Below are 115343 nucleotides of genomic sequence, written 5' to 3'. Positions count from 1 at the left end.
CGTCCTTCCTCTGACTCGTTTGCAATTATAGCCACTACCTGTTCAACAAATTCTTTAGATATTTTTAATGGTTTTTTTTTTGGCATTTTGAAACTCCTTTTCATGATGCAAAATTTATCTTTACATTAATATTAATTTCATACAAGCAGAAAATTATTATGCTAAATTGATCGCATGCGTATAGTCATGTTAATTTTTCTACATCATGCGAGGTTATAATAATTATCTTCCCCCAAACATCATTCCTTCAACCGAAGACTTAGACTTATTTTTTAAAGGCAAAATTGGACTTATTTCAGGTTTAAAACTTGTGCATTCACGAAGTATTTGTCACAGCCGCATCTCGATGGGCATAATCATCGCAGCATCTTATATAAAATATTTTATACAAATGATGCCAATTGGAAGTATAGACTCTGTTTTAAATTCTGCCATAAAAATGTGTCGATTGAATTTTGATAATAAAAAATTACCTACGCGCCTCTCTTTTCTAAAATATGCGCTTCGAGTACTTGCAAAATTAAAGTAACACGTTAACATGATTCGATAAAAAATAATAACAAAGGGATGTTATGAAATTTGCATTTTTTTCAGCCGCATTATTAGCAAGTGGTATCGCTGCAGCAGCAACTCCAGTCAATGGATGGTATTCCGGCGCATTTGGCGGATATACTCATTTAAATGGAAATGTATCTAAAAACATTTTGGGATTTCAGTTTGATAACGTTGATTACGAAAGTGGTTTTAATGCTGGATTACGTTTAGGCTATCAAAGCAATCCTATGCGCTATGAATTGGAATACACTTACTTACGTGCCAACACCCAAAACTTTCAGGTTGATTTCATCGATCAAATCGGGGTATCAGGAAACACTAATGCCAATATAGGCATGTTCAATTTTTATTATGATTTTCCTGACGTTATCCTACCCACAATTTCTCCCTTCGTAGGAGTTGGTATTGGATATGCTTACATTCAAACTTCTTTAGAAGGTACAGGCCCCTTTGGCATAACTCTTTTTGACGACCATCAACATGCATTTGCTTATCAAGGAACTGCCGGGCTCACTTTTAATTTTTCAGAAAACTGGGCATTAAATGCTGCCTATCGTTATTTGGCAACAGCAAGTTCTGGTAGTTTTGGTCGGACATTACAGGCGCAAATGGGCAGTGCTGGCGTTGTTTATCGTTTTAATAACTGCGATTATAAGTAATAAATCTGACTTGGATTTATTCAAATATATACTAGGACGGTTGGATTGACGCGCGGTTTTTCTCGCACGAGGTACCAAATACAGCCGTTCCCCCTAGTTGGGGCTGGGTGCTTATTTTTTTTCTGGCGGTTGATGGATTCTTGAATAAGCCAGTATTTGCGGTTCTTGCCATAAAGTCATAAATAAAACCATAACTAAAGGCCCTACGAACAAACCAAGCAGACCTAAAGTTTCTACTCCCCCAAGAATTCCAAATAACACCGCTAAAAAAGGTAACTCGATTGCACCACCAATTAACGCAGGCTTGACAAAATGATCTGCCACAAACATCACTAAAGTCCCCCAAACCAGAACAACGATTGCGCCAATCATACTACCAAATGAAAACAGAATAATCGCTACCGTAATAAAAACTATAGGCACAACGAAGGGAATCATTGCTGCAAGTGCTGTAATAAATCCGACAAGAGTAGGTGCGGGAAAACCAACCAGGCCATAACAAATTCCCATTAGGACCCCCACACCTAACCCAACAACAATTGTTCCATTTACTGTGGCTCTCAATGCCCTAGGGAGTCTGTCTGCATAACGAAACCATCTTTTCCCTAAACACGATTCCCCAACTTGATAAATCTGCAATATTAATCGATCGCCATCGCGATAAAGGAAAAACAAACTCAAAAGGGTAAAACCTACTTGAACACTTCGATGCGCTAAATTGGAGCCTATTTGTTTTACATAATAGCTCGTTGGAGTTAACGATAAGTGAACATTAGACAGCAAGCTTTTAATCATCCCTGGCTTACCAATATAATTATCCCAATAGGTAATCAAATCATTTCCCATAAATGGAAAGTCTTTTAAAAATTTAGGGGCTGCACCACCTTGTTGATTTATATCTTGCAAGAAATTAATAAATATCTGTAACTCCTTAATCAACAAACCCAATAACCAGCTTAATGGAAGTAGAAACAATAAGCCGATTAAAGTTGTAAAGAGTAAGGCAGATAAATTATCTTTATTCCCAAAAAAATAACGCCATTTTTCATATAAAGGGAAGGTAGCAATAACAATTATGGAAGCCCAGATCAATGATGGAATAAAGCGATGAATAATGAATAAACTAAGAACTACAATTCCAACAGTCAAACCCATACTAATGAGCTCTTTATGGTTCTCATTCATTTACGCAAAACTCCATGCTAAAAGTTGCATTATTAACCAAGCAGGCACAGCAGCGAATACATCATCCAACATAATCCCAAACCCGCCGCGTACTTTTTGATCAATATAACCTATGGGTTGTGGTTTCCAAATATCAAAAATTCGAAACAAAATGAATCCCCAGAGCATCCAGATTGCTCCTTTGGGTGCCAAAAACATAGTTAATAAATACCCTACAACCTCATCCCAAACAATTCCTTTATAGTCATGCACCCCTAAATCCTGCGAAACTTTCTCACTAACCCAAACTCCCAATACAAATGCGATTAGCGTAATAAAAAGATAAACTACCCAATTAGTTCCCATAAGTAGCAAATAGAGAGGTATTGCTGCCGCTGTCCCCCAGGTGCCTGGAGCAGTAGACATTAAACCACTACCAAATCCAAAAGCGATGAAGTAAATAGGATCTTGGAAAACACTTTTTGTTAAATTTATTTGTTTCATTTTCTTTTTCTCTATACTTAGCTCATTTTAAAGGCTGTATCCAAATACGTTAATGTACCATAGACCACCCTAGTTCTTGCCTTTCTAAATATCCCCGAAAACCAGTCAAGCTCTATTTCTACGCCCCACGGCTTGTCCGCGGGGCGTAGGCAGAGAGATGATCAAGTGACAGTTCTTGCCTTCAGCCCACTAAAAATGTGAGTAACCTGCTGGTTTTAACACATGACAATGATTGTTCGCATCCTTCACTCTTAAACCGGGTGTCGCTTCAATTACTCCAACAGGATAACAATGTAAATGAACTTCCTTGCACTCATTCATCAACGAAGCCAACCGATGCTCTGGTACTGTAAAGCATAACTCATAATCATCACCACCAGTCAATGCCAAATCAACTGCTTTATCAGACCAATACTTATCCAGTAAGGGATGTACTGGAATTGCCTCTTCGTTGAGACACGCACCCACTTTACTTGCGACACAAATATGATTTAAGTCTGCACTAAGTCCATCTGAAATATCTATAGCTGCAGTTGCATAACGCCGTAAAAAATCAACTAAATCAATTCGAGGTTTGGGATGCAGTAGTTTATTCATTAATTCAGAGTTATCTTCTTTAGATATCTTCTGATTTTCAAGAAATTTAATTGCTAAGGCTGCTGCCCCCAACTCCCCTGAAACCACAATTATGTCTCCAGGTTTAGCTCCACTACGTGGTATCGCTTTGTCTTTTGGTGCAGTACCAAAAACAGTGAGCGTTATTGATAAAGGGCCTCGTGTTGTATCACCACCTATTAAAGTCATATTAAATTGGCGAAGTGAATCTTTTAATCCTTGCACAAATAAAGTAAGCCACTGTTGATTGAATTCAGGCAAGGTTAAAGAAAGAGTAATCCAACAAGGATCTGCTGCCATAGCAGCCATATCACTAACATTAGCCATAACTGACTTGCAAGCAATGTCATAAGCATTCCATTGTGGGAGAAAGTGTACCCCTGAAACCAAAGTATCTGTGCTCACCAGTAGATTCATACCTTGAGAGATGTGTACACAGGCCGCATCGTCACCAATACCTAATAATACATCATCTCGTCTGCAATCAAGTGGTTTAAAAAAGTGCTCAATAAGTGAGAATTCATCCATGATTGATTTCAATTGAACGCACCTGTCGTGCCAAACTATTTAATACGCCATTAACATAACGATATCCATCCTGGGAACCAAATTCTTTGGTCAATGATATTGACTCATCAAGAACAACTTTATAAGGAATTTCAGGACAATAAAGTAATTCAAAAGAACCAATACGCAGTACAGTTAGTTCTATTGGATTGAGTCCTGTGATCTCTCTATCAAGAAAAGGAGTAATACTTGCTTCCAAAGTTTCAACATGAGCAGGCACACCGTGCAAAATACGGCAAAAATAATCTACATCCACCTTATTCATATTATTAATAACACGAAATTGTGCTTCAATTTCATGCAATTCGCTTCCGGACATGAACCATTGATAAAGAGCCTGAAGTGCTAATTTTCGGGCTTTTCTTTTACCGCTTATTGACTGCTTTTCCACCTTAACCTCATGAACTCTTCTTAAACATCTATAAAACCCTTCTCTCATTACATTAAGAGAGGGGATAAAAAGTCACTACCAGGACTTATTTAAATTTCTACCCTCTTGGCCAACCTGTCCTATTTTTCTGCGATCCGATGCGCACATACTTCGTGTTTGCCCTGCTTCCGTGCCCGAAAATCAGGTCATTTGGCTCAAGCTAGCGAAATGTAACGAGAACCTATTCTTTATTCATCTGATCAATTGTCTGTCTAAAATCGCTGACGTCTTTAAAACGTTTATATACAGATGCAAACCGTACATAAGCAACATGATCCAAACCATATAATTCTTTCATGACCAGTTCACCAATGAGCTGAGAATCAATCTCTCTCTCACCTCTACGGCGAATTTCTTGCGTAATCGAAATAATTGATGCTTCCAGTGCATCGACACTTACCGGTCTTTTTTCCAAAGCGCGTAACATACCTGATCGTAAATTATCGATATTAAACGGCTCACGCCTACCATCACGTTTAACGATTAACGGCATGATTAATTCAGCGGTTTCAAAAGTAGTGAAGCGTTCATGACATACAAGACATTCTCGCCTTCTACGTACCTGAGCACCTTCAGCGACCAGGCGTGAATCCACTACTTTAGTTTCTTCTGCATGGCAAAAAGGACAAAACATAATTATCTATAAACCGGAAACTCACGACATAAAAGCAACACTTGCTCTTTAACCTTTGCTATAGTCGTTTCATTGTTAATATCATCAAGAATATCTGCTATCCAATTGGATAAAAGCGTTATTTCTTTTTCTTTAAATCCTCTTGTGGTTACTGCTGGGGTGCCCAAACGTAAGCCACTGGTTACAAAAGGAGAACGAGGATCATTAGGAACCGTATTTTTATTCACGGTAATATTGGCTTTATCTAAAGCCGAATCCGCATCTTTACCCGTGATGTTCTTATCAATTAAATCAACCAATAATAAATGATTGTCTGTACCGCCGGAGACAATCTTGTATCCACGTCCCATAAGTACTGAAGCCATGGTTCTGGCATTCAATAATACTTGTTGTTGATAGGTTTTAAATTCAGGCAATAAAGCCTCAGCAAAAGAAACAGCTTTGGCAGCAATTACGTGCATTAATGGGCCGCCCTGGCTACCAGGGAAAACAGAGGAGTTTAATTTCTTCTCTATTTCTTCATTGGCACGGCATAAAATCATCCCACCTCTTGGTCCTCGAAGTGTCTTATGCGTAGTAGTTGTCACTACATCTGCATAAGGAACTGGGGAAGGATAAAGACCTACCGCAATCAAACCAGCAACATGAGCAACATCTGCCATTAGATAGGCGCCTACTTTATCTGCTATTGCTCTGAATCTGGGCCAATCAAGGGTACGTGAATAAGCGGAAAATCCCGCGATAATCAATTTGGGCTTATGCTCCAGAGCCAAACCCTCTAAAACATCATAATCAATTAAACCAGTCTGGGCATCAACGCCATAAGGTATTGCCTCATAAAGCTTACCTGAAAAATTAACTTTGGAACCATGAGTTAAATGCCCCCCATGAGGTAATGCCATACCTAAAATAACATCACCAGGAGCTAATAGAGCCATCATTACTGCGGCATTGGCTTGTGAACCTGAATGTGGTTGAACATTAACGTAATCCGCATCAAAAAGTTTTTTTGCACGGGCGATGGCTAACTCTTCAGCAACATCAACATACTCACATCCACCATAATAACGCTTACTTGGATATCCTTCAGCGTATTTATTCGTTAATACGGAACCTTGGGCCTGCAAAACGCGCGGACTTACGTAATTTTCCGATGCAATAAGTTCTACATGCTCTTCTTGCCGGCGTTGTTCATCAACAATAGCTTGATATAATTCGTCATCAAAATTTTCTATGGTATAGCTTTGGTTAAACATGAGTAATCCTTGGGAAAATGTTAAGGTTTAACGATGATGTCATTACGTACTCTACTCACACCATCCACGCTCGCAGCTATAATCCCTGCTCTTTGTTTCAATCTTGGGGAAGCAACAAAACCACTGAGTTGCACTTCGTCTTTAAAGGTCTTAACTTGTATAGCTATACCTGTACGCCCTAATTGATTCACTAACGTTGCTTTCACCTTAGCAGTGGTAGTCGAACTATCCAAAAACTCTCCTGTGCTTTCACTACCTGGAGATGCAACACATGCTATGATAATTATAGATAAAAGTCCCAAAAACAGCATTTTAAGTGAGTTACGCATCCAAAAACTCCCTAAAGAAAAAACGTCATAAGACTACCACAAAATTTACTTGGTTACGAATTGTGAATACAAATCGAAAATAATGCTGTTATTTTGATTAAAAACTCGTCCCCAGCTGCAAAATGCATAACCGGGGAAGGTTAGATTCTGATTCTATCGAATAACTCTTTTGAAATTAATCATTAACTATGACTTTGGGTCCAGATTCTGAAGGATGCTTAACCACTTGGTTATTTTTCTTATCATGTCCATGAACATTGTTTGGCTTGGCATTATTTACAGTAACTTGTTTCTGTTCATTGGCATGATGACCATGGCCATGTGTCTTAACTTGAGTAGAAGCCTCTTTTGTTTTTGTATGACCTCGATGATGACGGGAAGGATGACGATAATCATGTGGACGTTCATCGAAACCATAAATTTCAGAGCGGGGAGGAACTGAGTGATAATAACCGGCCTCATAATATTCCGGTTGGGTCATTTCACACGCAGTCAAAAAAGGTAACAACAGAAGACAAGGGATAAAACGCTTCATGAACAACTCCTGAAACACAAATAAAAAAGGGAAGGTGCAACTGGATGCAACTTCCCTATCATCAAATAAGCTATTGCCTATTTTTTAAAAATTACTTATTTTTTTGCAGTAATTTCAACTTTATCGCCTTTAACACCTTTATTCATGTAATTAACGATACGTACAGTACTATTTACGTTAGTCCAACCTGAATAAATAGTGCCATAAGGGCCTTGGATTAAAAGATTCATACCAGAATGGCAGTAACCGTAATAATACAAGTCGATGTAATGAGGTGCATCATAATAGAATATTGTGAAAGGATTTAAGGGAGCCCCATCATCAAAAGTACCGTATACACGGACATTGTCGATACTGTTATTGATGATTTCAATTTCACAATAACCTGGATACATCGTTGATTTACCAGCGGACTTATGATTTTTGTCAGCTTCGGTAGCTTTTGGATGCAAATGTGCATTTGCTGCAAAAACTTGACCAATCAAACAAAAACAAAGAGCAAATAACAAGGACTTCAACTTCATGGTTTCTCCTTTGTGTGATGAAAGCAGCATAGTAGCAAAGTGTTGTATTTAGTCAATAGGATATTTTTATAACCATGAAATAAATAAAATTGAAACTTATAAGCACAATAAGGGTAATAAATTCATCTTTCATGTTATATTTGGCAAATTTTAAAAACGTATTGTTTTTTCTAGGTTTAAGTATTTCAGGGGAGCATTAATGAAAAAGCGAATGATCATCATGGGGATAGCCTTATTGATTGTTTTTGGTGGAATCATTGCTTTTAACCTGATCAAGGGAGTATTGATTAAGCGTTTCTTTGCAAACTATCAACCTCCCGCTGTCTCCGTTGCTTCAGCTGTCGCCCAGGCAGTAGACTGGCAACCGACGATTAATGCGGTGGGTAATTTCGTTGCATCTAATGGGGTTGATATCAGTTCTCAAGCTTCAGGAAACGTAGTAAAAATTGATTTTGAATCCGGGCAGTACGTTGATAAAGACGCTCCCTTAATTACGATTGATGACAGCATTGATCAAGCAATATTAAAATTTAATCAAGCAGAATTAACCCTGAAAACCTTAAGTTATAAACGCCAAAATGATTTATTCAAGCGAGGTGCCTCGCCAATTTCCAATGTTGATGAAGCCAAAGCAAATCTTGATCAAGCCCAGGCAAAATTGGATCAAACCCAAGCACAAATCAATCAAAAACATATCACTGCTCCCTTTGCTGGAAAATTAGGTATACGACAAGTCAACCTTGGGCAATTTATCAGCCCTGGGCAAACAACAATTGTTACCTTGCAAGCACTTGATCCTTTGTATCTGGAATTTTATCTCCCAGAACAACTCTACAAACGTATCCGACCGGATCAAACCATTACATTTTCCGTAGAAGCATTCCCTAATGCTCTTTTCGAGGCTAAGGTCACTGCAATTAATGCTAAAGTGGATGTCAATACACACAATATGTTAGTTCAGGGTACTCTTGCTAATTGCCCTACAGCAGCAATTAAAGATCCCAAAAAATCTCCATTAATAAAAACCCGAAAAGAGCCTATGGGAGATAAACAAATTGTCTCTTGCAGTACCGATTTAAACAGTAAAAATAAAATTCATAATTTTACCTTTGTACCGGGCATGTTTGCTTCGATTGAAATAAGCCAACCCCCTGAACCTAAAACGGTCATTGTTCCTTCAACGGCTGTATCTTACAGTTTATACGGTAATGCAGTTTACATTATAGAAAAAAATGCAGACGGAAAGAAAAACCCAGATGGTTCCGATCTGCTTACGGTCAAGCGCGTTTTTGTCACCACAGGTGAGCAACGTGGAAATTATACCGTAATCAAGAAAGGAGTTAAGGAAGGACAACTCGTTGTAAGCGCCGGAGAAATAAAATTACAAAACGGTACGCCTGTTGTAATCAATAATGATGTCAAATTAAATGAACTCAGTAATCCGGATATGTTGGAACAATAAAATCAGTTGAACGCGTAACGTAGCCTAAATGCGGCGAAACAGAAATGCCATGAAGTTAAGTTTACCTTGAGCTTATCCTACGTTCCGCGGCTTGTCCGCGGAATCCAGAAATAATGCGACATCACTGGATCCCGCGGACAAGCCGCGAGATGTAGACAAGAGACTTGGTTTCTTAACTTAATAACAGTGAGCCTGAGTATAGGCCTATTACAAAAATTTTTTTAATCAGGAACAGTTATGAAATTTACCGATCTTTTTATCAAGCGGCCTGTACTTGCCATGGTAATTAGTTTGCTCATTTTTCTTTTTGGTATTAACTCCATCTATAACATGCAAATTCGTCAATATCCTCGCATGGATAATACCGTAATTACCATTATGACAGCTTACCCGGGAGCAGATGCCGATCTTATTGCAGGATTCATTACCTCGCCTCTAGAAAAAGCGGTAGCAAGTGCAGAAGGGATTGATTACATGACCTCTTCAAGCACGCAAGGTTTAAGCACCATCACCTTGAATATTAAATTAAATTTTGATCCGCAAGTAGCCTTTACTGATGTAATGAGCAAAGTGCAACAAACCCTGAACCAACTTCCTAAAGAATCCCAACAACCGGTTATATTAAAAGCATCTGATAGTTCCACAGCATTAATGTACATCAGTTTGGACAGTACAGAAATGACCCCTCAGCAAATCACGGATTACGCCACTCGTGTCGTACAACCGCAATTGCAAACTGTAGATGGGGTAGCAAAAGCAGAAATTTTAGGTGGCGCAACTTACTCCATGCGAATTTTCCTTGATCCAATTAAAATGGCCGCGCTGGGAGTTTCCCCTTCAGATGTTTCTGCCGTACTTGCTAAAAATAATTTCCTCACAGCTGCCGGAAATACTAAAGGTGAATATGTAGCAATCAGTGTCACTGCGAAAACAGATCTGAATGATACGACGCAATTTAGTAATTTAATTGTTAAAAGCGATAAAGGATCTATTGTGCGTTTACGCGATGTCGGCAAAGTTGAATTAGGCTCACAAGATTATGATACCTCAGTCACATTCAATGGAAAAAAAGCAGTATTTATATCCATTACCCCAACACCCACAGCAAATCCTCTTACTGTAATCAGCGATGTAAGAAAAATACTTCCCTCAGTCATTAAAGAGTTTCCACCGTCTCTATCAGGAACAATAGTTTATGATGCAACAGAGTTTATTAGAGCATCTTTGGATGAAGTGACTCATACCATTATTGAAGCAGGCCTAATTGTTATCGTAGTCATTTTTCTATTCCTGGGATCGATTCGCTCAGTATTCATTCCTATCGTCACTATTCCCCTTTCATTAATTGGGGTATGTACTTTGATGCTTATGCTTGGATACAGCGTCAATTTACTTACCTTACTTGCTTTTGTTTTGGCTATTGGTTTGGTGGTTGATGACGCAATTGTGGTCGTAGAAAACGTTCATCGTCATATTGAGGAAGGAAAAACTCCTTTTGATGCTGCATTGATTGGGGCTCGGGAAATAGCCACCCCTGTTATTGCAATGACGATTACACTTGCTGCAGTGTATGCACCCATTGGGTTTATGGGTGGACTGACGGGAGCTTTATTTAAAGAATTTGCTTTTACATTGGCCAGTGCAGTAATCATTTCTGGAGTCATTGCTTTAACCCTCTCTCCCATGATGTGCTCAAGGGTGTTATCTAAAGAGATTGGTAGTGGTAAGTTTGTTCATTTTCTCGATAATTTTTTCAATAAACTTAAAGTAAAATATCAAAATGCATTACACAGTTTACTGAACACCCGAGTAATTATGCTGTTTTTTGCGGGGGTTGTTATTATTATGCTGCCTTATCTTTATACTCATACTTCAGCAGAAACTGCTCCTGATGAGGACCAAGGCTTCTTTTTTGTCATGGCGATGATCCCTCAATATGCGACACTTAATTATATTGAAGCCTTCACCAAACCATTTGATGCGATTTATAAAAGCTTCCCCGAAACAGAAAATTATTTTACCGTAAACAACAGCAGCCAAACCATCTCTGGAATGGTATTGAAACCATGGAACCAACGCAGTAAAAGCCAGTTTGCTTTAAAACAACCTTTGCAAGATAAGCTATCACAAGTTGCAGGCTTAAATGCTTTTGCAATTGTTCCTCCTCCTCTTCCAGGCGGCGGGGGCGGTACACCAGTACAATTCGTCATCAAAACAACGAATGACTTTCAAAGCTTACTCGATGTTTCCAATAAACTGACCGAAAAAGCCCAAAAAAGTGGTTTATTTATTTATGTCGATAATTCACTCAAATTCAATAAGCCACAAATTGTATTGGACATTAATCGCTCCAAAGCTTCAGAAATGGGGTTGGATATGCAAGCAGTTGGAAGCAGTCTAACCAGTGCTTTGTCAGGCGGTTATGTGAATTATTTTAACTTAGAAGGCCGCAGTTATCAGGTAATACCCCAATTAAGCCGATCATTTCGTATGACTCCCGAGCAATTAGGACAAATATATGTAAAAACCATGAACGGCACCATGGTTCCCCTTTCAACCGTAGTCACTGCAAAGGAAAAAACGGCACCTAACGCAGCATCACATTTCCAACAAATGAATTCAGCGACCATTCAAGCAGTCATGATGCCTGGAAAAACACTAGGAGAAGGTCTAGCGTTCTTACAAAATGCCGCCAATGATACTTTGCCTAAAGGTTTTTCCGCTGATTATGGTGGTGAGTCAAGACAGTTTATCCAAGAAGGAAGCGCCCTGCTCTTTGCGTTCGTTTTTGCAATCATCATTATCTTTTTGGTACTTTCAGCCCAATATGAAAGTTTTCGCGATCCTTTAATCGTTTTAATCAGCGTGCCTATGTCCATCTGTGGTGCCTTAATTCCTTTGAATTTGGGCTTGGCAAGTATCAATATCTACACCCAGGTCGGTTTGATTACCCTAATTGGATTAATTTCTAAACATGGAATTTTAATCGTTGATTTTGCCAACCATTTACAACGTGAAAAAAATCTGGATAAACGAGCAGCAGTAGAAGAGGCTGCTGGAATCAGATTAAGACCCATTCTCATGACAACTGCTGCGATGGTATTTGGTGTATTACCTCTTTTGATTGCCAGTGGAGCAGGCGCAGTAAGTCGTTTTGATATTGGACTGGTTATTGCAACTGGCTTGCTCATCGGAACGGGATTCACTTTGTTTGTAGTTCCAACTTTGTATACTTACATTGCTGAAGACCATCGTTCCAAAAAATCCGAACCTCAGTTTGATGAAGCAAAAATTCCAGATGTTCAAGTACCTACTCATAATCATTAACGATAATAGCCTGGGCGAGGCATAGCCAAACCCGGGATAATTTTAACAGCCACAAACTTAACTTTAAGTCTTCAATCTTTTGTAATCAATTCTAAATTTCTTATACTTCATATAAGGGAGAATCATTAAAAGGGTAAAATTGTGACGCCTTTTAAACGAGTTAACTTAAATTTAATATTGCATCTGGATGCCTTATTAACTGAAAAAAGTGTCAGTGGTGCTGCTGCTAAAGTATTCGTCAGTCAACCTGCAATGAGTACTTCTTTGAAGCAACTTAGAGAACTATTTAAGGATCCGCTGCTCATTCCCGCTAAAGGGGAATATCTTCTTTCTCCAAAAGCGAAAGAATTGCAACCACAATTAGAACAAGTAATGTTTGATTTAAAAAATATCTTGCACCCTAGTGAACGCTTCGATCCCCTTCATTCAAAGAGATCATTTAAGATTGCGCTACCGGATTATGTTGAATTAATCTTGTTGCCTTCCTTAATTTCAGCCCTGGAAAAACTACCCCATATTGTTATTGAAACCACTATTGAGTCCATGGCTGATAACCCTCTTCTATTTATTGATGAGAACGTCGATATCGCCATTGGGGCTATTAATGAAAACTCACTCCCCTCGTTGCTTAAAGCTGAAAAATTATATGAGGAAGAAATTATTTGTTTTGCGAGCCAGAATAATCCACTAATAAACCAGCCCATGTCTTTAAAAGATTATTTGACCAGTAAACATATTGCCTTTAGTTTTAATCCAGCCCGATACAGCCATTCAGCGGAATATTTACATAAAAGGAAAAAAGTACGTAATGACATGCTCTTTGTAAAAAATATTTTGCCCGCTATTTTTGCAGTAGCCAATTCCGACACCGTTATCTCCACGGCCCCTAGTTTTTTGATTAATATTTTTTCAGAACAATTTAATTTAAAAATGCAACCTCTACCGTTCAATCTGGAACCAACCCCTATTTACCTTGTAATGCACAGTAAGAGTCAATATGACGAAGGAGTACATTGGTTATCCAGATTAGTCAGTTCAAGCATTAAAGATTTGAACAAGTGGTAAAAGACTTGCATGTTTAAAGACATGCAAGTCTTTCAAATTCCCTCAGAAATTGCTGCGGATAACAACCTCCCTAAGTCTCCATAAGAAATTTGTATACCTCACATATAAATAATCAATTTTTAATAAATATTTTGAGCATTTATTATGCGCATATTGGTTAATCATAAATCATATTCATCACATAATTCACAAGGTCATAAAAATGAAATGTTCCACGCATGAAGAAAGAATGCAGCATCCACAAGCCAAATTAATCCCGCAAACTCTCTGGGATATACTTTTTTTAGAAGAACTCCCTGACTGTTTAATTCCCCTAATGCAAACGAAAGATGAGCATTTGTTAATTGATCGACTAAAAGCAATCCCCCTCCCAGTCTCTAAAAGCGAAATACTATGTCTATGGTTAGGGATTGCGTTCAGTCATCCTGAATTTAATTCAGAATCCCTTCAGCATATAGGAGATATGTTAGGGATGTCGGATAAAGTGATGCTTCACGCTGCGGTTTTATGGGGTAATGAGAGTTATTTTAAGGATTTAATGACAAAATATTCCAGTTCATCGCAAGATATGATTGCTGCGGATAACAATTACATTTTTATCGAATCTATCCGATACGGTCATTTATATGTCCTTCAATACATAGCTGAAAAAGCTCCGGAAAAATTGCAAGAGATGCTCGCTTCTGAGAATTATCTTGCTTTTAGCTGCGCTTTCCAAAAAAGTCATTTATCAGTTCTTCAATTTTTGGCTGAAAAAGTCCCGGAAAAATTGCAAGAAATAATTGGTGATAACATTTTTTCTGTTTTTCATCGCACCATAGAAAACGGTAGTTTATCCGTCCTTCAATTCCTGGCTGAAAAAGTTCCTGGAAAATTTCAAGAAATGATTACAGATTACAGCATTTATATTTTTCTTTGGGCTACTTCAATACAAGACCCACTACCTATCATCAATTTCTTACTGTCTCACGCCAATGCCTTTGCCTACGCCGAACAGCACCAGATTGAGTATCGTGAATATGTAACTCCTTTTATAACAAAAAAGCTTGCTGACCTTCAGGCCCTGAAAAATACCATCGAGCACGAAAATGCTTATGCAGTATTTGATATCACCTCCTCTGAGGAAGCAAAACTCTTATTTTATGTCTTAAGAAATCTCATCCGCCAAAATGACCCTGCACGAAGAGATGACATTCTACTCTTGATAGGCATCCCATCGGTGAAAGCATTAGCCCATACCGAAATCACACCTAATCACCCCAATGAATTATTACGTCTTGCCCTCAGTTTGGGCAATGAAACTGCGGCGGAACTCTTATTAGGAATTCCCGCCGTGCGCGAACTTGCCGCACAAAACAACTTTTACCGTGTGGAGCAACGCAATGGGCTTGATTTGCAGGCTTTAGCTCAAAATAGAGAATCCTCTATGACTGCGTTGACTCAAGGGGAGCAGAAACGACTTGAGAAGGCTATTACGCATTATCAGCCTATGCTCAAGCAAGCCAGTGTCCCTGCGGTGATGGAGGATTTATACACTACCCTCGCACAACAATATGAAAACAATCCAGCAACCCTCACCATCGAGCAACAAGGAAACCAAACCACAATCACGCTCCCCCTGGGCTGGGAAGCATTACAAGCCCTCCATCTCGATGCATCAACCTATCAAGATGCTCTGAAAGCCTATTATCAACATAAAGTGCATTCTGCATGGCGTTATTTATCCAAACCCAACCCCTGGATGCACGAACATGCCAGTTATGTTTATGTCAATCCGGATAATACTCAGGAAAAGTGGTCCACCTTTGAAGAATACCAATCGCTCATCGGCCTGCTTTATTTAGCAGTTATCGATAAAACCATGCCATGCCTTGACCATCATACCTTTGAATCAAGATTGGAACACTTCATCAATGAACTCGCTCTCATCGGACGCGCACATAATTGGGACAAAACACGTATCATCGCTGGTGCTGACGAAAACCAGGTCACGGAGGAATTTGATGATCTCGAAGGCGACAGACCCAGTTGCTTTTCAGGGGTGAAACGTCGTTTATTCCAATCCGTACTCGGCCATCCTTTTTTTATTCTCCTTACCGAGGACATCATCAAACAAGAAATTCGTGAATTTGTTCGCCAGCATTTTAAAGACAGCATTCATGATAGCAATCGCGACGCCATTAAAATCGCCTGGGAGAAAGGCATCATATTAGAAGAGAGAACTAATGAAGATTGGGAAGCCTTAAAAGCGATTGATATCCCTTATGAAAAATTGGATGTCTTCATCAATTCGTTAAAAAATAAATATGAGGAAGAGCAAATAGTCTCCTTTATACCTTATATCAAGAATAAATTTACCCTAAATAAGGATAAAGAGTATGAACGGGCGCATCTTCTTAAATTCGGCTACCTCCAGCTTGAAGAGCACCTTGAAGCGAATAACGAGCAAAAGGATGAACATCAAAGCAGCGCACAAGGACTCAGTCAATTTGGTCTGTTTGCTCCAGCAGAATCTTCATCGTCCTCAGAGCGAAACACTCAACAATGCCAATATGAATCATTCTAATGGAATTTGAAAATATAACTATGCAAGTCACTTTAATAAGTAAGCGTAATAACTGTCTTGAAATAAAATTCAAGACAGTTATTACGTATCCCATTAATAAATTTAAACAGCTTACATTGTTGCCTCTAATTAACTCAACTTACGATTGAATTTGTGATAATATTTCGTCTTTTATCAGTACAGGTTTAATCATGGATAAAATCTATTCCCCTGAAGCAATTGAAAAAGCATGCTATAAAAATTGGGAAAATCATCATTATTTCCAACCTCATGGTGACGGTAAAAAATATTGCATCATGCTTCCTCCTCCTAACGTCACAGGTAGCCTACACATGGGACATGGTTTTCAGCATACGATTATGGATGCGTTGACCCGTTATCATCGGATGTCAGGTGATAGAACTTTATGGCAACCTGGTACTGACCACGCAGGAATTTCAACGCAACTTGTTGTTGAGCGTCAGCTTGAGGCTTCAGGAATTTCCAGAAAAGATCTTAGCCGCGAACAATTTTTAGAACGCGTTTGGCAATGGAAAAACGAATCAGGTAATACCATCACGCAACAAATGAGACGTTTGGGTGCGTCAGTAGACTGGAGCCGTGAACGATTTACCATGGATGAAGGATTATCAGCTGCTGTACAAAAGGTATTTGTGCAACTCTTTGACGAAGGACTAATTTACCGCGGAACCCGTTTAGTGAATTGGGATCCTAAGTTAGGGACTGCAGTATCTGATCTTGAAGTACTTTCTGAAGAGGAAGATGGTTTTCTCTGGCATATTCGCTACCCAGTTGTTAACTCAAAAGAATCACTTATTGTAGCTACGACTCGTCCTGAAACCATGTTAGGCGACACAGCAGTTGCAGTACATCCTGAAGATCCGCGCTTCAAACATCTTATTGGGCAACAAGTTCTTCTACCACTTTGTGATCGGACCATCCCCATAATCGCTGACGAATATGTCGATAAAGAGTTTGGCAGCGGCTGCGTTAAAATTACACCCGCCCATGACTTTAACGATCATGAAGTAGGTAAACGCCATAACCTTCCTGTTATAAATATCTTAACCAAAAAAGCCTCTATTAATAAGAATGCTCCTTTAAAATATCAGGGTATGGACCGATTTGTAGCCCGAGAACAAATGATTAAAGATCTGGAAGCAGCTGGCTTATTAGTTAAAACAGAACCCCATAAGTTAAAAGTACCTCGTGGCGAAAAATCGCATGTCATTATAGAACCCCTGCTCACCGACCAATGGTATGTAAAAACTCAACCATTAGCTGAGCCAGCATTAGCTGCTGTGAAAAACGGTGAAATTCGATTTATCCCAGAAACCTGGACCAAAACATATTTTCAATGGATGGACAACATTGAAGACTGGTGTATTAGCCGTCAATTATGGTGGGGACATCGGATACCTGCATGGTATGACAGTAATGGTAATGTTTATGTTGGGTATAGTGAAAACGATGTACGTTTTAAATATAAAATAAAAGATTCAACGGTGCTAAAGCAAGATGAAGACGTCCTGGATACCTGGTTTTCTTCTGCGCTTTGGCCTTTTTCAACTCTGGGCTGGCCTGAACGTACCCCAGAATTAGAACAGTTCTACCCCACTTCGGTACTCGTTACCGGCTTTGATATTATCTTTTTCTGGGTTGCCCGTATGATTATGATGGGCTTAAAATTTACCGGAAAAATTCCTTTTAAAGAAGTTTTTATTACTGGATTAATTCGAGATAGTGAAGGACATAAAATGTCCAAATCTAAAGGTAATGTGCTTGATCCACTGGACATTGTTGATGGAATTGATCTCGAATCACTTATTGCAAAACGAACTTCTAATCTCATGTTGCAATCAGTTCGTGACAAGATAATCAAAAACACACGTAAAGAATTCCCTGAAGGCATTAGTGCCTATGGAACAGATGCCCTTCGCTTTACTTATTGCTCTCTTGCATCTACAGGTCGTAATGTACGCTTTGATATAGGTCGAGTAGAAGGTTATCGCAATTTCTGCAACAAACTGTGGAATGCTGCGCGGTACGTATTACTCAATACCGATGAGGAACAAATAGATTTCGATGATGGAGCGTTTCAGTATACTCCAGCAGATCAGTGGATTTTATCCCGTTTGCAACACACCATAAGCAAAGTACATCATTATTTTGAAACATATCGATTAGATTTGCTATCAAACACGATTTACGAATTTGTCTGGCACGAATATTGCGATTGGTATCTGGAGTTATCCAAGCCCGTATTACAAGATGAACATGCCTTGAGTGCTTTAAAACGAGGCACTCGCAGAACCTTGATTCACGTTCTTGATCAAATTCTTAAAATGCTGCACCCTTTAATGCCATTCATTACAGAAGCAATTTGGCAGCGTACTACAAAGTTAACCACTGATGATGGCACAAGCATTATGATTAGCGCTTACCCTCAAGTGAATCATGAATTCATCAATGATACCATTGAAGAAGAATTAGAATGGCTAAAATCAGCGATTCAAGCTGTACGCACCATCCGTAGTGAAATGTCGATTTCACCGGCTAAACTTATTCCGCTTTATATTCGTAATATTACACCAGCGCTTAAAGAGAGAATGGAAAAATATCAGCATACTTTAAAAGCGCTGAGTAAATTAAACCATATTCATTATCTGGGAGCAGATGAAAAGGTACCTGTATCTGCAACTGCGGTATTGGGTGAAATTGAATTACTCATTCCTATGGCTGATTTGATTGATAAAGACGCGGAATTGGCACGTTTAACAAAGGAATTAGCTAAATTAGAAAAAGACATCGGGCTTGCTGAAGGTAAGTTAAATAACCCTAAATTTACTGATAAAGCACCTGCAGAAATTATTGCTAAAGAACGTGAAAAATTGGCGCAGGCACAGCAAACTAAAGAAAAACTGTTACAACATAAAACCCGGGTAGAGTCCCTATAAAAATATTCTGTTTTAAAATAATTTTAAAACAACTTACTTACCGCGCTTTATGCGCGGTATCCAGGGAGAATCCAATGAAGAGAAAGATCTCTGAAAGCGGGGCAAGTCTGGATACCGCGCATACGTCGGCTAATTGGGTACAGATTAAAGATACAAGCCAGGTTGCTTGAAATCATGCTCGTATTCCTCATCAATCCTGGCTGTCAAGCAGTCAGCTTGTTAAATTAACCATTAGCTGAGACGTTCTCTTTATCTTTCCCAACAACCCTATGGCTGATCCAGCAAGCAAGCAACAAAGTAGATAACACTCCCAAATATACACCTATATTTTCCCAACCTGGACCGACCAATTGCAAAGCATCTGGGCTTTGAAAGATTGAAAAAGGAATAGCAAGCAACACGTCCATAATTGCAGAACCAGCTACCAAACCACAAGCAATTAGAGTCCCTCGTTGTTTGCGGATCATCGCTTCTTCTTTAACAGGAGTCGTGCGTTTCAAACGTTCCTGAACGAACAATGCAATCATACCGCCTATGAAAAGTGGAAATGAAGAGGAAAGTGGTAAATACATTCCTATGGCGATTCCTAAAATAGATAAATTTAAATAACGGCGTAATTTAAAAATATAATTGAGAAAAATACTAATCAGAATAATTACAGAACCAATCAACATCATGCTCCATGGTAATGAATTTCTGAACACAGCTTCCGTAATCGCAGCCATTAAAGCGGCGGTTGGGGCAGGTAACGATTGACTTATATCCATATTAGGATGAGGCATTACCCCCGCAATTCCATATACATTAAATAACAACTGCATTACCGGTGGAATAACTAAAGAAGAAATCACCACCCCCAACAATAACATCAATTGTTGTTTCCATGGTGTAGCCCCGACAAGCTGTCCCACTTTGAGATCTTGGGTATTATCATTCGCTATTGCCGCAATGCCGGTAACTACAGCGCCAATAATAATCGTAATTGCTTCAGCTGCCTGGATTTGTTGCGCACTTAAGGGTAATGGCAATAAACGATCAATAGCGACTAACAACAGCCATGCGGCAAAAAGCATTCCTGAGATGACCACTGAACTCCCAGGACTTGCCGTAACCCCTACCATACCTGAAAAATAGGCAGTAATAACCGAAAAAATAAAACCTATAAATAAGACATAAAGTACAGCAAAAAAAACTAGAGTTGGTGAATATTGATTATCCAATCCTACCTGTCCCAGAGGCAGAACAAACTGAAAAAAGAGAAACAAGATTGCGGCAAATGCACCAGTTCCTATCAATATATAAGGTAGTGGGATGTCCTTATCAATTCGCGGCAACTCAGTATCAACCTTTCCCCCTTTAGACATATATGCTTTCAGTGAAGTATGAATACTTCTAGAGAGTGGTTTAACTAATTTTAAAAAAGTCCACACTCCTGCAAACAACATAGCACCTATGCCCAGATAGCGCATTTCGCTGTTCCATAAAAAAGTTGCAGCTTGCTCAGCAGGATAATGATTTACAAATTCAGGATTAAAGTGGCTGACAACAGGCAATGCAACTAACCAAGAGATCACTGCACCCAAAAAGATACTAATCGCCATATCATGGCCAACAAGATAACCAGCACCTATCATCGTAGCGGAGAAACCCGCGCCAAGACCAAATAGCGATCGTTTTACCACAAACCAATAACCCCAACTGTTAGCAATTACTTTAAATCCTGTTTGGAATAATTCAACCAGAGCACCTACCGCTCCCCCAATTAATATGTCCTTAAGGCTCGTTTTTTCAACGGACGATTTTAATACTTCCGCAATGGCCCTTCCTTCGGGAAATTTTAAAGATTGATCATGGACTAAAATACGACGCAGCGGAATGGAAAATAATACCCCTAAAACCCCACCACAAACCGCAATGAAAAAATTAGTAAGGTAATCAAAATGATTCCAAAAACCAATAATAATTAAGGCTGGAATGGTATAAACAATCCCTCCTGCCACAGCTTCACCAGCGGATGCTGCGGTTTGCACTGCATTATTCTCAAGAATGGTTGAGTTTTTAAAAAAGCGCAAAATCCCCATGGAAATAATCGCAGCCGGAATGGATGCAGAAGTCAAAATCCCCAACTTCAAGGCAAGATACGCATTGGACATTGCCAATAAAACAGTCAGTATTATTGCAAGAAAAATAACTCGAAAAGTAAGTTCTGCTACATTTTTATCAGCAGCTATAAAAGGAGTATCAGCCATTAACGACCCCAAACACTATGCATTATTTCAGGATTGAGTAAAGAAGAAATTTGTGACAAAGGTATTTTTACCGTCTGCGGACCATAGACATAAGCCGCGACCTGGTACGTATCAAAAATAATATTTATTCCATCTGAAGAAAAAGACCAAATCTTATAATTTTTATCTATAGGCCTCGTACCTTCTTCAATCCATTTCTTATCGGAAATATTTTTCTCAGTAATTTTTTTGCTGCAGAGGCTGGCAATAGGTTTTAAATAATTTACTTCAGGACGAAATAACTCAGATAAATTAACCTGACGACCATTAATGAAATTTAATACCGCCACTGTATTTGAAGGATGTGCAGCTCCCCGGTGATAAATCGAAATATTAAAAGACACACTTAAGGCATTTTTCGTATTATAGGGCAAAGAATAAGTGACATTTAAACCTGTTTTTCCTGGTGCATCAGCAGGAATATCCGCATCATTCGTGATTTCTTTAAAAAAACTTTTTTGGGTTTTTTCAATGAAACTCAGTACTGCAGCATTGATACGGGGGTCTTTAAATTCTTGTGGGTATTTGATATCAAGAATATAAACAGGCGTCTCTTTTTTAATCGATACTGGATTTACAGCCCAAACAGCGAAAGAGCTTACGATAAAACATAAAGAGAAAATTGTTTTTAATGGTTTCAACATCATTTTATTTCCTAGTAATTATTCTCTGTAGAAACCCACTCCCCCGCAATCATCATACGATGTGATAAGGGATAGGCAAAATAATAACATAGAGCGGCACTGTCACTAACAGACCACAATACCAAATCAGCTTGCATACCTTTAGCAAGTGTACCAAGCGCTTTGTGCAAACCTAATGCTCTTGCCGCTTGACTTGTAACTGCCGCTAGTGCTTCCGGAACTGATAATGAAAAGAATTGACAGGCCATACTCATCATCAAACGTAATGAAGTAGTTGGCGATGAACCAGGATTACAATCGGTGGCAATTGCCATCCCTACTCCAGCTCGTCGTAGTAACTCCACTGGGGGTTTTTGTTTTTCACGCAGAAAATAATAGGCCCCTGGAAGTAAAACAGCAACTGTGTTTGCCTTTGCCATAGCATATGCTCCTTTCTCATCCAGAAATTCCAAATGATCACAGGACAAAGCGCCAAACTCTGCTGCAAGCTCACTTGCTCCAAGATTGGATAATTGCTCCGCATGACATTTTATAGGGAGATTTAATTTCCGTGCTGCCGTAAAAACTTGTTCTGTTTGTTTGAGTGAAAAAGCAATAGACTCGCAAAATACATCCACCGCATCTGCTAAATTTTCTTCAAACAATGCGGGCAGCATTTCGTGACAAAGAACATCGATATAAGCCTGGCTGTTTCCTTGAAATTCTGGGCCTATTGCATGTGCGCCAAGAAAGGTTTTCCTAACCCTTAATCCGGTTAGCTCACCTAAACGTCTTGCTACTCGCAGCATTTTCAATTCATTAGGCAAATCCAGGCCATAACCTGACTTAATCTCGACTGTTGTCACGCCATCAGCACGTAGGGCAAGAATTCTTGGTAAGGATTGTTGGAGCAATTCCTCCTCTGACGCTGCTCGTGTGTGATGTACTGTAGATAAGATTCCACCACCTGCTTTAGCAATTTCAGCATAACTCGTTCCCGCCAGTTTCATTTGAAACTCGGTTGATCGATTCCCCGCATAAACCAAATGAGTATGACAATCGATAAGCCCCGGAGTAACTAATTGTCCCTGACATTCTTCTTTATGTTGCAGTTCATAAAATTGCGAAGGCATTTGTGCTTGCGGCCCACACCATTCAATAAGACCATTTTTAATCGCAATAGCTTGCTCAGTTAACTGGTTTCCATGAGCATCAATGGTAGTTGCATTTAATAATAATTTTTCACATGCAGACATTAAAAATCCCAATAAAGAACTTGATGAGGCGGTTTGAGCCAGGCTTTATGATGTTCGGTATCATATATATCCCACTCTTTGGATATAAAAGTGTTCTTATCCACATCCAATAAAAGCCAAGTCAAGAATTCGGCAACTGTATCCGGTGAAATTAGGCGATTTGCATCGTGTAAGCGCTTATAAAAATTTATCTGCTCATAAGCAGGATTTTCGTTACTTCGAGCAATCTCTTGCATTTTTGTGTCAATTATTCCTGGCATAACACTGGCAAAAGCAATTGAATCAGACTCCAACTGCCAACATCTGGTTAACATCGATAAGGCGGCTTTAGATGTACAATACGCCCCCCATCCCTTAATTGCAAAATAAGCAGCGCCAGAACTGATATTTAAAACACGGCCATGCGTCAATTTATCATAGATCATTTGCGGGAGAAAAAGAGCAGGATTCAAATTGGTATTAAATGCATGACTCCAGTCTTTAGGCGCAACATCCTTAAGGAGAACCAAGGGATTTAAAGTTCCTGCATTGTTAACCAGGGCACTCACTTGATTCACATGATTCAGGCGATTTTTGATCGACTCTAAACCTTCAAGTGTTGAGACATCAGCGCAGATATATTGGATTTGTGAAGAAAAAGCCGCTGTTTCCTGCAATAAATCTTCTCTTCTACCTACGATTAAGATTGATTGATCTCGTTTTGCCAAAGAAAAAGCTAATGATCTTCCTATCCCACTTCCTCCACCGGTAATAACAATCACAATGTCCTCTTACTCTTTTGATTTGCCATGCGCAGATAATACCAGACATTGAATAAACTTGGCATAATTTTATGCGCATGCGTCGTGTAGGGGTTTAACAATATAAACCTAATTGTTCATTGACAAATGAAACTCGTGCAATGACTGTCATCTAGCTGCTAATTTATCTTTGTAAATTAATTTTGTTCTAGGTCATTATGCTCTAGCGCTGTGCACTCTGGAACTTTATAATGAGTACAAATATATCAATCTTCACTTTTCTAAAACAAATGCATAAAGACACTCAACAAGCAGTTAATTTTATTAAAGCCAACTTGGATTTTTTTTGTGCTCCATTCCTTGATCAAAAAGAATTTCAACATTGGACTTTGAGTTCAGGACAAGAACGGAACATTAGAAATCTGACGGATTCTCTTCTGCTACCTTTGACCAATCCTACTTCTTACATCGCAGAGTTTATTGATGCATTAATAGGCAAAGCGCTTGAGCCAAAAGATACCTATTGTATGCGATATGGAGATGAACAACGCCTTATTAATTTATTGGAAAAGAATTGGTCTCTGAGACGCTCTATCTTGATGACTGCCACAAATCCTTCAATCAAAAAGTGGAATGAGGATCATCCCCTAATACTCAGTAAGAGTAAAAAATTTTTCACTATATACGAAGCAGTAAAAACAATAGAAGAAAAAATCAGAAATCTTTCCCCCCAATTTAAGGAAGAGGCTGAATGCTCATTGGCTTCCATATCCCTTATAAAACAGGAGCTCTATCATTTAATTGATGCAGAAAAAAGTGAACGTGGAGAAATGCTTCATTTTCATAACCAATGCTCTCAATTAATTCGCCAAGCAAAGCAGGATTTAATCCAGAGATGGGGAGGACATCATGAGTTGAAACATGTTCTCTTTTTAATTGGTGAAGTGACTCATCACATTTTTTCCAATGGAAATCCCTATTCATTTTTCAATGAGCATTCAAAAATCATGGAATCATTTAGCCAATTAGAAACTACCCTCTCTAACTTATAAAATAGTACAGGTCCTGAATTGTTCCATCCTTTCTCCTTGCGCGGAAGTTTCTCTATTTTCAAATTCATGATCTAATTGCTGGATGGATTGAATGAAATGGATATCATCTTCATTCAAAATGACTTTGGAATTAAAGAAATAAGTTCCTTGCGATTGGGAAAACCCGAGTTTATAAAAGAAATAGAGGCTTCCTTGATTTTCCTTTGTTCTTTCTTGTTGCAGGTAGCCTTCAACAAGCTTTGTGTAACGTTGATTCCAATAAGGTGTTTTCATCCAAAAATTGATAATCTCAGCAGCAAGAAATAAGAAATGCTCACTATTTGAAGTAACATAATCTTGTTGCACAAGACAACGAATTAAATGAGATATTAGAATATTATCTTTATTCTGTCCCGCCTCAATAAATAATTGAATAAACAATTGATGCCAACGAGCTTTATCTTTAGAAATGACTCCCGTCCCTGTTCTTAAACTCAACATGAGATCGTTTAACGCCTCATAATAATCTAATCTAAAAGAAATAAGATAATACTGGATCGCTTTTTCTTGATCTCTAAGAGTTAAAGTGATCTTATCTTGATGACGCCCGGCATGGATTAGAGCTAAGTAATAAGCTGCATGCTTATTTTTGTTCGAAACAGATTGCCTTAAATACTCAAGACCACGTTGAAAAGTTATTTCATCTTCTTGTGAAATGGTATTTAAAACACCTAAACAGAAAAGAGTTAATGATGTTAAATCGGCTGAAGTTGTATCGGCAAGAGTCAATTGCAATCGGTTAACTGTCTCCATTTTTGCTTCCTGGTTCACGCATAATGAACAATCCAAAGCCGAATGAGTTTTCTTTTGCGTAGTAATGTACATGAGATGCATGGCGATTCTCCATACGGTTCTCATTTCTTCAATAGAATGATAAGGGTGAAGTGAGGCGGATCCCATGTTTAAGCCCTAAATGATCAAAAAAATAACCATTTTAGACTAAGCGTCAATATTATTCCATTTTGATTATTGTTGATCATATTTTTTTACCCGAAGTGATCAATATTATCACCAAGTGACCAATAAATATACTTTATCTGATATAATTATATTGAAGTTAATTATTTTTCAAGACTAGTAAATATGATCTCGAAAGACGATAGATTAAAAAAATCACTTGAAAACTTTGAGTCACAAGGTGCTAAAGATACATCTGGCGGACATACGGCGGGGATTCACAAAAAGAAAGCGAAAGAGACTCGCCCTAATAGTCAGCGTAATAAAAAATCTTGGTTTGTCAAAGAAGCCTATTCCCCTGATGAGCCTTTAGAACTTGAGGTTATCTCTGGGGAAGTTTATCGTTTTTGGATTGGAAATACCCAACCTAAAACACGATTAGTAACTGACAAATTAGATAAACGTTATGTAGCTTCCGAAGGAGTTCCTGGGTTTAAAACGTTTAAATCAATTATGGAACAAGGAGGAAAACCTACTGACTATAAAACTCTAGCTCGCATTCTCGTTAGTGCGCTAGTTCTTGCTGAAACTGATCTAAAGGCTGATAACATTGGTGTAAATTCTGGCGGAACAAGCGTTAAAATCGATCATGACTCTTCCTTATGGCCGATTGTCAGAAGAATTATGTCAATGCAAAATGATCTCAATCAAGTCAATTTTAGCTTTGAGGATCTTGATGATATCTTGGCGCCAAAAACCTTCAAACCCACAATATGGGCGGGAGGTCTCAAGAAAGAAATAAAAGATGAATTAAGAAAAAATGAAGAATTCAAAAAGGAAGTATATCTTCAAATTTTAAGAATATTAGTTTATCCCCCGGAAGTTCTCACGAAGATCCAAGAGGTAAATGCTCCATCTGATCTTCAGTTAAAAGAGGAAATCGACAACTTCCTTCAAGAGCGTATAAGCTTACTCAGAACGGAGGCTTTAAAAAGCAAAGGATTTCGAGAATTTATAACGAATCTAAATATCGATGACTGCGAGAGCGAATTTAAAAGTGAACTTAAAGAATTTTTTTCAGAAAACAGAGCTTATGCTGAAGGTATCGATATATCTCATTCTATGCTTAAGGCAATCCACAAAATAAAGGATCAAGCCCAATTAAGTGAAGCTCGTGCGGGAGAATTAGATAAAATTACCCTACTGAAAGAAAAGTTAAATTTAGATAGACACAATCATGAACACCTCGCATACTGGCAAGAAAAAACAAAAGCAGGTGGAGGAACACTTGTCGAGTATAATGGCACCTATTATAAAGTTCCTTCGAAAATAGCCCAAATGATGAAGATGGACGCAGACTCATTTTCCTCTTATATAGATTTTAAAGATGAAATAGATAAAATTAGAAAATCTGATGAATCTGCTAAAAATACCAATTCGCTCTATTCTTTTTTTGGTGAAGTTAAAAACAAAATAACACGAGATAAAGTGACCCAAGCTTTATATGAGATTGACGATATTGAAGAAGCTGATCTGAATGACTTGGACCCATCTTTCAAAATGAAATAATTTTATGGATTGGGCAGCTAGTAAATATTTGATTATCTCTCGAAAGGAATAATGGATAATCTATGTATCGATTAAGTACACTACTCAGTGACTCAGCAGAAAAATTTCCTGATAAAATTGCCTTGGTGATTAATCAACAATGTTATACCTACCAGAAACTCTATGAATTAACTCATCATCTTGCGGCCTCTTTTTTAGAAAAAGGGATCTCAGAAGGAGATTGTGTTGCTTTTCTTCTACCAAACAGCATTGAAATTATTTTATGTTACTATGCTTGCTTTATGATAGGAGCTATAGCAGTTCCTGTTAATATTCAATTTAATAATGAGCTGATTCATTACGTGTTGAAACACAGTGAAGCGAGTATTTTTATAACCACGTCAGATTATTATAAACAGCTGCTCAACGATGAAAAAATAATAAAAGAAATTAAGGAATGCTATCTTACTTCGGAAGCAAATCGTTATCCTGGCGTCCTTGACTTTCAAGAATTACTCTTACCTATGCATGCGCCCGTTTCAACAACTGAAATTGAATTGGAAAAACCAGCCCTGCTTTTTTTTACATCGGGCACTACAGGATTACCCAAAACGGTTGTACACAGTCAACAAAGCTTGAGCCACGGTACACAAAATCAAATAACGCAAATTCAGATTCATCATAGCGATCAAACATTAGTGATGTTTCCAGCATGCTATTTGATTGGTCTTGGCTCGCAAATTTTACCTTTTCACGCTGTTGGAGCTACTGTAGTGCTATTACCCAAGTTTGATCCTAAGGAAGCATTAGCAAAACTTCACTTGCATCGAATTACGAAAATCTATGGGTTTCCTAAACTTTATCTTGAGCTCATTAATCAAGCTAAACTTTTGGATTATGAAATCAACACACTCAACTTTTGCTTTTCAGGTGGTGATGCAACACCCGTTTTTCTCCAGGAACAATTTAACTTGCGATTCCACATTGAAATTACCGAAGGATGTGGTATGTCCGAACTTCAGATCTATTCCATGAATCCCCCTTATGGAAAAAAGAAAACCGGTTCGATTGGATTTCCTATAGCAGGTATGGAAATGCGCTTAATTGATGAAAAAGGGGTACCTATTTTAAAGCCACATAAACCAGGCGAAATTATTGTGCGTGGTGAGAGCATGTGTTCCGGTTACTGGCAAGATGCTCCTTTGACCGCGAAAACTATAAAGAATGGCTGGTTTCATACAGGAGATCTTGCATATCAAGATAACGAGGGTTATTACTGGTTTGTAAGTCGTAAAGTAGACATTATTCGCTGCGGAAAAGAATTGATTTCTCCCATGGAGATTGAAAATATTCTTTATCAACATGATGCGGTTAAAGAAGCTGCTGCAATTGCTTTACCTAATCCTAGTAGGAAGAATGATGATAAAATTATTGTTTATGTAGTGCTAAAAATTAAGAATAACCCATTGACTGCTCAAACATTAATGGATTGGACTAACGAATCGCTCCCGACAGGCAAACGTCCTTCTCAAATCATTATTATGGACCAACTGCCCTATGGTTTTACGGGAAAAATTGATCGAAGGACATTAAGAACTTTGGCAAAAAAACAATTGAGCTAGAAAAGAAAGGCAGAACTGGAATCGCGCCATCATGTTATAATGAATTTAATAAATAATACCTGGGGTCATTAATGAGAGTTCCTGTGTGTATCAACTTTCTTTGTGGATTAGGCATTTTATATCACTCAGCATATGCTGCTACGCTACAATGCCCACAGGTCATTCAAACAAATCAATCGTTACACCATGAAATAAAAGATTGGGATGTATTTACAGATGATTTAAATGGTGTTCATCAATTTGAGCGTATTACATTTTATTCGGGCCATCCTAAAGAAAATGCAAGCCTTGCACCTAATCACGAAAACTCTAAAGCTAAAAAACTGACTTGGACATTTGGGAAACAAGAAACTTGGGCTGCATGTGACTATGCACATACCAAAGTTCAACTGATTCGTAAGCTTCCTGCTGGAACAAAAAGCTGTACTGTGACTTATAATGCAAATTTTTCTAAAGTAATGGCCATTAAGTGCATTTGAAATACACAGTTAAAATTTGATTTTTATTTAAATAAGGCAAGAATAAATTTTATGACTCAAAACAATGAACCATTTATTTTTACTTCAGAAAGGCTAGGCTATCGATTACTCAGAGAAAGTGATTTTGATGATTATTTACTGCTTGATAGCGATGCTAAAGTAAGAGCCTTTTTCCCGAGTGGAACTCTAAATGCGGAACAAGTTAAAACAAATATAAAAAAGAATATGGATTTTTTTATGTTAAATGGATTTGGGGTATTTATTGCAATTGAATTACTTACTGGCGAATTTGTTGGTCGGTGTGGTTTTGGAGCAATTCCTAGTGGAGAAATTGAAGTGGGATATGTCTTCTTGCCTAAATTCTGGGGGAAAGGTTTGGCTACTGAAGCATTAATTACTTTGTTGAAGTGGGCAAAACAAAAAATACATTCAGTGGATGAAATTATTGCATTTACACCGATAAATCATCTTGCTTCACAACGTGTTATTCATAAAGCGGGAATGGAATTTTATAAAAAAGATTTAAAGGATGAAAAAGAATGTTTATTTTATAAAAAGCACCTAAGATAAAATTGTAGTTTTGTATCCTGAAGTTACGGCATTTTTTATCCTGAAGTAAGCACTTGTGAACAGATCCTAATATGAACATAGGGAGAATTTAATGTTTGAACATCTTACCAATTACCAACGCGCCAATCCTTCGCTTTGGCAAGGTAGAAAAGATACGAATAATGCAGAACGGTTCTTTCAAAAAATTATTTTTCCTGCGCAACAGACTGATCTCATTACAAAAGAGAAAAAAACTGTTTTCCTTGGCTTTGCCAGTGATGCGGGTGTTCGTCGCAATATGGGAAGACCTGGGGCAAAATTAGGACCCGATCAGATCAAAACGCAATTGGCAAAACTGCCCTGCTCCATAGATAAACCTCTTTTTGACTTAGGTACTATTTTTTGTGCAGAGGATGAACTAGAAACTGCACAAGCGCAATTTGCCAATTTAATCAGTTTTTGCCATCAACAAGGGCATCAAACGGTTGCCTTGGGGGGAGGACATGAAATTGCATGGGGGCATTATCAAGGATTAGCGCCTCATTATGCCAAATTGGGGATTATAAATTTTGATGCACATTTTGATTTAAGACCTCATCAAAAAAACCAACCAGGCACATCGGGAACTCCCTTTTCGCAAATTGCAGCCTACTGTAAAGAAAACAATCAACCATTTCATTATTGCTGTATTGGAATCCAAAAAATGGGAAATACGCCCTCCCTTTTTGAACGAGCTGATGAACTTAATGTTAATTATCTGACTGCGGAAGAGTTATATGCGAATAGCTTAGCCTGGCACTTGGCTTTTCTTGATGATTTCATGCTAAATCTAGATCATATTTATCTAACTTTATGCTTGGATGTTTTAGCCGAATCATTTGCCCCAGGCGTCAGTGCACCACAACCCTTGGGACTTACTCCTTGGCAAATTTTACCACTCTTGAAATACATTATCCAAAGTGGCAAAGTAGTTAGTTTTGATGTTGCTGAACTGTCACCGCCTTTGGATCACGAACAAAAAACTGCTAGACTGGCGGCCCTTATTATCGCAGAATTGCTACATACTATTTAGGAGTCGATTTCATGAAGAATACAATACTCTGGAGTACCCTTTTTGCCCTGCTTGGTACTCAAGTACATGCTGATACTACTACTCAGCCAGTAACGCCGCCACCTCAGCAAACACCTGGCGCCATGCCGCAAGCCCCTGTTACACCTACACCTCCCGGCCAAAATATACCATCGGTACAACCTGCACAAGCACCAGCAGCACCTATCAATTGTGAGTATAAAATTCCTCCAGAAACCAAAACGATAGATCAATCACTGGTTATTAAATGGGCGACAAAAGCCGTTACTCAGGCTTTTGATTTTAATTCAAATAATTTGGACTCCCAACTGCAAAAATTGCAGCCCTGTTTTACGGAACAAGGATGGACTGGCTTTAACACAGCGCTACAAAAATCAGGTAATTTGGAAGCCATTAAATCCCAAAAACTGACAGTAAGCAGTCAAGTAATGGGGCAAATTGTAGTAACAGAAGCCAAAGATAATCAATGGAAAATTAATTTGCCACTGCAAGTTGTTTACCAGAATGATAAAGAAAAAGTAACACAATTACTCAGTGTTGACGTAACTATAGGCCGTAAGATAACTGGAGATTTAGGAATTACCCAAATGATTGCTGCCCCAAGAGGGACAGTAACTCAACAACTACCGTCTGATTTTAATCCTAATCCAGCTACTGTTATGAATCCAAATATAGAAACGACCACCCCAACAACTGCACCAACAACGACCACCCCAACAAATCCAACGACTCAACCTGCACCTCCTACTACCTCAACACAGCCAACTTCTGCAAATCCTTCGGCAACCCAAACTCCAGCTACTCCTGGACAGCCTACTTTGCCAGAGAATCGATCCACACAACCCTCACTTCCAGCAAACACTCCTTAATTTGATATTGTCTTTTTAGTGAGAAAAGGCGTAGCCTGGCTGCTTGCAGCCAGGCTCAAATAAAAATAGTTCATTTTATGAAAGTCTTGGATGCAAGCAACCGGTTCTTGCTCACATTTGCTCACACCCCGAGGCTTATCCGTGGGGTTCAGTGTTTTAGTGCAGATCTTCTGGATCCCCCAGACAAGCCACGGGGCGTAGGCAGAGATGTGCTCATTGAAAGCAACCTCGGGTGAAGCATGTTGCACCCAAGGGCTAGAATAAGATTAGCTTAAGATAGCTTAACTTAACTCAGTTTATGCGGATTTAACAGCTGGTTTATTAGCACCAGGCTCACTCGGATATTCCAATACAATGACTTTTGTACCTATTTGGAAAAAGTTTTCACTTAACCATTTGGCAGCACTTGGGAAAATACGGACACAACCATGGCTTGAAGGATGTTCAGGAACTTCATATGCAGCATGAATGGTATATCCTTGATAGAAATAGGTACAATAAGGCATCTTTGCACCGCCTTTAGTATCTACAGGATATTCCCCGGACTTACAATCAACCCCTCTCCGATTATAAACTTTAAAAGTTCCGGTAACCGTCCTGCATGATTGATTTGAATTTTCTTCACATACATCAATACCTGCTGATCCGCCGCCGGTCAGTAAACGATTACCCTCTTCATCATAAGCAGCCCATGCAGAGACGTTCGGATCGAAAATAAAGCGCTTCTCACCTGTTGCCTGAATCTTCTGAGGATAATAATCACGACCTCGTTTATCTTTTGTATAATGAACCGTCCGATGCACATAACCTGCATCATCAGTAATTAAAGTAGATGGATCATTCTCGACACAGGATGTTAACCCCCCGACACACAGTAACAAACCTGCCCAAAACAACTTATTCATTTTATCTCCACTTAATTAAAACTTGAACATAACTACTTACCACACTACGTCCCGCGGCTTGTCCGCGGGATCCAGGAATCTCATAACATCATTGGATCCCGCGGACAAGCCGCGGGACGTCGGCAAGAGGGAGTAGTTACCTTGAACCTTACGACTCTAATTTTCTGTATTTAATTCGTGATGGTCTATCTGCTGCATCACCTAACCTACGTCTTCGATCCGCCTCATAATCACTGTAATTTCCTTCAATAAAGGTAATTTGGGAATCACCTTCAAAAGCCATCAGATGGGTACAAATTCTATCTAAAAACCATCGATCATGCGAAATCACAATAACACAACCAGGGAAATTGAGAATTGCATCTTCCAAAGCACGTAAAGTCTCGACATCCAAATCATTACTGGGTTCGTCAAGTAATAATACATTCCCGCCACTTTTCAGTAATTTTGCCAAATGCACACGATTCCGCTCCCCTCCAGAAAGTTGAGCCATTTTCTTTTGCTGATCCGAGCCTTTAAAATTGAAACGTCCCACATAGGCACGTGAAGGCATTTGAAAACTCCCTACTTGCATGATGTCGTGTCCATCAGAAATCTCTTCCCAAACTGTTTTATTGGGATTTAATTCATCACGCATCTGATCTACATAAGCCAGTTGGACCGTATCACCGATGCGAATTTCACCTTCATCAGGATTTTCCTGACCAGTAATCATTTTCAAGAATGTAGACTTACCTGCTCCGTTAGGACCAATAATCCCTAAGATACCCCCTTTAGGAAGTTTAAAATCTAGATTGTCAATTAAGATTCGATCACCAAATGATTTTGTAATTTTCTCCCCTTCAAGAACCAGATCACCCAAACGCTCACCTGGTGGAATATAAATTTCATTTGTTTCATTACGCTTTTGAAACTCTTTCGAATTCATTTCTTCAAATCGAGCGAGGCGTGCCTTATTTTTCGCATGACGTCCTTTAGGTGAAGTACGTACCCACTCCAATTCTGCTTTCATTGCACGCATATGAGCATCTTCTTGTTTTTGCTCCATCTCTAGCCGTGCTTCTTTTTGTTCAAGCCATGAAGAGTAATTGCCTTTGTAAGGTATTCCTTCTCCACGATCCAGTTCTAATATCCATTCTGCAGCATTATCCAAGAAATATCGATCGTGGGTAATCGCAACTACTGTACCCGGGAACCCCTCAAGGTAATGTTCTAACCAAGCTACGGATTCTGCATCCAAATGGTTAGTTGGTTCATCAAGTAACAACATATCAGGGTTGGAAAGCAATAAACGGCATAATGCGACTCGGCGACGTTCACCTCCTGATAACTTGCCTACAACAGCATCCCAATCAGGTAAGCGCAGTGCATCAGCAGCAACATCCAGTTTTCTATCTAAATCCCAACCGCCACCTGTTTCAATGGCATTTTGCAATTCACCTTGCTCAGCAAGTAAATTGTTCATTTCATCATCGCTCATTGGCTCTGCAAAACGCATGCTGATTTCGTCAAAGCGGGCGAGTTTTTCTTTCATATCCTTAACGCCTTCTTCAACAACTTCCCGTACCGTTTTATCCAGATCCAATTGGGGCTCTTGCTCAAGATAACCGATTTTAATTCCTGGTTGTGGTCGTGCCTCTCCCTCATAATGAGTGTCAACACCTGCCATAATACGTAATAAAGTTGACTTACCAGAACCATTCAATCCCAAAACACCAATTTTAGCGCCAGGAAAAAAACTTAATGAAATATCTTTTAAAATAAAACGTTGATTTTCAACAATTTTACTGACACGATTCATGGTAAAAATATATTGTGACATAACTACTCCGTCTTTTTTAAACTCTTTATTGCCTGGATATTACATACCGCAATTTATTCGTGGTATCCAGCATACAATACTCTGGCTCGTTTTCGGGATCCCGCGAACACGCCGCGGGATGTAGGCCTTTTCCATCTTCATGGCAATTGTGATGTTCCCCTTGCTCCAGGCTACAACTCTATTCTTAATTTAATCCTTAACTTTCAGTTATTGATTGCATCATTTTCTACCAATCAAGGACTACTTTGCCCGATTGGCCCGAGGCCATAATTTGAAATGCCTGTTGGTACTCATCAACTGGGAAACGATGCGTTATGACTGGCGAGATATCCAATCCACTTTGCAACATGGCAATCATTTTATACCAAGTTTCAAACATTTCACGTCCATAAATACCCTTAATCACGAGACCTTTAAAAATAACTTGATTCCAATCAATAGCTGTTTCCTGAGGAGGAATACCTAACATAGCTACATGCCCACCATGATTCATTGCTTTCATCATCTCATTTAAGGCCATAGGGTTCCCTGACATCTCCAAACCGACATCAAACCCCTCGAGCATTCCTAACTCAGAAGTTACATCAGACAGTTTTTCGTACTTAATATTTACTGCGCGAGTCACCCCCATTTTTCGGGCTAACTCCAAACGATAATCATTTACATCCGTAATAACCACATGGCGCGCGCCTATATGTTTTACAATAGCAGCTGCCATTATACCAATTGGCCCAGCACCAGTAATCAATACATCTTCACCAACGACATCAAAAGCCAAAGCACAGTGAGTAGCATTTCCAAAGGGGTCAAAAATTGAAGCCTGTTCCGCAGTAATATTATCAGGAAGAACAATCACATTACTCGCAGGTATGGATAAATATTCTGCAAAGCAGCCTGGTCTATTGACGCCCACGCCTAAAGTATTACGACAAAGATGACGTTTACCTGCGCGGCAATTTCGGCAGAAACCACAGGTTATATGCCCTTCACCAGAAACACGTTGTCCTTCATGAAGTCCTTGTACTTCTTGGCCTACTGCAACAATTTCGCCATAAAACTCATGCCCTACAGTCATAGGTACGGGGATAGTTGCTTGCGCCCATTCATCCCAGGAATAAATATGGATATCAGTGCCACAAATTGCTGTTTTTTTTACTTTAATTAATACATCGTTGACGCCATATTCCGGTATAGCGACCTCTTCCATCCAAATTCCAGGTTCCTTTTTCGCCTTGACTAATGATTTCATAAAAGTACCTCAAAAATACGATCTTCCCCGCGATTCAGAAAAGATGACTTGCTTTATATAACAGAAAATTCCTTACCTACAGTTTCAAATGCCTTAATCGCTTTGTCCAAATGATGTAACTCATGTGCGGCTGACATTTGGGTGCGAATCCGTGCTAACCCTTTAGGTACTACAGGATAAGAAAAACCAACCACATAGATACCTAACTCTAATAAACGATTCGCCATGCGCCCTGCCAAGCTTGCATCACCCAACATCACAGGAATAATTGGATGTTCCCCTGGGATTAATTTAAAACCTAATTGAGTCATACCTTCACGAAAATAATGACTGTTACGTTTTAATTTCTCAGCCAAATGGTTATTTTTCATCAAATTATCCAGAACAACACACGAAGTATGTGCAATCACTGGTGCTAAGGTATTTGAGAATAAGTAAGGTCTGGAACGTTGGCGCAACCATTCCACTATAGTCTGGTTTGCTGCAGTATAACCGCCTGATGCACCACCTAAAGCTTTGCCCAGAGTACCTGTAATAATATCAATGCGATCACTAACTCCAAAATGCTCAGGAGTCCCACGGCCAGTTTCACCCATAAAACCAACCGCATGCGAGTCGTCAACCATAACCATGGCATCATATTTATCTGCCAACTCACAGATTGCAGGTAGATTTGCCAAAATCCCATCCATAGAAAAAACACCGTCTGTAGCAATTAGGCGAAATCGTGCTTTTTTAGCGGCGATTAATTGCTCTTCCAAAGAGTTCATGTCGTTATTAGCATATCGATAGCGTGCAGCCTTACAGAGCCGAACACCGTCAATGATACTGGCATGATTTAATGCATCACTAATAATCGCGTCTTCTTCTCCTAATAAAGTTTCAAAAAGACCTGTGTTCGCATCAAAACACGAAGAATATAATATAGTATCTTCTTTACTTAAAAATTGACTGATTTTCTGTTCAAGCTGTTTGTGAGGCGTTTGAGTACCACAAATAAAACGCACAGAAGCCATACCATAGCCGTATTGAGCTAGTGCTTTTTGCCCTTCGGCAATAAGTTGAGGATCATTGGCCAAACCCAAATAATTATTAGCACAGAGATTGAGTACTTCTTCATGATTTACTGTGACAGCGGCTTGTTGCTGACTGGAAATAACCCGCTCTGATTTATATAAGCCTTCTTTTTTAAGTGTCGCTATTTCAGTTTGCAAATAATCAGTAAATTGCTCAAGCACTGCATTCTCCTCTCATTGAATTATCGTAAATTCCCCAGATCGCTCACTTCATAAGAAATCCACTGAGGTAATCAAAAATCTATTTAAGAAAACTATTAAAAATAGTGGATCATAGCAAACTTTAAACAGAGTCACCATGAAATTCGGGATTCAAGCATTATTTCTTAGCACATACGCTGTTTTTTTGCTAAGATTGTGCCAAAGTTTTTAAAGTGTGTTGACAATTCGCTTCCACAACCTTGTTTCGCAGCATATTTGCGGAATTCTGAAATCCCCAAATGTGAAATCAACGCGAACACATCGCAAAGCGGGGTTATGGCAAATTAATAGTCAATATTAACATAGAACAACCAACACGGTAGAACAAATGAGTTATCAAAGCGCGCGCATTAACATGGTCAAGCAACAACTTCGAACTGGCGATGTTTTAGACGAATCCATACTTAATTTGTATGATGTAGTACTTAGACATGAATTCGTTCCCGAACAATTTATGAATTTTGCTTATTCAGATATGCAGATACCTCTTAATCATGGTCAACGCATGCTCACCCCTTTAGAAGAAGGACAAATTTTGCAGGCTCTTGATTTACAAGGCCATGAAATAGTTTTAGAAGTGGGTACAGGCAGTGGCTTTTTTACCGCCATGCTGAGTAAATTGTGTAAAAAAGTAATTAGCATAGACTATTATGCGGATTTTACGAATAATGCCGCTCATAAATTAAAAGAGCATCACTGCGATAATGTTGAATTAATCACTGGGGATGCCAACCAAGGTTGGTTAGAAGATGCTCCTTATGATGTGGTCATATTCACCGGGGCAATGGAAAAAATAACCGAGACCCAACGTTTACAGGTACTTCCCGGGGGGAAATTATTTGTTATTGAAGGAACATCTCCTGTAATGCAAGGTCGATTATATGAATTGGATCACCATGAAAATTGGCATGAATCACTGCTTTTTGAAACAAACATCCCTTTATTGATCAATAAATCAAAGCCCAAAGAATTTGTATTTTAGGATTTACTTTAAATGAAAAAATTGTTGATCTGCTATCTCATGACTTTGGGTCTGATGTCGCAATCATTTGCTGCAACAGACCTAATGGATATCTATCATCAAGCTCTTGAAAATGATCCTGTCTTCAAAAATGCCTATGATACTTATATGGCTAATAAAGAAGCGCTACCTCAAGCCTGGTCTGCATTGCTTCCTCAAGCAGGCCTTACGGCACAAACAACTCGAAACTTCATCCATGTGAATGATGGTTTTTTTACTATCCAAGACGACTATTATAAATCCAGAGCATGGCAATTTTCTGCATCACAGGCTGTTTTCAATTATCAAGCCTGGGCCAGAGTACAACAAGCACGATCATCTGTTAAAGCAGCACAAGCCACGTTTAACGATGCAGCTCAGAATTTAATTCTTAGAACGGCCAAAGCCTATTTTGATATACTGTTTGCCCAAGATACATTAAATTTTGCCGAAGCAAAAAAACGTGCAAACATGCGCCAGTATGAACAAGCGAAACAACGTTTTGAGGTCGGACTTGATCCCATTACTTCTGTATATGAAGCAAAAGCAGCCTATGATCAATCAGTGGCTACAGTTATTGCCTCACGCAACAACCAAGAAAATCAAAGCGAAAACTTAAGAAAATTAACCAATCATGTTTATGAGTCCATAGCACCGCTGCGAAATGGCACCATTCCCCTTGTTAAGCCAGAACCTAACGATGTGGACGAGTGGATCGATACAGGCCTCAGGCAAAACTATAAATTATGGTCTGCGAAATACAATCTTGAAGTAGCCCGGCAAAATATGAAGGCGCTTTCTGCAGGAAATTGGCCTACCATCGCCATCCAGGGAAAGTCGACAGAAACAACAAATGAAGTCAATACATCCAGCCCTTTCTTACCTGCAAATCAAAAGCAATCCAGTATTGGTTTAGCTTTGAACTTTCCTGCATTCCAAGGAGGACTGGTACTCTCACAAACACGACAAGCAAAACATAATTTTCAAGCTACCAGTGAGCAGGTCGAACAAACTTATCGAGATGTGGTAGTAAACAGCCGAATTGCTTTTAACACAATTACCGACGGAATTAGCAAAGTAAAGGCAGATCGACAAACTATTATTTCACAACAAAATTCATTGGAAAGCACAGAAGCTCAATTTGAAGTAGGTACTCGTACCATGGTGGATGTGGTAAATGCCCAACAACGTCTGTTTGAAGCGCAGAATCAGCTTGCCAATGACCAATATAATTTAATTAATGCCGTTTTAACTCTAAAATATCTTGCCGGAACACTCAATGTAAATGATCTCGAACTGATCAATTCATGGTTAGCAACAACCCGGGTTAGCAGATTACCGCCAGCTGAAAGCAAGACCACTAAATAACAACTTTTATTCAGGTTTTTAATAATGTCCAATCCTTCTCAAGTTGAAAAAAAATTACTCCATTATACGGGTAAAGCAATTGCAGATTTTAACATGATCCAGCGTGGCGATCGGGTTATGGTCTGTTTATCAGGTGGTAAAGACTCTTTTACCCTTTTAACGATTCTGGATCACTTGCGACGCCGCTCCGGGAATAAATTTGAACTATTTTCTTTTACCCTGGATCAGGCCCAACCTGGCTGGGATGATACTGCAGTGCGTCAATGGCTGGTTGATCGCTCCATCTCTCATGAAATTCTGACACGGGATACCTACAGTATCGTTAAAGAAAAAATACCTGAAGGTAAAACGTATTGCTCTTTGTGCTCACGCTTGCGACGCGGCATTATCTATCGATATGCTGAAGAACATGGGTTCAATAAAATTGCTCTAGGCCATCATCGCGATGATCTAGTTCGTACATTAATGATGTCGATCCTCTACAATGGTGATATTCGCTCCATGCCACCTAAATTACTTAGCGACAATAAAAAGCATATAGTGATTCGCCCATTATGCTATGTGCAAGAAAAAGACATTATTGCGTTTGCCAAGGAACAATCCTATCCCATCATCCCGTGTACTCTTTGTGGTTCACAGGAAAACTTAATGCGCAAAAAAGTAGCAAATTTAATTAATCAGCTTGCTGAAGAAAACCCCAAAGTTCCAAGTAATATTCTTCATGCCCTGCAGAGCATCAAACCCAGCCAACTTATGGATCAAGATATGTGGGATTTTAGAAACCTTGAGCATGGATTGATTACAAATCAAACAACCAATACCGACGAACTCTTTAGTACAGAAGAGTTTGAGCCTATTGAAGTATAAATAACGTTCAGTTGCCTGGGTGCAGAAATGAAATCCAGGCTTAGAGTTAACATTCCCCTGCATTCTCTCCAATATTAAAAATTCCTTCGATCTTTTCATCCTTAAATTATCCGATCATTTAATGAACCATTTAAATACACACAATGTATCGATATAAGCCAATGAGATAATAAGAACCACAAAATCTTAACCAAACCGTAACAATTTAATAACATTTTTGTTACAATAATGTTTTATTAAATAACACTATAATCTAAAATTAAAATAATTTAACCTTCATCAATAATTTACTTTACTTTGTTACTAGAGGAAAAATAGATCCATGTTTACAAATGCAACGGTTGACTCACGTATATTTCGAATCTATGCAAAGCGTTATTTTAAATTTGATTTTGTAGCAGCCATAGTCGTATTCCTTGTTGCCATCCCCTTATGTCTAGGTATTGCTCTCGCTTCGGGGGCGCCGCTTATTTCTGGAATTTTAAGTGGAATTATTGGAGGAGTTGTTGTCGGTTGCATAAGCGGCTCGCATGTGAGTGTCAGTGGACCTGCTGCAGGTATGGCTGCTGTGGTAGTTACTGCCATAGCCCATATTGGGGATTTCAACTCATTTTTAGTTGCTCTCTTACTTGCCGGTTTACTACAAATCATAATAGGAAGTTTCCGAGCTGGATTTGTAGCAGATTACGTTCCCTCTAATGTGGTTCAGGGCCTACTCTGTGCGATCGGTATTTTGTTAATAATCAAACAATTGCCGCTGGCATTCACACTTTCTGCAGATTTTAATGAACTCAAAACACATTTACTAGAAACAACGGAAGAAATCACGTTAAGCCCTATTCTTGCTCTATACCACCATGTCAACTCTGGGGCAATGTTGATTACGGTACTTTCACTGACTACGTTAATTTATTTTGATGTGACAAAAAATAAAGTATTAAAAGAAATACCTGCCCCTATTCTTGTAGTTATTTTAGGGGTACTACTTAATGAATTGTTTCAATGGACCGATTCAAGCCTGGTTCAAGATTCGCCGCAATTGGTTAACATTCCCCAAACAAATGGTTTTCATGATCTATTTGGCCAATTGGAATACCCCAATTGGTCCGCCCTGACGAACCCTAAAGTCTATGTTTATGCCTTTATCATTGGCATTGTTGCTTCTCTTGAAACCTTATTGAACCTTAAGGCAGGAGAGAAGCTGGATAAAAAACGCCGTTATTCTTCCTCGAACAGAGAATTAGTTGCTCAAGGAGTTGGAAACATGACAGCAGGTTTAATTGGCGGAATTCCAATTACCTCTGTAATCGTTAGAACATCCATTAATATCCAGGCCGGATCTAAGAGCAAAATATCTACTATTTTGCATGGGGTTTTTATTTTCCTTGCAGTACTGTTGATACCAAGTACGTTAAATAAAATACCTTTATCCTCGTTAGCTGCCATTTTGATTTATACAGGTTATAAACTGAATAAACCTTCTATTTATCGCACTATATATGCTCAAGGTAGTGATCGCTTTATTCCATTTATTGCTACGGTGATTGGTATTATTGTATTTAATTTGCTAACGGGTATTTTAATTGGGCTGGCCGTCAGTTTGTTCTATATCTTAAAATCAAACAGTCAGGCGCGGATTAACATTCTTAAGGAAATGCATCCTACTGGAGAAATTAATCGCCTGATCCTTCCACAACAAATGACCTTTCTTAATAAGGCAGCTCTGGTTGCAGAACTTGCTTCCATACCTAGAGAATCGCAATTAATTATTGATGCACGATATACTCAGTACATTGATAAGGAAATTTCCGAGCTGTTAAAAGAATTCAAAGAGGAACAAGCCCCCAATAAAAAAATCTCCTTGAATCTGATTGGCTTTAAGGAGCATTATAAAATTCATAATTATATTGATTTTATCAATGTCACAACGTATGACGTACAATCGAATCTGTCACCAGCGCAAGTATTAAATATTTTATATGAAGGAAATCAACGTTTCCTCAATGATAACTTGATCCACCGTTCGAACCAACTGGACATTAAGCATACTGCCAAGGGACAACATCCGATTGCCATCGTTCTTGGTTGTATTGACTCTAGGGTACCTGTAGAAACAATTTTTGATATGAGCTTTGGCGATATTTTTTGCGTGCGCGTTGCCGGGAATGTGGTAAACAATGATATTCTGGCTAGTATTGAATATGCATGTGATGTTATTGGCGTCAAACTCATTATTATTCTTGGTCACACCCGTTGTGGCGCCATTCAATCTGCATGTGATGGAGTTGAAAAAGGTCATATTACGGAATTGCTTAATAAAATAAAACCCGCAATCAATGCTGAAAGCGAAACAGAAGCAAGTCGTAACAGTAAAAATCCATTATTTATGAATAACGTCACTGAGTTAAACGTAGCCAATACCATGCAAAAAATTTATGAGCGCAGTTCCATTCTGCATGAAATGATAGAACAAAATGATATTTCCATGGTTGGTGCCGTTTATAATGTTCAAACAGGTAAAGTTCATTTTAAAAATTATGAGTATGAACTGAGTCAGCTGGGTGGAAAAAATTATGAACATCTAGCTTCTAAATTAAATGGATTATTAGAAGAAGCCAAGATGGGGGTATAATTTTTATGGCACATTTATATACCAAAGCAGAACCCCGAATAAATTTCACTTCACTCTGCTCACCGAATTTGGCAAGAGGTATAACGTTGTCTCACCTGTTTTTGAGCGGAAACTTCTGTATAATGCTGTTCCATTAAGAACAATACTATTCAGGAGTAGAAATGCGTGCGTCTCAATGGTTTTTAACAACTCTAAAAGAAACGCCAAACGATGCGGAGATAGTCTCCCATCAATTGATGCTGAGAACAGGAATGATTCGTAAACTGGGCTCAGGCCTTTATACCTGGATGCCTTTAGGTTTAAAAGTACTACGCAAAGTAGAACACATAGTTCGCGAAGAAATGAATCGCATTAATTCCATGGAGCTGCTCATGCCTGCAGTTCAACCTGCTGAACTATGGCAAGAAACTGGACGTTGGGATACTTTTGGCGGACAGCTTCTTACCATGAAGGATGCTAATGGTAGAGACTATTGTTTTGGCCCTACCCATGAAGAAGTCATTACTGACATTATGCGTAATGACTTACAATCCTACAAGCAATTGCCAGCAAGCTTCTATCAAATCCAAACCAAATTCCGTGACGAAATCAGACCGCGTTTTGGTGTAATGCGTGCTCGTGAATTTATTATGAAAGATGCTTATTCGTTCCATTTAAATTTGGAAAGCCTGCAGATGACATACAAAGATATGTACCAAGCTTATTGCCGTATCTTTGATCGCCTAGGACTCAAATATCGTGCAGTTGAAGCAGATACAGGAGCTATTGGCGGCTCCGCATCTCATGAATTCCAGGTATTGGCTGATTCTGGAGAGGATTTGATTTTCTACAGTGACCAAGGGGATTATGCAGCAAATATCGAACAAGCTACCAGCCTAAAACCAGAAAAGGCAACCCCTACCAGCCAAAAAATGATTTTGGTAGATACCCCAAACGCAAAAACCATAGCAGAAGTGGCAAAATTCCTAGATGTTGCAAGCAGTCAAACCATCAAAACTTTGATTGTAAAAGGAAGAGAGCACCCTATGGTTGCCTTGGTTTTAAGAGGTGATGACGAGCTGAATGAAGTCAAAGCAATAAAACATCCTTCGGTCCATTCCCCCTTAGAATTTATAGATGAAGAAACTGTTTTAAAAACTTTGAAAGCACCAATTGGCTCATTAGGACCAGTCAATTTATCCATTCCGGTAATTGTGGATCATCATGCACTTGCTATGGATTTTTTTATTTGTGGCGCGAATCAGGCAGATAAACATTACCAATATGCTGCTTGGGATAAAGATATCAGCGAGTACCTTGCTGCTGATTTGCGTAATGTAAAAGAAGGAGATGTCAGTCCGGATGGTAAAGGGATACTACGTTCTTGCCGAGGCATCGAAGTTGGGCATGTCTTTCAATTAGGGGATAAATACGCTAAAGCCATGAATGCCACAGTGATTAATGAACAAGGTCAATTAGAAACCATGTTAATGGGATGCTATGGCTTAGGTATCACCCGTGTGGTTGCAGCAGCCATTGAACAACATCATGATCAACAGGGAATTATCTGGCCTCAAAATATTGCCCCCTTCCAGGTAGTCATAATTCCTTTAAATGGGCATCGATCAATGAAAGTCCAAAGTCAGGCAGATGATTTATATAAAAGTCTAAAAGAGCTGGGGGTTGATGTATTAATTGATGATCGTAATGAGAGAGCCGGTGTATTGTTTGCAGATCACGATTTAATTGGTATCCCGCATCGTATCATCCTAAGTGAACGAAATATGGAACAAAATTGTGTCGAATATAAAAACCGTGCTACCGGAGAAACACAACAATTAAGCTTGGATAAAGCAATTGACGCAATCATGCAATTAATCTCAAAATAAGTACCTCTGTTACCTGTAGCCTGGGTTTCGTGTCAATGCATTCAGGCTACATTGCAATAGACATATCACCCAGGTGCACGGCTTGTCGGCGGCATCCATGAATGGCCATCGAAGCTGGATCCCGCGGACAAGCTGCGGGACGTAGGCAGGAGGAGCGAATGGTCGGATTTTTCTCGCAAGATGCGTTCCTTGCACTTACTTTTCATCCCCGGGATTCCCCTGAGTATTCAAATAAGTCAGTACCTCATTGTTTTTTAATGCTTTTACTCCAATTGCAGTGATGTGATTAAATCCTACATCTAACGTATACAGGGTTGCTGTTTCAGCTAAAGCCAATGCGCCATCATCACCGATATAGTTGTGACTTAAACCCAAATTTTGCAGTTGTATCATTGTTGCCAGGATTTTTGCTCCATAATCTCCAATAAGATTATTACCCGCATATAAATTATTCAGAGAACTTATTTTTGCAAGCTCAGCAATGCCTTCATCATCGATTAAATTATTGTCGATGTTCAGCAGGGTAAGATGATTTAACTCAGATAAAGCTTGAGCACCTTCTCGACCCACATCACAATCAACAATTGAAAGCCACTCAAGGGCCCTGGCCTGGGCTAAAAAAATGGCTCCCTCATTATGTAAAGGATTGTGATCAACAATGAGGTAAAGCAAATTAGGTTTTCTTGCTATAATTTTCGCCCCATCTTTACCAATATTATTGTCTTCTAAATCAATAAATTTGAGGGATTGGTTTTTATCAAGAAATTCTATACCTTCATTACCTAAATGATTACTACTTAGATATAAACTTTTCAATGTCTTATTCGCAAACAATGCCTTTGCACCTGCTGCACCAATTTGAGCTTTTCTTAGCGAAAGATGAATCAGTGATTTATTTTTTGCTAATGATTTAGCACCTGAAGAACCTATAGGATTACCGTCAAGAGAAAGAAAAAACAAGGTAGTATTATTTGCTAAAGCTTCAGCTCCATAGGGACCAATATGATTGTCTCCCAAAAGGAGATAAACCAAGGAGGTGTTTTTTGCCAATATCTCAGCCCCTAATGAGCCAATACGATTTCCATTTAAAAACAGATAACGAATATGAGTATTCGTTGAGAGCAATTCTGCTCCTTGATAGCCAATCTGATTATCGGAGAGGCTCAAGCGGGTAATTTCGGGGTGCTCATTGAGATAAGATAGAATTTGCGGAATATCTCGATCATGTATGGAACATTGATCCATAAATATACCGCCATCGCTGACACATGACTCTATATTTTCAACACACTCATTCCCTTGGAATGCAGAATTTATTATTTTATCCTTAGCTAACAGAGGTAAACTCATTGCACTCAGTATAAGCAAAAGACATAAAGCAGCTTTTCTCATCATGAACCAATCCTTTTTGTTAAATCTGATGTCCATAAGCCAGGAAATAAAAACTATGAAGTTGTATCACGAAGATAAATAAAAACCAACACACCAACTCATAAGATTCCTGGATGATAGGGTACAAAAGGAGATTTATGGGATTCATCATGGGTCATGCGAAAATGAGCACAATCTCGAATAAAGGGTTAAATTACAGAAAAGGGATAAATGCAAACTGGAATGCCCCGTGTCGTTTGAATTAGGTACAATTTAATCTAAAGTAATCCTAAAATTCATACAACTGAATTCGAACTCCCGTCTAAAAGATTTGAAGCTCTGGAGCTATTCCAAGTATGCTATAATAATAATTAATTTAAATAAATTAAATGCACGATGAATGAATCCGAGTTAATAGAATCGCTTACAAAAACTGCTTACACAACTGGTTCCGGAGCAAACTGTTTTTTTCAAGGATTTATTCATACGCTTTGTGTTCAAGATCCGGAAGTGATAGAGAGCATGTCTGAATTTCCCGGCTCTCAAAAATTAATCGAAATTTTTAATCGAGAAGTCCCTGAAATTACAGTTAATAGCATGAAAGACTTACTCGTAGTAGCTAATGTAATGCACCCATTAGAACGTGAATTAGTATTTGGCCCGATAATGAGGATGACATTAAATGAACTTAATTTAAAAAGTCCGGAGCCAGAGTCAGCACCTTTAAAATTAGAGGAAGGCTCCATTATATTTCCTCCTCATGCAATAGCATTTTCGCATGCATTTGGATTTTCATTTAATGAATATACACATATAAATGATGCAGATGGCATGCCTGAGCACTTAAAAAATGATATTTTAGGAGGCCAATTTTATAGAGTACAACATCAGTTAGAAGGAAGTGTAGGTACTGTCAGTTTGAGACTAAAAAATTGTCATTTTGAGGTTGGAGGTTTAACACCCGATCAAGTTGAAGCTCATCAAAGTAAAATTCAACCAAAGGTGCTTGAAGCTCATCCAAGTCGACCAGAACAACCAGGGGCTCGCTATTACGAAGAACCATCACCAAACAGTCATTGTGCTGTTAAAAGTGCACATGTAAATTTTTCTGAGGCACTCTCTAAAACCATGACGGCACTAAGAGAAAGATCAGGTCAGCATACTTGTTTATTTAAGTCCGAGATGCTCAAGGAATTCAAAAAGAGTATGCAACTAGATCAAGGCATAAACGTATCTATAAGAGAGCCTATGAGTAATGAACTTGCGGTAGATGAATCTTATAAACCTAGTTGTTAGAACATAAAACAAATTCAGCTGCACTCGAATTGTTTTTCCAATGAAACCTGGTTGTAAGAGCTCGCATCGTATAATAATCCTTATGCGATGAAATTGCCGTCAACTCAAGAATATCTAATCGCATAATTAGGCGTACATTGGTCTAAGATTGATGAAGATATTTCTGTTTGAGCGTTAATGCGAGGGACAGATTAATGTATTTCCAATTATTTTATTTAAGGATGGCATTTTTCGTTGCTCTAATTTTTTTGCCTTTATTTATAGAAACTAGTTTTGTGATCTCCACACCAATAAAGAAAATTTGGGATGAATAATACACCCAAATTAAAATAATAATTAAAGAGCTTGCAGCGCCAAATATTGAATAATTAGGAAATTGTATCAGGTAAAATTCAATGAGAATTTTTCCGAAACTAAATAATAAAGAAGTGATTAATGCTCCTAACCACACATCGCGCCAATTTAATACTACATCCGGTAGAAACTTAAATATCATCGCAAATAATAATGTGAGAACAAAAAAAGAGATTAAGTGATTTATTATTAAATCCACTAAAATATTTGTACTCATATAATTTAAATATTTACTTAAGAGCGTGAAGCCAGTACTCAAAATTAAGAATGCTAATAATAAAAAAGCAATTCCTAAAACAATAACAAAAGAAAAAAAACGACTTTTTAATTTTACAAACCATCCTGCATCAGGATTTGTTTTGACACCCCATATCTCATTTAACCCCACTTGAATCTCAATAAAAACTCCTGAGGCAGTAAATAAGAGAACTATAAAGCTGACTACTCTTGTTAAAAAAGAAGGAGTTGAATGATTTCTATCTCGAATTATTTCTTGGATTTGTAAAGCAGGTTCTTTTCCTATTAAATTGCTTGCTTGAGCCAAAATTTGTTCGCGAGAAGTTTCTTCACCAAATATTGTTCCTACAATGAAAATACAAATTAATAAAATTGGAGCAAGGGAAAATAATGTATAGTAAGCAAGTGCTGCGGCTTTACTTGAAACCCTATCACGGCTCCAATTATTAAATAGTTCCTTTAAGAAATTCCAAGAGTTCATTAAAATCATTTTTTGTCCTTATAATAGGAACTCTTTAATAGGCAGGCACGCAAATGTCTGTGCGCACGCTACTTATTTTTCAGCAGTACTTTCAGAAAGCTAAGTGTCCAGTTTGATCCAATTGCATATTTAAATCTATTTTTTATTTTAATACTACATATAGCGAAGGAAAGCCAAACATTTTTAATCCATTTTAACGTATTCCCTTAAGCTCTAGGGTTCGTTTACAATTCTACTCTGTTGGCCAAAATGCTGCGACTTTAGAGCACCGAAACGGAGCATACACAAAGTATGTGAGTATCGGATCGCATAAAATCACAGCATTTTGGCCAAGATAGCGAAATTGTAACCAAACCCTGGTACTTCAAAGAGAAATATTTAAACTTTATTCGTATTGCGAGGTGCGCTGCTTTCACCAAGTGCTATTCCAGTGAGGACTCCTGAAAATATATCGAAATTTTGGGAATTTGATTTGGTATCAATTATGGGAAACAGGATATGTTGAAAAAAGCTAGCCCTTTTTTCAATTTCTTCAGCATAAATTTTTGCTACACGTTCGGGATCATTTTTAAACGCACCACAACCCCATGCACCGAAGATCGCATAAGGTCGTTCCTCAAGAATTAGTGTGTCCAATTGTGCTGCAATTCGTCGGCGCAAATTATCTTCATATGCTTTTAATACTTTAGGTTCTTGTGATTGTGATTCAGAAAAGTGTTCGGGAGCAGCCGATCTCAATTCATAAAAAGGAAAAATGCTTGATGCAGGAAGAAACAGGTAACTTAGATCAGGATTAGGCTCATATCCTCTTGATAGGTATTCATCTGCTGATGATGGGTCAAAATATAGTTCTTCGCCTCTAAAGCACACTCTGGGTTTTTTACTAAATAAGGTTTTATAAAGTTCATCAGAAGAAAAGACTCCGGGACAACGTTCTTTTAGAATAGTGATTTCCACCTCAGTCATTTTCTTCCTTGCCTCAACCAGCTTTCTTCCTTCCTCAGTATATAAAAATGAGTAGGTAGTTTTATCAAACTCAATCCATTTATCCATCAATGAAAGCGCACATGTGGTTCGATGCCACATATTTTCTTCTTGTGCATTTCCTCCTCCGAGTACGGATCCTCCGGGGTAGAGTGAATTCGCCATATTCAATACAGAATAAGGTTCACCATGTTCTTTCGTTGCCTCAAAAGTTGCAGATCCCCAATCTTTAGGTACAACTTCAACTTTCAAAGGAGCACTGGATTTTGTTTTTGCCCAACGTTTTAAATTATCTGTTGCGTGTTGTTGTAACTTTTTTTGTTCTTCAAGGTTTGTTATCACCTCTATAGTTTTTCCCATGCTTTTATAACGCCAACTGTAACCTGATAAGGCGCCACTTATTAACCCGGGTTTTTGTGCTCTGTGCGCTTCTTTCAAAGCGCTATAATATTCATTATTTGAGGCTACTCGTCTGAAAAATTTAACTCTCATAATTTAAATCCTAAATATATTTTTACCCTGAGTCATTTCCCAGTGTCGCCTTGTGAGCATCGCTTTATCTGCGAATCATAAGAGCGTGCCCTCTAATTTTTCTCTTGTGTAAAAATTTCTTCTTGAATAATGCCTAAAAAGAGAAAAAAATTGATTCGCAAACAAATAATTGGGGGCATATATTTATCATAGTGTATATAAATTTGAATTCAAGAAGATAAGTAAGCTTCATTTTTTTCTCTGTTGAAAGATAAGAATATTCTGACTCATTCGTTAGGATTTACATCACTTAAGTGATATCAGCTTCTTCTTGTGGAGGAACTACAATTGCAAAGGGTTCGCTTGAACTGCCATCGATAATTTTATTCAATAACTTAACCCTTATTAAAACTCTCATCGTTTTGCTCTCCGCGGAGCATTTTGTTTCCTGCGGCTCACGCTTACAATTTGCAACTTGATGTACTGTGTCTATAGGACTGGTATCGCTATCAATTACTTTTTGATGTTCTACATCGATAAGAGTTAGCTCCAGATGGCTGAGCTTCCATTCGTTTCCTTCAGAAGTATATCCCACACGTCGTTCATGAACTAAAGTAACTTTTTCTCCCCGTTTAAGTATGGTTTGGTATTCCCATATTGGGTTTTCTACAGTGAGTTCACTTTCAATAATATTGTTTCTTTGTTGAAATGCTTTTTCCATGTTGAGATAACCCCAGCCATAAGTTCTATTCCAGGCTGAACCCATAATTTTAGAATGTCCAGAATCTGCTGTACCTGCATCAGTCCAGGTATCTGCACTATTGATGAGTAGCGCTTTGATGGCCATAGGATTCTGAATCCCTGCATCTTGTAATAACAATGCCGAAGCACCTACATGCGGGGCTGCAGAACTGGTCCCTCCCATAAGACGATAGCCATCTTTGTAGTTCATTGCATTGGAATAGATAAAGCCATACACCTTGGGATCAGGGGCACAAGTCATAGTATCATGGCCAGGTGCAGTTAAATCCGGTTTACGTCTACCAAAAGGTGTAGGACCTCGGCTACTGGTGTCCTTAATATGGTGTTTACTTCTATCTGCAGTTTTTACAACGGTCTCATTTTCAGAAACAAGCGTATTCATATTGGCGACAGTAATCCCATTATAATTATCGCCCGGAACAGTTAGGGTGGAGGCAAAGGTAAATTGATGTGCGGGTTCTATATATCCTGCATTCCCGGCTGATTTTACCCAGAGAATTTTTTGAGCATTCACCACATAGTCTATAATTTTTGCAAGCCCACTCCACTCTGGACAAGCAGGGCAATTCAAATCCAGCCGTCCATTCCCCATGCTGTAATTAATAAGCGTAGGTTTAAGTTCAGAACGGTGCAACATCCAATCCAAAGTCTCCATAGTGCGCATGATACTTGATGGATCGGCTGTTTCCTCTCCTGCTAATCCAGAAATAATTGTAGAAACACCATAAGCCATACCTTTATACTTTTCATGATTACTGGCATAAATACAGGCTACACCGGTTGCATGCGGCTCTTTTACTCCATTAATGAGATTAGAATAGCCGGAACCAAGCTCTTGATGCGTTATTAATCGCTTAGTGGATAATGCGGGGTGCAAAGGATCTACGCCAGTATCGATTATACCGATAATTCCTTTTTGACCAGTATAACCATGATCCCACCAATTACTTACATTAGGGTAAAAAGATGAAGGTGCAAGTTTCAAAACTTGAGCAGTCACTTCCAGCTCCGATTGAGCGGCAAAATGTGAAGAAATTTGTGCTGCGGCATCAAAATTAGCAATTTGATAAAGTAAGTTACGATTCCTGGGAACTTGGATTGCTACTGCAGGCATGAACCCTACATCTTGAACGCGCACATCCTGAATTTTTTTTATTTCTTCTATAAACGATTCTTTTTCTGAAAGATTATGTAAAAAAACCAGAAGTGACAAAGGAGTTTGAGTAGAAGTTTTGGAATGTTTTAAAGTTTGGAAAACATCAGCATCAATAATAGCCCTAGCAGAAAGAATAGGACTTACCGTGAGTAAAATTATCGCCAGATAAAATCTTTTGAGTTTACGCCACATAAAGTGCCTCATTTATGAAGTCAATATAATGAACAATATTCACTTACCTAATAGCAAATATTGTTTTCAGGATAATTTTAAAGCAATGAATCAAAAGAAGAAAGCCGTCGTGTAAAAAAATTGCAATTAATACAATAATATAAACTTTTTTCTCCTTTTAAGTAGAGTTTTTGAAGAACGCCAAACGAGGGTTCCGCTTCTTATAAAACGATTATTTATAACTCTCAATCCGTCATTTCGAATGAGTCATTTGCTTAATAAAAAAACGTGTAAGTAAGAAGCCAATAATAATTCCTGCAAAATTTATCCAATAAAATGGCCATGAAAAAATTCCAAGCCCCACAATACTCGGTCCGGGACAAAGTCCGTTAATTCCCCAGCCCAAACCAAAAACAGCCGCGCCAAGAATAAGTTGCCAATCAATTTTTTCTTTTGTAGGTAACTCATAACAGTTGTTTAGTAAGGGCTTTGCCAACCATTTTCGCAACTGAAACAACAGGAAAGTAACCAATAAGGCTATAAGGAAAGTAACATATAAATTAATTTTAAATGTATCAGCCCCAATTTTTAGACCTGCAATAATAATATCTGGACTATACATACCCGTTAAAATTAAACCTAACCCAAAAATTAGGCCAGCGATTAATGAGATGAGAGGATTCATATTTTAACTCCTTAGTGTATTAGCCAGGATGTGATTATTGCAACCGGGAAAAAGATACTCACAGCAACTAGTGAACGTTTGCGTAAAAGTGATATTCCACATAGTCCATGTCCACTAGTACAACCATTCCCCAGATAAGTGCCTCCACCAACCAATATTCCCCCAAGCATCAATAGCTCATGATTTGTTTTAAAAACAGCAATAGGATTGGGGACTGTCTGAAGAAAATTAAAGAGAACTCCACTTAAGAATAATCCCGCAATAAATGAAATATTATCGATATTTGGCCTATAAGTTTCAAAGTTCCATGCACGAAAAAGTATACCACTACAACCAAGGACTCTACCTCGAACCAACAGCATTATTCCGGCAGCAATTCCAAGAAGGATCCCTCCTAGAATAACTTGTTTTTCAATTATCATAATGGCAGTCCTTTTTATATAAATTAGATAATCTTTTGATAATACATAAAAAATACGTATTCATGAAATGACTGCATTATCTTATGCAAAAGTGAAATAATTTTAATCAGTATCCTAATCGTAGGCAGGGCTGCAAAAGCACAATCAATTATTATTTTTCGACTTGAGCATGATTATCATTTTGGACGGGAACAAGTGGAACGCAAAAGTGTCCTATTGAATTCCCGCTTTTTTCAATCAAAGACAATCTTCAACATATTGAACTTCTTCGTGATTACCACTATAGATTAAGGTAATAACTTTACCATTTGATTCAAATCGAATGCCGCGATTATCTGGCTTTTCAAAAAGGGTTAGATAATGCCCCTTTGGATCATAATGATGCGGCTCTGTCGTTAGTTTACCTTTATATAGAGCGCGTACCTGTGATTCAGTATCACCGATTTTTGCTCCCGTTGATGTGTGATAAGCAGGGGAAGTAATATTGATACGCACAATTTTATTACCCGAAATCATAAAAGATACATCATCAATTCCCTTTAATGTGACCAGGAAGCAGCTTTCATTTTCAGCTTGATTGGGATCAGGTTTAGTAGAATTAAATTTTTTCCCAGTGACATGTTCTGCTTGCTTGAGGGTCATATTCATCTTAATAGGACCCAAGCCATTGGGCGAAAGAGTCCATTTTATGCTGTCTCGAGCAAACGCATTATTCAATGAAATCATCAGAAAGAAGAATAAAAACAGTATGATGTGTTTCATAGATATTTCCTCCTGTAATGATTTATCTATATTATAGGCTAATCTCCTATTACTCCTTGATCGAAAATTCTAAAATAAATCAACCCAGAATTTATACATTAAAAGAATTAAATTGACACAATGGAGTTTTATTTGATATGTTACTCTGTGTAGATAAAATTTTAATCAAATATCACTATGAATCAGGGTAATACGAACAAAAGCAATAACTTTTCTGCAGTTTTCACTGCAAAGTTACCGCTATGCCATGATTCTTTACTTACAGCAAACTCCTCAGTAGATATTATTATTTTGCCCTCTTTACCCTAGAGCGGTCAGCTATTTCTTATTCCCGAACCTCTCTAGGGGTAAACATCGGGAGTTTGAAATAACTGAATATTAATGCTGGAGGGTATCGTGACTCAAACTAACTCGTTTAACCTAAAAAACAATTGCTTGCCCTTTGTTATGTGGTTTTTTCCATTATTGTTTTTTGCGCTTCAATTTATACTGCGTCTATGGCCAGGATTGATGATGCAGGAAATAATGAATCGATTTTCAATTGATGCAGCCAGTTTTGGCCTCTTAGCTGCATTTTATTATTATGGATATGCAGGAATGCAAATTCCCATGGCATTATTGCTCGAAAAATTTGGAGCTCAAAAAGTAGTTTTTATCTTTGCGCTACTTTGTGGTTTAAGTGCCCTACTCTTTACCTCTACTCATAATTTTTATCTGGCCTTATTAAGCAGATTTTTAATCGGGGCCAGTTCGGCTGTTGGTTTTTTGGGCGTATCCAAAGTTATTTCTGAATGGTTTAGTGGCACCCAATATTCCCAAATGGTTGGATTTTCTTTCAGTGTTGGGCTTTTAGGAGCGGTCTATGGCGGCAAACCATTGACTCAATTGCTTTCGACCTACGGCAGTCAACGGATAGGGTTAGTGCTTGCACTATGCTCTATAAGCGTAGGTGTATTCGCTTATTTGGTCTTGCGTACACCCAAAAGTTTTAAAGCAAAAAAATCTAATGAGTTAAATCTATCTCATTTATCTGTTGTGTTCACCTCAAAATTATTATGGATTCTTGCCCTAGCCAATTTGTTAATGGTTGGTGCCCTTGAAGGGTTTGCTGATGTTTGGGGAGTATCCTTTTTAACTATTGCCTATGGTTTCGCTCAATCTGATGCAGCCCTGCTTGCCTCATTGATTTTTGTAGGTATGTTGTTTGGAGGACCCTTGCTTGCGTTTCTTAGTAAAAAAATAGGAGATTATACAGTTATAGGAATTTGTGGAATCGGATTAGCCTTAGCTTTTTTGGTGATTCTCTCTGGAAACGTAACCAATTGGTGGCTTCTTGGAACTTTATTCTTCACTATTGGGCTTATGTGTTGTTATCAAGTCATTGTATTTGCGGCAGGATCCGCTCTTGTTTCCAACAAACATTTAGGAATAACCATAGCCTTTTTAAATTGCATCAATATGCTTGGCGGATCATTTTTTCATACCTTAATAGGCAAAATAATGGATTGGTACTGGGAAGGGAACCTGGCTGCGAGCGGGGTAAAACAATACAGCCTTTCCTCCTATCATCATGCTTTGATGTTGATACCAGCCTGTGCTCTTTTGGGAACGGTACTCATTTATTTGATTCATAAACATATCAAGAGTCAGAAGAATCTAAAGTCGGCAGAACCGGCTGTGGTTACTGAGGCTTCAATGTGACACTACTTTGAAAGTTAAATGCACCCATTGAAGTAATGGGTGTTAATTAGAGTCCCTAATTGATTTGAGTTGCATTATAAACTCTTCTTCAATTTTATAATGAAGGCAATTGTTTTTTATTTTTTCAATATAACCCAATTCTTCTAATCTATTTAAAGCAGGGAGAATATCGGTAGACAATTCATAGCGAAATCGAGGCACAAACGAATTCAATATTGCCTCTTTTTCAACCACAAGAAACTCTCTTATATCCTTATTGCCTGGATGAGTCACATCATTTTTAATGATATTCATAAAATGAGAATAATCATTAAAAAGCTTATCCAAATCCAATATTTTTTTATTCTTTATATTTTTGGTATTTTTTCTATTATTCATAAATTTTTGTACATGCCATCCAGCTACAGCAGTAGTAAGACAACCCGTTAAAAAGCCAAATAAAAATGAGGTATTCATAGACATTGTTTCAATTAAATATTGATGGTACAAAAATAGGAACATCGATGAAATAAGTTGGTTAATTATATATCAAAAATTGATTAAAAGTAACAACACTTTTTTAAGATCGCAAACCATCTCCAAACCTTTGCAAAGAGGATCTCAGCTTGATTTTTCAATTGGGCATGAATAAAATACATCTAATTTGTTCTGTATGACACTCGTCTGCATGCATCATGAACACTATGCCAGAACTATTGCTTCACATAACTCATCAAAAGAGGATAATATGCAAAAAAAGTTCTTCATTTTTTCCATTCTGGTTCTCGTGGGCATGTTAACTGCCTGTGGTCCTATCTATAATACAGAATACAGTTTTATTCCCCCAAAATCAGATATCGCAAGAATGTGCACAGCCCAATGTATTCAAGGTAAAAATGATTGCGAACAAAGTTGTCGTGTGGATAATGACAATTGCCGTATGAGGGCACAACAAAACGCGATGTTTGAGTACAAGCAATATAAAGAAGACCGCAAAAAAATGGGTTTACCGGTTAATAAATCCGTGAATGATTTTGATCGAGGCAGCAGCTGTACCAACTCATGTCGATGTGAACCTACCTATAGAGCATGTTATTCAGCGTGTGGCGGTGAAGTCCAAGAGCATAAAGTATGCGTTGCTTTCTGTGACAAGCGTCAATAAAAAATAAGGATTCTCAGGCTTAGGCTACCCGAAATACCCGAAAGAAAACCAGCAATTTTTAATTCAATAAATTGCTGGTTGCTTACTAAACAGCACTATAAATAACTGGATCTTCGAGATTAATACGAATAGCATTAGATGAATCCTTGCTTGGTAGTCAAAAATGCTTGAAAAACTATCCCTGGCGAACCAAAAAATTATTGAACACCTAAAAACTGATTATCACATCGATACACTTAGGCTTACCTATCTCCCCATCGGTGCGGATATGAATGCTTCAGTATATAAAGCAGAAACAAAAAATCAGTCGTATTTTGTCAAGCTAAAAAAAGGTTATCATCATGATGTAGCGATTGATATTTTGGAGCTTTTATACGAAAACGGTATCCCGCAAATTATTAGACCCATCAACACAGTTGCAAATCAACCCATTTTGTATGCTGATGGATTTAGTCTCATTGTTTATCCTTTTATTCACGGGCAAAATGGTTTTAATCAGGCCTTGACAAAAGAACAATGGATTACACTTGGAAGCACTTTAAAGCAAATTCATGCAATCGATGTACCGGCACTTATTCAACAACAACTTCGACACGAATCGTATGCACCGAAATGGAGAAAGAGTGTACAAGCACTTTGGGAGCACATTGAAAAATCATCGGCCGTGGATGAGTACGCGTTCAAGCTGGTCTCATTCATGGGAACAAACCGTGAGGTGATTGTTAACTTAGTAGACCGCGCAGAACATCTCGCGCAAAAGATACAAAACGACTCCCCTCAATTGGTCTTATGTCATTCTGATATCCATGCTGGCAATATATTAATAAGTCCTCATCATTCTATCTACATTGTAGATTGGGATGAGCCGATAATGGCGCCAAAAGAGCGCGACCTGATGTTTATAGGCGGTGGAATCGCCAATGTTTGGAATGAACCCTATCAAGAAACTCTTTTCTATAGAGGCTATGGCGAAACGGAGATCAATAAAGCACTTTTAGCTTATTACCGATGTGAACGAATCGTAGAGGATATCGCTATTTATACTGAAGAGATTCTTTCTGTCTCATCGGAGTATGGAAATAAAGCTCAAGCTTACTCACACTTCATCAGTATGTTTGCAGCAAATGGAGTAGTAGATATTGCCTTAAACACTGCAGAAATATAACCAGTATATTTATTTTACAATTTAAAAAACCTTTGCCACACTTTATATGACCTGTTCACTTATGAGTACAGAATAATAATGAAAAAAATCATCCTTTATTTTTTAGCCTTCATTGGCACAATAGCCCTATTATTTCTTATCGCTCAATGGTTTTTTGGCAGAAGTGGCCAAACCATGTATGCAGGAAGTCCTATGCCAATGCAAGCGGCAGTTGGGGGGCCTGATTACGCTGTTGGCTCGATGGCAATGCAAGTTAAAAATCAGTCTAATGCAAGCCAGCCAGAAAATGTAATGCGCGGTATGATTATTCGTAACGCGAATATTTCCTTGCAAGTGGATAACATTAACTCAGCAATGGAAAAAATCTCTCAATTAGCGGAAAACTCAGGAGGTTACGTCGTAAGCTCCAATTTAATGCAAGATAATAATGATGCGAATAATACCACTGCAAATATCAGCATAAGAGTACCTGCCCAAGGTTTAAATAATGCATTAACTGCATTGAAATCATTAGCAACACAAGTTACCCAAGAATCAATAACGGGCGAAGACATTACGCAACAATTCGTCGATCTACAAAGCCAGCTTAACAACTTACAAACTGCTAAAGAGCAGCTTTCCAAAATTATGGCCAAAGCAAAAGAAACATCAGATGTTCTTAGTGTGTTCAAACAATTAAGTGATGTACAGGGACAAATTGATGTAATCCAAGGACAACTTAAATATTACAAAGAATCAGTGGCTTATTCATTAATCAATATTAACTTGAATATGAATCCAATAATTCAGACAGAGCAACAAAAACAATGGAAAATAACAGAAGCATTTATTGATTCCTATCATGCCTTAGTAGATCAATTACGTACTGTGACTTACGGCTTGATTGAATTTTTTGTGTATTTTTTACCGTTAATTGTGTTATGGATTTTTATCTGCCTGATTGTCTATTGGATAGGAAAAAAGATTTGGAATAGTTTAAACAAGAACTAACTCGTCTAATATTCAGGTTTGATGCTCTGATAAATCTGGATGCCGCGCACACGCCGCGGCACCTGGATTGTGATGAGTACAGTAGGATTATCTATATCTTGATCCCTACTTTTTACATACCAACCCTCTACTGTAGAAGTATTGATCCCTATCCTCCTGTCACGTGCCCCAACGCATTCGCTGCATTCAGTATGACTTACCCACTGTAGGAACAATGGATCATAGCCCTACAACAAACATCCCAAATGAATAAATAAGGTCTATTATTTTTTAATACATCAATTGAAAAGAGACTGCTCTGTGTTCTATTATTTAAAATCAAAACAATTTATTGCTTTTATCATAGCGGGAGCAATAGCGGTTACCGTAAACTTTTGTAGCAGAATCATCTATAGCTATTCATTCAGTTTTTCAACATCCATTCTCTTAGCCTATATTACTGGAATGGTTGTCTCGTTTATTCTTGTCAAATTCTTTGTATTTAAGACAAGCCAGCAGACATTAACTCGATCCATTATTTATTTTATTCTGATTAATTTAATTGGCATGTCGCAAACTTTGCTTGTTAGCTTATTGTTTGCTCATTATTTTTTGCCCGCTATGGACATTAAATCTTTAGAAATAGCGCACGCAATTGGACTCGCCTCTCCTGCGTTTACCACTTATCTGGGACATAAGTTTTTGACTTTTCGAGAAAAAATTTAGGTCTTTGGGCAACAACTCTCCATAGTACAATACTCCATTTATATTCTTGCCAATAAAAAATAGAGCACTAAGAATATTATCTATAATTTTTTATGGATGTTCAGAGAAACTCTTGGAATCAAGTATTTTCATAAGTTGTGCATGGCACTGTTTTAGTAGCGGCATCTTTAAAAAAGTTCATACGTTTATGCAACAAACTTTTAGCCCTATACACCAGATAAAGAGTATATCGAGGCGCTGTTTGTGGATAATGCAACTGAGCAATCGATTTATCTTCCAAGTAAGGTAATATATAAGACTTTGGCAAACAGGCTACTCCGTACCCATTTCTTACCGACCGAATTAATCCCATTACATCAACAAATGTAAGAGAAGGATCAATGGCATTAGGAGATATATCCAGTGCAAGCTCAGCATACCTTTTAATAAAAGGCATCGCATCCTCATAAACAAGCCACCTCATGGATTTAAGGCTTTTGTTAAAAGCAGCTTCGCTCGTTTTATCTAGGTACTTCTCCCAGCGCTCTGTTCCAACAAACACAAGTTCATCATCAAATAATTTAATAAATTCTAGATTAGGATTGTCATACTTAACCGAGGTAATACCAAAATCAATGGTATTATCTTGTAAGTCATTAATAATCATTGAATCGTTAGAGATGTAATTAACTTTTAATTTAATTCCATGCTCAAGACACACACCGATCGTTTTAATTAACAGATTTTCAGCAAATTCATTGATACAGCTTATATGTATCTCCCCTCTCATTGAATTTGTATATTTTGAGAAATTATCTATTACCCCTCTAATTTTATCGAAAGGTTCTGAAATTAAAGTAAAAAGCTTCTTAGCAGTCTGAGTCGGTATAATACATTTGGCATTTCGTTCAAAGAGCCTTTCCCCCAGATAAACTTCTAAGTTCTTAATGTGAAGTGAGACCGCAGCTTGTGTTATATTTAGCCTTTTAGCCGCTTTAGAAAAGGAGCCTAATTCATAAGCAAAAATAAAAGATTCTAAATTATTGTAAAAATTCATTTTCTTTTCTGTCTTCCTAAACTTACTCTTAAAAAATAGATCCAAACCTCTATTCATGAAGAATAAAATATATACTTATTGCATTATATCAATACATGATTAACATTTTATTAACCACATGCTGTAAGGAGTAGACGCTGCTTCATTAAGATATTTTCTCGATTACATGCAAATCATTTTCATGACCTATACTTATTGAATAGCAATAGAGAACCGTTGTGAGATTGAAAAATGGAAAACTCATGGAAAGATCAGTTGGATCAAGAACTAATAAAACAATTAGGCCGTAAAAAAGGAAAAAAATTTTCCGAAAAATACCTCCCATCACTATCAATGAGTTATTGTGAACAACATACTGTTGAGGAAGCAATCACCGACCTCATGCAAATTGAGAAGCTTTCCTTGCAGGACCCATTAACAATTGTTTTTTTCGAATCACCACGCGGCGAATATCCATTACATATTAAATTGTATCGATATGGCAGACCAATTCCTCTCTCCGATATCCTGCCTATGATTGAAAATATGGGTTTAAGGACATACACAGAAAGACCGTATAAAATTTCCATCGCACCCAATCAATTTGTTTGGATCAGTGATTTTAATGTTACCTATGCCCACTCCAATCTACTCACCCTCGATCAAGTAAAAAATATTTTTAACGAAGCCCTAATAAAAATAAGTATTGGAATTTGTGAGAATGATGGGTTTAATAAACTGGTTTTAGGCGCAGGATTATCCTGGCGAGAGATTGTTATTATTCGAGCTTATGCCAAATACATGCAACAAATTGGATTTCGCTTTAGCCAACAATACATTGAAAAAACCATTTCCACATATGCCGTAATTGCCAAAAAATTAATTCAACTTTTTTATTTAAAATTTGGTCTAAAACAAAATACCACAAATAAAAATAAAAAGGCCGAACTGGAAAAAGAAATTCGAACCGATATCGATGCCATTACCAGCTTAGATGAAGATCACATTATCCGTTTTTTCTGGTCTTTAATCAAAGCGACACTACGTACCAATTACTTTCAGTTAGGTTCCGAAGGCCAGCATAAAGACTATTTGTCATTTAAACTCAACTCAGCGAAAGTGCCTGATTTACCTCCCGGACAACCCATGTACGAAATTTTTGTTTATTCAACACGATTTGAAGGCATACATTTACGCAGTGCTAAAGTAGCTCGTGGGGGTCTTCGCTGGTCTGACCGTCCCGAGGATTTTCGTACAGAAGTGCTTGGTTTGATGAAAGCTCAAAAAGTAAAAAACTCTGTGATTGTACCTTCTGGAGCTAAAGGAGGTTTTATTTTAAAAAAAGCAATCAATGCACTCGATCGAGAACAGATAAAACAAGAAGTCATTTACTGTTATCAATCATTTATACGAGGATTACTCGATCTGACAGATAATCTTGAAGATGACCGAGTTGTTTCACCCAAAAACACGGTTTGTTATGACGGTGCAGATCCTTATCTTGTAGTAGCAGCAGACAAAGGAACAGCAACTTTTTCTGATATTGCAAATGGTATTGCTAAAGAATACAACTTCTGGCTTGGAGACGCTTTTGCTTCCGGAGGATCTGCAGGCTATGATCATAAAAAAATGGGGATTACTGCTCGCGGCGCATGGGAGTCCGTTAAACGGCATTTCCGCGAATTGGATATTCGCATAGAGGAGCAGGACTTTACTGTTGTTGGTATTGGGGATATGAGTGGTGATGTATTTGGTAACGGACTGACTTACACCAGTCATTCTCTTTTGCTTGCTGCATTTGATCATCGCCATATATTTCTTGATCCCAATCCTAACGGCCCCAAAACCTTTGCAGAGCGTCAACGTTTATTTAATTTGCCCACCTCATCATGGGAAGACTTCAATCCTCGATTAATTTCCAAAGGTGGAGGAATTTATCCACGTTCAAGCAAATCCATTTCCATCACCCCTGAAGTGAAAAAAGCACTTTCGATTACAGCTGATTCATTAACACCTAATGAGCTGATTCAGGAAATCTTAAAAGCACCCGTTGATTTATTATTTAATGGGGGTATTGGTACTTATGTAAAAGCGTCAACTCAATCACATGCGGATGTTGGCGACAAAACGAATGAATTTTGTCGGGTTAATGGTAATGAATTACGCTGCAAAATTGTAGGCGAAGGAGGCAATCTCGGTTTTACTCAACTTGGGAGAGTGGAGTTTGCGCTTCAAGGCGGCTTGATTAATACTGATTCAATTGATAACTCAGCAGGGGTAAATTGCTCTGACCATGAAGTTAATATCAAAATTTTGCTGAATAAGGAAATGCTTCAGGGAATACTGACTGAGAAAAAACGCAATCAATTGCTAACAAAAATGACGGAACAAGTTGCAGAGCTCGTTTTACAAGATAATTACAATCAAGCATTGGTTTTGAGTTTTTCTGCTACGAATGCATTAGCTTATAGTGGTTTATATCAGGCATACATTAAAGAACTGGAAGGAGTGGTGCACTTAGACAGAAGTGTTGAGTTTCTTCCTGATGAGAAACATCTTTTGGATCGTAAAGCTGCAGGCCAAGCTCTGACTCGACCCGAATTGTCCATTATTATGGCCTATACAAAAATTTATATTACGGGTGAATTATTAAAATCTGATTTACCGGATGATCCCTATTTTGCAACCATACTCGAGACGGGATTTCCTTCAATGCTGATAAAATCTTATGCCAAAGCCATGCAAACACATCGTTTGCGACGTGAGATTATCGCAACACAACTGAGCAATCAGATTGTTAATAGTATGGGCATTACGTTCATGTACCGCTTGCAAGTTGAGACTGGACAAACAATAGCAGATATTGCTCGTGCTTATATTATTGCTGCAAAAGCCTATCGAATTGACGACTTACATCGATTGATTGATTCACTTAATTATAAAGTAACAGTACACACTCAATATGAGTTACTACACCACGTCAGACAATTAATGAATTTAGCAACTCGGTGGTTCTTACATCATAAACGTCTAGCCGGTGGAATTACCAATAATATTGCTCATTACAGTCAATCTATAGCGAAACTTGAAAAATCAATTCCTGATTTAATGGCGGGTGTCACTAAAGAATATCTTAATCAAATTGTGATTCAGTTTGTAGATATTGGTTTGCCTGAAGAGGCTGCAAAAAAAATCGCTGCTACGCGTGCTATGTATACTGTATTAAATGTAGTGGAAGTAGCAACACAAAATAAATTTGACTTAGGCAAAACCGCTGAAGTTTATTTTAAAGTAGGCAGTAAATTCAGTCTGGTCTGGTTCCGTGATCAAATTGGTAATGATTCTCGTGAAGGCCACTGGAATAGTCTGGCACGATTGTCTTTACGTGATGAACTCGATAATTTGCAACGGCGTCTGACCATCGTCATTTTAATGAATAATCAAAAAACACTAAACTCGGATGAGCTCATTGCCTATTGGTTCGAAAAAAACCCTTTTATCCACCAACGATGGGAAAAATTACTGGAAATGCTGCTTGGTAGTTCAAGTATTGATTACACAATTTTCTTCATTGCTCTGCGCGAATTATCAACCCTAATCACTGTAGAGTAATAGAAAAATCTCATACAAAAATCATAACCCGAGTGTCCATAAGAGCTCGGGATTTCTCTTTGACACCACACAAATTCATTCACATACCCTCATTTTCATATACAAGCAGAGCTCATTGTTTTTTTATATCTGTTGATGATACTGTGATTGTGAAGTCAATCGATGAAATTAAATGGAGGGTTTAAATTATGGATGAAGAATACCGAAAATATGCCAAATCAAAAATTACAAATGCTAAATATCTAGAACGTAAACATGCTGCAAAAAAAATAATAATCGATGAATACACACAAGGGATCAATGCATTTTTACGAATCATCAATAAGACACCAGCTGACTTTCATGATCTCACCAATGCCTATTATGATCTGGCGACTTTCTATTTTAATAAAACGGAATATGTAAAAGCAGGGCAATGTTACCTGGATGCTATAAAACAACTTCTGCATACTGAATTAAATGATGAAAGTTATAGAAAATTAACCGAACTGTATATTGATTTAGCCGATGCCTGTTATGAGTCGGTCAATCAACTTGGAGGAGATGAAGCAATGTCAAATGCCATAAAAGCATTTGGACTGATAAAAAACAAAACTATTGATGAACAGCGAATCGGTGATCCGGCAATTAACTTCCAACAATTTCATGCATACTATGAAAAGAAACTCTCAACAAAGTCATATCTTGCTTCATCTAAATTTGCAAATCACGAGCATCTGCTTGCTGAAGGACAATTTGCAAGGCAGGAACAGTCCCTCTTTGAACAATTTGGAGCAATATCCATTAGTGAAATGCAGCAAATTGATCACAGTATAGAAAGTATGTTAAACCAACTTTCTTTATCAGCAGATAAACATCCCTTTAACCCTGTTTTAATCAATGAAACCCCTAGTGATAGCGCTTATCGTAATATGGCAATGCAACTTTTAGCGCTCGCCAAATCCCATGTTCAAAACAAACGGATAACAGATACCATTGAAACATATAAACACGCCATTAGAACACTACAAACGATCAAAGTACCCCAAAAAAGTGACCATGAAATAATTCAACATTTGCAAGGACAGGTAGAGTATCTACGGAAGAAACCGGGTATCCAAGAAACACAGTTTTCTTTTACAACTCCCTCTTCGCTTCAAGAAAGTCAAAGATCAGTGTCAGCCACCCAGTCAGGAAGAGGTTTTTTTGCTCAATCCTTACATGAGGAGTCAAAGGAAGACAATTCTATGGAGTTTGATAAGGATTTTGAAATGGATGTTGATGGCAATGGAATGAACATGTAAAACTCCTCAACTCTGTTTTTTTACAATCGGATACCTCCTTGATCCATTCAAGCGTGATTATAAATTAAGCCGGTAACAGGCTTAATTTATATCTCAGCACCACAATACATCAAATCGATGAGTGACGAAGACACCGGGTTGATCGTATTTTACACAATTTGCGTACGTTGTTTAAGCGTTCTTTAAATCCTTGTTGGTACCATGAACACCATAGTCCAACAATCGACGGAGAGAACAATGAAAATTACTTCATTTGTAAATCAACTTAAAGCTAAGAATTTTGACTTTATAACAAAGATAGGAACTCATGGTACAAAAGATACCTATCTGGATTACCAAATAAAAAAATATCATGACCGATTTAATTTTAAATTACTTCCTGTTCTCCAGCAGTTTTCCCTGGATAATATTTCAAATACCGAAACAATTATTGCGCTTTATAATTTTATCAAACATAACCGTGGTGAATTAATTGAAATTTATAAATACGCAAGCCGCCAAGCGTCTCTTACAACCTCTAATTCTACTAAAGAACACTACCAAGCTATAAGGGATGAAGCATTTATGCTCTTAAGACAAGGTAGAAAATTCAATGTATGGGCAGAGAGCATTATCGTTAAAGAAAGTTTTGACAAGATACCGCATCTCTTATCAAGGGACATTTCTAATCAAGAAAAATCAAAAGCCCGCCCATATTTCATCGCAGAAGACTCCATTTTTGATGTAAACCGAGATGTAGATGCTTTGTTAAAGCAAAAAGGGTTAGCATTACCAGAAAGATTGGAAAAAGAACACTTAGATCCCCAACATCGTCCATGGGGTACTTTGTACCCAACTGTCCGAAACGCACTGGAGCCCATTCATGATGAGTGGGCAAAACAGCAACCAAAACGCGAAGATTTGACCGTAGAAGTTGAGTTTAATGAAGCCAAAAAATCTCAAGCAAATATTAATAATTATTATTTTTCTTATGAAGAATCACTCTCCCATATGCTCACCGCAAATATCAAAAATGAACTTTGCCTTGGCGGAACAACGGAGCCGCTTTCAACCGGTAAAAAGCGATATATTTTCGTTATGGATACGCAGGGGAATTTATTTGTACACGAAGACAATCAATCTAAAGATGGAAAACGCATTGGTCATCCTGCATTTACTCGTGGGAAAGCTGTTGCCTGTGCTGGAGAAATTTCTGTTCAAAATGGCAAGATCACTGAAATTACCAATGCCAGCGGCCATTACAGACCAGGAGGATATAGCCTGCACAGAGTAGTAGAAGCATTGCATGAGCGTAATGTTTTGGCTAAAGACTGTCTTATTGAGGATATTCAAGGCGAGTTCTTCATGGAAAAACAAGAACTCGATACCTATGATGATACGATGCGCACGATTAAAAAGAAAAGGCTGACTTGGGAACAATATTCTGCTTGCTATGCAGAAAAGGTAAAAGAATTTCCACCTATCCAGACAATGGATTTATCCGAGAAACCTAATCCTCTGCCTTTCGTCCAAGGGTTAAAAGCGATACACCAGCATTTGCATGCTCTGGGGAAGGAAACATCTTTATTAAGTAAAACTAAAGGTAAAGATTATTATCAACGTCGTGATTCCTTTAAAAAAGTATTGGATGCATTATCCAGCGGAGATCACAAGAAAATTTTTGATTGTATTGATACTGAATGCATCACGTTTCAAAATTCATCTACACGAGATAAATATGTTATTTTACTGATTGATCTTAAAACACAATTAGTAAACTCCCAGAAGTATTCTGTCGACATTTTGGACAATCAATACATTGTTCGTAAAATCGAAAGTTATTGCAAGATGTATCAACAACTTGCCAAATGCACCTCGGCTTCCCGCGCTTATTCAGAGAAACATTCATTTTTCTCAAACAATAGTGAACTTCATGCAAACCTAGATGATGCAAAGAATGGCTATAAATTTCAAAGACAAGAAATTGATAAGGAATTTAGAAAAGAATTCCCAAAAGCAGATGAAATGCAAGAAATTGAGTCTACTAACAGTTATCATTTCTAAAGTTTCCATAAACTCCCAGGACAGTTTACTGGGAGTTCTCCTTCCATTCTCAAAAGATCAAAAAAAAGTCCTCATTAACATATTAATCAGATTTTCCTGTATTCAAAGCTTCTGCTTCAAGGACCAAGGCTCTTATTAATTCACTTGCACTCGTACTTCTGCATAATTGTGCCGATTGGCCAGCCCACATTGACATAAAATCAATGTCGTTTTGTTCCTTTGCTTTCTTTCGCATCATGCTTGTTAAAGCATTTTGAATGGGGTAATCAAGAATATTGATTTTTCTTTCCTCCATGCGCTCAATAAATTGATTGCGTATTCCCCGGGCTAACTTTCCCGAGAAGGCACGGGTAAGCACAGTATTATCTTGTTGCTGTGTCAGTAAAGCGTGCTTATAGACATCGGGAATACCGGCTTCAAAACTACCGAGAAAAGCAGTTCCCATTTGTATGCCTTCAGCACCTAAATAAGTTGCAGCAACGATTCCCCTTCCGTCCATAATTCCACCCGCCGCAATAATAGGAATTTTGATTTGCTCCACAAATTGAGGTACCAGGCTAAACAAACCAATCAATCCATCTTCTGCTTTACCTATAAACGTTCCCCTATGGCCTCCTGCTTCACTTCCTTGAGCAACAATTGCATCAATGCCACTTTCCTCAAGTACACGCGCCTCAGCTAAGGTTGTGGCAGTACCGACTAAAATGGTGTGATTTTTCTTTAATTTTGATATCCATTCAGAGTCCAGCACACCAAATGCATAGCTAAAAACAGGAATTTTTTCTTCAAGAATTACATTGATTTGCTCCTCAAAAGATTGGGCGTAAGGTGTTGTAACTGGCTCAATCTCTATATTTAATTCATGACAGGACTGTTTTATATCCGCACAGGACTTTTGAATTTGCGCCCCAGAAGCATAATGCGCCTCTGGAATAAAAAGATTCACTGCAAAGGGCTTGTTCGTTAATTTACGAATTGTTTTTAGAGCATGCCTTATCTCAGCAGGAGTCATATATCCTGCACCTAACGAACCTAGGCCGCCTGAATTACTTACTGCAGCAACTAACTCAGGAGTAGTAGCGCCGCCTGCCATAGGGGCCTGTATAATTGGAAATTTTAAACCAATTTTTTCAGTCAATCGTGTCCGCCACATGGTTTACATCCTTTTTAAATTTTATTAATCATAAACTTGATGCTTAATGAATACTATACTGCTATTTTAATCCCAGGTTATTAGTGCTAAAGCCTAAAATAGAAAAATAAATGGGAAAAAACGGATTATTGATTAGAAAGATCAATAAGATAATCAACAGTTGCTGGAAAATGTTCTGCGATTTTTTTAGAATGTTATTTTCTGCATGCATGAAGATGAGTTTTCTCTCTTCATAATTTTTAATAAAACGTCTGGTGCATCAAGTTAGGAGGACGCTATGAAAGCACAAGTTATATCATCTTTTGGTGATTCTTCAATTTTTGAAACAATTGAGCTTCCCAAACCCCAAATTAAACCAGGCTATGTGCTCATTCGCGTTATTGCAACGAGTGTTAATCCTGTTGACTGTAAAGTTCGCTCAGGTAAATACAGGCAGATTTCACCTCCATTCCCAGCAATTCTGCATAGTGACGTTGCAGGTATCGTAGAAGAAGTGGGGGAAGGAGTTATTGAGTTTACAGCGGGTGATGAAGTTTATGGATGTGCAGGAGGTTTTCTCAATGAAAGTGGTGCTTTGGCTGAGTTCATGCTTGCTGATGCCAAGTTAATTGCAAAAAAACCAAAGAAACTCAGCATGGTTGAGGCTGCTGCATTACCCTTGGTATCAATCACTGCCTGGGAAGCATTATTTGAAAAAGTAAATATCCAGAAAGGACAAAAAGCATTGATCCATGCGGGTACTGGTGGAGTGGGACATATTGCAATTCAGTTAGCTAAATGGGCTGGCGCTGAAGTATATACTACTGTATCTTCTTCAGATAAAGCAGATATAGCAAAATCGTTGGGTGCTAAAGAAGCAATTAATTACCGGATTGATTCGGTTCAAGAATATGTTAATCGCTTAACCAATGGTACGGGATTTGATATAGTTTTTGATACAATTGGTGGGGAAAATCTTGATAAATCATTGGCTGCTGTTGCCACATATGGAAACGTCATCAGTATTCAAGCAGCATCCCAGCATGATCTTTCACCTTTACATGCCAAATCAGCCAGTTTACATGCTGTTTTTATGTTATTGCCATTATTACATAATGTACAACGCGAACGTCATGGCAGAATTTTAAAAGAAATCGCAAGGATAGTAGAGGATGGCCATTTAAATCCGCTCATTGACCCTCATCTTTTTTACTTCGAGAACATTGATAAAGCGCATTCGTTGCTTGAGTCAGGGAAAGCGGTAGGGAAAATTGTAGTTCAAGCTTATTAATCCTGACTTGCAGCCTGGATCCCGCGGACAAGCCCTGAACGATTGTCAGTTTTTTAAATTTATCATGTACCACTTAAGTTTCTCTACGTACTGCTTTCCTACGTACCGCGCTTTATGCGCGGTATCCAGAACGATATTTTAAGATGCCGCTGAGCATTTCTATAGCAAGATCCCCTGGATACCGCGCATAAAGCGCGGTACGTAGACGAAGAAATTAAGCGCGGTAGGTAGGCGTTTAAGATGCCGCTGAGCATTTCTATAGCAAGATCCCCTGGATACCGCGCATAAAGCGCGGTACGTAGACGAAGAAATTAAGCGCGGTAGGTAGGCGAAAAATTTAGTGGAGGTTTCTCAAAACTGACGATACCGCAGGTAAACAGACCCTGAATGATCGTCAGTTTTTTGAATTTATCATGTACCACTTAAGTTTCTCTACGTACTGCTTTAAATTTCTCTACGTACCGCGCTTTATGCCTGAGAGAATGGTCACTTTTTGTGACCATCTCTCAGGGATAAGCCGCGGGACGTAGCAAGTGGGTGGGGCATTTTGACCCACCCTTGCAATGAATAAATTAATTTTGAGTTAATTCAGAAATTGTCGGACTAAGGCATTATGAGTTTCTTAAATTAAATCCTTGCCTTGAAGAGATTTAAGTAAGTGTTTATTGCGATCACAATAAAGCATAGTGCCCCCTATAACCGCTGCAGGCATGGTCAATATATTTAAAATGGGTATAAAACTGACCAGATTTATAGAAAAACCTAATCCAAGTGAATACATTTTATTGTGAGCAACTTTCTTACGTGTTTCTTTGAAGCCAATCAGATTATTATCCATAGCAAAATCTTGATATTGGATACTCAATATCCATGCATTAAAAAGAAACCATAAAAAAGGGTAAATAGGGTGTAGAAAGGGTACAAAAAATAAAACTCCTATTACTAAAAAACGAGGTAAAAAATAGCTCAGAAACTCAATTTGACGTTTTATACTGCGAAGCACGATTTTATAAAATGGTACAGGTGGAATGGCACTTCCAAAAAAAATATGTTGGGTTTTCTCTGCTAAAAGTCCATTTAGAGGCGCTGCGATTAAATTAAAAAATACCGTAAAAAGTGACAAAAACATCAAGAAAAAACTCAGGATAAAAATAACAAAAAAAATGCTGCTGAGAAAGCTTAGCCAAGAAGGCAGTTTATCCAGATAATGATAAGCATAAGGCAACAAATAGTGGTAAATGAGATAAAACAAGCCTGCAAACATTATGAAATTAATTACTAAAGGCAATAATACAAAACGTTTCAATCCTCGAGTAAAAAGATGACGAATTCCGCGTAACATATAACTCATACCATGAAAAAAATCCTTCATTTTTCTCCCCAATGTTGAAATATGCGTGCAGCTCCCAATCATATAACTTAAGGGTACATTAGAACATCATATTTTTTTACATAAATTATTATTTAAAACTTTGAACAAAATAATGACATAGTAACTTGTTAATATATAATTAAATTTTTATCCGTTTAAAAGGTTATGACAATGCATGAAAAAAATATTCAACCACAACAAATTCCCAAGCTTATTAGTCTGACAGCAGAAGTAATCAAGAAAACAAATCCTCATCTTTTTTTTACTTTATATAAAAATAAAGACCTGCCTTCTCAAATAGAAGATCAATATGTTAACCCTTCAATACAGACCCTGGTTAAGGAACATGAAAATATTTATTTCGCCAATGCAAAAGAACGAAAAGAGGTAGTTAATGACCGTTCCTTTCGCATTGAGACAAACTGTTTTTTTAAAAATGGCACGGGGCTTGCGATGACAGCCGTGGGTAGCGGCATACATCTTGGTATCTATTATATCTTACGTTCAGCTGGAGCATCTTATTCAACCACGGTAACTTTTCTTGCATGTATACCTGTCACTATAATTGTTACTGCGTGTTTTAGCCCCTGCGCTACTATTTTGCTTGCAAAAGGGATAGCGCGCGGAATAACGCCTAGCGTTCCTAATGAAGAAATTGATTTAACTGATGTGGTTCATGATATTGAATCCCAAAAACTAAAAACCAGTCCCTAAAAAATCATGCACCACAGGAGCAGCTGGGTGCATTTTATTTATAACCTCATTGTAACAACTTTGTTACAATTACAGTGTGTCTTGTTATATCCCTGTTACATTTGTTATTTAGACTAGGCTGCAGATAATAATCTAAGAGGGGAAAACAAGATGATTAAAAAATTATTGCTGTGTGGGATATTAAGCACAGCTACGTTATTTTCCACTACAACAGCCTTCGCTTTTTATCATTCACATCATGATTATCCACGATTCAAGTTCCATCGTCACCATCATCATTCAAGATGGAAAAATGTTTATCGATGGACACCTCCACCGAGCGTTGTAGTGGAAAACAACACTCCATACCCACACTACCATCAACACTACTGATTATAAAAAAAGAAGTAAAATTTCACAGTTATCCTAAAAGCGGTCATCTCAGCATCTTCTGTCATCCCCTACGCAGGGATGACAGCTTTTTTGACATCACTTTAGCGTGTAAAATACTTATTTTTCTGGCTAAATCATGATTAAGTAAAAAGATTTTTGCTTGTTCTTTCGATTCAGCATCCATACAATAATTAGATTAAATTTATAAGGGACCAAACCCAATTATTTAATTTATGGATTTAGAGGCTTCATGAAACTGTTCATGCAAATCGGTATTTTTGTCTTACTCGTATTCATTATTGCTTATTCTTTTTTTGCTCTTTATATTATAAAAAATGCAGAAAACGATGAAAAAAAACAGGCGGATGTTATTTTAGTCCTTGGAGCAAAGGCTTATCGCAATAACGCATACAATCTTTGTCTTGTAGCTCGCATAAAACATGCGGTTGATTTATATAAAGCCGGCTATGCGCCCAAACTTCTTTTCTCAGGCGGTACTGACACCGAAGATGGAGCAAATGAAGCACAAACCATGAAACAAATTGCACTTTCTTTGGGTGTTCCTGCCAAAGACATCCTGCTTGAATCAGCATCAACTTCGACTTATGAAAATTTTCTTTTTTCCAAAAAAATAGTTCAAACGAATAAATTTAAATCCATTATGTTGGTAACTGAACCTTTTCATGCCCCCAGAGCCATTCTAGTCGCTCAAAAATTAGGGATTAAAGTAATCAGCTCACCTGCAGTAAAAAGCACCTGTTGGACCAAGAACAAATATCTATCACGTTATTTTCTCAAAGAACCTCTTGCCATTCTCTATTATAAAATGAGAAATAGATTATGAGCTTTCAACTAATTAATGCAATTGGCACCAAATAAAAGGGGGTTCCATTTAATGGAACCCCCTTTTTATTTTGCGGATTATGATAAGATTCAATTACTTGCTTCGAGTACACGTCTCTGAGCCAACCTGATTGTCTGTTTGTACTACCCAATTGGATTGTAAGGATCCGTCTGGCTTGATCTCAATCATTTGAATACCAATTGTATCTGGCTTTCTAGGATCCCAAAATGAAGTCGCAACAACATTAGTCATATTGGGATGCATAACTCCCGTGCCGTAAAGAACTGGATCCCCATTACTATTTTCCCATTGTAACGTATAAGTATCCCCTGATTTTGATACGGTAAGCGGATAAGAAGCGGTATTATTTGCGGCATCAACACGTTGGCATTGATAATCACCCAAAAAAGCAGAAGCGCCCGTTTTGCTTGTCGAGGTACTGGTATTGCTTGGCGCAGTATCAGTAGTCGGTGTCGATGGCGAGGTCGAAGCATTGGTATTGCTTGTACTGGCATTATCTGCATAGGCCGTCAAAGTGGGCAGAGATAATGCAGTAATTAAATAAACACTTTTCATCACAGTTTTCATAATAAAATTCCTTTTCTCATAATCATCTTATGCGAATAACTCTCTATTATTGTTGTGCTGTCTTAGTACATGTTTCAGTACCACCCTTATCTTTATTGCTTTCTGCAAAAACACCATCCAAAGAACCATCAGGTTTGATTGTAAACAGTTGAATCGTTGTTACGGATGGAGATTTGGGTTGCCAAAAGATATAGCCAATCGCATTACTGACATTTTTATTCATTATGCCTTTACCAATATAATAGGGGAATACACTCCCTGTAGGAATTCCTGAAATTTTATAAACATCTCCATTTTTTTTGAACACTACAGTTTCGGTTCCATCATTAGGAGTAGTAAATGGATCATGATAGGAACATTTGTAGGATCCGGAAATATCAGGGGCATCCGCAGAGTAAACACTAGGTGAAACTGCCAAAATACCTAACACTGTTGCTAGTGAAAGCTTATTAATGACACGCATAAGAACTCCTTTTCTAAATAACTTAAAAATGATTTTAAGGTACTGAAGCTAATAATAAATATATGTTACCCCCTTTGGAAAAGCAAATTTCAAACGGAAAAATTTTTATATAAAACAGCCCTCTTAATGCAACAAAGACGCTGGTGAATCTTTTTTACTGATTTATTTCGTCACATCTTTTCCTATTTAGAATTTGTTTTTTCAAGAAGCCCTCTTCCATTTACACGGTTAAATCATTACCTTTTTCGATTTCACTATGGGCAAACTCTTTTTTAATGAATTCGATGCGTCTTGACAAGGAACCTATTTTATTGGGTAGTGTCTCTTGAAGTGCACTTAATCGATCCACCAATTCGTCTATGGTGGTAATTTCTTTACCGATTTCCTTAAGAATTTCATCAACCTTTTTGGTATGATTTCTATTCCAGTGAAAACGAGCATAGCGCAATGGAGTACTGTAATCACGGAGTAAATCTGCGGCCTGCTGAAGTCGAATATCTTCTCCACTTTTCACAGATTGGTAGATCTTTTTATAAGAGTCTCTTCCCTCATGTTTTTTAACTAAATCAATAATCTGTTTATCATGGGTCTTATTTGCTTTTCCTCTAATATTCTCTTGTTTAATAAAATCTACAGTACAATGGGGAGACTCGAGGAGTACTTCCAATACCGCTGCATTGCCAGCTTCCAGGGCGAGATCCAAAGCGGTCTTTCCCTTATCATCCTTTATCCTTAAGAAATCAGTATCAATTTTCTTGGACTGAACAATGAGCTTTATAACTACTGGACTGGGCTGATTTTTTCTAACCGCGTCATGTAAAGCCGTATGGGTTTCGGTGAAACTGAAAAGATCTTTAGGGCAGTCACGATGCTCCATAATTGTTCTTAGAACGTCAGGCTTGTTGTGAACAATCGCCTCCTGAAGAATGAAACGAAAGGTATCTTCAGGACTTTTTGGGTGTCCAATAATTTCTTTTAGAGCTTGAATATTGTTATGGACAACCGCATGCGTAAGAAGAGAACGAAAGATAGGTGCAGTACATTGGGGATGATTAATAATTTGTTTTAGGGCTTCGGTATGCTGGTGCTTTATCACCAGTTCAATAGGAGTGCTCCCAAGAGACGTTTCTTTCTTAAGATACTCTATTTTGAATCCAGGATGGTTTAAAATCAACCCAACTTTTGAAATCTCTGAAGTTCCTTTACCTTTAATTTCTTCTATTGCATCATGCAGAATGGTTCTTTTCCCTGGCGTAGTGGCCCACTCTAAAACCGATTGATCACAAGCATTGCTAGCTAGCAATGCTTGAAAATACCTCGCATCATGAAAGTAAAATGCCCTAAATAAAATGTTATCACCAGAAGTGGTAACTTCTTGCTTTAAGTCTTCAGAGGTACATTGTTGAAGTAAGTCAGTGAATTCATCGAATTTATCAAATTCATCATCGTACATTAAATCTAAAAGATGTTTGGACCTCATAATTAACACCTAATTATTTGAATTAATTTTCAATAAGTAATCATTAAATTATACAATATTCATAAAACTTTATCAAAAGTCATTTGTAGAGATAAAAGTAATTTTTTGTACAAAACCTATTCGTCCAAGCTTGGAGAGATTGAGGCATCAAGTACATAGTGAGTAGAATAAAACCTATCGATTTAATTTGAGCTTATATCGACACAACATAATCCTCTGAATTTGTTTCTGGACTCTCTTCAAGAAAATCAATCAATTTTTTTAAACGCCCTTGATTTATGGCTAAGGTTTCAAAAAAACCAAACTTGCTCGGTCTGCCAAGAATTGCCGACTTTCTTTTTTCAGCTGCGTGACACTTTGTCTCTCCAGAGAGTGATAAAAAGGAATGTTTGTCACCGCGAGGATCTTCTTTACGATGTTTTATGTACTTTTCCAAACAAAATAAAAAAGCTGCTGAATGAACGAGTTTTGCTTCCTCATTTGTCAGCACTTGCGTTTGCTTTTTGACTGCAGCAATAAAACTCAAAGCCCCAGTAAACGATTGATCTTTTCGAGTCGCAAAATCCAGCTCTAATAAATGAAGTGTTCTATTGATTAAATCATCTCCAACATCTAAATCATTCTCAGGAGCAAGCCGTACGTGCTGAATAAAAGGGTAAATCCAACGACTTCGGTTGGTAGCACTAAGAAAATCCGTACGCTTCGTGGGTATCCAAGCAGATACATTCCGTAAAGCTTCAATTAGAGTGATTGATCGAGTATCGATGTATTCATCATAAGTATTAAAAAACTCGATGCAATCTATTGTATTTTGGGTTAAATAATCAAAAATCGCTAATTCAGAACGCCGCTCTTCATCTGTGGTAAAATTTCGAAAATAAATTAGAAAAGGCATTAACGTTAATTGCTCCACAGTACAGTTTTTATAAATTAAATAAAAAGCCGATCTCAGCAAAAACATGATATCTTTTATTTTTACAGTCTCTTGTGGCATGTGTGCAGCGATTCCTGCATATAATTTTACAAAAGGATAACCATCCTCAGTGGACTCCCTATAACCAAGCATTCGACTGGCACGAATCAGTAAAGGCATAAGCTCCGTTATTTCCAAGCGATTTCCTGCCAAGTAATTAAACTGATTTTTAAGTGCTTCATACAAAATAGGATGATGAAAATCAGTAGCTAATAAACCCTCTTTAACTAAAAGCTGTTGGAAAGAAAGCCAAGGAGTGACATAAAGCCCCACTTTCCATTGATCATACGGTAAATTACCTACAACCCAATTCCAAAATTGATCAATCAGTTTTTTAACAGGAGGCATCATTTCAGGAGAGAATTCACTCTCCTTCTCGAGCGGCTCAAGTATCTCAACTAATTTTGCGATGAAGTCAATGATTGCTCCAGGGGTTTGTAATGGAGCAATCTTGCTTTTAAATAGTTCTTCAATGTGTGTTTTTAACTCATAGACTTTCATCCTTTTCACTCCATGTCTTTACTGAGCAGTTATTTTTAAGAAAGTAATTGCAAAAAAATTATGAACTGGAAAAACTGAAACACGACAAATTTGGGTCAACAATTAATGCAAATTATTGTCATTTTTTCTAAATATATAACAAAATAATTATTTTAAATCTAGAGCAACATACCGCATGCCACATTATTCTTGTTAATGCTTCATGGAAGTGTATTTCACCAATTATTATGGCAATATAACGAGCTTTACCATGACCTGGATTTTTATTGCCGCAAAACAAGGATACTTACCCTAATGTTTGATTTTACTGGAAGTTATACTGATCAATATCAACTCACTATGGCGCAAGTTTATTTTTTGAAAGGTCATAAAAACAATCCTGCTGTATTTGATTATTTTTTCAGAAAACTACCATTGGGTTCAGGATATGCCGTTTTTGCTGGCTTAGCAGACTTATTGGAACTATTGGAAAACTATCATTTCAACGAACGTGATCTTCATTTTTTACAAAGCAAAGGAATGCATCCCGACTTTCTCGATTATCTAAAAAACTTTCGCTTTAATGGAACTGTTTATGCTCCATCTGAAGGAGATTTAGTGTTCCCAGCTTGCCCCATAGTTACGATTGAAGCCAATATGATTGAAGCACAGCTCATCGAAACAATTCTTTTGAACATACTTAATTTTCAAACGCTGATTGCAACAAAAGCAAGCCGTATTCGCCACGTTGCAGGCGATTGCAAATTAATTGATTTTGGTTTGCGCAGGGCTCAAGGTCCTGGAGGCTATTATGCCAGCCGCGCCGCAATTATCGGAGGGTTTGATGCAACAAGCAATGTATGTGCAGGACGTGATTACGATATCCCTATCTCCGGAACTATGGCGCATTCATTTATCCAAAGTTACGATAGTGAATTAGCCGCATTTCGTGATTTTGCTGAAGTCTGGCCTGACAATTGTACTCTTTTAGTTGATACGTACAGCACTCTGGAAAGTGGCGTACCTAATGCAATTCGTGTTGCCAAAGAAATGGAACAACATGGCCATCAATTGCAAGCCATTCGACTAGACAGCGGCGACTTGGAGGATTTGGCAAAAAAATCACGTCACATGTTGGATGAAGCTAATCTACATTATGTGAAAATTGTAGCCTCTAATCAATTGGACGAAACGAGAATAAAAATCCTTCGTGACCAGAAAACACCTATTGATATTTTTGGGGTGGGCACAAATTTAGTTGTTGGCGCTCCGGATGCTGCTTTGGACGGCGTATATAAACTGGCTTTTGCTAATGAAAAACCTCGCCTTAAACTTTCTGAATCAAAAACTAAAATCACTTTGCCTTATAAAAAGCAGGTTTTCAGGTTATTACAAAGAAACACTTTTTTAGGTTTTGATGTTGTTGGTTTAATGGATGAGACGAATTTAGATGGAGTTTATGCTCCTTTTGAAACCGAAAAATTATTGTCTCTTGATCATGATCAGCAAGAACCTTTATTGCAAAAAGTCATGGAAAATGGCAAGCGATTAATTCCATCGCAAACACTGGAACAAATTGCAGAATACAGCAGGAAGCGGTTATGCCAGCTACCTGAGGAGTACAAACGGTTTGAAAAACCAAGCTCCTATCAGGTAGGATTAAGTAAGAAACTTAAAATAAAACGAAATGAACTAATTAAAAAATATAAAAAATAACTTACGAATGAAAACCTTAATTATTCTGGATGTACAAAATGATTTTATGCCAGGTGGTTCCCTAGCAGTTCCACAAGGGGACTCTATTGTCCCAGTAATTAATCAGCTACTTCCCCAGTTCGATTTGATTGTTGCCACTCAGGATTGGCATCCGCAAAATCATAAAAGTTTTGCTTCCAATCATCCTGGAAAAAAAACTTTTGGACACATTATGTTGCACGGAATAGTGCAAATACTATGGCCTGATCATTGTGTACAGGGAACCTTTGGTGCAGAATTTTATCCTACACTTGATACACGACCTGTAGCTGCTATTTTTCGAAAAGCCATGGATCCTGAAATCGACAGTTACAGCGGTTTTTTTGATAATGACCATAAAAGAGACATTGGCTTAGGTGGTTATCTTCACGCAAAAGGCATCCAAGAACTTTATTTTTGTGGTTTATGTGCCGATATTTGCGTTTACTTCACGATAAAAGATGCGCTTCAGGAAGGTTTCACATGTCATTTAATTGAAGATGCTACTCGCCCCCTAAATAAACTTGATTTTAAAAGAATTAAACTTGAACTTTTACATAAGGGCGTTAAATTCTTACATAGCCACGAAATAAAATCATGAAATGCGTATCTACATTGTTGGAATGAAGTAGAAAACGAATAAGAATATCTGCGTTCGAAAATCAAAAAGCCAACGTTCCGCGCTTTATGCACGGAATCCAGATCCGAGCTTCAGGAAAAATCAACACAATATCTCCGTGAATGGCCGCCAAAGCTTGATACCGCAGACACACACCGCGGGACGTAGGTAAGATTATTACAAATCGACTGAGCTTCACTACAGGTGTGAAGCAACTTGTCCTCCAATTAGCTGTATCTCCGATTTTATCGCAGCAGAAACTCTCTCACCTGGCAATACAATTCCTATTAAGTTTAAAGGATCCGCAGATGAAATGGTTTGTGATATCGGATCAAGCTCCTCATTTCGCATAGCTCGTAACGAGTCCACAGCATAAGGTAATGCAAATTGTTCACCTAAAAATCCATCAACAAAACGACCGCCACGCACTTCACCACGTAATTCAAGACGTCGCAAGAAAATCAACAAATCTCGCCAACGCGGAATATTTTTTTCCCGTGCAAGTAAATCACGAAATACTACACCATACCGTTTTAGCAGAACCCAACACGCGGCTTCCACGCGTTTTTCATGGTCAGCTTGTGCATGTACATGCAATAAGGACCAACGACCTGTACTGAGGGGAAACAGAGGTCTGCGTCGATGTCGACTATGATATTTACGTTTTGTACTCATCAGAGTACGTATATTATCAAAACTATCTGCTGTGACCATGCCCGCTGCAACCAATTCCCATAAACCATTTTCCACTTCAACTTTTAAATTTCCCGTACCGCGAACGATGTCTGCATAAAATGAAGCCCCATATTTTTGTAAAAATTGATAAATATTCCGTGCAGGATGGCTTAAACTATTCACCTCCTCAATATTATCCACTAGGGCATGCGGTGGGATCCAATCGGATTCTTCGCGGACAAAAAACGTAATCGGTGCATTTCGCGTGGGGGATAGGCGTCTTGATTTTTTCGTCTCCTCTTCGATTACGACTACAGAGGGATGAGGCGATATGCGTCCCCAACCTACAAGACCACTCATACACAGTTTATCGAGCATCAACAAATCATAATCGTGGACACGCGCAGGAAAAATATCAGACTCCCATGCATTTGCAGCAAGTTCAAAACCTTGCAGTTGCTTGATTACCTCCAACAATCCGCTCTCGCCACGCATCTGATTTCCTTTTGCTACATGTTGCCACTTGAGTAGCCAAGCCATAAATTGTGCTCGGGTCACGGGTTTGATTTGTTTCCGCAAAGATTCAGTAGTGTAACGATGGATACGTGCCAGCAACCGACGTTCACACCATTCGATTTCACCAGCATACCCTGCCCTAAAATTTCCGCGCAATAAATAACCACTGGCTTCCAGTTTTAATAAAGCATGTTCCACATCCAGTGAAGAAAGTTGCAAACATTCAACAAGTATTTTTTGGGTGACTGGACCTGTATGCAAAAACCAACCACGTAAAGTTTTCAGAATGGCCTCATCTTGTGAACTTGGCTCTTCATCAATATCAATCATCTCGTTAACCAACATTGCTTGCGGAAAAATACTCTGAAAAGTCTTCTTTTTTTCAGCAGATACATAATAATTCTTGCTCCCAACCGTGGCCAATGCCGCTCTTCCTTTGTGCTGTAATTCAATAAAATAGTGTTTCCATATTGGTAAAGTAGCTTGGTACTCGGACAAATGAATTATTTCTGGAAAAACAATCACGGTGTTTAAGACATCATGCAACTCATCTGCAGAACGAATATCTGGCCAAGCTTGTTCTTGTACTTCAGTTACGGCTTTGGGATCCAGTTTACCCACCTCTTCCAGTAGAGCCTCAGGGAGTACGCGACGCATTTCGACCGCTCGTGATCGCCGCTCTTCTAAAGGAGCATCATCCAAAAATGCATAGGGGTTGGCATTTAAAATTTCATGAGAAAATACGGAAGGCACTGGAGTATCTACTGCAAGACACGTAATGTGCCTGGATTCAATAGCATGAATCACCTCAGCGAATCCATCGATATCTAAAGCTTCGGTGAGAATATCTTTCATAGTCTCTTCGATGAGTGGGTGCTCAGGCAACATGACATCCCGGCCGCCCAAATTATCCTGACACGCGGCTGCATCTGGAAAAGCAGCTGCCAATAAATCATCTGCAAGCATACGTTGAATGTTTGGAGGAATTTTTTTGCCGCCGCGAAAACGCAATAATGACAAGGAACGCGCGGCCACTGCGCGAAATCGCACACCTAATAAAGGGGATTGCAACACCGCTTGGATCACAACTTCTTTTAATGTGTTTGTATGCAAAAAATGAAACACATCAGACAAAGGAAAACTGTGTTGCTCTGCCAAAGCGATATTTAACCCGTTATCGGTAGCTGCAGCTTGTAATTCAAAATTAAATGATCGACAAAATTTCTTGCGTAATGCCAATCCCCAAGCCTTATTAATACGAGCACCAAAAGGTGCATGGATTATTAACTGCATTCCACCGCTTTCATCAAAGAAACGTTCGGCAATGATTGTTTTTTGTGTAGGAACCGCCCCTAGGACTTGTCGCCCCAAACGGACATACTCCAGTACCTGCTCTGCAGCAGAATGATCCAGGCCACAATGACTCATCAACCATTGAATGGCTGCCTTAACTTCGGGGTAATGTTTTATATCAACAATTTGTGGACTTTTTTCTGGCAGCAATGCATCTATTTTTTCCCGCAACTGCGAAACCTGTAATGATAACTCAATGCTTCGCGCAGGCGCTTCGCCTAACCAAAAAGGTACGCTAGGTGGAGCACCATGTGCGTCTTCCACAAGTACACGCCCATTTTCAATACGAAGTATTTTCCAGGAGTTTGTCCCTAATAAAAAAATATCTCCACGATTACTTTCTACTGCAAAATCCTCATCCAAAGTACCGACCATCGCATTATCAGGCAGTGCAATAACCGTAAACAATCCATTGTCTGGGATGGCTCCTCCACTTGTAATCGCTGCAAGGCGACTGCCACGTCGAGCTTTTATGACATGATTTACCTGATCTCTATGAATATACGATCCGTAACGTCCTCGCGAACCGGCAATTCCCTCTGATAGCATCGTAAGAATTTCATTAAACTTTTTCCTCGTTAAATGTTGATATGGATAAGCATTTTTAAAATGGTGAAAGAGTGCTTTCTCTTCCCAATCCTGAGTAGCGCATGCAGCCACAATTTGTTGAGCCAGAATATCCAAGGGCTCTTGTGGAATGATTAGCTGATCCAAATCCCCTTCACGTATTGCATAAACCAATGCGGCGCACTCTAACAATTCATCACGCGTCGTCGCAAAAATTCGCCCCTTGGAAATTGCGGCATGCCAGTGTCCGGCTCTACCGATGCGTTGCAATGCCGTAGCAATGGCACGCGGTGATCCGATTTGGCATACCAGATCGATACTCCCTATATCGATTCCTAACTCTAAAGAGGCGGTAGCAACTAATACCTGCAGCTCACCTTTTTTTAATTTTGTTTCTGCTTCAAGCCTCAATTTTCGCGATAAACTTCCATGATGTGCTAAAACCTTGTGTTCACCTAAACGTTGTTCCAAATGATGGGCAACCCGTTCCGCTAATTTTCGTGTATTCACAAATACCAAGGTAGAGCGATTTTCTCGTGCAAAAGCAGCAATTTTTTCATAAATTTCATCCCACATTTCATTGGAAGCAACGGCAGCTAACTCACTGTCTGGCACCACAACCTGCAAATCAAGTTGGCGTGCATGCCCAATATTGACTAATTTGACTTTGTTTTTTTTGGCACCGCTTAAGAAATGTGCCACTTTTTCCAAAGGTTTTTGGGTCGCAGATAATCCAATGCGAATAAAGGGTTTTAAAGTGAGAGCTTCCAAACGCTCAAGAGATAAAGCTAAGTGCGTCCCTCGTTTGTTGCTTGCTAAAGCATGAATTTCATCAACAATCACCGTATGAATGTTAGCCAAATTGATGCGGCTTTTTTCAGCAGTTAATAAAATATAAAAGGATTCCGGTGTGGTTATTAAAATATGCGGCGGTTGTTTCAGCATTTTTTGGCGCTCGCCAGTGGGTGTATCTCCTGTCCTCACTGCCACTCGAATTTCTGGCAAATGCATACCGCGCTCCCTGGCTAATTCAGTAATTTCCTCAAGCGGCATAAGTAAATTTTTTTGCACATCATTACTGAGCGCTTTAAGCGGTGAAACATACAAGACCTCAGTCCTATCGTGTAAATTTCCGGACAACGCTTTGCGAACCAACCCATCCAAGCACGCTAAAAATGCAGCCAGAGTTTTCCCTGAACCCGTTGGTGAGGAAATAAGCGTATCATGACCTGCTAAAATAAAAGGCCATCCTTGCACCTGTGGTTCAGTAGGTTGACCTACTTTCTGGATAAACCAATCCTGTACGAGCGGATGAGCCCAAGCTAGGTTTTGATGATTTGGTGGATTCATAAAATTAATGATAAATGAGCGAATTCAATACATAGTATAGAATATTACCCGGGTATAAACGCATCGCATCGCTCTTTTCCAACCTTATTCTCCATGTCCTGGATCCCGCGAACACATCGCGGGAGGTTGGCTACAGATGATTGATCAACATAGCCCTTAGTTATTATTCAGCATCTATAAGAATTTGCTCGATTTCTCTATTTTTAAATACAACATGTTGATGCAAACCAATAGCAATTACTCCTGGGGCTAATTCTTTCATTGCCTTCATAGCGTCCTGCTTTTGCTTTTCCGTACTGTCTTGTGTTTCGAAAATCGCAACATTTGCTAAAAAAGCAGCAATTGTACCTTTTCTTACTATTTTGCCATTGATGGATGTGCTATCCACTCCATCAGGCAATACATCTTCAGGACGAATCGAATTATGATGCGGCATACTTCTCTCCTTTTATTCACTCAAATAACCAACTGTTTTATCTCTTCAAACTCATGCCATTAGATATTTCGGACTCATCAGGTTTGGGCTGTTCTGTTGCTATCTTTTCCCGTAACTCCTGCATTAATTGGGTTTGCTTGACGGCCCATAATGAGGATGAGGTATAAATTTTAGTGTACTCGGAAATGATTTCCTTAACTTTTTCTTTTGTTTGCTGTACTAAACTAGAATCACTTTTTCCTTCATTTGCTTGCTTCGCCAACTTTATTCCAACATCTAATGTTTCTTCTGTTCTTTTAAAATCGATGCCTTTATGCAAATATTTTTCTAACATCAACATTCCTCTGTTTCCTTTGTGGATTAAATAAATCACGGCATACTTTAGCATCATTTGAGCATTAATTAAAAAACTTATCGTTCCTGCTCGAAACAAGAAAAATAAGTTGCAGTCTAAGTTAGATTTGCACAAAATCCTTATATAGCCCTAATATAGGCGAGACGATACATCTCATTACGTCAAGGTAAAAATGATTATTATAGTTTGTGGAACTTCATCTTCAGGAAAATCAACTCTTTGCCAAGAATTGCAAAACCGACTTGATAATGGCTGGCTTAATTTTAGTACAGATGGGTATTTAAGCATGCTGGGTGATAAATTTGGCGGATTGCATCCTGATAACCCTCAAGTAGGTGTGCCTAATGATATTTGCTATGCGCAACAATATCCCGATGGCACCTATGAAATTATACCTGGAGCTTTATGTTCAAAACTCTACTTAACCATACCAAACGTCCTGAAGCTCATTGCCGAGCAAGGGTTCAATATTATTGTTGACTCTTTTATTACAACCATGGATGAGTTTAACAGTTATAAAGAAACATTGGAAAAATATGGCGTTTTATTTGTTTATCTTTATGCTTCCGAAGCCGTAATTAGCCAAAGAGAAGAAGCTCGAGGGGATCGATTAAAGGGATCAGCACTTCATTGGTTAAAACGATTTGATTTTCAAGATCAGTGTGAGTTGTGTATTAATACCGAAGAAATGAATATCCAGCACATTTGCAATGAAATTCTTCGATTCAAAATGCAGCCCTAGTACTTAGGCTACACAAAAGATAAATTAAAGGTATAATCGCCGCTCAGCTCAAGGATATACCTATGACTGCTTATGCAAAACTATCAAGAAAGAACGATTCATATCCCAGGCTTTACGCTTGCCTTAAAAATTTGGCATCCCGAAAAACCTAATCCCATTTTGTGTTTGCATGGGAAGCTGGATAACGCAGCAAGCTTTGATCTATTAGCTCCTTTAATACCTCATAGGCAACTTGTAGCTGTTGACTATCCAGGTACGGGATTTTCCAGCCATTACCCTCCAGGCGTTATGCCCCATTGGAAAAATGATGCGTTATTGATGTTGCATCTAATCAAAGCATTGGATTGGGAGCACTTTGATATTATCGCACATTCTTTGGGTTCCTTATTGGCAACAACAATCGCAATTGCCCAACCCGAACGTGTCAGAAAATTAATTTTTCTTGATATTTTGGGACCAACAGTCAATTTGATAGAACAGGCCACAATAAACCTCCCCCAAGATGTGGCGACCTATTTATCCTATAATCAAAACCAACGCACTCTATTTGATAATCGCATCGCAGCAATCCATGATCGTATGAAAGTCGGGTCCATTAGTTATCAAGCTGCTGAAGCTTTAGTTTCTCGAGGTACTGTAAACAGTAAGGAAGGATGGCATTGGACTTTTGATAAGCGATTACGCTGTGTTGGTTTTACGCTTCCTTATGAAGACGAAATAAGGGCGATGTTTCATACCCTGGCCGCCCCCGCTTGCCTTATTCGCGCCAAGCAAGGAGTACCTTATCCTGAAAACATTTTTCAAGATAGAATGCAATCAATAAAAAATTTAACTCTTCATGAGGTCCAAGGCGGTCATCATGTACATATGGATAATCCTGAACTTATAGCAAATATTTGTATTCAATTTTTGAACAGTTAGATGCTTAGTAAATCATCAAATGATTTTATTTTGACTTTGACTATCATTTTCTAGTCTATATGGTTAAAATTAGCTATCTTTCTGCTTTTGTGGAAAGTAAAAAAGAAATAAGATTCTAAAGAGGGTAACTAAAATGGGGTTTAATTTTTTTAAAAAATACTATGACAAGGCAAACACTGCATTTGATGAGGTTGCGACAAACAACCCGCCAATTTACACTACAGTTCGAAAGTTAATTGATGAATTAGCCCACGTAGAAAGATTAGCTAAGGATCGTGAAGAACCACTTCATCCAGACATCTTCAATGCGGTACAGCAATTAAAAGCCCAATTAAATGATAGCAAAAGACAGTTTGATAACGATTTTAAAAAAGGGATACCGTTGTTTCTATTCCAACACCGCGTTCGAGATTTTGCTAATGATTGTCGCTCAGCCATCTATAGGTACGAGCCCACATTAATGGCTGCTCCTGGCGCTTTGAACAAGATCAGAGCATACATCAATGCTTTTCTGGAACATTATTTTGGAGTTGAGTCATATTTTAACACCGAGAAAAATGCTCTTGGATTGAAAGCGGAATTCAGTACAAATTATAACAACAGAAAAAGTGAACTCACTAAAGAAGTTTTTCGAAGTGACGGTTCTGAGGATACTTGCGGTCTAGGACTCTTCTGATAAGAATAAATTTCAAATAGCTCCCGGGTTTCGCTATGATGCGCCCGGGACTCTGTAAATCTTCGCATTCCAAAAATCAATTCTTTAATCTTTATTTTTAAATTCTTATCCTACCTAATCAATGCTATTATCAGTGAATAAATAACTAAATCCAAAAGGAATTGTCTCATGCGCCGAAATGTATCAAAAATAATCCACGTCATTCAGCTCAGCCTAGTCATTCTTTAGGAGTTAACCCTATGAGCCAAACGCTTCTCTTTACAGCGGGATTGATTATTATTTGGATCGTTGGCTACTTCCTGATTGTAGGGAGTCATGTGCTGATTCCTTTTGTGATTGCAGTTTTTATTTGGCATCTTCTTAATACCATAAGTAACATCATTCAACGCATACCCTCTGTAGGCCCCCGTCTCCCCGATTGGCTGAGTATGATTTTTGCTTTTTCAATAGTTACCGCATGTATTTTTATTTTTACCAGTATCATTACGGATAATGTCAATAATGTCATTGCAGCATCCGGGCGCTATCAAGAAAATTTATTAAAAATTTTCAACAATATTGATCAAAAATTTAATATAAAAGTATTGGCAAGTATGAATACTATGATCAAAAGCCTGAACCTCCAAACGATTTTTGTTAACGTTTATGGGGTATTTACGACACTTATGGGTTCTATGGTACTCATTTTATTGTATGTTGTTTTTTTATTTGTCGAACAACATTTTTTTCTAAAAAAAATTGATGCCCTATTCCCTACTTTGGAAGGCCGTATCCTGATGAACAACATCATTAGCCATATCGTGAATAACACCCAAACTTATCTCGGCCTAAAATCCATTTTAAGTCTCATTACTGCGCTTTCCAGTTGGGTAATCATGAAGTGGGTAGGATTAGATTTTGCCGAATTTTGGGCGCTTCTTATCTTTTTCCTCAATTTTATTCCTAATATCGGTGCGATTATTGCCATTGCTTTCCCAACCGCTTTAGCAGCAATACAATTTACCAGTTGGATTCCTTTTACTGAAATAATTCTGGGTTTGGGGACCATTCAATTTATCGTAGGGAATTTAATCGAACCGCGTTACTTAAGTAATTCATTGAACTTAAGCCCATTAGTTATTTTAGTTGCATTAGCCGTCTGGGGAGCAATATGGGGAATATTAGGAATGTTCCTGTCAGTACCAATCACAGTCATGATGATGATTATCTTTGCTCATTTTGAAAAAACCAGGTCTATAGCAATTCTTTTATCTCGGGATGGAGATGTCTTCAAAACTTATGAACTGTTATTGGAGAACCCTCCTGAACAAGATTGGGTTAAATATTAGAGGCTATACTCTTAAATAACTTTGACTCTAAGGACTTTAAAAAATGGATTTTATTAAAAAAACCATTGAATTAGCTAAAGAGAATGTGAAGCAAGGCGGAAGGCCTTTTGCCTGTCTCATTGTAGAAAAGGGTAAAATTATTGCCGAAGGAACCAATCTGGTAGCCCAAACCAACGACCCTACCGCGCATGCAGAAATTGTGGCAATAAGAAAAGCGACTGCGAAACTGCATACAGAACATCTTCTTAATTGTGAGTTCTATATTCTAGCTCATCCTTGCCCCATGTGTTTGGCCGCGATGTATTATTGCAGTCCGTTAAAGGTAACATTTATTACTTTAAGAGATGATTATAAAAAATATTATATTGACGATCGTAAATATTTCACCTTGGATAATTTTTATGATGAATTTGCGAAACCCTGGCAGGAAAGAAATTTGCCAATGACTTATCACGCCCACCGTGAAGCAATCGAAATATACAAGCTCTGGCAAGAACTCAATCAAAAGAATAAAAGTTAGAGTCAAAAAATTTGCAGTATCTTGTAGCCTGGGAACAAAGCAAAACCCGAGTTACGGCTGCGCCTGCACCCGGGCTACACGATAAGAGGCTGCAAACAGACCCAAATCAAAATCTTTTATTTTGTTTCCCAAAATGCAATATGAGCCCCTGTAGGATCTTTAATAATCGCAAAAAGCCCCATATCTCCAGCATGGGTAACTCCTTTTATTTCTTGAGCTCCATTTTGTTTTGCCTTTGCTAAAGTATCCGCCACATCCTTCACTAAAATATACGCCATCCAATGGGGGGGAATTTCATTTTGTTGATCTGTAGGGATTTGCCATATACCTGCAAACTCCTTATCGTCAGCTTTGATCAGGGTATAGGTCATTTCACCAGATTGTATTTCTTTAAATTGCCATCCTAATACTTTACTGTAAAATTCTTTCGCCTTTTTCACATCTGCAGTGGCTAATTCGTTCCAACAGAATTGATTCATAGAATTTTGTGACATGATGATAATCTCCTTATTTATTTTGGGTTTTAATAATAGCCCATAATTTCAAGAGATGTTAGAACAATTTGTCATAATTAAAAATTCATTAATAATCAATTAACTGTAATAATTCAGTTTGAAATTGTCCCGTCTTGGGGGAACTTAAACGATTTTTTTCTGCTGAGCCAACAAAGAATCCAGAGTCAGTTACATCAAAAAAACTATCTGAACATAGCTTCAAATAAAAAATTGAATCAATATAAAAAATATAATTATGAATAAAGGAACAAGCAAAGAGAGATTCCCTCTATTAATTGGCTTTGCTCCTGTGTTTATATTGACATTCATACTGTCTGTATTGGTTGAATCATAAAAAGTATCTTTATCCACAACAATCGCTTGTGGAGGCAATTGTTCGGATTCGGTTTTAATGCGATTGGTTTTTTTTACAGCAGTACCTATAGCCAGGAATTCGATTAAACCATTACCTAATTGATACACATAGGTTTTAACCCCGACGACATCATCTGCACCTATAGACTGGGCTTCTTCATTGATAATTGCTAATGCATTCTCACGCGCATGATAAATCATGCGCGTGAGTTCGTTAATTTCACCCCGCACAAACGCTTTAATTGCTGAAGTAATCCCGCCCACTAACCCTAAGGAGTAAACGGATGTGCCTAATAATAATTTAACAGGAGCATATCCTAGGCGAGCCATATTCCACATTTCAATATTTGTCATATCACTGGTAACTACATCGTGATTTGCGTCGGTTATTAATTGAGGATTTTGAGAAGCAGTTCCTATCATGAGCATTTCATTCACACCGCCAAAAGGCAAAACGGTGGTCTTAATGCCCAATACCGCATTTGCTTTGTATTGTCGCGCATGAGCAGCGATACGATTTAATGCCAAGTGTCTTGTTTTATTAAAAATATCAGAGTATTCCTTGATCTCACCGCGTCCTAAGGTTTTTAAACTACCGATTAACCCTCGGCCTAAACCCATAGAATAGGCAACATTACCAAAAGAAAAACAAATAGGTTTATAACCCGCATCAAGCTGGGCATATAATTCCTGACCATCCGCTGAAGTTGAAAACTTTTCCTTATCCGCGCCACTTTCTGCATAAATCACTGAGCCTATCGATAAAAACTCAACATTTGCCCCATGGAGAATCAATTGACTGGTAACTCCTGTAATCCCTGTTGCATTTTTGCTCACTGCCTCCTCTAATAAGCGTTTATATGCTGTTTCTCTACCTTGCTCTATAAGGGAAGTAATCTGGGTTAATTCACCACCTAGCATTGCTTTAAAACCCGAACCGACACTCCCTATAATTCCCAAGGAATGAACACTATTCCCTACAACAATCGACCCAGGAGAATAATTTTTAAGTTGCAAACAAAATATCTCATTTCCTGATAGCCCTGTGGTCATGGTCATAATTTTTATTCCTTAAAAATTATAATGTTATATATAGTGTAGTTGGTATTTTTTGTAATATAAGCCGATATAAAAATAACAAGAGTGAGAAATAGTGCATCAATCAATTGAGTGAATGGATCTTGAAAAGCGGGTTAAAAGGCAAATTCTAAAAAAGGTTTATTTGATTGCTCCAGATTTAAAAGCCGGTAAATATCTTGAGGCTCCTCCTCCTGATTATGAAGTTGTTTTTGATAGGCATTGTTCAATCGGTAAGCCCCATAAATAAGCGTTAAGCCTACAGCAACTGGCCACGAAGCTACGGCTGCAGTGATAATAAATGCTACTCCGCCCACATTGAATGCCAATCCTTTCCAAAATTCGCAGTAATTTCTGTTACACACTTCATTGAGTCTTCTTAAAAGTTGGTGATGATGCTCATCATCCAGAATAGCACCATTTGCCAATTCACGCCGCACGGCAATAGAGGATTTTTGATATTTTTTATATTCTTCGGAAGTGTTATAGAATGCATTGCCCAGCATACTAAATAATGCAAGCCCGGCTAAAGCAAGCGGACCGGTGCAGAGTAAACTTACTGCAAAACAGGTGGCAATTATATTTGCTCCTAAAACGTTAATTGCAAAATAAGTACTTTGAGCCTCCCATTCATCGTTTAAAACATCTATCTGACGCTGAATCACTGCTTGCTCCGGGACTGTTGCCTCTTTTAATTGCTCCTGTAATTCAAGCATACGCCCATGATGCAGACTCGCTTCAAAAATCCATTGAGCTAAAAGTAAAAGTGTATCAAATGTCAAAAAAGCAAGTGTGATGAGCGGGACAGCTGTCTCAGCAACGTGAAAAAATTTATCATATGTAGTCAATAAACCCACTACGGCCCAAACCAAGTCATTAGCCATTGTAAAGCCACGCTTTTCCATTTCTTGTTTCAGCACTTTTCTTGTTGATAATTCATCGCTCATTGCCGACTCGACAATATGTTTGATCATAAGTGTTAAATTGATGAAGAAGCGAAGTGCATAGAGCGAAATACCCAAATCAGTAATGGCTTCACGGGATTTGTTTAAAAAGTTAATGCCTTCTATAAAACTGTATTTATTGCCAAAAACTTTATTTATCTCTTGAATCAACTCAGAAATAGAACCCTTCTGCAGATAAATAATTGCATAATTTGCTAAACCGCGGCTGTAGGAAAATTGGGAACGCCTGGTATTTATAGTACCAATATATTGGCGCAGCTTGGAAATTCTAATTAATGAAGACAGAAAATCGCGGATGCTCGTTTCTACTTCTTCTCGTATAAATTCCGAGAAACCCGCAATCGATTTTTGCTTTTCTTGTATCGGGTCTATTTTATAAAATGCTTCTACTTTTTTGCGGCATTGTTTTAATTTTTCCAAATCAGAACCAACATAATCCAGGTGATAATAAGAAATCAGCAAATCACACAAAAAGTACATATAAAGCACTATGAGATTTTCTTCTGTCCATTGCGATTTATTAGAAATCAGCACTTGATATAAAGATGAAAACTCATATTTTAATTGATCTAAACGAAACGTTTCTTCTTTAAAAGAAAAATCGTTTTTTTTAAATGAATCGTTAAAAAAAGTATGTTTTATGAGACCAATTTTTGATTTTCCCATAAACTCATTGAGAGGAATTGAGAGAAATTGCTAAATTGTACTATGGATTACCAATAACAGATTAAAACAATAGTGTTAATTTTTTGCAAAAAAACAGTTAAAAATAGAAAAAATGAGCAAAATCAAAAGAAGGAGCTCAGAACGGAAATAACCTCTTTTTTTTCTAAAAACTAATTGATACACTCATTGCCTCAAATATCCATCAATCCGAGATATAAAGTTGATTTTTGATGCAAATAATCCCTCTGATTCCATTGAAAAGAATTCATTAGAAAAAGAGAAAGTAGTTATTATCATTCCGACGCACAATGAAGCGTCCGTTATTCAAACAACAGTAGAACAAGTTTTTACATCAGTAGAACTCATTGATCACTATGATATACATATTTTAATTTTTGATAGTGCCTCTACGGATAATACGCAAGAAATCGTTGCTTCATTACAGAAAAATTACTCGAAATTACATTTACAAACTGAACCCACCAAATCTGGACTTGGGTCTGCGTATTTGCAAGCCATGAATTTTGCATTAGTTTCTTTGAATGCGGACATTATCTTTGAGTTTGATGCAGATCTTTCCCATCAACCCAAATATATACGTCCTATGCTGGATATGTTGCAAACCTGTGATTGTGTGCTGGGAAGCCGTTATGTGGATGGAGGAAGTATTCCGAAAAACTGGGAATTACATCGCAAGTTATTCTCCATTCTGGGTAATTATGTTGCCAGGGCAGTGCTTACTCCCCAATATAAAGACTTTACCAGCGGTTTTCGTGCTACTCGCCGACAACAGCTTATAAAAATTCTGCCCCAACAATTTCTCACGAATCACTATGCATATAAAATGCAATTGCTTTGGCTTTTACATAAAAATAAAGCAAAAATTCGCGAGTACCCTATTGATTTTATCGACCGCAATATTGGATACAGCAAGTTACCTAAAAACAGTATTGTCGATTCATTACGCGTTATTTTTACCTTGCGTTATCAAGAAATCAAACGTTATTTAAAAATGTGTCTGGTTGGCTCATTGGGTATTTTTGTACAATTTATTACCTACAATGTACTGCGTGAATATTTTCAGTTTTCTCCTTTCGAAGCGTCGCAAATTGCAGTATGTACCGCAATTATTAATAATTTCATTTTGAATAACAGGCTTACTTTTAATGTGAAACATAAGTTACCCTGGTCTTTAAAAATAAAACGCCTCCTTCTTTTCACTATTTATTCAGTGTTTATCATTAATTTGCAAAGTTATTGGTTGCGGCTTGGAGTTCTTTGCTTTGGCAGTGGCCCATTGCGCGAAAATATAATCATGGGTATTGGCATAGGTTTTATATCCCTTTTAAATTACTATACTTATTCTCGTCATATCTGGGCGGAAAAACTTGTCCCTAGCTAAAGGTGAACTTGTTCATGATAAAGAATCTGAGGAAAATAATTTCACCTTTAGGCATTCAACTGGGTAATAGAGATACGCTGGAGGAGGAGGCACATAGCAAGATTATCTCGTGGGACTTTTTTAACTCGCGAAGTGTTTACCTGTGTTTAACCCTCTATTTTGTCATCCTGTTATTGATAGCCCCCATTAACATCTTATCTCTTGATACCTACTATTATTGGGACTGGAGCCGCCATTTGGCGATATCCTATTATGATGGCTCCCCCATGATTGCTTATTTTATTAGGCTTGCAACTTCATTGTTTGGAAATAATCTGTTTGCCTTGAGCAGTGTAGGCATCGCCGTAATGGCTCTCAGCAGTTGGATTATTTACAAGAGTTCCCGATTTTTTTTATCCCAGGAAGCAAGCTTTATCGCCATGTTATCATGGCTATTTTCGCCTCTTGTCACCTTGGATATTTTACAGCAAACCACCTATGACACCCCCCTTGCTTTATTTTGGGCCTCAACTCTGTATTTCACTATAAAATTTATCCAAACAAGCAGCGTAAGAGCTCTCTATTTAATCGGGATCAGTGCCGGATTAATGATGTTATCCAAATATTCCGGAATTGTTTTAATTCTTTCCCTGCTTATTTTTACAATTTTTACTTACCGCTCAATTTTTAAAATAAAGCATTTCTATTTTGCTACAATCTTAGCCATTATTATTTTTAGTCCCGTTATCCTCTGGAATTATCAAAATCATTGGCAATCATTCATCTATCAGTTAACCGCTCATAAACTCCATCATGAGGTAAACCCCATTTACCATGCGATAAAAACATTTTTTACCCTATTTGTACCCTCACTCAACATTATGCTTCTTCCTCCCTTTTTAGTACGAAACCAAGAAATGGATGAGAAAAAGTCATTAATTGTGACCTTGTGCCGTATTGTTTGTATTACTTTTCTTTGTTTTTACTTATATACCGCCACTAAGGCAGGGATCCGGGAATTCTGGCTGACACCGTATCTAATGAGTAGTGCAATTTTATTGGGATATTGGGCCACCACAGCCTATAAACGTGGATTTGCCATTTTATTGATCATGTTTTATGCCGTAATCAGTCTCTTCATTTTAATTAATAACACATCGAAATTTAATGTGATTAAATCAAAAAAACTTGTTGTTTATCATTTAATTCAAAAACTTAATGCTACATACCCTCAATTACCCGACACGATTTTTACATCAGGCTGGTTTGCGGCACGTATGCTCTTTTTCCTCCAAAATAAACCGACCATTTATACTTTAGGTTGTGATACCGCGCAAAATCAATATGCTCTATGGGGCACTGACATCAATAAAAAAATTGCCGATAAAACATTAAAAGAAGCATGGTATATCGATCGATACGACCGGCAGAGCTGCTTGGACCAATATTTTGATCACTGTCAAAAAATACCGACCCCTACCTATCCCTTTAGACATAAAGAATATGCACTTAATGTTTACAAATGCCAGAATTTTTAACGACCAAGTACCAAATCGCTCACTTGGGGTTGATTATCAACAGTCATCTTTTTTTCAGGTTGCGATTTGAGATTGATAAAATCCCGTGAACAACCTTGCAAACAACTCGTGGGGTGGGACGTAGTTAAGTAAGTGCACTTTTTATTGAATAATGGATCATGCATCAAAGTTTCTAAGCAAAAACTCACGATAGCTCAGGGTTCTATACTAAATCATTTGGCTCAGTCCATAATAGAGTTTACACTAATCTTCTTTTAACGTATTCATCGAATTATGTTACCATCTTGTTACTAGAGTTTGATAAGGACTGTCGATGCTTAAATTACTTTTTCTTTTTATTGCATTGTTTTCTTCAGTTTGTTTTGCTGATGAAAAAGAAATTGCAATTACTATAGATGATTTGCCTCTGGTTGCCTCAAGAATGAATACTCCAGGAAATCGTGAGCGTTCAACAGAGCGTTTTACGCAAATTGTACAAACTTTTCAAAAATATAAAGTCCCAGTTACAGGTTTTGTGATTGCAGGAGCTATAGAAAAAGGTCAATGGGATTTTCTTGAGCAATTTCGCCAAGCAGGCTTTATGTTAGGTAATCACACTTATTCACATTATAACCTGAATCAAATGAGTGCCGAAAAATACCTTGCTGATTTGGATCGCGCCGATAAAATTCTTACTCCAATCATGACCCAGCCCAAATATTTTCGCTATCCCTATCTGGCAGAAGGTGCTAAAGCCAAAAAGCAACAAGTATATGATTACCTCAAAGAACATAATTACACAATTGCCCCAGTGACCATTGACAGTAAAGATTTTGACTTTAATGCGATGCTTTATAAAGTTCCATATCGTTCTCGAGTAAATTACATTCAAAAATTAAAACCCCGCTATTTGGCTTATATATGGAAGCAAACTTTAAAGGCTGAAAAACGCTCTCAAGGGAAAAATGCCAAACAAATATTATTAATCCATGCAAATCTTCTAAATAGTTATGCGTTAGGTGATGTTTTGGAAATGTATCAAAAAAATGGATATAAATTTATCAGCTTGACGGAAGCGCTGAAAAATCCTGCGCCAATCATCAATTTCTCTCCTTCTATGAAAAAAGATACTTTGGGCGAAGAGTTAGAAAATGAACTTCTAAATCTCCCTAAGTTAAAAGAAAACTATGTGACACCTGAATAAAACAATTTGTATTTTGTAGCCCGGAGGCAGCAGCGAGCGGTGCCCCATTTCTGAACTGGGTTCCGCTCGTTGCACCCAGGCTCCAATGTTATTAGATATGATTTATTAAACAGGAGATTGTATGTTAAAACTCGCTATTGTTTTATTTCTTGCTGCAGTGATCTGTGGTTTTTTTCTTTTGACCGCGATATTGCAAGATAGGCCTGTTAATCAAAAAGTAAAAGCTCTGCATGGAGTTTTTGCAGGATTAGGCCTACTTATTATGATCGTGCACATGCTTACATTTATGTCAGGTCAATCTTCCCTGCTTATTGCAAGTTTAATTATCTTGATTGTTGCAGCATTAGGTGGCTTGACCTTGGTGATGCTTGCCAGGAAAGGGAAACCGCTCCCCAAATTGGCAGTAATAGTTCATCCAATCATTGCAATTGCTGGATTAATTGCGTTGATAATCTATGTCATGCCCTAAATTATTCAGGCCTACTTATTATGATCGTGCACATGCTTACATTTATGTCAGGTCAATCTTCCCTGCTTATTGCAAGTTTAATTATCTTGATTGTTGCAGCATTAGGTGGCTTGACCTTGGTGATGCTTGCCAGGAAAGGGAAACCGCTCCCCAAATTGGCAGTAATAGTTCATCCAATCATTGCAATTGCTGGATTAATTGCGTTGATAATCTATGTCATGCCCTAAATTATTCCGATTCAAACCTATTTTTTAACAAACGTTCACGAAGAGATTGGACCAGTGTTTCTGGTGCTTTCTCTGGTGAGCCAGAATTAAAAGGTGGTTCAGGATCATACTCCAAACCAAGTTGTAAACTTTGTGCTACGTTTTCATCAGTAAGTTTTGCAGCAAGATATAAAGCCATATCAATACCTGCGGAAACACCAGCTGCTGTAATGATTTTTCCATCTTCAACAAATCGCTTTTGAGTTGGTATTGCTCCCCAATTTTTCAATCGATTCATTACTGCCCAATGCGTGGTTGCATTAACTCCCGATAAAATTCCTGCTGCGCCAAGGATCAAACTTCCAGTACAGACCGAGGTAGTCCATAATGTATGTTCATGAGTTGCTTTAACCCATGCAAGAATTTCGGGAAATTCACGCAATGCGGTTGCATTACCCGCCCCTGGAACCAACAGGACATCGGTATGTGAAATATCGGCTAATGCATGCTCAGCAATCAGAGTGAGTCCCGAACATGCACGTACTGGTCCGCAATTTAAACCAACCCTCTGCACCACAACTTCTGGCAAACGACTTAGTACTTCATAAGGGCCAATTGCATCCAGAACAGTCATCCCTTCATAAAATAAAAAAGTAATGTGCAGTGGTTTATGCATCGCCGTTTATCCCTTCTTCACAAACTGAGATTTTAATTTCATGGCGCCAATTCCTTCAATTTTGCAATCGATATCATGATCCCCTTCAACCAAGCGGATGTTTTTTACTTTAGTGCCAACTTTTACTACCTGGGAGGATCCTTTTATTTTTAAATCTTTAATTACTGTCACTGTATCCCCATCCTGGAGGATCTGGCCATGCGCATCTTTGATAATTCGGTGCTCGTCATGTACATGCTCTTCTACACCATCTTTTGACCATTCATAGGAACATTCTGGACAAATGAATTGACTACCATCTTCATAAGTATATTCTGAATCACATTTAGGGCATTGGGGTATATGAGGCATATTTTCTTCCAATTCAAAAAAAATTAATTAAGGTCTGTTGACCATAGTATATCAAAAACGCTTGATTAGTCTCCTACAACCGTAATAACCAGATGACGTTTTTGTGATAGATAGCGGTGCTCATAAAGATAGATTCCTTGCCACGTCCCCAAAGCTAATTTTCCATTTTGCATGGGAATAGTTAAGCTTGTTTGCGTTAACACAGTCCGAACATGTGCAGGCATATCATCCTTACCTTCAATCACATGTTTAAAAAGAGGATCACCATCAGGAACTAACCGAACCAGGAAATGTTCCAGATCCATACGAACTTGAGGATCATAATTTTCACAAAGCATTAAAGAGGCGCTAGTATGTTTGAGAAATAAATGGCATAAACCCTGTTGTATTGAAGCTTTTGCAATAATATTTTTTATTTCATCAGTGATATCTTGCGTGCCTCGACCTGAGGTATTAAAGGAGATGGAAAACTGTTCAATTTTCATAGTGTTTAAATGATTAATTGTTTATTATTTTTTACTATCGCAAAATTTACATTACGATTCAAAACAAATTATCAGGTGTTCCCTCACTACTGATAACCCTAAGTATTTTATGTCTTGATTTATCCCCGCGCTGTAATATAACATTTCTTACCGGTACCTTAAATATTTGTGCAATATACTTCAACAATGCTTTGTTGGCACGACCTTCAATTGGGGGCGTATTTAAGCGAATTTTAAGCTCACCCTCATGAATCCCGACAATCTCTGTTTTTTTGGCGCCTGGCTGAACATATAAATGAAGGATTAAGCCTTCAACATCGTGTTGATACCACACAGTATAATTACCCCTGTAATTTTTTTTAATCAAGCAAATTAAATAATTTATTGATAGCTTACAAGATAAATCAGAATGAAGAAGTATGGGCGATTTCCTAGCCCTTTTATCAACGCTATAGGTAATCTACCTATCGCTTTATGCGCAATATCCATAGACAGTATAGTAGAAGAAATAGATTTTGAAAGTGACGCAAGATCATTCTGGATACCGCGCATAAAGCGCGCGGTACGTAGGCATTTATTAAATACATCTCTATTTCGTGACTCCCTTTTCGATCCTGCAGACAAGCCCTTGGACTGTAGAGGCATTTGTATTTTACTTACTTAGCTTCGCGCTCACCCAGGTTCAATCAAATTAATTTAGGTTGAGAGGCTCATGGTGCTTACAACCTTTTCCATACTGTCTAAAGTGGACGTATAAGTCTGATCGAGCAATTTGATATTATCTTCCACTTTACGACGGTTAAGTTCATCAATTTGTTCTTTTGTTTTTTGCATTTCAAGGGTTTGGGCAAAAAATGAATCAACATGAGTTCCGATACTCGGCCCGTTCTTTCCAATTTGGGATTGAAACCATGATTTCACTTTAGGAGCAGGATTCTCTTTAGTGATTAGACGCACAGGAAGTTTTCCATCGCTCAACGCTTCGGACAGATTATCTCCCGCTTTTTCTAATCGCTCAAGCAAACTGGAGTCATCGGTTGCAATAGCATGGCGTATGGTCGCATCACGAATGATAGTAAACATTTTCGTATAGTTTTCTATCTTGCCTTTTGTTGCACTTTCCAAATTTTTCTTGGCTGTTGTATAGGCTAATTTATCACCATCGAAAATAATGCGTGCATCTTGAGCAAAAATGGCCAATATATCGGGACGTCCTGTAGATAAAATTGCCCCAACAGTTGTTTGGGTGGCCTCTGGACTTTTATTTTCGAAACTGAGATCAGGATGTTTTGCAATAAATTGAATTAGGTCTAATGGTGGAACCAGAGCAAGCACCACTCTCATAAGAAGAGTCCTGCCGTTGGAATTTACTGCGTTCACCAACTCTGGATGGTCGGTAATCAGTGTTTTAACCTTTTCATATTCTTTTTTACTTACAGCTTCCCATAATGCATCTTCATAAATTGACGGCATTTTTTTCTCTCCCTATCATAAAAAATTGGCCAGATTATACCAAAAAAAGGGCATGCTGTCATATAATATTCCGATTATTGGGCAAAATGTACTACATTCCCACACTGTTTTGGTGGCTATTTTTGAAATGAAACATTGAGGCAAGATTATCCTTTACATGACTCAAGGGTTCATAATCAATGCCTAAATCACACGCATCACAAATCTTCTGAATATGTGATGGGCTTACTGTAGCAAATCCCATTGATTTTGCATCGTTAATAAGAATTTCGATTTTTTTTATTTTTTCTGAAATTTCTGGCTCGACCTCTTCATGCAAGTCGCTTAAAACACTGGATAGCTTTTTCAGTGCAGATTCATAATTACGCTGTTTCTCCGGATCAAATTCAATAAGTTCACTAGCATCCCTTATCGAATTCATAAAAAATCGATATCGTTCAATAGGTTCTGACTTTTTAGGCTCTTCAGACTCATGCCGTTCCGTACTGGTAAACTCAATAGCAGGTTTACTTGCATCCGTTACATGGTTTCGCTCTTCAGGTAACTGAATCGTATCAGTTTTTCCACCCTCCGATACTTCTGGTTGATGCGGCTCTATCGCCGCAAGTTCAATAGCTGGTGTACTTGACTTTACGTCAATGCCTAGCTCTTCAGGTAAATGAACAGTTTCAAGTTTTTCACCTTTAGAAATTTCTGCTTGAGGTTGTTCTATCTTCACAATCTCAATAGTAGGCGTATTTGATTTTACGTCATTGCCTTGCTCTGCAGGTAAAGGAGTAGTAGCGTTAAGTTTAGGAGAAAACTCAGGCTCCGTATCTATCGTTTCTTGTAACGAATTACCTGAGGTAGGAATCCAGTTCTCAGTGCGATCTTGTGGTGCAACAAACAGGTGTTTCATTAAGGTTATATTGAGGTCAAAACGTTTTTTTGCTTCCTCTGATAGTACAGGTTTAATGATACTTGCTATTGTATCTAAGTCTTTATTGCATGCGCTTAATAAAATTTGGGTAGACTCATAATGTTCAACTGTTTTTAGTTTCTCTTTATACTTTTGCAATTGAATCAACGTAGCATCCAATGTGTTGATTTGTTCTTCATTTAATTCGTCAACAGGACACTTTTTTAATTCATCGATGATTAAACTCAAACTACTGTCTATATCTTCTAAAGCATGCACACGTGCATTCTCATAATGAGTAGATAGCGTCTCCATCTCTTGCTTCCACTCAGTTTGAATTGCTTGGCTTTCTTTTTCAAAGTTTCTGACAATTTCTTGATGTTCCTCATAAATCATTTGCAATTGTGGCACTTCGTGACGAGCCTCTTCAAAAAAAGACTCAAGAACCTCCTGTGCAACTTTAAGTTTTTCTTGTTTCACTTGGTACTGTTTCTCAATGACCTCTATCTCTGATGAACCTGCATCCACTAGAGGCCCTTCAGGATACTCCATTTCCATTTCATTTTTTATTGCAATTAATTTATTATAAAGTGTTATCGCTTTTTGTTTTGTTTCTTCACCAATATTTTCATCTTGGGAAATTAAGTTTACTGCCTTTTGCATCAAGGCAATATGTTCCTCATAAGATGTATCTATGAGTTTAATTTGTTTTATATGATGGATATAAGTAATTCGTTTCATTTCCTCTTCATAATATTCATATAAACTCATATTAGTTATGCCATAAAGCGATTTTTCCCATTCAGATGTTGGAAGAGGTAATGGTTTAGGTGGTTCGGATTCGAGTATTGATGATTCTTTTTTTCTGGGGATAAACACAAAATTCTGTAGATTTGCTGCTGCGGTCAGAGCATGTTCTTCTTCAATTTCTTCAAGCAATGCAACTTCTTTTGCCAATAAATCCTTATCTTTGAAAAGCTCGTGAATGATATCAAAACGACCACTTACAGTTAGAAAAAAGAGTAAATTATGTTCGCACAAGTAGATGAACTCATCAAAAAATTGTTCATTTTGACGAATTACATCATTTTTATTTTGAATCGCATTAAGTCTTCTGAGCCATTCTAAATAAGAAACCAAAAGCGGATAAGTTGCCTCCGATAACTCGCGTTGCTTTAAGATTAAATCACTTGGATTACCCATTACGCGTTTTAAATGTTCATCTGGTGATATATGAAGGAGTCCCATCATTCACTATCCGATTTATGATCATATTTTATCAAAGTATAGTATTTTTTATATCTAATGCATTTATTATGTTTAATATGTAAATTATTTGCCTACAAAATCATGGGGATGAGTGCATGAGACTTAAGAGTGATTGGCTCTGTATATTTCTTCAGAAACTTGGTACAGAAAACGAAGTACAAAGAAACCCAAAGCGGATAACCCTATCCTCTGGAGTAAGGTGTGTGATAAAAGTCTAGTTCAGTTCAGTGCCGTACGTTTTTGGGAAGATAATTCATCACGCAGTAGCTCAAACATTTAGCATTGGTAATTTCAAGATCACGAAAATAGGTTATTTCTTGTAAATAAAAATCAAAAGTTTCCTGAATTGCTTCAAAATAGCCTTTAATAACCACTGAATAACGCATTTTTGCTGTATAGTGTATTTCGAGAAGCTTAGAGTATAAGCACGTAATTTCATAAGCACATTGCGTATGTGCCGTTAGCGCAACATCAAAGCAATTTACTTCAAGCAATTTATTTTTTAGCTTATCTATGTTGCCGAGTATATTGGAAATGTAAAAGTTAATTTTTTCCCTTTCTTCTTTATAAACCGCACCTAATACATCAGGTATTGAATGGACCATTTCCCGTAAAAAATTTAAATCCGCAATGTAATTTCCCAACACGTTGCTTTTCTTCATTTCTATGAATCGTGCTTGCCATTCTACTAAGTGCATCACGATACGTTTATATGCAATCAGTTCTTTTTCTTTGGAATTATCTGCAGTAGGGAATTGATTGTTGGCTTTCAAATGTTCTATCTGTCCCATCACCATAAAACATGCATTTTTAATATCTTCGAAGGTTAATGATTCAAAATTATTGGCTTCAATTTTTTCACTAATAGTATCAATAACCTTTACTACCTCTGGAGATAACATTGCAGTTCCAAATTTCAATATCACCTAGATCTGATTATAGTTCAATATTTAAACATAAAAGAGATTGCGTTTTGAATGGAGCGATACTCAATAGACCGCTTACCAGGTTCATTGCGGAAGGGAAGTCAGGGGCTAATAGATTGTTCCTGTAACCTAAGTAGCGCTTTTTACTCAGCGCTACACGATTCGTTACATAACCAATTCCACTATTTTGTTTAGCTGATCCGAGAAATCAACTTGTGGATGTGTCGTTTCTAACGATGTCTTAGGTTTCGGCTCCAGCTGGGGAACAGGTTTCGCTTTTTGCATCATTTGAATAGTCGATAGTTGCTTCTCAAACTCCAAAAGCTCAGATGGGTTAGTAATCCGCATAACATACATTCCACCTTTTTTCTCTTCCTCATCAATTTTCTCATTGAGAAATGCAACTTGTTGTTTTAGCGACTCTACTTGGTCTCCTGTTTGTTGATATAATTTACCAAGCTGAGCAGCCAATACACTCTGTTTATTTTTAATATCCAGCCCCAATGCATCGCTCAAATCTCGTTCCGGTCTTCTGAGCAATTCATTAAAATCCAAACGCCAATCTTCCATATCTTCTGGAGTAAAGACATAGCTTGCTACATAAGAAGTAATACTACCCCAAGTAGTTTTTGGCTTCATTCCTTCAACTATCCGCTCATGCAAATCCCTAAATCCAATTCTTAACATGATATCCTGAATTTTATCGATTTCTTCTGCTTGTAAATCAGGAAACTTAAATGTTTTGATTAACTCTCTATCGAGAAAACTACTGCGGACTTTTTCAGAAAAAGAGCTTAAATCTTTAGGCATTTGATCTGCGACCCATTCTTTTAAAACCAGAATTTCATTGACCTGAACCTGAAATTGCTTAGGAAACTGCTCCGCATCCGGTTTAATTTTCGCTCCAAACTTAAGCAGAGGTAATTGCTCTTTTATCAATCGGTCCCACGTTAATAGTTGCTCATTAGCTTGGACTAGTCTTAATTCCAAAGCTTTTCGTTCTTCGATTAGCACGTGAGCGCGTGAATTATATTGTGTAAAATTATGGAATAAAGGATGTGAACCAGCACCTTCGATTACCAAATCAAAATAATCACTAAAGCCATTATGCCCTTCTTTGAGCTTGACCTCTTTGACATCAAATCCATTTAACCCATTAAGTTTTTCTTTAAGATGATCCGCTTTGCGTGTTAAAAACTTGCTTGTATTAAGTAATTCTTTATGGTCCTCGCTAAACCGTCCACAAAGATTGCGAACCTCTCCTCGCAGACGAATGACAAACTCTTGCAACTTAGAACCTTTTCTCGCCAACTCTTCTACTTTATTCGCGAGAAAGTAATGCATTTCATAAAAACCATAAATCGTGTTGTTTTCAGCTTGCATGACACTTAATGCGTTTTTAATCGCATTCCATTCCTTATTTTTTTGTAAACGAGGCTCTTCCTTCTCAACATTTTGAATTGAACAATCCAATTTTCCTTTCATCACTTCATACAGAGACTCTTCTTTACAATCATGTATGAAATCAGCATCCAGTTCATTTTCATTTGAACTCATCGCCACTAATCCATCCAGAGTAGCCAAAGTTTCTTTTATTAATGTATGTGTGTTCTTATGGAGGCCAAAAGAGAATATCCATAAACCCTCCAGCTGCGCTTCATGTTTTGTCAATACTTTATACAAATTCTTAATTGCAATTTGCCTATCAGGAAGTGTTTTAGCACCTTTTAAAATGTGAGTGGCATTCAATATGGCATCCGCAGCAACAGTAACAGCGGAACGCTCAAGGAAATATCCCAAGCCGCGATGTTCTTTCATTGCCCAAGATAGAGTACTTTCCAAATCGTCAACAATTTCTACTGCCACTTGATCCAAATAGATTGTTTTTAAATCCAGCAACTCGCTTGTTTCTTCAAGACCGGCTTGTTGATACACCCTTAACAGTTCTTGAATTATTGGTTGCAGGGCGTATTTTTCAGCAAATCGATCTTCAGGCAGATAATTCGTATAATCAACTAAAAGATCAACAAGAATATCTAAATTCGTTGCACGCTCAATTTGCTTAACCAATAATGATCGTGTGGTTTTATTTAAATAAGAATTATTTTTTATAATACGACTAATGTCTGCAGCAAATAATTTTACTTGACTTTTAACAAAAGCATTGCGATAGGCTTCTACATTACCATCAGCAAACCGCAGCATCGCTCCGTTTACTTCCAATCCAGATTCAACATAACGACGCGTCTTTTTCTTCTGAGCAAACATCTCTTTTTTGCTTTCATGTTCTGCCAATCGATGAAGCTGCAATTGCTCACTCAATGACACTCCTTCCAGGTAATGGCAACGCAACGCATTGACTGAGTCTTCTGCAATGAAAGGCATAACCTTTTCTTTAAGAAACACACGTTGCTGATCCCAAATCATATTTACAGCAATTTCATACGCAGCTACAGCTTCATCCAGTGCTCCAGTTTGTAATTCTTTATTTGCATTACGATTACGACGCACATAAGGATTGGGATATTTTTTTTGGGGATCAGAATGTTCAAGACATTCAGTCCATTGTTCGCTCAAAGCAAGAGTTAAATCATCTCTTTGGGCCAATAACTCGGCATCCAATGTTCTCCATTCAGATTTTGGATAAACAAGATGCAAAAATTCTTTCCATTCCTGGAATTGCTGTAGAACAACTTGTTGTACACTAGAAATCGTTTGAATGTAATAACGCTCAACTGCAATGTCCTCATTTCGTTGTCTTTTTAGCTTTGCTAATTTAGCAAGCATGTTCTCCCGGCCTTCCTCGGACTGATAAAAACAAGATTGCGACAAAAATGCTCCATACTCTTCATAAATTACAATGTGCCTGCCTGGCTTATCCTCTCCTGCAATATGATTCATGATTTGCAGTGTGTCTTGAGGAGTATCCATTTCAGTCTGAATCGTCAAAAGCCCTCTAGAATGCTTTGTATCAAAAGAGGATTTTCGTCCGAGTGTTGAGGTAACAATAGTTATCGTATTGTCCTTACCAGACTGATTCTTTACCCAGTTTTCATGTAACTGGCCGGCATCTTTAAATGCGGCAATATTTTTTTCAGTAAACTGTGTTTTTAGTTTCCCTTCAAGGAATTCTACTTCATGGGCGTCTCGAGCAAGAATGACAATAGGCTGTCCATTTCTTGCTTGCTTGATAGCTTCATTAAGCGCGTGCAAATGAACTTCTTTATTTGCAGTTTCTTTTGCAGCTGCTTCTTTACGTTTATTTTTTTGATGAAGTGGTATTTGACACGCAACATTCATATCAAACTTGCTGCATTGTTCAACTAAACCATCTTGTCTTTCTAAAGCTCTAGAAATACTAACAATACGTCCTTGCTTTTTATAGTCATCAATGAGCTCTTTAGTTGAAACAGAATCAACAAAACGCATCTCTGGAGCAATAGCGAATTCCCAATCGGGGTATGCTTTTTGTAACCGAGCATGCAAAAATTGATGCTCCATAAAGGTTAAACCGCTTTGGTGCGTTTTTTGATTTATGGGAATAGCAAAATGCTGTGCTGTATCAGAAGGCGGAATAACAAAATCTTCGCCTTCAACGAAACGTTGAGCAGCTATAGCTGAATTAATCCATAAACTAAACTTATCCTTTGATAAGGCGTTTAACTGTGCCTTATGCAAACCTGTTGGCGCATACTCATATAAAAATTCTTTTAATTGGTCTATATCCTGATCCACGCTCCAACCGTTAGTCAAATGAAGAATTTTAAATTGTTGCTGATTAATAAATTCATTCACTAAGAAATAAATCCATGCATAAGGATTATTGTCGCTACCCTCATTACCCTCGGCTCTAATAGCAAGATTAAATAAAATCCTTTCATCTAATTCTGAAAAATCAGATCCATAAAGAATTAAATTACTTGATACACGATGACCAGCCTTGTAAGCGGTTAAGTTTTCATTCTCAGCTTTGGCCCGAGAACGATATAATGCCAAGTCACCTATAGTGGAATAGTTTATCCCGCCCACTTTATAGGTTCCTTTGGGAGCCCCTATCTCAATACTACTTGAAGCAATACCCAGAGAGGTAAAAAAATCTTTGGCATGATCTTTATAACTTTGAGCCATCAAATCACGGCTGGGAGCACACACATCAATGGTCCCGCCATCAGCATCAACCCATTGCATTACTGCAAATAATGCAGCTGCAATACTGTTCTTTTCCTCATTATCAATTTCCAACAACATATTGCTTTGCTGATTTTTTAATGACATTAAAATGGCAATAAGCTGTGTGGCGTCAACAAACTTTCCTGTAGCCCGGGAATATTGCTCCCGCAACACAGCAAGCAATCTTAATTGGGCTTTTAGCTTCTCATGAGCCTCAAGATCCGGTTTTCTAAGTGCAGCAATCAATGTATCTGATAATTCACGCAACTCAACGCGGCTGACTTTAGTTAAATTTTTATAGACTTTAATTTGTTTCGTCGTTGGATCATCGCCCACAACTAGAGTTAGAGGTTTATCTCTTCCTATCGCATTGATGTAGGTAACTTGTTGGGCTAAATCATATTGTTCCTGGCTACTTAAAGAAATTCCTGCAAAAATATCTTTAATGTTGGTAATGACTTGTTTCACTTGTGAGCTCTCAAATTGCTCATCAAGAACTTGTTCAGAGTCTTTTAGAACGATATCAAATGCATTTTTTTGCGAGGAACGCCCAGATTTTGGATCTTTATCAAATGCATCAACATAAGCCCTAAGATCCTGAACGTACCCATTTAATATTTTGATAAATGGCTCTATCTCGGGGTAAGGCGGATAATCAAATAATGTTGTAATTTCCTGTAGATATTGTTGATTTAATTCAAGCCCTGCCAGTACATCCAAGAGTTGATGAATATTTTCCTCAGTTGCACGCTCACCCAATATAAGCAATATTTTTGCCCAATTATTTAAGTCTGAATCTTCTGTGGCTTCCAATTTATCGACTGTGTTGTAAAAGCGAGTCAACTCAGCCTTGCTGCCTTTGGTACATGTTTTTATTAATAAAGTGAGTAATGGGACCAATGACTGTACTGAGGTTTTGGTCCGGGTAATAGAGGTGATTTTATCAATCACTTTTTGGAGTATTTCCGCATCAACATCTGGATCTGCTTTTTTTATAACATGAATTAGCGCATTGAATAAAGTTTCGGAATGTTTTGCGTCTGCATCCGTTAGGGGCTTCAATCCCATCATTCCTTTTAATGGAAATAAGGATTTCTGGGTTAAATTCTGAGTGAATGAATAACGTAATAAGTTTTCATACACCTCTTGTCCAAGATCTTCCCGGTATTTTGTTAGATAAGTAACCTCGCTCAAAGCATCACGTAACTGCTGCGCTGTATATTGTGGCGTTTCGTTTAATATTTTGCATAAAATAGCTAAGGGAGAGGCGACTAAACATGTTTTTCCTTGGCTCAAAGCATCCAGCAAATTCGTCATTTGCACTGCAGTTAAAAAAGACTTTTCAGGTGCTATGGACTTAATTCCATCAGTTAATAATGAAATACAACGGTGAAACTCAATGTTGTTTTGGTTTTTAATGCGCGTTAAGGAATTAATTAAGCCATTTACTACATCCAATTGCAGCCCATATGCCTGGAGTGATTCATCTATGGGTTGATCCGTATTTAATCCTTTAATTTGCTTCAATAGAAAATTATCAAAATCCTGATTTGTTTGTAATGGCTTTAAAGCGGCAATTAAGCTGGATTGAGCATTCGCCTTGATTTTAGATTTCAACACCGCCAAGTAGGATTTCTTTGTAAAAAATTCAGCCCCCAATGCTTGAGTCATTTGTATTTTTTCTTGAGGAAATCCGGATAAAGTCCAAGCAAACCATCTACTACCCAATAAATTTTTAACTTCCTGTTCTTCTTCAGCCAAGAACTCAAAGACTATTCTGGGGTTGATTGGTTGCTTTTTCAAATAATACAGTACCACTTGATGAGCATCCATCCAGGGTTGCAAATATCCTTTTAGTTTTTCTGGTAAATTCGCAAGCTTACTTTCGAGTTGCCATTCCTCATAACTTTGTCTCAGCACACTAAAAAGAGTAATCTCTGTTTCGTTAACTGCCTCTTTCCCTACTTTTAGATTCGGTAATTCAGCACGAACAATTTCAAGAATACCTGCTTTTTGATTTTCAACAATTGGCAGTGCACCTAATTTCTCTTCTGCCTTTGCCACCGAATCAACCGTTTTTATCAGTTGTTCCAGCGAAGGCAGTCGATAGGAAGCTTCTATATTAATCTCAGCGAGAATGGATAATAACTGTCCCCTACGTTCGGGCAGCATGTGATATACAGCTTGTGCCAGATTTTTTATTTTTGTCTCAAATTCACTATCTTCTTGCTCATTTCCGGTACCTTCTGGTATTTCATCGTCAAATAATGAAAAGAGTACCATGAACTGAGAAAGTGACTCGGGTTGATCGTGAAAAAGAGCAGGCAGAAATTGATTCAGTTTAGAAGGAGTAACCAAATGGTTTAACAAAGTTGGAAAAGAAAACTTCTGAATAGGAACCGTTTTTGTCTGCTCTATCGCAAAGCGTCTTTGATAATTATCAATAATTATTGATGCAGCATTGTTGTACTCTCCCATGAATTTCAAAGCAAGCGAACTCATCTCCAGGAAGTCTTGACGTGCTACATCTGGGACTTTTGCTTTTTGCATGGGCAATAAGATATCAATAAGCTGATGCAACTCATCTGCAGTGGGCATTGATTCCCAACGACATTGCTCCAGGGATCCCAAAAAAGCAAGAAGTACTGTCGACAACTGACTGTTTAAGTGTTCATCAAAGTCCTCGGTTATTGTAATGAATTGATTCAGCAAATTCTTAACCTGGGCATAGGGATCTTCGGTTTTAGAGCAAGCCTGTTGTCCTGTAGCTATCAAAGCAACAATACTGAGTAATAATATTTTATTCTGCTTATTCAGCTTTTGATTGTTACTAATTTCATGTTCGATTTTTTGATATACATCCAGTGTAAATGCCCATTCCTGCTCTCCGATAAAACGATAAAACCGGGATATAACCTCCCCATATGAATCATCCAAACGCGTTAACCAAGCACGCATTTCATTCGGCATCGCAGGGGCCGCATAATCAAGGGCCTCTTCATGGACGTTGGGCTTTAAATTCATGTGCCTTGATAATAACTTATACCTGTTATACCGACTGGCATAGTAAGCGCCATAAACATCAAAATCCAATCCATCGAGACACGTAAGTTGTTCTTCTGGATCACTGCTGTTGTTTATGATAAACAGTAAGCGATCTAATGCGGGCTTCATATGTCTAATATTTTTTAAAGCACAGGATAAAGGTAATTTCAGTTTCTTGTTTTCCAGCTGTCTCAGAAAATAATCATAAGCAGCAAATAACTCATTAAACTCGGTACGGGCACCTGCTGCTTTATGTTGCGCCACTAAAGAATTCCACCAGGCTCTCTGTTCACTATTTAATTCACTCAACTTTTTAAGGTTTGCAAAACCTTGAGTTGACATGAGCGCGAGATAATTTTCCGGTTTATCCAGAAACATTTCATTAAAATCTTTAAAAAGATTCTTTTCATGGAAGGTCTTAAGTTGTTGTAACAAAAGTAAAACACCATCGGCTCCAGTATGAATTAGCACTTGAGCCAGACCACGATAGTTGAGATCAGATAAGGGTAAAGTCTGTAATAATCTTTTTATCCGCTTCAATTTTAGCGCATCATTTTCTGTCAACTCTGACAGGAAAAAAACAACAGCTTCTTGACGACGTTCCGGCGTGCACTTTCTACTCAATAGATCACTAAACTCAGCTTTATAACGTTCCACATTTTCAGAATTTCTTTTCAAGAATTGGCGGTACGAGCCAACAATATTGCGGCCATTCGCTGGAGAAAGTTCAGGGACGAGCGTAAGAGGGGTTATTTGTTCGGGATGTTGATGTTCTGGCGCTTCACTAAAGCACAATACGTTTTTGCCATCCAGAGTTTGTTGTAAATAAAATCCTGCAGGTAAATTTTCAAAAAGCACGCCGTAAGAAAACTCAGGAAAATTTCGGATAATTTTCTCCATGGCAGCCACCTGCACATGGGTAATTTTCCTATCCAGTGCTTTAACTTGATTGGCCCCCTTACCTACCAGCCTATCCCAGATGGAAAGTAGCAGTTTATCTGATATGGCCAGTTGGCTGCCTGGATTCAATTGTTTTTTTAGAAAACTCAGCCACCTCTTACTATCTAAACTGGCACGATCAACTAATTCGCCCAAGTCTTCCGAGCGTATTTTTTCTGCTTCAACAACAGCACCGACAACAGGTTCCTCTTTTCGTTTTCTCAGAGTTGCCTTTTGGAATCGCGGTTGAGGGTGTTCCTGTTGGGATTGAATCTGATATTGCAATTGTAGACTAATGCTAGGGCCTTTTGTCCCCTCCATCCAATTCTTTTTTGTTTTGCGTATTGTATTGGCGGGGGGTTGAAAAGAAATGGGTAATCCAGGCAACTCCACCTGATGTTGGAATGCAAGAGAAAATTTTTGTCGTTTAGCCATTAGATAGACATTATCGAAAGGCAATTGATATTGCCCCTGCTGGGGAGAAAATTTGAATTTATAAAGTCTGGGACGCTCTGGTTTTAAAAGAAATTCAGTCAATTCATTGAATTCTTCCTGGAGTAATCCATCACACCCCAAAGACAGAGTAACTTCTTCAGAAACCAACTTATCTTGCTCGAAGGTGGTTTCCAAATAGGTGAGAAAATCCTTGATATTATTAAAATTATCTTTGCCCACAGCGATTCTCATACAACCATGTCCCCCAAATAAATCCTAGAAAAAGGAATTGGGGCCGCAGCGAGCAAACCAAAGGTGCTGAAGATGTTGGATTTTTTTGAATTTTTTCGCGAAAGCAATAGCAATACTACGGTGAGTGAAAAAATTCAAAAAAATCCGGCAGATTCGGTACCTTTAGCTTGCGCAGTAGGCTTCAACTGCTTTTTTCTAGGATAATAATACTAAGACTTTATTATCCAAATAGTGCGCAAATATATCACATTTTTAATGAATAAAATATGAAAGATAGCTCATAGTGACTTGAAAATTTGATTAAAAAACCTCTAAAACGGCATTTAAAAGCTGCTGGGTATATGCTTCTTTAGGATTTTTAAAAAGGGATTCACAACTTCCAAATTCAACACCTACCCCATTCTTCATGACGAGCACTTCATCAGCAATATAGGAGACTACTCCCATATTATGAGTAATAAATAAATAAGAAATACCTGTTTCCTGCTGTAATTCCTTTAATAAATTGAGGATTTGTGCCTGCACAGAAACATCTAACGCACTGGTTGGTTCATCACAAATCAAAACATCCGGATCTGTGGCCAAAGCGCGCGCAATGCAAATTCGTTGTCTTTGGCCACCGGAAAATTGATGCGGATAACGCTGCAAACTATTACCAGGTAAGTTAACCTGATTTAACAACTCCTTTTGCCTTATGTTAATTATGGAACGTTTCATTCCTTGGGCATGCATGCCCTCGGCTATTATTTCTCCTACTGTCATTCGTGGATTCATAGATGAAAAAGGATCTTGGAAAATAATTTGAACTTTTTTTCTGTATTCCCTTAATGAACGTCCTTTTAATGCCAGCACATCGTTTTCTTTATAATGGATTTCGCCACCAGAAATAGGCAATAAACGCAACAGAGCACGACTGGCCGTAGTTTTTCCGCATCCTGACTCGCCTACTAAAGCTAAGGTTTTTCCTTGCTGCAAACGAAAGGAAAGGCCATCAACTGCTTTAAAAATAACTTTATTACGACTGAATATTCCTTTTTTCTGGATAAACCCAACAGATAAATTATTCACTGTGAGTATTGTTTTTGTTTCAGAAGATGCAATATTCCAGGCTATTTTATTTTTTTGTAAAGGAGGTAGTTCATCTAAATCAGGATATAAATGACATCGGACCAGTTGACTATTTTGTTCTTGTAATTGCGGCTCCTCTATGGGACAACGCTCAAATGCATACATACACCGTGGGTGAAAACGACATCCCGAAGGCATTTCTTCCAAAGAGGGTACAAATCCACGAATTACGGACAACCGTTCTTCACGTTTTGCGAAAGAAGGCACAGAAGCCAACAACTGCTGTACGTAGGGATGTTGCTTTACTCGTGAAAAAAAATCATCTACAGAAGATTGCGCCACTACTTGCCCTGCATACATCACACACACTCGGGATGCCATAGCCCTAAGCACTCCTAGATCATGCGTAATGAGCAGTAAACTCATTTGATGGTTTTTTTGTACTTTTTTGAGTAGTGCAAGGATTTGAGCCTGGATTGTAACATCCAAAGCTGTGGTGGGTTCATCAGCAACTAAAACATCAGGTTTACAAGCCAAAGCCATAGCAATGACGACGCGTTGTTTCTGTCCGCCGGACAATTGATGGGGGTATTGATGGATTTTAACTTCTGGCTGAGGCATTTCTACTTCAAGCAGTAAAGATAATAATGCCTCGTGCAATTCCTTCTTAGTAAAGGAGGCGTTACATTTTACCAAAGCTTCTGTTAACTGTTCTCCTATAGTCATCACCGGATTGAGTGCCGTCATTGGCTCTTGAAAAATCATTGCAATTTTGCGGCCTCTCAATTGCCGCATCATCTGTTCCGGTAAATCCAGAATGTCTTGTCCATCCATATGAATGACACTATCAATTCCATAAACACCGGACCTGGGTAATAAACGCATTAACGCCAAAGAAGTTAAGGATTTACCACAGCCTGACTCCCCCAATAAAACCAATGTTTCACCAGGATGTAAATTAAAACTGACCTCATCCAAAGCAGATACCGTTTTTTGGTGATTTTGAAAAGCTACGGATAATTGATGAATTTCAACACTATTTTTTTGCATATGTTTCTGTTTCGCTTGATGAAGCACCACATAATCCAGGAAAGCGGCTTTATTCATTTCCCAGATTAGGTTCTGTTCCCTTTACTACTATCTTGGCCAAACTACCCTGATTTTCTGCGTTCCGATGCTCACATACTCCATGTATGCTGCGCTTCGGTACTCAAAAATCAGACCATTTTTACTCAAGCTAGCGAAATGGAAACAGGACCTAGACGGCCCAAATCCAGGGTTCAGTTACGACGTTCCGATCTTCTTCCGCTTGCAGAGCAGGGGATCTTTATAATAGATTTACAAAAGGAATATTCGTCTTTGGTCTACTGTATCATAATATATGGTAAAATAAAGCTAACTTTTATTTGAGAAATACCCATGTCAGAAAACTATACTGCCCAAGCAATTGAAGTCTTAAGTGGACTGGAACCTGTTCAGCGGCGCCCCGGCATGTATACCGATAC

93 protein-coding genes (2 of these 93 only partly in view) are annotated in these 115343 nt (G+C 38.0%); 44 read left to right on the top strand and 49 right to left on the bottom strand.

Annotation, left to right across the window (positions count from 1 at the left end; translation table 11 throughout):
* Positions 1–86, bottom strand: partial view of a hypothetical protein gene (locus LXO92_RS07480; protein ID WP_232890713.1) — the start only. The gene continues 1360 nt to the left of window position 1, outside the view; 86 of the gene's 1446 nt are visible here — the first part of the coding sequence; it begins with the start codon at positions 84–86; its stop codon lies beyond the left edge, outside the window.
* A 486-nt stretch (positions 87–572) separates the two neighbouring features.
* Here LXO92_RS07480 and LXO92_RS07475 point away from each other — a divergent pair, with 486 nt between their 5' ends.
* Positions 573–1214 (top strand): outer membrane protein, encoded by a 642-nt coding sequence (locus tag LXO92_RS07475; protein ID WP_182352040.1) that lies wholly within the window; start codon positions 573–575, stop codon positions 1212–1214.
* Between the two features lie 111 nt (positions 1215–1325).
* On the opposite strand, the gene LXO92_RS07470 is transcribed toward LXO92_RS07475, so the two are convergent.
* From LXO92_RS07470 to LXO92_RS07430, 9 genes are all read right to left on the bottom strand, one after another.
* The gene (locus tag LXO92_RS07470) at positions 1326–2399 is read right to left on the bottom strand and encodes an AI-2E family transporter (RefSeq protein WP_182352039.1); all 1074 of its coding nucleotides are present in this window, start codon (positions 2397–2399) and stop codon (positions 1326–1328) included.
* The gene (locus LXO92_RS07465; protein ID WP_182352038.1) at positions 2400–2882 is read right to left on the bottom strand and encodes a phosphatidylglycerophosphatase A family protein; all 483 of its coding nucleotides are present in this window, start codon (positions 2880–2882) and stop codon (positions 2400–2402) included.
* Between the two features lie 189 nt (positions 2883–3071).
* Positions 3072–4025: a thiamine-phosphate kinase gene (gene thiL, locus LXO92_RS07460; protein WP_182352037.1), complete on the bottom strand. Its 954-nt coding sequence runs from the start codon at positions 4023–4025 to the stop codon at positions 3072–3074.
* Positions 4018–4455 (bottom strand): transcription antitermination factor NusB, encoded by a 438-nt coding sequence (gene nusB, locus LXO92_RS07455; RefSeq protein ID WP_182352036.1) that lies wholly within the window; start codon positions 4453–4455, stop codon positions 4018–4020. Before nusB ends, thiL begins: the two co-directional genes overlap by 8 nt.
* Positions 4456–4675: 220 nt before the next feature.
* Complete coding sequence (gene nrdR, locus LXO92_RS07450; protein WP_182352035.1) at positions 4676–5128, bottom strand: transcriptional regulator NrdR; 453 nt, start codon at positions 5126–5128, stop codon at positions 4676–4678.
* Positions 5129–5130: 2 nt separating this feature from the next.
* Positions 5131–6384 carry a serine hydroxymethyltransferase gene (gene glyA, locus LXO92_RS07445; protein WP_232890712.1) on the bottom strand — a complete coding sequence of 418 codons (1254 nt, stop codon included), beginning with the start codon at positions 6382–6384 and terminating at the stop codon, positions 5131–5133.
* Positions 6385–6404: 20 nt separating this feature from the next.
* Positions 6405–6713: a BON domain-containing protein gene (locus LXO92_RS07440; RefSeq protein ID WP_232890711.1), complete on the bottom strand. Its 309-nt coding sequence runs from the start codon at positions 6711–6713 to the stop codon at positions 6405–6407.
* A 175-nt stretch (positions 6714–6888) separates the two neighbouring features.
* A complete protein-coding gene (locus tag LXO92_RS07435; protein ID WP_232890710.1) occupies positions 6889–7248 on the bottom strand; it encodes a hypothetical protein in 360 nt (119 codons plus the stop codon).
* Between the two features lie 95 nt (positions 7249–7343).
* Complete coding sequence (locus LXO92_RS07430; protein ID WP_182352032.1) at positions 7344–7772, bottom strand: hypothetical protein; 429 nt, start codon at positions 7770–7772, stop codon at positions 7344–7346.
* Between the two features lie 199 nt (positions 7773–7971).
* Here LXO92_RS07430 and LXO92_RS07425 point away from each other — a divergent pair, with 199 nt between their 5' ends.
* The 5 genes from LXO92_RS07425 (at position 7972) to LXO92_RS07405 (ending at position 19149) form a co-directional block, all read left to right on the top strand.
* Positions 7972–9234: an efflux RND transporter periplasmic adaptor subunit gene (locus LXO92_RS07425; RefSeq protein WP_182352031.1), complete on the top strand. Its 1263-nt coding sequence runs from the start codon at positions 7972–7974 to the stop codon at positions 9232–9234.
* Between the two features lie 237 nt (positions 9235–9471).
* The gene (locus LXO92_RS07420) at positions 9472–12561 is read left to right on the top strand and encodes an efflux RND transporter permease subunit (RefSeq protein ID WP_232890709.1); all 3090 of its coding nucleotides are present in this window, start codon (positions 9472–9474) and stop codon (positions 12559–12561) included.
* 138 nt (positions 12562–12699) lie between these two features.
* The gene (lelA, locus tag LXO92_RS07415) at positions 12700–13626 is read left to right on the top strand and encodes a LysR family transcriptional regulator LelA (protein WP_340163005.1); all 927 of its coding nucleotides are present in this window, start codon (positions 12700–12702) and stop codon (positions 13624–13626) included.
* A gap of 202 nt (positions 13627–13828) precedes the next feature.
* Positions 13829–16192 (top strand): hypothetical protein, encoded by a 2364-nt coding sequence (locus tag LXO92_RS07410; RefSeq protein ID WP_182352029.1) that lies wholly within the window; start codon positions 13829–13831, stop codon positions 16190–16192.
* Between the two features lie 191 nt (positions 16193–16383).
* Entirely contained in the window at positions 16384–19149 is a 2766-nt protein-coding gene (locus LXO92_RS07405; RefSeq protein WP_232890707.1) for a valine--tRNA ligase, read from the top strand.
* Positions 19150–19373: 224 nt separating this feature from the next.
* Here LXO92_RS07405 and LXO92_RS07400 read toward each other — a convergent pair whose 3' ends face one another.
* From LXO92_RS07400 to LXO92_RS07385, 4 genes are read right to left on the bottom strand one after another with little or no spacing between them, the layout of a single operon-like run.
* Complete coding sequence (locus LXO92_RS07400) at positions 19374–21398, bottom strand: OPT family oligopeptide transporter (RefSeq protein WP_232890706.1); 2025 nt, start codon at positions 21396–21398, stop codon at positions 19374–19376.
* On the bottom strand, positions 21398–22081 hold the full coding sequence (locus LXO92_RS07395) for a DUF3298 and DUF4163 domain-containing protein (RefSeq protein WP_232890912.1): 684 nt from the start codon (positions 22079–22081) through the stop codon (positions 21398–21400). The genes LXO92_RS07400 and LXO92_RS07395 overlap by 1 nt, the downstream gene beginning before the upstream one ends.
* An 11-nt stretch (positions 22082–22092) precedes the next feature.
* Positions 22093–23316: an imidazolonepropionase gene (gene hutI, locus LXO92_RS07390; RefSeq protein ID WP_182352026.1), complete on the bottom strand. Its 1224-nt coding sequence runs from the start codon at positions 23314–23316 to the stop codon at positions 22093–22095.
* Positions 23316–24077, bottom strand: a complete 762-nt coding sequence (locus tag LXO92_RS07385) for an SDR family NAD(P)-dependent oxidoreductase (RefSeq protein ID WP_182352025.1) — start codon at positions 24075–24077, stop codon at positions 23316–23318. Before LXO92_RS07385 ends, hutI begins: the two co-directional genes overlap by 1 nt.
* A gap of 230 nt (positions 24078–24307) precedes the next feature.
* Here LXO92_RS07385 and LXO92_RS07380 point away from each other — a divergent pair, with 230 nt between their 5' ends.
* Positions 24308–25108, top strand: coding sequence for a hypothetical protein (locus LXO92_RS07380; RefSeq protein ID WP_232890705.1), 801 nt, complete (start codon positions 24308–24310; stop codon positions 25106–25108).
* Here LXO92_RS07380 and LXO92_RS07375 read toward each other — a convergent pair.
* Positions 25103–26047, bottom strand: a complete 945-nt coding sequence (locus LXO92_RS07375) for an SEL1-like repeat protein (RefSeq protein WP_232890704.1) — start codon at positions 26045–26047, stop codon at positions 25103–25105. The two genes, LXO92_RS07380 and LXO92_RS07375, sit on opposite strands and share 6 nt — an antisense overlap.
* Before the next feature lie 183 nt (positions 26048–26230).
* Between LXO92_RS07375 and LXO92_RS07370 the strand changes: the two genes are divergently transcribed.
* The 6 genes from LXO92_RS07370 (at position 26231) to LXO92_RS07345 (ending at position 32201) form a co-directional block, all read left to right on the top strand.
* Complete coding sequence (locus LXO92_RS07370; RefSeq protein WP_182352022.1) at positions 26231–27613, top strand: hypothetical protein; 1383 nt, start codon at positions 26231–26233, stop codon at positions 27611–27613.
* A 62-nt stretch (positions 27614–27675) separates the two neighbouring features.
* A complete protein-coding gene (locus LXO92_RS07365; RefSeq protein WP_232890703.1) occupies positions 27676–29214 on the top strand; it encodes a class I adenylate-forming enzyme family protein in 1539 nt (512 codons plus the stop codon).
* A gap of 71 nt (positions 29215–29285) precedes the next feature.
* Positions 29286–29693: an STY0301 family protein gene (locus LXO92_RS07360; protein ID WP_232890702.1), complete on the top strand. Its 408-nt coding sequence runs from the start codon at positions 29286–29288 to the stop codon at positions 29691–29693.
* A 51-nt stretch (positions 29694–29744) separates the two neighbouring features.
* Positions 29745–30263: a GNAT family N-acetyltransferase gene (locus LXO92_RS07355; RefSeq protein WP_182352019.1), complete on the top strand. Its 519-nt coding sequence runs from the start codon at positions 29745–29747 to the stop codon at positions 30261–30263.
* Positions 30264–30354: 91 nt separating this feature from the next.
* Positions 30355–31314 carry a formimidoylglutamase gene (gene hutG / locus LXO92_RS07350; protein ID WP_182352018.1) on the top strand — a complete coding sequence of 320 codons (960 nt, stop codon included), beginning with the start codon at positions 30355–30357 and terminating at the stop codon, positions 31312–31314.
* A gap of 11 nt (positions 31315–31325) precedes the next feature.
* Positions 31326–32201, top strand: a complete 876-nt coding sequence (locus LXO92_RS07345; protein ID WP_182352017.1) for a DotI/IcmL family type IV secretion protein — start codon at positions 31326–31328, stop codon at positions 32199–32201.
* 296 nt (positions 32202–32497) lie between these two features.
* On the opposite strand, the gene LXO92_RS07340 is transcribed toward LXO92_RS07345, so the two are convergent.
* The 4 genes from LXO92_RS07340 to LXO92_RS07325 form a co-directional block, all read right to left on the bottom strand.
* The gene (locus LXO92_RS07340) at positions 32498–33106 is read right to left on the bottom strand and encodes a L,D-transpeptidase (RefSeq protein WP_182352016.1); all 609 of its coding nucleotides are present in this window, start codon (positions 33104–33106) and stop codon (positions 32498–32500) included.
* A 148-nt stretch (positions 33107–33254) separates the two neighbouring features.
* The gene (ettA, locus tag LXO92_RS07335; RefSeq protein WP_182352014.1) at positions 33255–34928 is read right to left on the bottom strand and encodes an energy-dependent translational throttle protein EttA; all 1674 of its coding nucleotides are present in this window, start codon (positions 34926–34928) and stop codon (positions 33255–33257) included.
* Between the two features lie 226 nt (positions 34929–35154).
* Positions 35155–36177 (bottom strand): L-threonine 3-dehydrogenase, encoded by a 1023-nt coding sequence (gene tdh, locus LXO92_RS07330; protein WP_182352013.1) that lies wholly within the window; start codon positions 36175–36177, stop codon positions 35155–35157.
* A 53-nt stretch (positions 36178–36230) separates the two neighbouring features.
* Positions 36231–37415 carry a glycine C-acetyltransferase gene (locus tag LXO92_RS07325; RefSeq protein ID WP_182352012.1) on the bottom strand — a complete coding sequence of 395 codons (1185 nt, stop codon included), beginning with the start codon at positions 37413–37415 and terminating at the stop codon, positions 36231–36233.
* A 367-nt stretch (positions 37416–37782) separates the two neighbouring features.
* Here LXO92_RS07325 and LXO92_RS07320 point away from each other — a divergent pair, with 367 nt between their 5' ends.
* From LXO92_RS07320 to LXO92_RS07300, 5 genes are all read left to right on the top strand, one after another.
* Complete coding sequence (locus LXO92_RS07320; protein ID WP_182352011.1) at positions 37783–38436, top strand: protein-L-isoaspartate O-methyltransferase family protein; 654 nt, start codon at positions 37783–37785, stop codon at positions 38434–38436.
* Between the two features lie 12 nt (positions 38437–38448).
* Positions 38449–39822, top strand: a complete 1374-nt coding sequence (locus tag LXO92_RS07315) for a TolC family outer membrane protein (protein WP_182352010.1) — start codon at positions 38449–38451, stop codon at positions 39820–39822.
* A 24-nt stretch (positions 39823–39846) separates the two neighbouring features.
* Complete coding sequence (gene ttcA / locus LXO92_RS07310) at positions 39847–40689, top strand: tRNA 2-thiocytidine(32) synthetase TtcA (protein ID WP_232890701.1); 843 nt, start codon at positions 39847–39849, stop codon at positions 40687–40689.
* Positions 40690–41011: 322 nt separating this feature from the next.
* On the top strand, positions 41012–43321 hold the full coding sequence (locus tag LXO92_RS07305) for a bifunctional SulP family inorganic anion transporter/carbonic anhydrase (protein ID WP_182352009.1): 2310 nt from the start codon (positions 41012–41014) through the stop codon (positions 43319–43321).
* Positions 43322–43482: 161 nt separating this feature from the next.
* Positions 43483–45189, top strand: coding sequence for a proline--tRNA ligase (locus LXO92_RS07300; protein ID WP_182352008.1), 1707 nt, complete (start codon positions 43483–43485; stop codon positions 45187–45189).
* A 195-nt stretch (positions 45190–45384) separates the two neighbouring features.
* Here the strand turns inward: LXO92_RS07300 and LXO92_RS07295 are convergent, their stop codons facing one another.
* A complete protein-coding gene (locus tag LXO92_RS07295; RefSeq protein WP_182352007.1) occupies positions 45385–46584 on the bottom strand; it encodes a leucine-rich repeat domain-containing protein in 1200 nt (399 codons plus the stop codon).
* Positions 46585–46956: 372 nt separating this feature from the next.
* On the opposite strand from LXO92_RS07295, the gene LXO92_RS07290 reads away from it, so the two are divergent.
* A complete protein-coding gene (locus LXO92_RS07290; protein ID WP_232890700.1) occupies positions 46957–47856 on the top strand; it encodes a hypothetical protein in 900 nt (299 codons plus the stop codon).
* A gap of 211 nt (positions 47857–48067) precedes the next feature.
* On the opposite strand, the gene LXO92_RS07285 is transcribed toward LXO92_RS07290, so the two are convergent.
* The 6 genes from LXO92_RS07285 to LXO92_RS07260 all read right to left on the bottom strand — a co-directional run bounded on the left by LXO92_RS07285 (position 48068) and on the right by LXO92_RS07260 (position 54341).
* On the bottom strand, positions 48068–48937 hold the full coding sequence (locus LXO92_RS07285) for a YihY/virulence factor BrkB family protein (protein WP_182352004.1): 870 nt from the start codon (positions 48935–48937) through the stop codon (positions 48068–48070).
* 369 nt (positions 48938–49306) lie between these two features.
* Entirely contained in the window at positions 49307–50404 is a 1098-nt protein-coding gene (locus LXO92_RS07280; RefSeq protein ID WP_182352003.1) for a poly(ADP-ribose) glycohydrolase domain-containing protein, read from the bottom strand.
* A gap of 289 nt (positions 50405–50693) precedes the next feature.
* Complete coding sequence (locus tag LXO92_RS07275; protein ID WP_182352002.1) at positions 50694–52493, bottom strand: S8 family serine peptidase; 1800 nt, start codon at positions 52491–52493, stop codon at positions 50694–50696.
* Between the two features lie 232 nt (positions 52494–52725).
* A complete protein-coding gene (locus tag LXO92_RS07270) occupies positions 52726–53157 on the bottom strand; it encodes a DUF6691 family protein (protein ID WP_232890699.1) in 432 nt (143 codons plus the stop codon).
* An 11-nt stretch (positions 53158–53168) separates the two neighbouring features.
* Positions 53169–53579, bottom strand: coding sequence for a YeeE/YedE family protein (locus LXO92_RS07265; RefSeq protein WP_182352000.1), 411 nt, complete (start codon positions 53577–53579; stop codon positions 53169–53171).
* A gap of 237 nt (positions 53580–53816) precedes the next feature.
* On the bottom strand, positions 53817–54341 hold the full coding sequence (locus LXO92_RS07260) for a hypothetical protein (protein ID WP_232890698.1): 525 nt from the start codon (positions 54339–54341) through the stop codon (positions 53817–53819).
* Between the two features lie 381 nt (positions 54342–54722).
* Here LXO92_RS07260 and LXO92_RS07255 point away from each other — a divergent pair, with 381 nt between their 5' ends.
* The gene (locus LXO92_RS07255; protein ID WP_370529186.1) at positions 54723–56042 is read left to right on the top strand and encodes an MFS transporter; all 1320 of its coding nucleotides are present in this window, start codon (positions 54723–54725) and stop codon (positions 56040–56042) included.
* Positions 56043–56084: 42 nt separating this feature from the next.
* On the opposite strand, the gene LXO92_RS07250 is transcribed toward LXO92_RS07255, so the two are convergent.
* On the bottom strand, positions 56085–56498 hold the full coding sequence (locus tag LXO92_RS07250) for a hypothetical protein (protein WP_182351998.1): 414 nt from the start codon (positions 56496–56498) through the stop codon (positions 56085–56087).
* 271 nt (positions 56499–56769) lie between these two features.
* Between LXO92_RS07250 and LXO92_RS07245 the strand changes: the two genes are divergently transcribed.
* The 4 genes from LXO92_RS07245 to LXO92_RS07230 all read left to right on the top strand — a co-directional run bounded on the left by LXO92_RS07245 (position 56770) and on the right by LXO92_RS07230 (position 60043).
* On the top strand, positions 56770–57183 hold the full coding sequence (locus LXO92_RS07245) for a hypothetical protein (RefSeq protein ID WP_232890697.1): 414 nt from the start codon (positions 56770–56772) through the stop codon (positions 57181–57183).
* 163 nt (positions 57184–57346) lie between these two features.
* A complete protein-coding gene (locus LXO92_RS07240; RefSeq protein ID WP_232890696.1) occupies positions 57347–58348 on the top strand; it encodes an aminoglycoside phosphotransferase family protein in 1002 nt (333 codons plus the stop codon).
* 78 nt (positions 58349–58426) lie between these two features.
* Positions 58427–59338 (top strand): DUF4349 domain-containing protein, encoded by a 912-nt coding sequence (locus LXO92_RS07235; protein ID WP_232890695.1) that lies wholly within the window; start codon positions 58427–58429, stop codon positions 59336–59338.
* A 300-nt stretch (positions 59339–59638) separates the two neighbouring features.
* Positions 59639–60043, top strand: a complete 405-nt coding sequence (locus tag LXO92_RS07230; protein ID WP_232890694.1) for a GtrA family protein — start codon at positions 59639–59641, stop codon at positions 60041–60043.
* A gap of 118 nt (positions 60044–60161) precedes the next feature.
* On the opposite strand, the gene LXO92_RS07225 is transcribed toward LXO92_RS07230, so the two are convergent.
* Positions 60162–61079: a LysR family transcriptional regulator gene (locus tag LXO92_RS07225; RefSeq protein WP_232890693.1), complete on the bottom strand. Its 918-nt coding sequence runs from the start codon at positions 61077–61079 to the stop codon at positions 60162–60164.
* 231 nt (positions 61080–61310) lie between these two features.
* Here LXO92_RS07225 and LXO92_RS07220 point away from each other — a divergent pair, with 231 nt between their 5' ends.
* The 3 genes from LXO92_RS07220 to LXO92_RS07210 all read left to right on the top strand — a co-directional run bounded on the left by LXO92_RS07220 (position 61311) and on the right by LXO92_RS07210 (position 67996).
* Positions 61311–64670: an NAD-glutamate dehydrogenase gene (locus tag LXO92_RS07220; protein WP_182351992.1), complete on the top strand. Its 3360-nt coding sequence runs from the start codon at positions 61311–61313 to the stop codon at positions 64668–64670.
* A 188-nt stretch (positions 64671–64858) separates the two neighbouring features.
* Positions 64859–65953 carry a hypothetical protein gene (locus tag LXO92_RS07215; RefSeq protein WP_232890692.1) on the top strand — a complete coding sequence of 365 codons (1095 nt, stop codon included), beginning with the start codon at positions 64859–64861 and terminating at the stop codon, positions 65951–65953.
* A 237-nt stretch (positions 65954–66190) separates the two neighbouring features.
* Positions 66191–67996, top strand: a complete 1806-nt coding sequence (locus tag LXO92_RS07210) for a hypothetical protein (RefSeq protein WP_182351991.1) — start codon at positions 66191–66193, stop codon at positions 67994–67996.
* An 82-nt stretch (positions 67997–68078) separates the two neighbouring features.
* Here LXO92_RS07210 and LXO92_RS07205 read toward each other — a convergent pair whose 3' ends face one another.
* Positions 68079–69149 (bottom strand): NAD(P)H-dependent flavin oxidoreductase, encoded by a 1071-nt coding sequence (locus LXO92_RS07205; RefSeq protein ID WP_182351990.1) that lies wholly within the window; start codon positions 69147–69149, stop codon positions 68079–68081.
* Positions 69150–69426: 277 nt separating this feature from the next.
* Between LXO92_RS07205 and LXO92_RS07200 the strand changes: the two genes are divergently transcribed.
* Positions 69427–70419, top strand: a complete 993-nt coding sequence (locus LXO92_RS07200) for a zinc-dependent alcohol dehydrogenase family protein (RefSeq protein WP_182351989.1) — start codon at positions 69427–69429, stop codon at positions 70417–70419.
* 622 nt (positions 70420–71041) lie between these two features.
* Here LXO92_RS07200 and cysZ read toward each other — a convergent pair.
* On the bottom strand, positions 71042–71791 hold the full coding sequence (gene cysZ / locus LXO92_RS07195) for a sulfate transporter CysZ (RefSeq protein WP_182351988.1): 750 nt from the start codon (positions 71789–71791) through the stop codon (positions 71042–71044).
* Positions 71792–71962: 171 nt separating this feature from the next.
* Here cysZ and LXO92_RS07190 point away from each other — a divergent pair, with 171 nt between their 5' ends.
* The 3 genes from LXO92_RS07190 (at position 71963) to LXO92_RS07180 (ending at position 73721) form a co-directional block, all read left to right on the top strand.
* Entirely contained in the window at positions 71963–72505 is a 543-nt protein-coding gene (locus LXO92_RS07190; protein ID WP_182351987.1) for a hypothetical protein, read from the top strand.
* A 150-nt stretch (positions 72506–72655) separates the two neighbouring features.
* On the top strand, positions 72656–72877 hold the full coding sequence (locus LXO92_RS07185; protein ID WP_182351986.1) for a hypothetical protein: 222 nt from the start codon (positions 72656–72658) through the stop codon (positions 72875–72877).
* Between the two features lie 250 nt (positions 72878–73127).
* Positions 73128–73721 (top strand): YdcF family protein, encoded by a 594-nt coding sequence (locus LXO92_RS07180; RefSeq protein ID WP_182351985.1) that lies wholly within the window; start codon positions 73128–73130, stop codon positions 73719–73721.
* Between the two features lie 93 nt (positions 73722–73814).
* Here LXO92_RS07180 and LXO92_RS07175 read toward each other — a convergent pair whose 3' ends face one another.
* The 4 genes from LXO92_RS07175 to LXO92_RS07160 all read right to left on the bottom strand — a co-directional run bounded on the left by LXO92_RS07175 (position 73815) and on the right by LXO92_RS07160 (position 77726).
* Positions 73815–74309 carry a hypothetical protein gene (locus LXO92_RS07175; RefSeq protein WP_182351984.1) on the bottom strand — a complete coding sequence of 165 codons (495 nt, stop codon included), beginning with the start codon at positions 74307–74309 and terminating at the stop codon, positions 73815–73817.
* Between the two features lie 46 nt (positions 74310–74355).
* The gene (locus tag LXO92_RS07170; RefSeq protein WP_182351983.1) at positions 74356–74772 is read right to left on the bottom strand and encodes a hypothetical protein; all 417 of its coding nucleotides are present in this window, start codon (positions 74770–74772) and stop codon (positions 74356–74358) included.
* Positions 74773–74992: 220 nt separating this feature from the next.
* Positions 74993–76252: a DUF5617 domain-containing protein gene (locus LXO92_RS07165; RefSeq protein WP_232890691.1), complete on the bottom strand. Its 1260-nt coding sequence runs from the start codon at positions 76250–76252 to the stop codon at positions 74993–74995.
* A 193-nt stretch (positions 76253–76445) separates the two neighbouring features.
* Positions 76446–77726 carry a hypothetical protein gene (locus LXO92_RS07160; RefSeq protein ID WP_232890690.1) on the bottom strand — a complete coding sequence of 427 codons (1281 nt, stop codon included), beginning with the start codon at positions 77724–77726 and terminating at the stop codon, positions 76446–76448.
* Positions 77727–78020: 294 nt separating this feature from the next.
* Between LXO92_RS07160 and LXO92_RS07155 the strand changes: the two genes are divergently transcribed.
* Both LXO92_RS07155 and pncA read left to right on the top strand, forming a co-directional pair.
* Positions 78021–79421, top strand: coding sequence for a nicotinate phosphoribosyltransferase (locus tag LXO92_RS07155; RefSeq protein ID WP_182351980.1), 1401 nt, complete (start codon positions 78021–78023; stop codon positions 79419–79421).
* Between the two features lie 7 nt (positions 79422–79428).
* Entirely contained in the window at positions 79429–80040 is a 612-nt protein-coding gene (pncA, locus tag LXO92_RS07150; RefSeq protein ID WP_232890689.1) for a bifunctional nicotinamidase/pyrazinamidase, read from the top strand.
* A gap of 216 nt (positions 80041–80256) precedes the next feature.
* Here pncA and LXO92_RS07145 read toward each other — a convergent pair whose 3' ends face one another.
* The 3 genes from LXO92_RS07145 to LXO92_RS07135 form a co-directional block, all read right to left on the bottom strand.
* Positions 80257–84519 (bottom strand): DEAD/DEAH box helicase, encoded by a 4263-nt coding sequence (locus LXO92_RS07145; protein WP_232890688.1) that lies wholly within the window; start codon positions 84517–84519, stop codon positions 80257–80259.
* Between the two features lie 163 nt (positions 84520–84682).
* Complete coding sequence (locus LXO92_RS07140; protein WP_182351977.1) at positions 84683–84955, bottom strand: hypothetical protein; 273 nt, start codon at positions 84953–84955, stop codon at positions 84683–84685.
* Between the two features lie 37 nt (positions 84956–84992).
* Complete coding sequence (locus tag LXO92_RS07135) at positions 84993–85295, bottom strand: hypothetical protein (RefSeq protein WP_232890687.1); 303 nt, start codon at positions 85293–85295, stop codon at positions 84993–84995.
* A 187-nt stretch (positions 85296–85482) separates the two neighbouring features.
* Between LXO92_RS07135 and LXO92_RS07130 the strand changes: the two genes are divergently transcribed.
* The 5 genes from LXO92_RS07130 (at position 85483) to LXO92_RS07110 (ending at position 89497) form a co-directional block, all read left to right on the top strand.
* A complete protein-coding gene (locus LXO92_RS07130) occupies positions 85483–86052 on the top strand; it encodes a phosphotransferase-like protein (protein WP_182351975.1) in 570 nt (189 codons plus the stop codon).
* A 72-nt stretch (positions 86053–86124) separates the two neighbouring features.
* On the top strand, positions 86125–86973 hold the full coding sequence (locus LXO92_RS07125) for an alpha/beta fold hydrolase (RefSeq protein WP_182351974.1): 849 nt from the start codon (positions 86125–86127) through the stop codon (positions 86971–86973).
* A gap of 133 nt (positions 86974–87106) precedes the next feature.
* Positions 87107–87649, top strand: a complete 543-nt coding sequence (locus LXO92_RS07120) for a hypothetical protein (protein WP_182351973.1) — start codon at positions 87107–87109, stop codon at positions 87647–87649.
* A gap of 239 nt (positions 87650–87888) precedes the next feature.
* On the top strand, positions 87889–88977 hold the full coding sequence (locus tag LXO92_RS07115; RefSeq protein WP_182351972.1) for an AI-2E family transporter: 1089 nt from the start codon (positions 87889–87891) through the stop codon (positions 88975–88977).
* A 43-nt stretch (positions 88978–89020) separates the two neighbouring features.
* Positions 89021–89497 (top strand): nucleoside deaminase, encoded by a 477-nt coding sequence (locus LXO92_RS07110; RefSeq protein WP_182351971.1) that lies wholly within the window; start codon positions 89021–89023, stop codon positions 89495–89497.
* Between the two features lie 116 nt (positions 89498–89613).
* On the opposite strand, the gene LXO92_RS07105 is transcribed toward LXO92_RS07110, so the two are convergent.
* From LXO92_RS07105 to LXO92_RS07095, 3 genes are all read right to left on the bottom strand, one after another.
* Positions 89614–89991: a VOC family protein gene (locus LXO92_RS07105; RefSeq protein ID WP_182351970.1), complete on the bottom strand. Its 378-nt coding sequence runs from the start codon at positions 89989–89991 to the stop codon at positions 89614–89616.
* Positions 89992–90210: 219 nt separating this feature from the next.
* On the bottom strand, positions 90211–91425 hold the full coding sequence (locus LXO92_RS07100; protein WP_182351969.1) for a heavy metal-binding domain-containing protein: 1215 nt from the start codon (positions 91423–91425) through the stop codon (positions 90211–90213).
* Positions 91426–91559: 134 nt separating this feature from the next.
* Positions 91560–93074, bottom strand: coding sequence for a hypothetical protein (locus LXO92_RS07095; RefSeq protein WP_182351968.1), 1515 nt, complete (start codon positions 93072–93074; stop codon positions 91560–91562).
* Positions 93075–93294: 220 nt separating this feature from the next.
* Here LXO92_RS07095 and LXO92_RS07090 point away from each other — a divergent pair, with 220 nt between their 5' ends.
* The 5 genes from LXO92_RS07090 to LXO92_RS07070 all read left to right on the top strand — a co-directional run bounded on the left by LXO92_RS07090 (position 93295) and on the right by LXO92_RS07070 (position 97872).
* Complete coding sequence (locus LXO92_RS07090) at positions 93295–94476, top strand: glycosyltransferase family 2 protein (RefSeq protein WP_182351967.1); 1182 nt, start codon at positions 93295–93297, stop codon at positions 94474–94476.
* Between the two features lie 14 nt (positions 94477–94490).
* Positions 94491–95993 carry a glycosyltransferase family 39 protein gene (locus LXO92_RS07085; protein ID WP_232890686.1) on the top strand — a complete coding sequence of 501 codons (1503 nt, stop codon included), beginning with the start codon at positions 94491–94493 and terminating at the stop codon, positions 95991–95993.
* A 313-nt stretch (positions 95994–96306) separates the two neighbouring features.
* Positions 96307–97176, top strand: a complete 870-nt coding sequence (locus tag LXO92_RS07080; protein WP_182351965.1) for a polysaccharide deacetylase family protein — start codon at positions 96307–96309, stop codon at positions 97174–97176.
* Between the two features lie 121 nt (positions 97177–97297).
* A complete protein-coding gene (locus tag LXO92_RS07075; protein WP_182351964.1) occupies positions 97298–97645 on the top strand; it encodes a hypothetical protein in 348 nt (115 codons plus the stop codon).
* A 32-nt stretch (positions 97646–97677) separates the two neighbouring features.
* On the top strand, positions 97678–97872 hold the full coding sequence (locus LXO92_RS07070; protein WP_232890684.1) for a hypothetical protein: 195 nt from the start codon (positions 97678–97680) through the stop codon (positions 97870–97872).
* Between the two features lies 1 nt (position 97873).
* Here the strand turns inward: LXO92_RS07070 and LXO92_RS07065 are convergent, their stop codons facing one another.
* From LXO92_RS07065 to LXO92_RS07025, 9 genes are all read right to left on the bottom strand, one after another.
* Entirely contained in the window at positions 97874–98527 is a 654-nt protein-coding gene (locus LXO92_RS07065) for a DJ-1/PfpI family protein (RefSeq protein WP_182351963.1), read from the bottom strand.
* Between the two features lie 6 nt (positions 98528–98533).
* Positions 98534–98878, bottom strand: coding sequence for a zinc ribbon domain-containing protein YjdM (locus LXO92_RS07060; protein WP_182351962.1), 345 nt, complete (start codon positions 98876–98878; stop codon positions 98534–98536).
* A 65-nt stretch (positions 98879–98943) separates the two neighbouring features.
* Positions 98944–99363, bottom strand: coding sequence for a secondary thiamine-phosphate synthase enzyme YjbQ (locus tag LXO92_RS07055; RefSeq protein WP_182351961.1), 420 nt, complete (start codon positions 99361–99363; stop codon positions 98944–98946).
* Between the two features lie 58 nt (positions 99364–99421).
* A complete protein-coding gene (locus tag LXO92_RS07050) occupies positions 99422–99697 on the bottom strand; it encodes a DUF167 domain-containing protein (protein ID WP_232890683.1) in 276 nt (91 codons plus the stop codon).
* Between the two features lie 362 nt (positions 99698–100059).
* Entirely contained in the window at positions 100060–100836 is a 777-nt protein-coding gene (locus LXO92_RS07045) for a hypothetical protein (RefSeq protein ID WP_182351959.1), read from the bottom strand.
* A gap of 91 nt (positions 100837–100927) precedes the next feature.
* Positions 100928–102985 (bottom strand): hypothetical protein, encoded by a 2058-nt coding sequence (locus LXO92_RS07040; RefSeq protein ID WP_232890682.1) that lies wholly within the window; start codon positions 102983–102985, stop codon positions 100928–100930.
* A gap of 242 nt (positions 102986–103227) precedes the next feature.
* Entirely contained in the window at positions 103228–103905 is a 678-nt protein-coding gene (locus LXO92_RS07035) for a hypothetical protein (protein WP_182351958.1), read from the bottom strand.
* A gap of 189 nt (positions 103906–104094) precedes the next feature.
* Positions 104095–112770 (bottom strand): hypothetical protein, encoded by an 8676-nt coding sequence (locus LXO92_RS07030; protein ID WP_232890681.1) that lies wholly within the window; start codon positions 112768–112770, stop codon positions 104095–104097.
* A gap of 300 nt (positions 112771–113070) precedes the next feature.
* The gene (locus tag LXO92_RS07025) at positions 113071–114888 is read right to left on the bottom strand and encodes an ABC transporter ATP-binding protein (protein WP_182352764.1); all 1818 of its coding nucleotides are present in this window, start codon (positions 114886–114888) and stop codon (positions 113071–113073) included.
* Positions 114889–115257: 369 nt separating this feature from the next.
* Here LXO92_RS07025 and parE point away from each other — a divergent pair, with 369 nt between their 5' ends.
* Positions 115258–115343, top strand: partial view of a DNA topoisomerase IV subunit B gene (gene parE / locus LXO92_RS07020; RefSeq protein ID WP_182351956.1) — the 5' end (the start) only. The gene runs 1798 nt beyond the window's last position; 86 of the gene's 1884 nt are visible here — the first part of the coding sequence; its start codon is at positions 115258–115260; the stop codon falls past the right edge of the window.

This window comes from Legionella resiliens (genome assembly GCF_021344005.1).
Lineage (GTDB): Bacteria > Pseudomonadota > Gammaproteobacteria > Legionellales > Legionellaceae > Legionella > Legionella resiliens.
The sequence above is the reverse complement of the archived record's forward strand: the minus strand, read 5'-3'. Positions and strand labels throughout refer to the sequence as shown.

Bases quoted from the DNA above. Each gene is read 5' to 3' on its own strand.
- LXO92_RS07030 (WP_232890681.1), bottom strand. From the start codon at position 112,770: ATGAGAATCGCTGTGGGCAAAGATAATTTTAATAATATCAAGGATTTT.
- LXO92_RS07055 (WP_182351961.1), bottom strand. From the start codon at position 99,363: ATGAAAATTGAACAGTTTTCCATCTCCTTTAATACCTCAGGTCGAGGC.
- LXO92_RS07410 (WP_182352029.1), top strand. From the start codon at position 13,829: ATGAAATGTTCCACGCATGAAGAAAGAATGCAGCATCCACAAGCCAAA.
- LXO92_RS07105 (WP_182351970.1), bottom strand. From the start codon at position 89,991: ATGTCACAAAATTCTATGAATCAATTCTGTTGGAACGAATTAGCCACT.
- LXO92_RS07290 (WP_232890700.1), top strand. From the start codon at position 46,957: ATGAATGAATCCGAGTTAATAGAATCGCTTACAAAAACTGCTTACACA.
- hutG (WP_182352018.1), top strand. From the start codon at position 30,355: ATGTTTGAACATCTTACCAATTACCAACGCGCCAATCCTTCGCTTTGG.
- LXO92_RS07465 (WP_182352038.1), bottom strand. From the start codon at position 2,882: ATGAAACAAATAAATTTAACAAAAAGTGTTTTCCAAGATCCTATTTAC.
- LXO92_RS07475 (WP_182352040.1), top strand. From the start codon at position 573: ATGAAATTTGCATTTTTTTCAGCCGCATTATTAGCAAGTGGTATCGCT.
- LXO92_RS07300 (WP_182352008.1), top strand. From the start codon at position 43,483: ATGCGTGCGTCTCAATGGTTTTTAACAACTCTAAAAGAAACGCCAAAC.
- LXO92_RS07070 (WP_232890684.1), top strand. From the start codon at position 97,678: ATGCTTACATTTATGTCAGGTCAATCTTCCCTGCTTATTGCAAGTTTA.
- LXO92_RS07155 (WP_182351980.1), top strand. From the start codon at position 78,021: ATGTTTGATTTTACTGGAAGTTATACTGATCAATATCAACTCACTATG.
- ettA (WP_182352014.1), bottom strand. From the start codon at position 34,928: ATGTCACAATATATTTTTACCATGAATCGTGTCAGTAAAATTGTTGAA.
- LXO92_RS07280 (WP_182352003.1), bottom strand. From the start codon at position 50,404: ATGAGAGTTAAATTTTTCAGACGAGTAGCCTCAAATAATGAATATTAT.
- LXO92_RS07115 (WP_182351972.1), top strand. From the start codon at position 87,889: ATGAGCCAAACGCTTCTCTTTACAGCGGGATTGATTATTATTTGGATC.
- LXO92_RS07200 (WP_182351989.1), top strand. From the start codon at position 69,427: ATGAAAGCACAAGTTATATCATCTTTTGGTGATTCTTCAATTTTTGAA.
- LXO92_RS07175 (WP_182351984.1), bottom strand. From the start codon at position 74,309: ATGAAAACTGTGATGAAAAGTGTTTATTTAATTACTGCATTATCTCTG.
- LXO92_RS07160 (WP_232890690.1), bottom strand. From the start codon at position 77,726: ATGAAAGTCTATGAGTTAAAAACACACATTGAAGAACTATTTAAAAGC.
- LXO92_RS07305 (WP_182352009.1), top strand. From the start codon at position 41,012: ATGTTTACAAATGCAACGGTTGACTCACGTATATTTCGAATCTATGCA.
- LXO92_RS07420 (WP_232890709.1), top strand. From the start codon at position 9,472: ATGAAATTTACCGATCTTTTTATCAAGCGGCCTGTACTTGCCATGGTA.
- LXO92_RS07360 (WP_232890702.1), top strand. From the start codon at position 29,286: ATGAGAGTTCCTGTGTGTATCAACTTTCTTTGTGGATTAGGCATTTTA.
- LXO92_RS07365 (WP_232890703.1), top strand. From the start codon at position 27,676: ATGTATCGATTAAGTACACTACTCAGTGACTCAGCAGAAAAATTTCCT.
- LXO92_RS07260 (WP_232890698.1), bottom strand. From the start codon at position 54,341: ATGAAACACATCATACTGTTTTTATTCTTCTTTCTGATGATTTCATTG.
- LXO92_RS07275 (WP_182352002.1), bottom strand. From the start codon at position 52,493: ATGTGGCGTAAACTCAAAAGATTTTATCTGGCGATAATTTTACTCACG.
- LXO92_RS07180 (WP_182351985.1), top strand. From the start codon at position 73,128: ATGAAACTGTTCATGCAAATCGGTATTTTTGTCTTACTCGTATTCATT.
- LXO92_RS07400 (WP_232890706.1), bottom strand. From the start codon at position 21,398: ATGGCTGATACTCCTTTTATAGCTGCTGATAAAAATGTAGCAGAACTT.
- LXO92_RS07245 (WP_232890697.1), top strand. From the start codon at position 56,770: ATGCAAAAAAAGTTCTTCATTTTTTCCATTCTGGTTCTCGTGGGCATG.
- LXO92_RS07355 (WP_182352019.1), top strand. From the start codon at position 29,745: ATGACTCAAAACAATGAACCATTTATTTTTACTTCAGAAAGGCTAGGC.
- LXO92_RS07425 (WP_182352031.1), top strand. From the start codon at position 7,972: ATGAAAAAGCGAATGATCATCATGGGGATAGCCTTATTGATTGTTTTT.
- LXO92_RS07170 (WP_182351983.1), bottom strand. From the start codon at position 74,772: ATGCGTGTCATTAATAAGCTTTCACTAGCAACAGTGTTAGGTATTTTG.
- LXO92_RS07210 (WP_182351991.1), top strand. From the start codon at position 66,191: ATGAAAATTACTTCATTTGTAAATCAACTTAAAGCTAAGAATTTTGAC.
- LXO92_RS07110 (WP_182351971.1), top strand. From the start codon at position 89,021: ATGGATTTTATTAAAAAAACCATTGAATTAGCTAAAGAGAATGTGAAG.
- LXO92_RS07065 (WP_182351963.1), bottom strand. From the start codon at position 98,527: ATGCATAAACCACTGCACATTACTTTTTTATTTTATGAAGGGATGACT.
- LXO92_RS07190 (WP_182351987.1), top strand. From the start codon at position 71,963: ATGCATGAAAAAAATATTCAACCACAACAAATTCCCAAGCTTATTAGT.
- LXO92_RS07080 (WP_182351965.1), top strand. From the start codon at position 96,307: ATGCTTAAATTACTTTTTCTTTTTATTGCATTGTTTTCTTCAGTTTGT.
- LXO92_RS07045 (WP_182351959.1), bottom strand. From the start codon at position 100,836: ATGCCGTCAATTTATGAAGATGCATTATGGGAAGCTGTAAGTAAAAAA.
- LXO92_RS07285 (WP_182352004.1), bottom strand. From the start codon at position 48,937: ATGATTTTAATGAACTCTTGGAATTTCTTAAAGGAACTATTTAATAAT.
- LXO92_RS07035 (WP_182351958.1), bottom strand. From the start codon at position 103,905: ATGTTATCTCCAGAGGTAGTAAAGGTTATTGATACTATTAGTGAAAAA.
- thiL (WP_182352037.1), bottom strand. From the start codon at position 4,025: ATGGATGAATTCTCACTTATTGAGCACTTTTTTAAACCACTTGATTGC.
- LXO92_RS07185 (WP_182351986.1), top strand. From the start codon at position 72,656: ATGATTAAAAAATTATTGCTGTGTGGGATATTAAGCACAGCTACGTTA.
- LXO92_RS07345 (WP_182352017.1), top strand. From the start codon at position 31,326: ATGAAGAATACAATACTCTGGAGTACCCTTTTTGCCCTGCTTGGTACT.
- ttcA (WP_232890701.1), top strand. From the start codon at position 39,847: ATGTCCAATCCTTCTCAAGTTGAAAAAAAATTACTCCATTATACGGGT.
- LXO92_RS07220 (WP_182351992.1), top strand. From the start codon at position 61,311: ATGGAAAACTCATGGAAAGATCAGTTGGATCAAGAACTAATAAAACAA.
- cysZ (WP_182351988.1), bottom strand. From the start codon at position 71,791: ATGAAGGATTTTTTTCATGGTATGAGTTATATGTTACGCGGAATTCGT.
- tdh (WP_182352013.1), bottom strand. From the start codon at position 36,177: ATGAAATCATTAGTCAAGGCGAAAAAGGAACCTGGAATTTGGATGGAA.
- LXO92_RS07145 (WP_232890688.1), bottom strand. From the start codon at position 84,519: ATGAATCCACCAAATCATCAAAACCTAGCTTGGGCTCATCCGCTCGTA.
- LXO92_RS07060 (WP_182351962.1), bottom strand. From the start codon at position 98,878: ATGCCTCATATACCCCAATGCCCTAAATGTGATTCAGAATATACTTAT.
- glyA (WP_232890712.1), bottom strand. From the start codon at position 6,384: ATGTTTAACCAAAGCTATACCATAGAAAATTTTGATGACGAATTATAT.
- LXO92_RS07215 (WP_232890692.1), top strand. From the start codon at position 64,859: ATGGATGAAGAATACCGAAAATATGCCAAATCAAAAATTACAAATGCT.
- LXO92_RS07315 (WP_182352010.1), top strand. From the start codon at position 38,449: ATGAAAAAATTGTTGATCTGCTATCTCATGACTTTGGGTCTGATGTCG.
- LXO92_RS07205 (WP_182351990.1), bottom strand. From the start codon at position 69,149: ATGTGGCGGACACGATTGACTGAAAAAATTGGTTTAAAATTTCCAATT.
- LXO92_RS07040 (WP_232890682.1), bottom strand. From the start codon at position 102,985: ATGATGGGACTCCTTCATATATCACCAGATGAACATTTAAAACGCGTA.
- LXO92_RS07135 (WP_232890687.1), bottom strand. From the start codon at position 85,295: ATGTTGATGTTAGAAAAATATTTGCATAAAGGCATCGATTTTAAAAGA.
- LXO92_RS07250 (WP_182351998.1), bottom strand. From the start codon at position 56,498: ATGAATACCTCATTTTTATTTGGCTTTTTAACGGGTTGTCTTACTACT.
- LXO92_RS07130 (WP_182351975.1), top strand. From the start codon at position 85,483: ATGATTATTATAGTTTGTGGAACTTCATCTTCAGGAAAATCAACTCTT.
- LXO92_RS07025 (WP_182352764.1), bottom strand. From the start codon at position 114,888: ATGCAAAAAAATAGTGTTGAAATTCATCAATTATCCGTAGCTTTTCAA.
- LXO92_RS07435 (WP_232890710.1), bottom strand. From the start codon at position 7,248: ATGAAGCGTTTTATCCCTTGTCTTCTGTTGTTACCTTTTTTGACTGCG.
- hutI (WP_182352026.1), bottom strand. From the start codon at position 23,316: ATGTCTGCATGTGAAAAATTATTATTAAATGCAACTACCATTGATGCT.
- LXO92_RS07100 (WP_182351969.1), bottom strand. From the start codon at position 91,425: ATGACCATGACCACAGGGCTATCAGGAAATGAGATATTTTGTTTGCAA.
- LXO92_RS07235 (WP_232890695.1), top strand. From the start codon at position 58,427: ATGAAAAAAATCATCCTTTATTTTTTAGCCTTCATTGGCACAATAGCC.
- LXO92_RS07395 (WP_232890912.1), bottom strand. From the start codon at position 22,081: ATGTTGAAACCATTAAAAACAATTTTCTCTTTATGTTTTATCGTAAGC.
- LXO92_RS07375 (WP_232890704.1), bottom strand. From the start codon at position 26,047: ATGGGATCCGCCTCACTTCACCCTTATCATTCTATTGAAGAAATGAGA.
- LXO92_RS07095 (WP_182351968.1), bottom strand. From the start codon at position 93,074: ATGGGAAAATCAAAAATTGGTCTCATAAAACATACTTTTTTTAACGAT.
- LXO92_RS07295 (WP_182352007.1), bottom strand. From the start codon at position 46,584: ATGATGAGAAAAGCTGCTTTATGTCTTTTGCTTATACTGAGTGCAATG.
- LXO92_RS07380 (WP_232890705.1), top strand. From the start codon at position 24,308: ATGAGTACAAATATATCAATCTTCACTTTTCTAAAACAAATGCATAAA.
- LXO92_RS07440 (WP_232890711.1), bottom strand. From the start codon at position 6,713: ATGCGTAACTCACTTAAAATGCTGTTTTTGGGACTTTTATCTATAATT.
- LXO92_RS07470 (WP_182352039.1), bottom strand. From the start codon at position 2,399: ATGAATGAGAACCATAAAGAGCTCATTAGTATGGGTTTGACTGTTGGA.
- LXO92_RS07165 (WP_232890691.1), bottom strand. From the start codon at position 76,252: ATGAGGTCCAAACATCTTTTAGATTTAATGTACGATGATGAATTTGAT.
- LXO92_RS07430 (WP_182352032.1), bottom strand. From the start codon at position 7,772: ATGAAGTTGAAGTCCTTGTTATTTGCTCTTTGTTTTTGTTTGATTGGT.
- LXO92_RS07340 (WP_182352016.1), bottom strand. From the start codon at position 33,106: ATGAATAAGTTGTTTTGGGCAGGTTTGTTACTGTGTGTCGGGGGGTTA.
- LXO92_RS07255 (WP_370529186.1), top strand. From the start codon at position 54,723: ATGCTGGAGGGTATCGTGACTCAAACTAACTCGTTTAACCTAAAAAAC.
- LXO92_RS07120 (WP_182351973.1), top strand. From the start codon at position 87,107: ATGGGGTTTAATTTTTTTAAAAAATACTATGACAAGGCAAACACTGCA.
- LXO92_RS07140 (WP_182351977.1), bottom strand. From the start codon at position 84,955: ATGCCGCATCATAATTCGATTCGTCCTGAAGATGTATTGCCTGATGGA.
- nrdR (WP_182352035.1), bottom strand. From the start codon at position 5,128: ATGTTTTGTCCTTTTTGCCATGCAGAAGAAACTAAAGTAGTGGATTCA.
- LXO92_RS07125 (WP_182351974.1), top strand. From the start codon at position 86,125: ATGCAAAACTATCAAGAAAGAACGATTCATATCCCAGGCTTTACGCTT.
- LXO92_RS07265 (WP_182352000.1), bottom strand. From the start codon at position 53,579: ATGATAATTGAAAAACAAGTTATTCTAGGAGGGATCCTTCTTGGAATT.
- LXO92_RS07240 (WP_232890696.1), top strand. From the start codon at position 57,347: ATGCTTGAAAAACTATCCCTGGCGAACCAAAAAATTATTGAACACCTA.
- LXO92_RS07405 (WP_232890707.1), top strand. From the start codon at position 16,384: ATGGATAAAATCTATTCCCCTGAAGCAATTGAAAAAGCATGCTATAAA.
- pncA (WP_232890689.1), top strand. From the start codon at position 79,429: ATGAAAACCTTAATTATTCTGGATGTACAAAATGATTTTATGCCAGGT.
- LXO92_RS07370 (WP_182352022.1), top strand. From the start codon at position 26,231: ATGATCTCGAAAGACGATAGATTAAAAAAATCACTTGAAAACTTTGAG.
- LXO92_RS07075 (WP_182351964.1), top strand. From the start codon at position 97,298: ATGTTAAAACTCGCTATTGTTTTATTTCTTGCTGCAGTGATCTGTGGT.
- LXO92_RS07270 (WP_232890699.1), bottom strand. From the start codon at position 53,157: ATGAATCCTCTCATCTCATTAATCGCTGGCCTAATTTTTGGGTTAGGT.
- LXO92_RS07085 (WP_232890686.1), top strand. From the start codon at position 94,491: ATGATAAAGAATCTGAGGAAAATAATTTCACCTTTAGGCATTCAACTG.
- LXO92_RS07225 (WP_232890693.1), bottom strand. From the start codon at position 61,079: ATGAATTTTTACAATAATTTAGAATCTTTTATTTTTGCTTATGAATTA.
- LXO92_RS07320 (WP_182352011.1), top strand. From the start codon at position 37,783: ATGAGTTATCAAAGCGCGCGCATTAACATGGTCAAGCAACAACTTCGA.